This is a genomic window from Massilia sp. (genome assembly GCF_032106685.1).
Taxonomy (GTDB): Bacteria; Pseudomonadota; Gammaproteobacteria; order Burkholderiales; family Burkholderiaceae_D; genus Telluria.
Genome location: NZ_DAMCPG010000005.1, coordinates 1 through 115,343, shown reverse-complemented (window position 1 = coordinate 115,343; position 115,343 = coordinate 1). Strand labels below are relative to the sequence as shown.

At 66.4% G+C, this 115,343-nt stretch carries 95 protein-coding genes (1 of these 95 running past the window's edge); 57 read left to right on the top strand and 38 right to left on the bottom strand.

Features of this window, described 5'->3' with window-relative positions; translation table 11 throughout:
• The 6 genes from RT688_RS05135 to lpxC form a co-directional block, all read left to right on the top strand.
• Window positions 1-330, top strand: the 3' end of a protein-coding gene (locus RT688_RS05135; protein WP_313703774.1) for a cell division protein FtsQ/DivIB. Its footprint begins 492 nt before the window's first position; the window shows 330 of its 822 coding nt (coding positions 493-822); the start codon falls outside the window, past its left edge; it ends in the stop codon at window positions 328-330.
• A 12-nt stretch (window positions 331-342) separates the two neighbouring features.
• Entirely contained in the window at window positions 343-1,575 is a 1,233-nt protein-coding gene (ftsA, locus tag RT688_RS05130) for a cell division protein FtsA (RefSeq protein WP_313703773.1), read from the top strand.
• 146 nt (window positions 1,576-1,721) lie between these two features.
• Window positions 1,722-2,921: a cell division protein FtsZ gene (gene ftsZ, locus RT688_RS05125; protein ID WP_313703772.1), complete on the top strand. Its 1,200-nt coding sequence runs from the start codon at window positions 1,722-1,724 to the stop codon at window positions 2,919-2,921.
• A 176-nt stretch (window positions 2,922-3,097) separates the two neighbouring features.
• Complete coding sequence (locus RT688_RS05120; protein ID WP_313703771.1) at window positions 3,098-3,598, top strand: peroxiredoxin; 501 nt, start codon at window positions 3,098-3,100, stop codon at window positions 3,596-3,598.
• A 57-nt stretch (window positions 3,599-3,655) separates the two neighbouring features.
• A complete protein-coding gene (locus tag RT688_RS05115; protein WP_313703770.1) occupies window positions 3,656-4,537 on the top strand; it encodes a DMT family transporter in 882 nt (293 codons plus the stop codon).
• A gap of 93 nt (window positions 4,538-4,630) precedes the next feature.
• Window positions 4,631-5,566: a UDP-3-O-acyl-N-acetylglucosamine deacetylase gene (gene lpxC, locus RT688_RS05110; RefSeq protein ID WP_313703769.1), complete on the top strand. Its 936-nt coding sequence runs from the start codon at window positions 4,631-4,633 to the stop codon at window positions 5,564-5,566.
• A 174-nt stretch (window positions 5,567-5,740) separates the two neighbouring features.
• On the opposite strand, the gene RT688_RS05105 is transcribed toward lpxC, so the two are convergent.
• A complete protein-coding gene (locus RT688_RS05105) occupies window positions 5,741-6,211 on the bottom strand; it encodes a DciA family protein (protein WP_313703768.1) in 471 nt (156 codons plus the stop codon).
• 288 nt (window positions 6,212-6,499) lie between these two features.
• Here RT688_RS05105 and secA point away from each other — a divergent pair, with 288 nt between their 5' ends.
• Window positions 6,500-9,283: a preprotein translocase subunit SecA gene (gene secA / locus RT688_RS05100; protein WP_313703767.1), complete on the top strand. Its 2,784-nt coding sequence runs from the start codon at window positions 6,500-6,502 to the stop codon at window positions 9,281-9,283.
• Window positions 9,284-9,590: 307 nt separating this feature from the next.
• Here secA and RT688_RS05095 read toward each other — a convergent pair whose 3' ends face one another.
• Window positions 9,591-10,628: a peptidoglycan-binding protein gene (locus RT688_RS05095; protein WP_313703766.1), complete on the bottom strand. Its 1,038-nt coding sequence runs from the start codon at window positions 10,626-10,628 to the stop codon at window positions 9,591-9,593.
• A 35-nt stretch (window positions 10,629-10,663) separates the two neighbouring features.
• Window positions 10,664-11,398: a transglycosylase SLT domain-containing protein gene (locus tag RT688_RS05090; protein ID WP_313703765.1), complete on the bottom strand. Its 735-nt coding sequence runs from the start codon at window positions 11,396-11,398 to the stop codon at window positions 10,664-10,666.
• Between the two features lie 266 nt (window positions 11,399-11,664).
• Here RT688_RS05090 and argJ point away from each other — a divergent pair, with 266 nt between their 5' ends.
• The 4 genes from argJ to RT688_RS05070 all read left to right on the top strand — a co-directional run bounded on the left by argJ (window position 11,665) and on the right by RT688_RS05070 (window position 15,849).
• Window positions 11,665-12,903 carry a bifunctional glutamate N-acetyltransferase/amino-acid acetyltransferase ArgJ gene (gene argJ, locus RT688_RS05085; protein WP_313703764.1) on the top strand — a complete coding sequence of 413 codons (1,239 nt, stop codon included), beginning with the start codon at window positions 11,665-11,667 and terminating at the stop codon, window positions 12,901-12,903.
• Between the two features lie 4 nt (window positions 12,904-12,907).
• Complete coding sequence (locus RT688_RS05080; RefSeq protein ID WP_313703763.1) at window positions 12,908-13,804, top strand: ATP-binding protein; 897 nt, start codon at window positions 12,908-12,910, stop codon at window positions 13,802-13,804.
• Window positions 13,805-14,103: 299 nt separating this feature from the next.
• Entirely contained in the window at window positions 14,104-14,514 is a 411-nt protein-coding gene (locus RT688_RS05075) for an NUDIX domain-containing protein (protein WP_313703762.1), read from the top strand.
• Window positions 14,515-14,547: 33 nt separating this feature from the next.
• Window positions 14,548-15,849: a D-amino acid dehydrogenase gene (locus RT688_RS05070; RefSeq protein WP_313703761.1), complete on the top strand. Its 1,302-nt coding sequence runs from the start codon at window positions 14,548-14,550 to the stop codon at window positions 15,847-15,849.
• A 159-nt stretch (window positions 15,850-16,008) separates the two neighbouring features.
• Here RT688_RS05070 and yidD read toward each other — a convergent pair whose 3' ends face one another.
• The 5 genes from yidD to RT688_RS05045 all read right to left on the bottom strand — a co-directional run bounded on the left by yidD (window position 16,009) and on the right by RT688_RS05045 (window position 19,024).
• Window positions 16,009-16,449: a membrane protein insertion efficiency factor YidD gene (gene yidD, locus RT688_RS05065; RefSeq protein ID WP_313703840.1), complete on the bottom strand. Its 441-nt coding sequence runs from the start codon at window positions 16,447-16,449 to the stop codon at window positions 16,009-16,011.
• A 20-nt stretch (window positions 16,450-16,469) separates the two neighbouring features.
• Window positions 16,470-16,655 (bottom strand): DNA gyrase inhibitor YacG, encoded by a 186-nt coding sequence (gene yacG / locus RT688_RS05060; protein WP_313703760.1) that lies wholly within the window; start codon window positions 16,653-16,655, stop codon window positions 16,470-16,472.
• An 11-nt stretch (window positions 16,656-16,666) separates the two neighbouring features.
• A complete protein-coding gene (zapD, locus tag RT688_RS05055) occupies window positions 16,667-17,422 on the bottom strand; it encodes a cell division protein ZapD (protein ID WP_313703759.1) in 756 nt (251 codons plus the stop codon).
• A 64-nt stretch (window positions 17,423-17,486) separates the two neighbouring features.
• Window positions 17,487-18,143, bottom strand: a complete 657-nt coding sequence (gene coaE, locus RT688_RS05050; RefSeq protein ID WP_313703758.1) for a dephospho-CoA kinase — start codon at window positions 18,141-18,143, stop codon at window positions 17,487-17,489.
• A 14-nt stretch (window positions 18,144-18,157) separates the two neighbouring features.
• Window positions 18,158-19,024 (bottom strand): A24 family peptidase, encoded by an 867-nt coding sequence (locus RT688_RS05045; protein WP_313703757.1) that lies wholly within the window; start codon window positions 19,022-19,024, stop codon window positions 18,158-18,160.
• Window positions 19,025-19,331: 307 nt separating this feature from the next.
• Between RT688_RS05045 and RT688_RS05040 the strand changes: the two genes are divergently transcribed.
• The 7 genes from RT688_RS05040 to RT688_RS05010 all read left to right on the top strand — a co-directional run bounded on the left by RT688_RS05040 (window position 19,332) and on the right by RT688_RS05010 (window position 30,104).
• On the top strand, window positions 19,332-22,280 hold the full coding sequence (locus RT688_RS05040; protein WP_313703756.1) for an SIR2 family protein: 2,949 nt from the start codon (window positions 19,332-19,334) through the stop codon (window positions 22,278-22,280).
• Window positions 22,281-22,329: 49 nt separating this feature from the next.
• Complete coding sequence (locus RT688_RS05035; protein WP_313703755.1) at window positions 22,330-23,325, top strand: hypothetical protein; 996 nt, start codon at window positions 22,330-22,332, stop codon at window positions 23,323-23,325.
• A 59-nt stretch (window positions 23,326-23,384) separates the two neighbouring features.
• Window positions 23,385-24,089 (top strand): TIGR02594 family protein, encoded by a 705-nt coding sequence (locus RT688_RS05030; RefSeq protein ID WP_313703754.1) that lies wholly within the window; start codon window positions 23,385-23,387, stop codon window positions 24,087-24,089.
• 118 nt (window positions 24,090-24,207) lie between these two features.
• Window positions 24,208-25,392, top strand: a complete 1,185-nt coding sequence (locus RT688_RS05025; protein ID WP_313703753.1) for a pyridoxal phosphate-dependent aminotransferase — start codon at window positions 24,208-24,210, stop codon at window positions 25,390-25,392.
• A 97-nt stretch (window positions 25,393-25,489) separates the two neighbouring features.
• Entirely contained in the window at window positions 25,490-26,164 is a 675-nt protein-coding gene (locus RT688_RS05020) for a DUF1345 domain-containing protein (RefSeq protein WP_313703752.1), read from the top strand.
• A 131-nt stretch (window positions 26,165-26,295) separates the two neighbouring features.
• Entirely contained in the window at window positions 26,296-28,683 is a 2,388-nt protein-coding gene (locus RT688_RS05015) for a glucose/quinate/shikimate family membrane-bound PQQ-dependent dehydrogenase (protein WP_313703751.1), read from the top strand.
• A gap of 86 nt (window positions 28,684-28,769) precedes the next feature.
• Window positions 28,770-30,104 carry a carbohydrate porin gene (locus RT688_RS05010; RefSeq protein ID WP_313703750.1) on the top strand — a complete coding sequence of 445 codons (1,335 nt, stop codon included), beginning with the start codon at window positions 28,770-28,772 and terminating at the stop codon, window positions 30,102-30,104.
• A gap of 54 nt (window positions 30,105-30,158) precedes the next feature.
• Here RT688_RS05010 and RT688_RS05005 read toward each other — a convergent pair whose 3' ends face one another.
• From RT688_RS05005 to RT688_RS04970, 8 genes are all read right to left on the bottom strand, one after another.
• Window positions 30,159-31,343: a helix-turn-helix transcriptional regulator gene (locus tag RT688_RS05005; protein WP_313703749.1), complete on the bottom strand. Its 1,185-nt coding sequence runs from the start codon at window positions 31,341-31,343 to the stop codon at window positions 30,159-30,161.
• A gap of 17 nt (window positions 31,344-31,360) precedes the next feature.
• On the bottom strand, window positions 31,361-31,546 hold the full coding sequence (locus RT688_RS05000) for a hypothetical protein (RefSeq protein ID WP_313703748.1): 186 nt from the start codon (window positions 31,544-31,546) through the stop codon (window positions 31,361-31,363).
• 336 nt (window positions 31,547-31,882) lie between these two features.
• Window positions 31,883-33,118, bottom strand: a complete 1,236-nt coding sequence (locus RT688_RS04995) for a type II secretion system F family protein (protein ID WP_313703747.1) — start codon at window positions 33,116-33,118, stop codon at window positions 31,883-31,885.
• A gap of 11 nt (window positions 33,119-33,129) precedes the next feature.
• Window positions 33,130-34,815 carry a type IV-A pilus assembly ATPase PilB gene (pilB, locus tag RT688_RS04990; protein WP_313703746.1) on the bottom strand — a complete coding sequence of 562 codons (1,686 nt, stop codon included), beginning with the start codon at window positions 34,813-34,815 and terminating at the stop codon, window positions 33,130-33,132.
• Between the two features lie 523 nt (window positions 34,816-35,338).
• On the bottom strand, window positions 35,339-36,907 hold the full coding sequence (locus tag RT688_RS04985; protein ID WP_313703745.1) for a methyl-accepting chemotaxis protein: 1,569 nt from the start codon (window positions 36,905-36,907) through the stop codon (window positions 35,339-35,341).
• A gap of 80 nt (window positions 36,908-36,987) precedes the next feature.
• Window positions 36,988-37,395 (bottom strand): hypothetical protein, encoded by a 408-nt coding sequence (locus RT688_RS04980; protein WP_313703744.1) that lies wholly within the window; start codon window positions 37,393-37,395, stop codon window positions 36,988-36,990.
• Between the two features lie 10 nt (window positions 37,396-37,405).
• Window positions 37,406-38,632: a hypothetical protein gene (locus tag RT688_RS04975; RefSeq protein ID WP_313703743.1), complete on the bottom strand. Its 1,227-nt coding sequence runs from the start codon at window positions 38,630-38,632 to the stop codon at window positions 37,406-37,408.
• 263 nt (window positions 38,633-38,895) lie between these two features.
• The gene (locus RT688_RS04970; protein WP_313703742.1) at window positions 38,896-39,453 is read right to left on the bottom strand and encodes an ATP-dependent Clp protease proteolytic subunit; all 558 of its coding nucleotides are present in this window, start codon (window positions 39,451-39,453) and stop codon (window positions 38,896-38,898) included.
• 366 nt (window positions 39,454-39,819) lie between these two features.
• Between RT688_RS04970 and RT688_RS04965 the strand changes: the two genes are divergently transcribed.
• From RT688_RS04965 to RT688_RS04910, 12 genes are all read left to right on the top strand, one after another.
• Window positions 39,820-41,208: an NCS2 family permease gene (locus RT688_RS04965; protein WP_313703741.1), complete on the top strand. Its 1,389-nt coding sequence runs from the start codon at window positions 39,820-39,822 to the stop codon at window positions 41,206-41,208.
• 231 nt (window positions 41,209-41,439) lie between these two features.
• A complete protein-coding gene (xdhA, locus tag RT688_RS04960; protein ID WP_313703740.1) occupies window positions 41,440-42,918 on the top strand; it encodes a xanthine dehydrogenase small subunit in 1,479 nt (492 codons plus the stop codon).
• A gap of 10 nt (window positions 42,919-42,928) precedes the next feature.
• Window positions 42,929-45,274, top strand: coding sequence for a xanthine dehydrogenase molybdopterin binding subunit (gene xdhB / locus RT688_RS04955; RefSeq protein WP_313703739.1), 2,346 nt, complete (start codon window positions 42,929-42,931; stop codon window positions 45,272-45,274).
• Window positions 45,274-46,449, top strand: coding sequence for a xanthine dehydrogenase accessory protein XdhC (gene xdhC / locus RT688_RS04950; protein ID WP_313703738.1), 1,176 nt, complete (start codon window positions 45,274-45,276; stop codon window positions 46,447-46,449). Before xdhB ends, xdhC begins: the two co-directional genes overlap by 1 nt.
• Complete coding sequence (gene guaD / locus RT688_RS04945; protein ID WP_313703737.1) at window positions 46,449-47,756, top strand: guanine deaminase; 1,308 nt, start codon at window positions 46,449-46,451, stop codon at window positions 47,754-47,756. Before xdhC ends, guaD begins: the two co-directional genes overlap by 1 nt.
• Window positions 47,757-48,067: 311 nt before the next feature.
• A complete protein-coding gene (locus tag RT688_RS04940; protein ID WP_313703736.1) occupies window positions 48,068-49,579 on the top strand; it encodes an adenosine deaminase in 1,512 nt (503 codons plus the stop codon).
• A gap of 526 nt (window positions 49,580-50,105) precedes the next feature.
• A complete protein-coding gene (locus RT688_RS04935; protein WP_313703735.1) occupies window positions 50,106-53,507 on the top strand; it encodes a TonB-dependent receptor in 3,402 nt (1,133 codons plus the stop codon).
• 175 nt (window positions 53,508-53,682) lie between these two features.
• The gene (locus RT688_RS04930) at window positions 53,683-55,377 is read left to right on the top strand and encodes a bifunctional metallophosphatase/5'-nucleotidase (RefSeq protein ID WP_313703734.1); all 1,695 of its coding nucleotides are present in this window, start codon (window positions 53,683-53,685) and stop codon (window positions 55,375-55,377) included.
• 18 nt (window positions 55,378-55,395) lie between these two features.
• Window positions 55,396-55,575 (top strand): hypothetical protein, encoded by a 180-nt coding sequence (locus tag RT688_RS04925; RefSeq protein ID WP_313703733.1) that lies wholly within the window; start codon window positions 55,396-55,398, stop codon window positions 55,573-55,575.
• 43 nt (window positions 55,576-55,618) lie between these two features.
• Window positions 55,619-56,671 carry a S1/P1 nuclease gene (locus RT688_RS04920; RefSeq protein ID WP_313703732.1) on the top strand — a complete coding sequence of 351 codons (1,053 nt, stop codon included), beginning with the start codon at window positions 55,619-55,621 and terminating at the stop codon, window positions 56,669-56,671.
• A 270-nt stretch (window positions 56,672-56,941) separates the two neighbouring features.
• Entirely contained in the window at window positions 56,942-57,787 is an 846-nt protein-coding gene (locus RT688_RS04915; RefSeq protein ID WP_313703731.1) for a MipA/OmpV family protein, read from the top strand.
• Between the two features lie 217 nt (window positions 57,788-58,004).
• Window positions 58,005-59,363: a hypothetical protein gene (locus RT688_RS04910; RefSeq protein WP_313703730.1), complete on the top strand. Its 1,359-nt coding sequence runs from the start codon at window positions 58,005-58,007 to the stop codon at window positions 59,361-59,363.
• Window positions 59,364-59,447: 84 nt separating this feature from the next.
• Here RT688_RS04910 and RT688_RS04905 read toward each other — a convergent pair whose 3' ends face one another.
• The 7 genes from RT688_RS04905 to RT688_RS04875 form a co-directional block, all read right to left on the bottom strand.
• The gene (locus RT688_RS04905) at window positions 59,448-60,413 is read right to left on the bottom strand and encodes an ABC transporter permease (protein WP_313703729.1); all 966 of its coding nucleotides are present in this window, start codon (window positions 60,411-60,413) and stop codon (window positions 59,448-59,450) included.
• A gap of 2 nt (window positions 60,414-60,415) precedes the next feature.
• Entirely contained in the window at window positions 60,416-61,501 is a 1,086-nt protein-coding gene (locus RT688_RS04900) for an ABC transporter permease (protein ID WP_313703728.1), read from the bottom strand.
• Window positions 61,498-63,027 carry an ABC transporter ATP-binding protein gene (locus RT688_RS04895; RefSeq protein ID WP_313703727.1) on the bottom strand — a complete coding sequence of 510 codons (1,530 nt, stop codon included), beginning with the start codon at window positions 63,025-63,027 and terminating at the stop codon, window positions 61,498-61,500. The genes RT688_RS04900 and RT688_RS04895 overlap by 4 nt, the downstream gene beginning before the upstream one ends.
• A gap of 120 nt (window positions 63,028-63,147) precedes the next feature.
• Entirely contained in the window at window positions 63,148-64,143 is a 996-nt protein-coding gene (locus tag RT688_RS04890; protein WP_313703726.1) for a BMP family ABC transporter substrate-binding protein, read from the bottom strand.
• Between the two features lie 399 nt (window positions 64,144-64,542).
• On the bottom strand, window positions 64,543-65,412 hold the full coding sequence (locus RT688_RS04885) for a dienelactone hydrolase family protein (RefSeq protein WP_313703725.1): 870 nt from the start codon (window positions 65,410-65,412) through the stop codon (window positions 64,543-64,545).
• Between the two features lie 106 nt (window positions 65,413-65,518).
• A complete protein-coding gene (locus RT688_RS04880) occupies window positions 65,519-66,757 on the bottom strand; it encodes a hypothetical protein (protein WP_313703724.1) in 1,239 nt (412 codons plus the stop codon).
• A gap of 251 nt (window positions 66,758-67,008) precedes the next feature.
• On the bottom strand, window positions 67,009-68,196 hold the full coding sequence (locus RT688_RS04875) for an SMP-30/gluconolactonase/LRE family protein (protein ID WP_313703723.1): 1,188 nt from the start codon (window positions 68,194-68,196) through the stop codon (window positions 67,009-67,011).
• A 168-nt stretch (window positions 68,197-68,364) separates the two neighbouring features.
• Here RT688_RS04875 and RT688_RS04870 point away from each other — a divergent pair, with 168 nt between their 5' ends.
• The 4 genes from RT688_RS04870 (at window position 68,365) to pcp (ending at window position 71,070) form a co-directional block, all read left to right on the top strand.
• Window positions 68,365-68,667, top strand: coding sequence for a YciI-like protein (locus RT688_RS04870; RefSeq protein WP_313703722.1), 303 nt, complete (start codon window positions 68,365-68,367; stop codon window positions 68,665-68,667).
• Window positions 68,668-68,777: 110 nt separating this feature from the next.
• A complete protein-coding gene (locus RT688_RS04865; RefSeq protein ID WP_313703721.1) occupies window positions 68,778-69,470 on the top strand; it encodes a DUF969 domain-containing protein in 693 nt (230 codons plus the stop codon).
• Window positions 69,467-70,423 carry a DUF979 domain-containing protein gene (locus RT688_RS04860; protein ID WP_313703720.1) on the top strand — a complete coding sequence of 319 codons (957 nt, stop codon included), beginning with the start codon at window positions 69,467-69,469 and terminating at the stop codon, window positions 70,421-70,423. The genes RT688_RS04865 and RT688_RS04860 overlap by 4 nt, the downstream gene beginning before the upstream one ends.
• Before the next feature lie 2 nt (window positions 70,424-70,425).
• Window positions 70,426-71,070, top strand: a complete 645-nt coding sequence (gene pcp, locus RT688_RS04855; RefSeq protein ID WP_313703719.1) for a pyroglutamyl-peptidase I — start codon at window positions 70,426-70,428, stop codon at window positions 71,068-71,070.
• A gap of 97 nt (window positions 71,071-71,167) precedes the next feature.
• On the opposite strand, the gene RT688_RS04850 is transcribed toward pcp, so the two are convergent.
• From RT688_RS04850 to RT688_RS04840, 3 genes are read right to left on the bottom strand one after another with little or no spacing between them, the layout of a single operon-like run.
• Window positions 71,168-72,067: a LysR family transcriptional regulator gene (locus RT688_RS04850; protein WP_313703718.1), complete on the bottom strand. Its 900-nt coding sequence runs from the start codon at window positions 72,065-72,067 to the stop codon at window positions 71,168-71,170.
• A gap of 13 nt (window positions 72,068-72,080) precedes the next feature.
• Complete coding sequence (locus RT688_RS04845) at window positions 72,081-72,995, bottom strand: pseudouridine-5'-phosphate glycosidase (RefSeq protein WP_313703717.1); 915 nt, start codon at window positions 72,993-72,995, stop codon at window positions 72,081-72,083.
• Between the two features lie 10 nt (window positions 72,996-73,005).
• A complete protein-coding gene (locus tag RT688_RS04840; RefSeq protein ID WP_313703716.1) occupies window positions 73,006-74,106 on the bottom strand; it encodes a carbohydrate kinase in 1,101 nt (366 codons plus the stop codon).
• Window positions 74,107-74,425: 319 nt separating this feature from the next.
• Between RT688_RS04840 and xapA the strand changes: the two genes are divergently transcribed.
• The 6 genes from xapA (at window position 74,426) to RT688_RS04810 (ending at window position 81,793) form a co-directional block, all read left to right on the top strand.
• A complete protein-coding gene (gene xapA / locus RT688_RS04835) occupies window positions 74,426-75,271 on the top strand; it encodes a xanthosine phosphorylase (protein ID WP_313703715.1) in 846 nt (281 codons plus the stop codon).
• A 21-nt stretch (window positions 75,272-75,292) separates the two neighbouring features.
• A complete protein-coding gene (locus RT688_RS04830; RefSeq protein ID WP_313703714.1) occupies window positions 75,293-76,486 on the top strand; it encodes a phosphopentomutase in 1,194 nt (397 codons plus the stop codon).
• Window positions 76,483-77,439, top strand: a complete 957-nt coding sequence (deoC, locus tag RT688_RS04825) for a deoxyribose-phosphate aldolase (RefSeq protein ID WP_313703713.1) — start codon at window positions 76,483-76,485, stop codon at window positions 77,437-77,439. Before RT688_RS04830 ends, deoC begins: the two co-directional genes overlap by 4 nt.
• 18 nt (window positions 77,440-77,457) lie before the next feature.
• The gene (locus RT688_RS04820) at window positions 77,458-79,836 is read left to right on the top strand and encodes an aldehyde dehydrogenase family protein (RefSeq protein WP_409521882.1); all 2,379 of its coding nucleotides are present in this window, start codon (window positions 77,458-77,460) and stop codon (window positions 79,834-79,836) included.
• Window positions 79,837-80,053: 217 nt separating this feature from the next.
• On the top strand, window positions 80,054-81,379 hold the full coding sequence (gene deoA / locus RT688_RS04815; RefSeq protein ID WP_313703712.1) for a thymidine phosphorylase: 1,326 nt from the start codon (window positions 80,054-80,056) through the stop codon (window positions 81,377-81,379).
• A gap of 9 nt (window positions 81,380-81,388) precedes the next feature.
• Complete coding sequence (locus RT688_RS04810; protein ID WP_313703711.1) at window positions 81,389-81,793, top strand: cytidine deaminase; 405 nt, start codon at window positions 81,389-81,391, stop codon at window positions 81,791-81,793.
• Window positions 81,794-81,909: 116 nt separating this feature from the next.
• Here RT688_RS04810 and RT688_RS04805 read toward each other — a convergent pair whose 3' ends face one another.
• The 4 genes from RT688_RS04805 to RT688_RS04790 all read right to left on the bottom strand — a co-directional run bounded on the left by RT688_RS04805 (window position 81,910) and on the right by RT688_RS04790 (window position 84,534).
• Complete coding sequence (locus RT688_RS04805; RefSeq protein ID WP_313703710.1) at window positions 81,910-82,683, bottom strand: LytTR family DNA-binding domain-containing protein; 774 nt, start codon at window positions 82,681-82,683, stop codon at window positions 81,910-81,912.
• Window positions 82,680-83,570, bottom strand: coding sequence for a histidine kinase (locus RT688_RS04800; RefSeq protein ID WP_313703709.1), 891 nt, complete (start codon window positions 83,568-83,570; stop codon window positions 82,680-82,682). Before RT688_RS04800 ends, RT688_RS04805 begins: the two co-directional genes overlap by 4 nt.
• A gap of 2 nt (window positions 83,571-83,572) precedes the next feature.
• Window positions 83,573-83,824 carry a hypothetical protein gene (locus RT688_RS04795; protein ID WP_312549437.1) on the bottom strand — a complete coding sequence of 84 codons (252 nt, stop codon included), beginning with the start codon at window positions 83,822-83,824 and terminating at the stop codon, window positions 83,573-83,575.
• 89 nt (window positions 83,825-83,913) lie between these two features.
• Window positions 83,914-84,534: a GNAT family N-acetyltransferase gene (locus RT688_RS04790; protein WP_313703708.1), complete on the bottom strand. Its 621-nt coding sequence runs from the start codon at window positions 84,532-84,534 to the stop codon at window positions 83,914-83,916.
• 325 nt (window positions 84,535-84,859) lie between these two features.
• Here RT688_RS04790 and RT688_RS04785 point away from each other — a divergent pair, with 325 nt between their 5' ends.
• The 8 genes from RT688_RS04785 to RT688_RS04750 all read left to right on the top strand — a co-directional run bounded on the left by RT688_RS04785 (window position 84,860) and on the right by RT688_RS04750 (window position 95,429).
• Window positions 84,860-86,176, top strand: a complete 1,317-nt coding sequence (locus tag RT688_RS04785; RefSeq protein WP_313703707.1) for an aspartate aminotransferase family protein — start codon at window positions 84,860-84,862, stop codon at window positions 86,174-86,176.
• Window positions 86,177-86,193: 17 nt separating this feature from the next.
• A complete protein-coding gene (locus tag RT688_RS04780; RefSeq protein WP_313703706.1) occupies window positions 86,194-87,696 on the top strand; it encodes a CoA-acylating methylmalonate-semialdehyde dehydrogenase in 1,503 nt (500 codons plus the stop codon).
• A 304-nt stretch (window positions 87,697-88,000) separates the two neighbouring features.
• Window positions 88,001-89,371: an NAD(P)-dependent oxidoreductase gene (locus RT688_RS04775; protein WP_313703705.1), complete on the top strand. Its 1,371-nt coding sequence runs from the start codon at window positions 88,001-88,003 to the stop codon at window positions 89,369-89,371.
• A complete protein-coding gene (preA, locus tag RT688_RS04770) occupies window positions 89,359-90,720 on the top strand; it encodes an NAD-dependent dihydropyrimidine dehydrogenase subunit PreA (protein WP_313703704.1) in 1,362 nt (453 codons plus the stop codon). Before RT688_RS04775 ends, preA begins: the two co-directional genes overlap by 13 nt.
• 91 nt (window positions 90,721-90,811) lie before the next feature.
• Window positions 90,812-92,317 carry an NCS1 family nucleobase:cation symporter-1 gene (locus tag RT688_RS04765; RefSeq protein WP_313703703.1) on the top strand — a complete coding sequence of 502 codons (1,506 nt, stop codon included), beginning with the start codon at window positions 90,812-90,814 and terminating at the stop codon, window positions 92,315-92,317.
• 12 nt (window positions 92,318-92,329) lie between these two features.
• The gene (gene hydA / locus RT688_RS04760; RefSeq protein ID WP_313703702.1) at window positions 92,330-93,709 is read left to right on the top strand and encodes a dihydropyrimidinase; all 1,380 of its coding nucleotides are present in this window, start codon (window positions 92,330-92,332) and stop codon (window positions 93,707-93,709) included.
• A 94-nt stretch (window positions 93,710-93,803) separates the two neighbouring features.
• The gene (locus RT688_RS04755; protein ID WP_313703701.1) at window positions 93,804-95,045 is read left to right on the top strand and encodes a Zn-dependent hydrolase; all 1,242 of its coding nucleotides are present in this window, start codon (window positions 93,804-93,806) and stop codon (window positions 95,043-95,045) included.
• A 54-nt stretch (window positions 95,046-95,099) separates the two neighbouring features.
• The gene (locus RT688_RS04750) at window positions 95,100-95,429 is read left to right on the top strand and encodes a hypothetical protein (protein WP_313703700.1); all 330 of its coding nucleotides are present in this window, start codon (window positions 95,100-95,102) and stop codon (window positions 95,427-95,429) included.
• Window positions 95,430-95,560: 131 nt separating this feature from the next.
• On the opposite strand, the gene RT688_RS04745 is transcribed toward RT688_RS04750, so the two are convergent.
• Together RT688_RS04745 and RT688_RS04740 are read right to left on the bottom strand one after the other, a co-directional pair.
• Window positions 95,561-96,046 (bottom strand): GNAT family N-acetyltransferase, encoded by a 486-nt coding sequence (locus RT688_RS04745; protein WP_313703699.1) that lies wholly within the window; start codon window positions 96,044-96,046, stop codon window positions 95,561-95,563.
• 43 nt (window positions 96,047-96,089) lie between these two features.
• The gene (locus RT688_RS04740) at window positions 96,090-97,028 is read right to left on the bottom strand and encodes a LysR substrate-binding domain-containing protein (RefSeq protein WP_313703698.1); all 939 of its coding nucleotides are present in this window, start codon (window positions 97,026-97,028) and stop codon (window positions 96,090-96,092) included.
• Window positions 97,029-97,156: 128 nt separating this feature from the next.
• On the opposite strand from RT688_RS04740, the gene RT688_RS04735 reads away from it, so the two are divergent.
• From RT688_RS04735 to RT688_RS04725, 3 genes are all read left to right on the top strand, one after another.
• The gene (locus RT688_RS04735; RefSeq protein WP_313703697.1) at window positions 97,157-98,395 is read left to right on the top strand and encodes a urate hydroxylase PuuD; all 1,239 of its coding nucleotides are present in this window, start codon (window positions 97,157-97,159) and stop codon (window positions 98,393-98,395) included.
• A gap of 81 nt (window positions 98,396-98,476) precedes the next feature.
• Window positions 98,477-98,674 (top strand): hypothetical protein, encoded by a 198-nt coding sequence (locus tag RT688_RS04730; RefSeq protein WP_313703696.1) that lies wholly within the window; start codon window positions 98,477-98,479, stop codon window positions 98,672-98,674.
• 129 nt (window positions 98,675-98,803) lie between these two features.
• Window positions 98,804-99,529 carry a DNA-binding protein gene (locus RT688_RS04725; RefSeq protein WP_313703695.1) on the top strand — a complete coding sequence of 242 codons (726 nt, stop codon included), beginning with the start codon at window positions 98,804-98,806 and terminating at the stop codon, window positions 99,527-99,529.
• Between the two features lie 84 nt (window positions 99,530-99,613).
• Here RT688_RS04725 and RT688_RS04720 read toward each other — a convergent pair whose 3' ends face one another.
• The 6 genes from RT688_RS04720 to RT688_RS04695 form a co-directional block, all read right to left on the bottom strand.
• Window positions 99,614-99,805 carry a YqaE/Pmp3 family membrane protein gene (locus RT688_RS04720; RefSeq protein WP_313703694.1) on the bottom strand — a complete coding sequence of 64 codons (192 nt, stop codon included), beginning with the start codon at window positions 99,803-99,805 and terminating at the stop codon, window positions 99,614-99,616.
• A 98-nt stretch (window positions 99,806-99,903) separates the two neighbouring features.
• Window positions 99,904-101,622 carry a VWA domain-containing protein gene (locus RT688_RS04715; protein WP_313703693.1) on the bottom strand — a complete coding sequence of 573 codons (1,719 nt, stop codon included), beginning with the start codon at window positions 101,620-101,622 and terminating at the stop codon, window positions 99,904-99,906.
• 109 nt (window positions 101,623-101,731) lie between these two features.
• Entirely contained in the window at window positions 101,732-104,035 is a 2,304-nt protein-coding gene (locus RT688_RS04710) for a hypothetical protein (protein WP_313703692.1), read from the bottom strand.
• A 90-nt stretch (window positions 104,036-104,125) separates the two neighbouring features.
• The gene (locus RT688_RS04705) at window positions 104,126-106,486 is read right to left on the bottom strand and encodes a S9 family peptidase (RefSeq protein WP_313703691.1); all 2,361 of its coding nucleotides are present in this window, start codon (window positions 106,484-106,486) and stop codon (window positions 104,126-104,128) included.
• A 674-nt stretch (window positions 106,487-107,160) separates the two neighbouring features.
• Window positions 107,161-107,409, bottom strand: coding sequence for a hypothetical protein (locus tag RT688_RS04700; RefSeq protein WP_313703690.1), 249 nt, complete (start codon window positions 107,407-107,409; stop codon window positions 107,161-107,163).
• A gap of 180 nt (window positions 107,410-107,589) precedes the next feature.
• A complete protein-coding gene (locus tag RT688_RS04695) occupies window positions 107,590-108,147 on the bottom strand; it encodes a GbsR/MarR family transcriptional regulator (protein WP_313703689.1) in 558 nt (185 codons plus the stop codon).
• Between the two features lie 242 nt (window positions 108,148-108,389).
• Between RT688_RS04695 and RT688_RS04690 the strand changes: the two genes are divergently transcribed.
• From RT688_RS04690 to cydX, 6 genes are all read left to right on the top strand, one after another.
• Window positions 108,390-108,770, top strand: a complete 381-nt coding sequence (locus RT688_RS04690; protein ID WP_313703688.1) for a hypothetical protein — start codon at window positions 108,390-108,392, stop codon at window positions 108,768-108,770.
• Window positions 108,771-108,837: 67 nt separating this feature from the next.
• A complete protein-coding gene (cydD, locus tag RT688_RS04685; protein WP_313703687.1) occupies window positions 108,838-110,535 on the top strand; it encodes a thiol reductant ABC exporter subunit CydD in 1,698 nt (565 codons plus the stop codon).
• On the top strand, window positions 110,532-112,220 hold the full coding sequence (locus RT688_RS04680; protein WP_313703686.1) for an amino acid ABC transporter ATP-binding/permease protein: 1,689 nt from the start codon (window positions 110,532-110,534) through the stop codon (window positions 112,218-112,220). The genes cydD and RT688_RS04680 overlap by 4 nt, the downstream gene beginning before the upstream one ends.
• 38 nt (window positions 112,221-112,258) lie before the next feature.
• The gene (locus tag RT688_RS04675; RefSeq protein ID WP_313703685.1) at window positions 112,259-113,851 is read left to right on the top strand and encodes a cytochrome ubiquinol oxidase subunit I; all 1,593 of its coding nucleotides are present in this window, start codon (window positions 112,259-112,261) and stop codon (window positions 113,849-113,851) included.
• Window positions 113,852-113,857: 6 nt separating this feature from the next.
• Entirely contained in the window at window positions 113,858-115,012 is a 1,155-nt protein-coding gene (gene cydB / locus RT688_RS04670; RefSeq protein WP_313703684.1) for a cytochrome d ubiquinol oxidase subunit II, read from the top strand.
• 24 nt (window positions 115,013-115,036) lie between these two features.
• Window positions 115,037-115,141 carry a cytochrome bd-I oxidase subunit CydX gene (gene cydX / locus RT688_RS04665; RefSeq protein ID WP_313703683.1) on the top strand — a complete coding sequence of 35 codons (105 nt, stop codon included), beginning with the start codon at window positions 115,037-115,039 and terminating at the stop codon, window positions 115,139-115,141.
• The last annotated feature ends 202 nt before the right edge of the window (window positions 115,142-115,343 follow it).

The following is a 115,343-nucleotide window of genomic DNA, read 5'->3' as shown; positions in this document are numbered from 1 at the left end:
TGGTTCGCACCGGTCAAGCTGGTGCCGCAGGAACTGTCGCTGTCCTCGCGCTACGCGTGGACCGTGAAGCTGGACAACGGCATGAGCGTGGAGCTCGGCCGCGAGAAGGACAAGAACACCGTCAAGGCGCGCGTGCAGCGCCTGGTCGGGGTCTACCCGCAGCTGGTGGCCAGGCTGCAGGAAGGCCGCATCGACACCATCGACATGCGCTACTCGAATGGCCTGGCATTGTCGTCGGCGGCACTGACCGTGCCGGCGGACGCCACCAAGCCGGTGAAGCCGTCGAAAAAGAATAAAACGACTACTAACAAAACAACCAAGCAAATCTAAAGCAGGCGAGCAATGACAAAAGACGCGAAAAACCTGATCGTCGGCCTCGACATCGGCACCTCGAAGGTGGTGGCCGTCGTGGCCGAGGTGATGTCCGACGGACGCCACGAGGTCATCGGCCTCGGTCAGCACGAGTCGAAGGGATTGAAGAAGGGCGTCGTGGTCAACATCGAGGCCACCGTCGAATCGATCCAGCGCGCGCTCGAGGAAGCCGAGCTGATGGCCGACTGCAAGATCCGCAATGTCTACGCCGGCATCGCGGGCAGCCACATCCGTTCGTTCAACTCGAGCGGCATGGTGGCGATCAAGGACAAGGAAGTGACCGCCACCGACGTCGCGCGCGTGATCGAGACCGCCAAGGCGGTCAACATCCCGACCGACCAGCAGCTGCTGCACACGGTGCCGCAGGAGTTTATCGTCGACAACCAGGAAGACGTGCGCGAGCCGATCGGCATGAGCGGCATCCGCCTGGAGGTGCGCGTGCACATCGTCACCGGCGCGGTGTCGGCGGTGCAGAACATCGTCAAGTGCGTGCGCCGCTGCGGCCTGGAAGTGTCGGACCTGATCCTGCAGCCGATGGCCTCGGCCGACGCGGTGCTGACGGGCGACGAGAAGGAACTCGGCGTGGTCCTGATCGACATCGGCGGCGGCACCACCGACATCGCGGTCTTTTCCGACGGCGCGATCCGCCACACCGCCGTGATCCCGATCGCCGGCGACCAGATCACCAGCGACATCGCGATGGCGCTGCGCACGCCGACCGGCGAAGCCGAGGAAATCAAGCTGCGCTACGGCGTGGCCAAGCAGGTGCTGGCCGATCCGGGCGAAACGCTCGAGGTGCCGGGCCTGGGCGACCGCGGCCCGCGCGCCCTGAGCCGCCAGGCGCTGGCCGCCGTGATCGAGCCGCGCGTCGAAGAACTGTTCGCGATGGTGCACCAGGTGGTGCGCGAGTCCGGCTACGAAGGCGTGCTGTCGTCGGGCATCGTCCTCACCGGCGGCACCTCGCTGATGCCGGGCATGATCGAGATGGCCGAAGACATGTTCCTCAAGCCGACGCGCCTGGGCACGCCGGACTACCGCGGCCAGCTGGCCGACGTGGTGCGCAGCCCGCGCTACGCGACCGTGCTGGGACTTTTATTGGAAGCGAAAAAGCAGTACCTGCGCGGCCACATCGTGACACGCCAGGATGGTTCGGTGAAGGCAGTCTGGCAGCGCATGAAGGAATGGTTCTTAGGGAACTTCTAAACGGTTTCCACGCAGCAAACAAGCGTCTTTGATTCGGTACAAATACATAATTTTTTACAATACAACGCCGTCACCAACGCTGAGTCCTGATACCCTTATGGGGTTTGGCGATTGGTCACTGCAATTTGAAAATTAGGAGTCACATCATGGAGTTCGATATGGTCGATAACGCGGCACTGGGCACGGTGATCAAGGTCGTCGGCGTGGGTGGTGCGGGCGGCAACGCGGTGCAGCACATGATCAACAAGGGCGTCTCGGGCGTCGAGTTCATCGCCGCCAACACCGATGCCCAGGCACTGGCGGCATCGAGCGCGAACAACATCATCCAGATCGGGGAATCGGGCCTGGGCGCCGGCATGCGTCCGGAGATCGGCCGCCAACTGGCCGAGCAGACCCGCTCGCGCATCGAGGACTCGCTGCGCGGCGCGCACATGGTCTTCATCGCCGCCGGCATGGGCGGCGGCACCGGCACCGGCGCCGCCCCGATCGTGGCCGAAGTGGCCAAGACCATGGGCGCGCTGACCGTCGCCGTGGTCTCCAAGCCGTTCTCCTACGAAGGCCAGAAGTGCATGGACATCGCCGAAGCCGGCCTGGAAGAACTGTCCAAGCACGTCGACTCCCTGATCATCATCCTGAACGAAAAGCTGGAAGAGATCTACGAAGACGAATCCATGCTCGACTGGATGAAGCACGCCGACGACGTCCTGAACAATGCCGTCGCCGGTATCGCCGAGATCATCAACGTGCCGGGCCACATCAACGTCGACTTCAACGACGTGAAGACCATCATGAGCGAGCAGGGCAAGGCGATGATGGGCACCGCGACCGCTTCGGGCGTGGACCGTGCGCGCATCGCGGCCGAGCAGGCCGTCGCTTCGCCGCTGCTGGACGGCATTGACCTGTCGGGCGCCAAGGGCGTACTGGTCAATGTCACCGCCTCGCGCGGCCTGAAGGGCAAGGAGATCAAGGAAGTCATGGCCGCCGTGCGCGCCTTTGCCGCGCCGGACGCATCGATCGCACAGGGCATCGCCTACGACGACGCGATGGGCGACGAGATCCGCGTGACCGTGGTCGCGACCGGCCTGGGCAAAAACAAGAGCAAGATGCAGCTGGTCCAGCCGCAGCAGATGCTCAAGACCGGCACCTACAACGCGCCGGTGATGGGCGCGGCCGGCCTGACCGGCGGCATGACCATGGGCACCGCCAGCGTCGGCGGCCCTGGCGACGGCATGAAGCAGCCGGCCGTGTGGCGCCGCGAGCAGGCCTCGGAGCAGGTGCAGGCCATGCAGCGCAACGGTGTCGAGACCTACGACATCCCGGCTTTCCTGCGCAAGCAAGCCGACTAAGCGTTCATACGCTTTAAACGGTTACATACAAACCGGGATCGGAGCACGGCTCCGGTCCCGGTTTTTTCGTGTGCGCTCGATACGCCGGCTGCCCGCGGTTCGGGGCGATGTCCTGCAAGAGCTGCGCGGATCGGGCATACTGGCGGGATTTTCAAAATAACACCTGAGGAGTACGCATGAACATCCAGATTGGCGACCACCTGCCTGAGGGCACCCTGGCCGAATTCGTCGAGACCGAAACCGAAGGCTGCACGCTCGGCCCGAACACCTTCCAGGTGGCCGATCTCGTGAAAGGCAAGAAGATCGCGATCTTCGGCCTGCCGGGCGCCTTCACCCCGACCTGCTCGGCCAAGCACGTACCGGGCTTCGTGGAAAACGCTGAGGCCTTCAAGGCCAAGGGCGTCGACGAAATCTGGTGCATCTCGGTGAACGACGCCTTCGTCATGGGCGCCTGGGGCCGCGAACAGAAGGCCACCGGCATCGTGCGCATGATGGCCGACGGGAACGCCGCCTTCGCCAAGGCGCTGGGCCTGGACGCCGACTTCTCGAAGCACGGCATGGGCACGCGCTCGCAGCGCTACTCGATGCTGGTCGAGGACGGCGTGGTCAAGCAGCTGAACGTGGAGCAGGGCGGCTTCGAGGTGTCGAAGGCCGAGGCGCTGCTGGCCCAGCTGTAATCCACATCCCGCATTACCCGACGGCGCCGCGGCGCCGTTTTTTGTTTGAGTACCGCTATGAGTAAAGTCTCCGGCAACCTGCGCAGCATCTACGCGATGCTGATCGCCGTCTTTATGTTCTCGCTGATGGACACGGCGATGAAGCTGCTCGCCGCCCACTATCCGGCGATGCAGGTGGCGGCCTTGCGCTCGCTGTCCTCGCTGCCGCTGGTGTGCGCCTACGTTGCCTGGCGCGGCGGCTTCGGGACGATGCTGCGCGCGCGCTGGTCGCTGCACGTCCTGCGCGGTGCGCTGGGGATCGGCATGCTGGCGCTGTTCGCCTACGGTCTCAAGCGCCTCAGCCTGGCCGAAGCCTATTCGGTCTTCTTCATCGCGCCGGCGCTGATCACGGCGATGTCGGTGTTCTTCCTGAAGGAGAGCGTCAACCTGGCGCGCTGGATCGCCATCGTCGTTGGACTCGCCGGCGTGCTGGTGGTGCTGCGCCCGGAAGGCGGCGGCTTCCTGACGCTGGGCGGCCTGGCGGTGCTCGGCTCGGCCGTGTGCTACGCGATCTCGGCGATCGCCGCGCGCATCCTGGCGCGCACCGACAGCACCCAGCAGATGATGTTCTGGCTGATGCTGCTGATGGCGCTCGGCGCCACGGCGCTGGCGGCGCCGGATTGGGTCGGCGTCGATCCCGGCCACCTGCTGCTGCTGTGCGGCCTGGCCGTGAGCGGCTTCTTCGGCCAATTGGCGATCACCGAGGCCTTCAGCCACGGCGAGGCGTCGGTGGTCGCGCCCTTCGAGTATTCGGCGCTGGCCTGGGGCGTGGCGATCGACTGGCTGATGTGGAGTACGCTGCCCGACAGTTATACGATGATCGGCGCCGCCATCATCATCGGCAGCGGCTTGTACCTGATTCGCCACGAGAAGAGCCACGCCGAATCCGAGCATCCGTAAGCTTGTCGTGCCGATGCATCGCTTCTTGTCAGGGTTTCTATACTGCAAGAAGCGGCCCCGGCAAGGTTCGGCAAGCGCAGATATAATCGGTCCATGCTCAAACAACGAACCATCAAACAACTGGTGCGCACGACCGGTGTCGGACTGCATTCGGGCCGCAAGGTCGAACTGACGCTGCGCCCAGCGCCGGTGGACACCGGCATCGTGTTCCGCCGCGTGGACCTCGACCCGGTGGTCGAATTCCCGTCGAGCGCGGAAGTCGTCGGCGATACCCGCATGGCGTCGGTCCTGGTCAAGGATTCGGCGCGCGTCTCGACCGTCGAACACCTGATGTCGGCCTGCGCGGGTCTCGGCATCGACAACCTCTACATCGAAGTCACCGCCGAGGAAATCCCGATCATGGACGGCTCGGCCTCGTCCTTCGTCTTCCTGCTGCAGCAGGCCGGCGTCGAGGACCAGCCGGCGCCGAAGAAATTCATCCGCGTGCTGAAGGAAGTCGAAGTGCGCCAGGGGACCGGCAACGGCGAGAAGTGGGCGAAACTCAAACCCCACGACGGCTTCAAGCTCGACTTCTTCATCGAATTCAACCACCCGGCGGTGGACGGCACGATGCAGAACGCCTCGGTCGACTTCGCCCAGGTCTCCTACGTGCACGACGTGGCGCGCGCGCGCACCTTCGGCTTCATGCAGGACGTCGAAAGCCTGCGCGGCATGGGCCTGGCGCGCGGCGGCTCGCTGGAAAACGCGATCGTCATGGACGAATACCGCATCCTGAACGCGGACGGCCTGCGCTACGACGACGAGTTCGTGCGCCACAAGATCCTCGACGCGATCGGCGACCTGTACCTGGTCGGGCATCCGCTGCTGGCGGCGTACGAAGCGCACAAGTCGGGCCACGCGCTCAACAACGACCTGCTGCGCGCCCTGCTGGCGCGGCCGGACGCCTACGAGATCGTCACCTTCGACGCGGTCGACAGCGCGCCGCCGTCGTACGTGCGCCAGATGCGCGAGGAGTGGGCGCTGACGTAAGTGATGTTGCCGTTGTAGGGTGGGCTCTCGAGCCCACGCGGTCTCACCGGTTGTGTACCGGCGACGCTTGCACCCTACCACTGCGCTTGCGTCGTTTAACCGAATGATGGTGCGGTATGCATGGGTACGACCGCGTGGACACAGGTGTCCACCCTACGAAACCCGGCCTGTAGCTTACCCGCGCCGCCGCTTCTCCGCCAGCCGCTTGACCGCCGCCACCAGCGCCGCATTCTGCGGCGTATCCGGCAGGCTGTCTCCCAGTTCCTCGAAGGCGTCCACCGCCGTTTCCGGCAGCTCCAGCGTGCGCATTTCCACCCGTTCCGGCATGGCGCGCGTCACCTGCACCTTCAGGCGCAGCGAAGCGACCTGCCAGCCGCGCCCCTGCAGGCTGGCCTGCAGCTTCGGCAACTGCTGCTTCAGGCGCGCCGCGACGGCCGAGCTGGGCACGGCCAGCACCAGTACGCCTTCCTGGAACGACAGCACATCGCAATTGCCGGCCATGGCCGGCAGCACCATGCCGACGTCGCGCTGCAGGTCGGCCATGCGCATGGCGGTCGGCAGCAGCCGCGCCATGCGCTCGTTCGAACGCAGGAAGTCGGTCGCTTCGAAGGAAGTCGGACGGTTGCGGGTGCCGTAGATATGCATGAGGACGCTAGGTGGGAGGGGTGTCGATCAACGCGCAACATACCATAGACTGCGCCCAGCGTGCACGCAGCATGCATACCCGACGCACGGCTGGCGGCAAACGGGTGCACATCGATGCAATTTGATAACATTCTTTCTGGAACCAACCTTGTTATCCGGCCTATAAGCCCCAAGTGTGGCCGCATCGCATGATAAAATCAGTCGCTTTTTGCCTTGGGCGGTCTTCGGTGTGTATCGTTTTGATATCATCCCTGGCTCTTTTTGCGGCGTCTTTATAAGAAACTTAGCATGTCATTCCTGACCCAGATTTTCGGCAGCCGAAACCAGCGGCTGCTCAAGCAATATCAAAAAACCGTGCGTCAGATCAACGCGCTCGAGCCGCAGATGGAAAAGCTGTCGGACGCCGAGCTTCAGGCAAAGACCCCGGAATTCAAGTCGCGCCTGGCCAATGGCGAGACCCTCGACGACATCCTGCCGGAAGCGTTTGCCGTCTGCCGCGAAGCCGCCAAGCGCGTGCTCAAGATGCGCCACTTCGACGTGCAGCTGATCGGCGGCATGGTCATCCACCAGGGCAAGATTGCCGAGATGGGCACCGGCGAGGGCAAGACCCTGATGGCGACCCTGCCGGTCTACCTGAACGGCCTGTCGGGCAAGGGCGTGCACGTCATTACCGTCAACGATTACCTGGCCCAGCGCGACGCCGAGTCGATGGGCCGCCTGTACGGCTGGCTGGGTCTGACCACGGGCGTGAACCTGTCGCAGATGCCGCACGATACCAAGCAGCAGGCCTACGGCTCGGACATCACCTACGGCACCAACAACGAATTCGGTTTCGACTACCTGCGCGACAACATGGTCTACGATGCGCGCGAACGCGTGCAGCGCGGCCTGAACTTCGCCGTGGTCGACGAGGTCGACTCGATCCTGATCGACGAGGCCCGGACACCGTTAATTATTTCTGGCCAGGCCGAGAACCACACCGACCTGTACTACCGCATGAACGAGGTGCCGCCGCAGCTGACGCTGCAGATCGGCGAGGAGACCCCGGACGGCAAGGGCCAGATCGAAGTCCCGGGTGACTACACCAAGGACGAGAAAGCGCACACCGTGCTGCTGACCGAGGCCGGCCACGAGAAGGCCGAGGCCATCCTCACCAAGATGGGCCTGCTGCCGGAAGGCGCCTCGCTGTACGACGCCGCCAACATCACCCTGATCCACCACCTGTACGCGGCGCTGCGCGCCCACGTCCTGTACCACAAGGACCAGCACTACGTGGTGCAGAACGGCGAAGTCACCATCGTCGACGAATTCACCGGCCGCCTGATGACGGGCCGCCGCTGGTCCGACGGCCTGCACCAGGCCGTGGAAGCCAAGGAAGGCGTGCGCATCCAGAACGAGAACCAGACCCTGGCCTCGATCACCTTCCAGAACTACTTCCGCATGTACACCAAGCTGTCCGGCATGACCGGCACTGCCGACACGGAAGCCTACGAATTCCAGGAAATCTACGGCCTCGAGACCGTGGTGATCCCGCCGAACAAGCCGTCCCAGCGCAAGGACCGCCAGGACCAGGTCTATAAGTCGGCCCAGGAAAAGTACAACGCGATGGTCAACGACATCCGCGATTGCTACGAGCGCGGCCAGCCGGTGCTGGTGGGTACGACCTCGATCGAGAACTCGGAACTGCTGTCCAGCATCCTGAACGGGGCGAAGCTGCCGCACAACGTCCTGAACGCCAAGCAGCACGCCCGGGAAGCGGAAATCATCGCCCAGGCCGGCCGTCCGAAGATGATCACCATCGCGACCAACATGGCCGGCCGCGGTACCGACATCGTCCTCGGCGGCAACGTCGAGAAGCAGATCTCCTTCATCGAAGCCGATTCGAACCTGTCGGAAGCGGAAAAAGCGGCGCAGTCGAAGCAGCTGCGCGACGAATGGCAGTCGCTGCACGACCACGTGGTGAACGCCGGCGGCCTGCACATCATCGGCACCGAGCGCCACGAATCGCGCCGCGTCGACAACCAGCTGCGCGGCCGTTCGGGCCGCCAGGGCGACCCGGGTTCCTCGCGGTTCTACTTATGTTTGGATGATCCGCTGCTGCGCATCTTCGCCGGCGACCGCGTGCGCGCCATCATGGAACGCCTCAAAATGCCGGAAGGCGAGCCGATCGAGGCGGGCATCGTGACCCGTTCCATCGAGACCGCCCAGCGCAAGGTCGAGGCCCGCAACTTCGACGTCCGCAAGCAGCTGCTCGAATACGACGACGTCGCCAACGACCAGCGCAAGGTGATCTACAGCCAGCGTAACGAATTGCTGGAAGCGGCCGACATCTCGGAACTGATCGCCTCGCTGCGCACCGGCGTGTTCACGGATGTCGTGCGCACCTACGTGCCGGCCGAGTCGGTCGAAGAGCAATGGGACATCAAGTCGCTGGAATCGGCGCTGGGTTCCGAATGGGCCCTGAACGTGCCGCTGCAGCAGATGCTGGTGGACGAGCCGAACCTGAACGACGACGACATCCTGGAGAAGGTGCTGGCGAAGGCGGACGAGTCCTACAACAGCAAGGTCGCGATCGTCGGCAAGGAGTCCTTCGGCGGCTTCGAGCGTAACGTCATGCTGCAAAGCGTCGACACCCACTGGCGCGAGCACCTGGCGGCGCTGGACCACCTGCGCCAGGGCATCCACCTGCGCGGCTACGCCCAGAAGAACCCGAAGCAGGAATACAAGCGCGAAGCCTTCGAGCTGTTCGGCAGCATGCTAGACCAGATCAAGAACGAAGTGATCCGCACCGTCATGACCGTGCGCATCCAGACCCGCGAGGAAGTCGAGGCGGCGGAAGCGGCCATGGCGGCCCAGGCGGCGCACCTGGAAAACATCAACTTCCAGCACGCCGACTTCAACCCGTCGGCCGCGCCGGAAGAACTGCTGGCGCCTAGCCCGACCGGCACCGCCGCCGCGCCGGTGGCCGCCGAAGACCACAGCACCTACATGGGCGTGAAGGTCGGCCGCAACGATCCTTGCCCTTGCGGCAGCGGCAAGAAGTTCAAGCAGTGCCACGGCAAGCTGGCGTAAGGCCTGCCGCGTAGAACGGAAAAGGCGTCCCGCGGGACGCCTTTTTTATTGTGCGTGTCGGCGTGGCCGTTGCATCGATCGGATGCGCAGACCCGTAGGGTGGGCGGCTATACCGAGACGCCTGCCTGTTCGCGGCCTCGGCGCCGCCCACGCGTTCAAGCGCAGGGAAATCCGTCGCGACGTTTCATGCGGTGTTGAACGCGTGGGCGGCACTGCGATTCCAGCCCGCCACTGTCGCCGCTATGGCTGCCCACCCTACGGCAGGCCCGGATGACGCAAAAAACCGCCGGGCCTGACCAGCGAACGATTACCACGCCATCTTGTTCCACGTATTGTCCCCGACGACGCCGTCCACCCCCAGCCCCTTGGCGCTCTGGAAGCTGCGCACCGCGCTGTAGGTGGCCGGGCCGAAGCTGCCGTCCACGGTCAACCCGTAGCCGCTCTCGTTGAGCTGGCTCTGCACCGCGCGCACCTTGGCGCCGCTGTCGCCCTGCTGGGTGACGATGGTCAGCGCCGGCCAGGTGGCGTTGCCGACGATGCCGTCCGCGCCCAGGCCGTGCGAGGACTGGAAGTTCTTCACGGCGTTCTGGGTGGCGGTGTCGAAGCTGCCGTTCACCGTCAGCGAATAGCCCCATTGCTGCAGCAGGTACTGGATGGTGCGCACGCGCTCGCCGCTGTTGCCGTACTGGACCACCGGCCAGGACAGCGCGCCGCCGCCGCTGTCGCCGCCGCCGCCCGAGCCGCCCGCGACCAGGCTCTTGTAGCGCGGCCAGTCCCAGCCCGAGCCGGGATCGGTATGGGTCTGGCTCGCGTAGTTGACGTGGCCCTTGACGTTGTAGAGCGAGTCGGACGGCACCGCGTTCCAGCCGCCGCTGCCGTCGTAGACCTTTTGCGCCAGGCCGCGCGAGGCGAGGATGTCGCGGGTGAGGGCGGCGGAGGCGTTGTACATCGCCGTCGTGTACCAGGTGCTCGGGGCGTTGATGTAGCCTTCGTGTTCGATGCCGACCGTGTAGCCGTTGGAATTGCCGACGTGCCAGGCCTTGTCGGCCTCGCGCACCATCTGCGTGACCTGGCCGTCCGAGGAGCGGATCACGTAGTGGGCCGAGACGCCGGCGCTGCAGTTCTGGAACCAGGAGATCGAGCCGGCGTACGAGCCTTGCGTGGTGTGGACGGTCACGTGGGTGACCGAGGCCGTGCGCGAGGAGTAATTGCAGCTGGCAGCCGGGTTCCAGATTGCCGGCGGGTAGTCGGTCGAGGCGGCGGCGGGCAGGGCCTGCAGGCCGAGCGCAGCAAGGGTCAGGCCTGCCAACAGGCCCGGACGTAGAAACTTCGTGCTTTTTTTCATGGATGGGTCTCCGAATCGGATGGGCATGCGGCCGCTTATTGTTGTTTCGCGGGAGGATCGACGAAGTCCGGCGTCGAGATCTTCGGATCGGGCACCCCGGTCTCGACGGTGATTCGGCGCGCCGAGAGCTTCTTCAGCTTTTCCTTGCCGTAGGCTTTCTCCATTTCGACGTGGCGCTGGCCGACCTTGAAGTCGGCGCTTTCGCGGCCCTGGCGGATCGCGGTCAGGATTTCGTAGGTATAGATCTGGGCGATCTCGCGCTGCGGGATGCCGCTGTAGCGGGCCACGGCTTCTTCCCAGTCCTCGATCGGGAAATTGCGCGTCTTTTTCGCGCCGTACTGGGCGAGCAGGGCGGCCGCCGCCCGGATGTTGCTGCGCACGTCGGTGATGACGACCTCGGGCGAGACGCGGATCAGGGCCGCACCCTGCGTCAGCGAGGTGCCGAAATAGGTGTCGTTGCGCAGGCCCATGATGCCGTAGGTCGGCGGCATGCCGTGGTGCGGATCCGGCTCGATCTCGATTTCCGGCTCGCCGTTCTTCTTGAGCATGCCCTTCGGCACGTGCGAGCGCCAGCGCGTCTCGGCATAGGCGATCGATTCGAGCAGTTCGACCGGCACGTTGAACTTTTTCGAGGCTTCCTGGAAGTACTGCTTGTAGCGCTTGGCGGCGGCGCTCAGGTCGCGCGGCTGGCCATCGGCGAAAGCGGCGGGCGCGGCCGCGAGTCCGGCGCAGAGGGCGGCCAGAAGGCGTGCCTTGGTGGTGAATCGCATTTTCCTGTCTCCTGTTATGCGTTATGAAACCGTGGCGTTACGGTGCAAGCATCCGGCGACGGCCGACCTCATCCTTACCGGACGAATCGAGTATATGTATGTTTCTCGTATGCACTTTTGGCTGATGCGCTTTTGGGACTGTCATGCTCGATAGTTGACAAACCAGCCGCGCGGGAGCAGGAAATACCGGTAACGACGGTCATCGCGCCGGTGTGCGCGCGTGCGCAGTACAATATTGGATTCGTAATCTTTCCATAGAGACCACCATGGCCGTGAATTCCCCCCTGCCCGTCGCCGCCGACCTGAAGCCGGTCGCCGGTATCGAGATCGGTTTTGCCGAAGCCGGCATCAAGAAGCCCAACCGCAAGGACCTGCTGGTCATGAAGCTGGCCGAGGGCGCCACCGTCGCCGGCGTGTTCACCAAGAACCGCTTCTGCGCCGCTCCGGTGCAGGTGAGCAAGGCCAACCTGGCGGCCGTGACGAACGGCGGTGCGCCGATCCGCGCGCTGGTCGTCAACACCGGCAACGCCAACGCAGGCACCGGCGAGCCGGGCCTGGCCAATGCCCAGGCCACCTGCGCCGAAGTGGCGAAACTGCTCGGCTGCGATGCCCAGCAGGTGCTGCCGTTCTCGACCGGCGTGATCCTCGAACCGCTGCCGATCCAGAAGATCGTCGCCGGCCTGCCGGCCGCGGTCGCGAACCTGAAGGCGGACAACTGGTTCAACGCCGCCGAGGCGATCATGACCACCGACACCCAGCCGAAGGCGGCATCAACGACCGTCACCATCGGCGGCCACACGGTCACCATGACCGGCATCAGCAAGGGCGCCGGCATGATCAAGCCGAACATGGCGACCATGCTGGGCTACCTGGCATTCGACGCGAAAGTGGCGCAGCCGGTGCTCGACGAACTGGTGAAATACGCGGCCGACCGTTCGTTCAACTCGATCACCATCGACGGCGACACCTCGACCAACGATTCCTTCATGCTGGTCGCCACCGGCGCCGGCAGCCTGGAAGTCAATGCAGCCAGCGGCGCGGAATACGAAGCGCTGAAGGAAGCGGTCACCGACATCTCGCGCAACCTGGCGCAGCAGATCATCCGCGACGGCGAAGGCGCGACCAAGTTCATCACCATCACGGTGGAAGAGGGCCGCGACCTGGAAGAGTGCCGCAAGATCGCCTACGCGATCGCCCACTCGCCGCTGGTGAAGACCGCCTTCTTCGCCTCCGACCCGAACCTGGGCCGCATCCTGGCCGCGGTCGGTTACGCCGGCGTGGACGACCTCGACGTCACCAAGCTCGACCTCTACCTGGACGACGTCTGGGTCGCCAAGGCCGGTGGCCGCAACCCGGACTACCAGGAGGCGGACGGCCAGCGCGTGATGAAGCAGGCCGAGATCACCGTGCGTGTGAAGCTGGCGCGCGGCGACGCCACGGCCACCGTCTGGACCTGCGACCTGTCGCACGACTACGTCAGCATCAACGCCGACTACCGCTCGTAAGCCGATGACGCCGCTGGAACAGTTCCTGCAGCGGGCGGAAAGCCTGATGACGCGGCTGGAGGCGGTGCTGCCGCCCCCGCCGCGCGAGCCGGACTTCAGGCGCAGCTTCGCTTTCCGCTGGCGCAAGCGGGCCGGCGGCGTGGGCGGCGGCAATGCGTGGCTGCAGCCGGTCGCGCATGCCTCGGGCATCCGTTTCGAGGACCTGCAGCACGTCGACGCGCAAAAGCGCCAGATCGAGCAGAACACGCTCCAGTTCGTGGCGCGCCGCCCGGCCAACAACGTGCTGCTCACCGGCGCCCGCGGCACCGGCAAGTCGTCCCTGATCAAGGCTTGCCTGAACGGTTTCGCAACCGAAGGCCTGCGCCTGATCGAGGTCGACAAGGCCGACCTGGTCGACCTGCCCGACATCGTCGACCTGGTGGCGGGCCGGCCCGAACGTTTCGTGATCTTCTGCGACGACCTGTCGTTCGAGGAAGGCGAGGCGGGCTACAAGGCGCTGAAGGTGGCGCTCGACGGCAGCGTCGCGGCGCAGTCGGACAACGTGCTGATCTACGCGACCTCGAACCGGCGTCACCTGATGCCTGAGAAGATGTCGGACAACGCCGGCTACAGCCATGGCGAGGACGGCGACCTGCATCCGGGCGAGACCGTGGAAGAGAAGATCTCGCTGTCCGAGCGCTTCGGGCTGTGGTTGTCGTTCTACCCCTTCCGCCAGGACGATTACCTCGGCATCGTCGCGCACTGGCTGGCCAGCTTCGGCTGCACCCAGGAGCAGATCGAGGCCGCGCGGCCGCAGGCGCTGCAATGGGCGCTCGGGCGCGGCTCGCGTTCGGGACGGGTGGCGTGGCAGTTCGCGAAGGATTACGCGGGCAAGCTGCCTGGCGCGGCTGAGCGACCGTAAACTATCGACGCGTGGACGGGAGACCCGTCCACCCTACATCCTGGTTGCAGGATTTGCCACGAAATGTACTGAAGGGACGTAGGGTGGACGGCTCCGCCGTCCACGCGTTCGACCGGCCCGTGCATCCCGCGTTGTAAGCGGCATCCGCAGCACACCGTGGTTCGTTCAATAACGCCTTTGCCATCCCATGAGCAAAGCTTATCCTCGCGCACGTTTTTCTATCGGCTCTACGCAACAGCCATGACTCCCTACGCCCCAGCCTGGCGTACAATATCGGGTTTTCCGGACGGGACAATCGAATGCAGGAAGCGAAGGCCAAGCCGATCGATGTGGCGGTCGGGATCGTGATGCGCCCGAACGGCGACGTGCTGCTGGGCCAGCGTCCGGCGGGTAAGCCGTATGCCGGGTATTGGGAATTTCCAGGCGGGAAGGTCGAGCCGGGCGAAGCCATCTTTGCCGCCCTGCAACGCGAATTCGTCGAGGAACTGGGCATCGAGATCCTCGCTGCCGATCCATGGTGCTGCATCGAACACGTCTACGAGCACGCCCATGTGCGGCTCCATTTTTTCATCAGCCGCGACTGGCGCGGCGAACCGCAAAGCCTGGAAGGCCAGGCCTTTGCGTGGCAAGGGGCAGTCGGCCTTACCCCGCTGCTGCCCGCAACCATCCCCTTGCTGGCCTGGCTCGATCAGCTGCGCTACGCAAGGTAAAAAAGCAGTCAACCCATCTGTTGAAGGACTCCTGTGAAAATCATCGTCTTGGGTAGTGGTGTCATCGGCACCACCACGGCGTATTACCTGGCCCAGGCAGGGCACGACGTCACCGTCATCGACCGCCAGCCGGGCGCCGGCATGGAAACGAGCTACGGCAACGCGGGCGAGATCTCGCCCGGCTACGCTTCCCCGTGGGCAGGCCCCGGCGTGCCCGCGAAGGCCGTGAAATGGCTGATGATGCAGCACAGCCCGCTCGTGGTGCGTCCGCAGCTCGACATGGCGCAGTGGCGCTGGATGCTCTCGATGCTGGCCAACTGCAATCACAAGAGCTACCAGATCAACAAGGGCCGCATGGTGCGCCTGGCCGAGTACAGCCGCGACGTGCTGGTCCAGCTGCGCCGCGACACCGGCATCGCCTACGACGAGCGCAGCCAGGGCACCCTGCAGCTGTTCCGCACCCAGCAGCAGCTCGACGGCGCCGCCACCGACATCGCCGTGCTCGAGCAGTACGGCGTGCCGTACGAGGTGCTGGACCCGGCCGGCTGCGAGCGCTACGAACCGGCGCTGGCCAAGGTACGCGGCAAGTTCGTCGGCGGCCTGCTGCTGCCGAACGACGAGACCGGCGACTGCTTCAAGTTCACCCAGAAGCTGGCCGAGATGGCCAAGGCGCTGGGCGTGAAGTTCCGCCACGGCGTCGAGATCAAGCGCCTCTCCAGCGAAGGCGACCGCATCACCGGCGTGGTGACCTCGCAGGGCGAGCTGAAGGCCGACAGCTTCGTGATGGCGCTGGGCAGCTACTCGCCCTTCATCCTGAAGCAGATCGGCATCAAGATCCCGGTGTATCCGGTCAAGGGCTATTCGATCACCGTGCCGATCACCGACGCCGCCGGCGCGCCGGAATCGACCGTGATGGACGAGACCTTCAAGGTCGCCATCACCCGCCTGGGCGAGCGCATCCGCGTCGGCGGCACCGCCGAGCTGGCCGGCTTCGACCTGCGCCTGCACCAGGCGCGCCGCGACACCCTGGAGCACTCGGTGACCGACCTGTTCCCGCAGGGCGGCGACGTCTCGAAGGCGGAATTCTGGTGCGGCCTGCGCCCGATGACCCCGGACGGCACCCCGGTGGTCGGCCCGACCCCGTTCCGCAACCTGTTCCTGAACACCGGCCACGGCACCCTGGGCTGGACCATGGCCTGCGGCTCGGGCCGCGTGCTGGCCGACATCGTCTCGGGCCGCCAGCCGGAGATCGGCCTGGAAGGCCTGTTCATGGACCGCTACGGCAGCGTCAACAAGCCGGTGCAGGTGCCGGGCGGGATCGTCGTCACGGCTTGATTGGCCAGGTCGGCGCTCGTAGGGTGGGCACGCCGTGCCCACGCGTTACGGGCGCATCCCTGCACCGTTGACCGCGGCAATTCTCCCGCCAGCTTAACGCGTGGGCAGTGGGGCTGGCTAAATGCCAGCACCACAAAGCGCCCACCCTACGTGTCATGGCTAGCTGAAAATCCGCCGCTCCCTGCGCAGGCGGCGCCGTTCTTTCCAGTCGCGCCACGCGCGTTTCGGATCGCTGCAATCCGCGCATTGGCAGGCATCGCACAGGCAATCCGCATCCCGCCATGACACGTCGGGGACATTGCAAGGCAAGTCCGGCACGCAGCCGGCGTCGCAGTCGCAGGGCACGCAATCGCCGCGCTGGTGATGGAGGACCGGATTGCGCACCCGAATCCGGCTGCGGTAAGTGTCGCCGCACACCCGCAAGCGCCGCCGCAGCAGCGCGAGCCCGGTCCACAAGCCGAAGCGTTCGATCACGCGGTAGCCATGGACCGAGCAGCTGCCGCGCCCGGTCGCACAGCGATAGGCGCAAGAAAATCCTTTATGCGGGGAGAGATGGCGCTGGTAGCCGCGGATCGCAGACAGGGCTAGCCCGACGAGCAATCCGGAGCGGCGCGCCAAGGTCAGTGCTGGTCGTCGAGCGGGTTATCCTGCGCCTCGGTGGGCGCGGAACCCGGGATGGAATACTTCTCTTCGGCCCAGGCGCCCAGGTCGATCTGCTTGCAGCGTTCCGAGCAGAACGGGCGATACTTGTTCGCTGGCGTCCATTCGACTTTCTTGCCGCAGGTGGGGCAGGCTACAACGGTCATGGTCTTACGATTCAAAAATTACAGAGGGTCAGCTCGAACGGCACGTCTTCTTCCAGCGATTTCGGCTTGAGGTCACCGTCCTGGGTGGTGAAGCGTACCCACAGCATGTATTTGTTGGCCGAAATTTCCGGGATCGCGCCCAGCGATTCGTCCAGGCCCAGGCGCAGCATGTGGTAGATCTTACCTTGCAACATCTGCTGGTAGTTGCCGCCGACGGCGATCAGCTTGGTCGGCCGGCCCGAGTCGCGCAGCAGGCGCAGCACCAGGGCGAGGGCGTCGAACAGCGGCGCGAGCGGCCCGAACCACCCCATGATGTCGGCATGGCGTTGCTCCGCCGGGCGTTTCTGCCAGGCGTAGTATGAGGGTAAATCGAATTCGCAGGCGCCGCCGGGGATGATCGTGCGGCCGCGGATGCTCATCAGCCATTCGTTGTCGCGCACGTTCTGGCCGGTGCGGCCCTGGGCGCTGCCGAGGGCACTGCTGACCTGGTCGAGTTCGGCGAGAATGGCGTCCAGTGCTTCCGGGGCCACGTTGGGGTTGCTGCGGTAGGTCAGCAGGCTTTGTTTCTGGCGCTCGAGTTCCTGCAGCAGGTCGGACTTCAGGTCGGCGCGGCCGGCCACTTCCAGCATGTCGAAGATCGTCGCGAGGGCGACGTGGTGCTGCATCGGGTGTTCCTGGTGCACAAAGAACTTGAACTTCTCGTACAGGTCTTCCAGCCGCAACAACGTGCGAATCCGCTCGTTGAAAGGATATTCGTAGACGATCAAAGTGACATTCCTCTGAATGTGGGCTGGCGGGCAACTTCGTGATTCTGAACCATGCGAAGCAAAATTACAAACCCGGAATTGTAGAAGCCGCCATGCGGCGCGCTTCGTCGAGATAAAAAGCGTGCAGGCGCTCGACCTGGGGCCGCAGGGCGTCCAGGCCGTCGTCGTTGACGACCACGTCGTCGGCCGCCGCCAGGCGCTGCGCGCGCGTGACCTGGGCCGCCATGATGGCGCGCACCTGCTCTTCGCTCAGGCCGTTCCTGGCCATGACCCGCGCCACCTGCATCTCTTCCGGACAGTCGATGGCCAGCACCCGCGCGACGCGGCGGGCCCAGGTGCCGGACTCGATCAGCAGCGGCACCACGAAGATCACGTAAGGGCCGCTGGCGATTGCCGCGGCCGCCGTCGTCGCCTCGCGGATGCGCGGATGCAGGATGGCTTCCAGGCGGGCGCGCGCTCCGGGGTCGGTGAAAACCAGCTGGCGCATCCTGGCGCGGTCGAGCGCGCCCTCGGGCGTGGCGAAGTCCGCGCCGAACTCGGCCAGCAGGGCGGGCATGGCGGCGCCCTGGGGCGCGGTGAGCGCGTGGGCGATCTGGTCGGTGTCGACGATCGTCGCGCCGAGCGCGCCGAACATGTCGGCCACGGTCGTCTTGCCGCAGCCGATGCCGCCGGTCAGGCCGACCGAGAAGGAGGGGTGCGCGGTGTCCATCGCGGTTTCCATCGCAGTTTCCATGACTAGCCGGCGATATAAGCCTGGAACGCGGCCGTGATCCGCTCGCCCCAGAGCAGGGCGATCAGGCCGGCCGCCGCCAGGTAAGGACCGAAGGGAATCGGGTTGTCGCGCCCGCGCTTGGCGACCACGATCAGGCCGATGCCCACGAACGCGCCGACCACCGAGGACAGCAGGATGATGGTCGGCAGCATCGCCCAGCCGAGCCAGGCGCCCAGGGCGGCGAGCAGCTTGAAGTCGCCGTAGCCCATGCCTTCCTTGCCGGTGACGAGCTTGAACAGCCAGTACACGGCCCACAGCACGAGGTAGCCGGCCGCCGCGCCGATCACGGCATCCTGCAGCGGCACGAAGGTGCCGTTGATGTTGATCAGCAGGCCGGCCCACAGCAGCGGGTAGGTCAGGTCGTCCGGCAGCAGCTTGGTGTCGTAGTCGATGCAGGTCATCGCGATCAGCAGGTAGGCGAACAGCAGCGTGCCCAGGCCGGCCAGGCCGGAACCGAAGGTCCAGACCAGCAGGCCGGAGATCAGGCCGGTGACCAGCTCGACGACCGGGTAGCGCGGCGAAATCGGCGCCTTGCACTTGCGGCACTTGCCTCCCAGGACCAGCCAGCTGACGACGGGGATGTTTTCCATGGCCGTGATCTGGTGGCCGCAATGCGGGCAGGCGGAACGGGGCACCATCAGGTTGTAGCGGTCGGTGTGCGGCAGTTCCTTGCCGCTCTCGTGCGCCACGTAGTTGTCCGACTCGCGCTGCATCATCTTCGGGATGCGGTGGATGACGACGTTCAGGAAGCTGCCGATCAGGAGCCCGAACAAGGCGGCGACGAGGGTAGGGCCGAGCGAGGCGGGGGCGGCGAAGAGAAGAGTTTCCAAAAGCGGGCTTCCGATAATAAGAGAATGGTTCTCCAGAACAACCTATTCTAGGGGTTTTCGGGGTTTCTTGAAATGCGTCGTTTTGCCTTGAAGATCATAGGAAAATCTGCGCGAGATCATTTGTTGATTTGACGTGGCGATTTGACAACTGGATGAGTATTGGTTGCAGAAATTTTTAACCAATGTGCATAGGGGCGCGTAGTATTGACAGACCAGCCATGCGGCCAACGACGACTTGATCGCGCATTGTCGTGTTGACGGCGTCTGTTCGATTGCGGTACGTGTTTTCAAGCTCCCTGGAGGCGGCATGGCGACTCAAGACGAAATCGACCCTGTCCTGGTAGAGCGTTTCGCGCATGGCAACGGCACCGTTTTCGTCGGCGCCGGCATTTCGCTCGGCGCCCGCCTGCCGTCCTGGAGCAAGCTGATGTCGCCCTTGCGGGCCGACCTTGGATCCGCCGTCGGTCCCAACACCAGCTATCTCGATGTCGCCGAGCTCTACGAGGTCAAGCACAGCCGGTCGGTACTGGTGCAATACCTGAAGGAACGCCTTGGCGACGTCCGCTTCCAGTTGACCAGGACCCATGAACTCATCGTCGGCTTGCCGGTCCAGCGCATCTACACGACCAATTTCGACACCCTGCTCGAACAGGCCTCGCAGAAGCGGCAGATCAACCGCAACGTCATTTTCAACGCTTCCCAGGTCGGTTTTTCCGACACCTCGACGCTCTCGATCGTGAAGTTGCACGGCGACCTCAGCGATCCTGAATCGATCGTCATCAGCGCGCGTGACTTCTACAGCTATTTCGGCAGGAACCCGGCGGTGGCCGACCTGTTGAAAGTGGAGCTGCAGACCCATACCGTCCTGTTCCTGGGCTACAGTTTCAGCGATCCGAACCTGGGTATGATTCTCGGCAACGCGGCGAACCAGTCCGGGGCGGTGCGTCCGCTGCTCTACAGCCTGCAGCTCAAACCCAGCGAACTGAGCGTGCGCGCCATGAATGCGCGCGGCGTGAAAGTGATCGCGCTCGATGTCGACTCGGGCACGTCGGATGCCGATTCCGCCGTCGAGGACTGGCTCCGGCGCTTCCGCCAGAGCCTGATCTCGTTCGAGCGCAGGAAGCACAGTTTCCCGGCCGGCGCGGTAAGCGAGCGCGAGCGTTCGCTGCCGGCCTATCGCAAGCATGCGGTGCGCCGCAATGCCATGCTCGAGCGGATCAAGGCCGGGCTGTCGTCGGATTTCCGGGTCGTCATGGTGAAGGGCGCGGCGGGCATCGGCAAGACCCAGCTGGTGGCGGAGGCCGTGGCCGACTGCGTCCATCCGCCGGGCACCTACATGCTCGACGATGCCTTCGAACAGATCATCTGGATCCGCAGCACGGTCGACGCGGGGCCGGTCGGACACAGCCTGGAGCGGATTTTCGAAACCATCGCGGCGGGCGCGGACACCTCCCTCTACAACCTGCCCGACCGCGAACAGCGCAACAAGAAGAACCAGTCGCGCATCAATGCGCTGTTGCAGGAGCGCCGGCTCCTGATCGTGATCGAGGACTTCGAGGATCCGGCCGGCGTTCCCGGTTGTCCCTCCCAGGTCGCCGGCAAGGCCGCCGGAGCGGGCACGCAGCGCCGGCCGGCCGAGCATTTCAGGGAAATCCGGGCCTGGCTGGAAAACGCCGGCCCGTATGCCAACCCGAAGAGCCGCATTGTCGTCATCTCGCGCAGCGCCATCGTTGCCGGCTTCGTCGTCGAGGTATGCCGGCTGGACGAGGACGAGGCCCAGGAACTGCTGCGCGAACAGGCGCGCAGCCTGCTCCTGAGGCGCCATTGTCCGGAGTTTGGCGAGCAGTCGGCCAGGGAGCTGCTCAGGATCGCCGGCGGCAATCCGCAGGCGGTGAAGTGGGCGCTCTGCCTGTGCAACCGCGAGGGCGGACACAAGCAGCTCGAGCGCCTCGCCTGCCTGGCGGGCGAGGAAAGCGACGTCGTCTTCGACGCGCTCGTGGGCGAGATCATGCGCGCGCTCGACGCGGCGGGCCGGGAGGTGGTCATCGCCATGATGGTGTTCCCGAGCGAGGAATGGATCGCGGCCGAGCTGCTCCAGGCGGCCCTGAGCCGGCAGGCGCAGGATACCGGTGGGCGCAACGCGACGAGAAAGGTCATGCTGGGATGCGTCAGGTTCGGCATGCTGGAGTACGACGCCGGCAAGGATGCCTACCTGATGCACCGTACCACCAGGGAAGTGCTGCAGCGCGGTGGCGTGACCGTCTTCGAACTGGACCAGGTGAAAACGCGCCTCGCGGCCTACCTGCTGCGCTTCCTGAAGAACGTGATCCGCAACCCCGACGTTCCCGAGGTGTACTGGAACGCGCTGGTCAGGGATGACATGAGCAAGGTCGACCCCTGGTGGCCGACGATCGACGCCCTGGTGCGCTGGAGCGGCGAGTGCCGGCGTGCGGCGCGCTTCGCGCTGCTCCTCGTGCATTACATGGACAGCCGCTTCCTGAACAGCCAGCGCCTGGCCTGCATCGAGAGCGCGCTGCAGGCGAAAGCGCCGCTGAAAAGGCGCACGCGTGCGCTGTTGCACATCGACGCGCTGGCATGGACCTTCATCGAGGAAAACCGTCAGGCGGAAGCCAGGGCCCAGCTCGAGGCAGGCGAGAAGCTGCTCGAGGACGGGGGCGACGAGGACCTGCACGCGCTGGCGGAGGCCTGGCGCGCGCGCCTCGACATCGTCGACAGGCGAATCGGCGAGGCGCACCGCCACATCGCCGAAGCCATGGCGTATGCCAACACGCCCTTCTGCAAGCAACGGCCCTGGATCCTGGCGCGCGTGGAGATGATGGCCGGGGATGTCGCACTCATGGGCGGCAACGCGGAATCGGCGCGCGACCATTACCTCGCATCGGCCGCGCATGCCGACTTGTACGGCGGCGAAGGGGACGGTTACCAGACCAATCCGCGCATCGGACTTGCCCTGATGGAGATCCTCGACAAGGAGAAGCAGCCCGACAAGGAATCCATGAAAAGCGCCAGGCGTATCTTCGAGAGACTGGTCGAGAACGGTGATGTCGCCACCGGCCGCCTGTATGGCCAGTACGGCCTGGCCCTGATCGCGGCGCGCGAGAACGCCTCGCGCGAGGCCATCCGCCAGCTCGAGCAGATCATGCGCGAGATCCGCCGCCGCAGCACCGGCAACGTGCTGCTCGGCCTGGCGGAGAAAAGCTACCAGCAGATTCTCGACGCCAGCCATGGCGGCTAGCGCGCCTGGCATCGGGTCCTCGTAGCGGTCCACGCAAACGGAGGCAATCATGTTCGATTCCGCAATCCTCGACACCGCCATCGGCGTCATCTTCGTGCTGATTCTGTTCAGCACCGTCTGCGCCGCCGTGCGCGAATCGATCGAAAGCATCCTCAAGACGCGCGCCTCCTACCTCGAGTACGGCATTCGCGAGCTGCTGGCCGACAAGGGCGCCGGCGGCCTGGTCGAGAAGCTCTACAACCATCCCCTGGTTGCCGGATTGTTCGCCGGCGACTACCGGCCGCCCACATCCGGCACCCGTTCGGTGTCCGACTGGAAGCGCCGCAACCTGCCTTCGTACATCCCGGCCAGGAACTTCGCGACGGCGCTGATCGACATGGCCGCACGGGGGCAGGTCGGCACGCCCCCGCCGGCCGGGCCGCCCGGCAAGATCGACCTGGACGCGATCAGGAAGACGGTATCGACACTCCAGAACGACAGGGTGGAGCGCGTGTTGCTCAATGCGATCGACCTGGCCGAGGGCGACATCAACCAGGCCGTGGCGAACCTCGCCGCCTGGTTCGACAGCGGCATGGGCCGCGTGTCCGGCTGGTACAAGCGGCTGAGCTCGCGGATCATCTTCGTCCTGGCCCTGGTGCTGGCCCTGATCCTGAACATCGACCTGCTCAGGATCAGCCGCGAGCTGTACGGTAACGACGAGCAGCGCGCGATGCTGGTCGCGTACGCGCAGAGCAGCGTGGCCGACCCGGCGTTTGTCGAGAAGCGCCAGCAGGCCTTCCAGCACTTGCAGGACAAGGAATTTCCGGTCGGTTGGGACCAGGCCCAGCTCGACCGGCTGGCGCGGGTGACCGGACAGACCGGCGACTACGCGCCAGGCACTTTCGTGGACATGCTGGTATGGCTCGTGGGCTTCCTGTTCACGGCCTTTGCCGCCACCCTGGGCGCGCCCTTCTGGTTCGACGTCCTGAACAAGGTGATGGTCATCCGCGCCACGGTCAAGCCGCACGAAAAGAGCAGGGAAGAGCGTTCCCAGGACAACCACTGACACGACAGGGGCGGCCTGGGAATGAAGACGGGGGAGTGGATCGATCGAGGGAGACGGAAATGGGACATGCCGATGTAGCGAAAATCCAGCAGGCGCTGGTCAATGCCGGGTTCTTCCCGGGTGTCGTGGACGGCGTCTGGGGCAGGCGCACCATCGACGCGGTGCGCGAGTTCCAGGAGAGCGAAGGGCTGCTGGTGGACGGCATCGTCGGGCCACGGACGATGTCGCGGCTGTTCCGCGGCGACCTGCCGCGCCTGAGCGCGCCGCTGCTGCCGTGGATGGCGCAGGCCCAGGGCCTGCTCGGCACCAGGGAGGGCAGGGGCGGGCTCAACAATCCGCTGATCCTGGACTGGGCCGATGACCTCGACCTGCACTACCCGGGCGATAACATCGCCTGGTGCGGCCTGTTCGTGGCGCACTGCATCGGCGCCGCCATGCCGGAGGAGATCCTGCCGAACAATCCGCTCGGCGCCCGCGAATGGATGAAGTTCGGCGATCCGACGTCGCCGCGCTACGGCGCCGTCATGGTGTTCTGGCGCGAGAAGCGGGAAGGCTGGAAGGGCCACGTGGGCTTCTACAGCGGCGAGTCGAGCGACGCCTACCGTATCCTCGGCGGCAACCAGAGCGACAGCGTCTCCCAGGCCTGGATCGCCAAGGAGCGCCTGCTGAAAGCCCGCTGGCCGCGCACCGCGGTCTCGCTCGGCGGCGGGGCGGCGATCGTCGAGCTCGAACGGACCGGGGAGCTGTCGACCGCGGAGGCTTGACTATTGCGCTGCAGGCCGCCCTGTCGGCGGTGAAGCGTGCGGCAAGCGCCGTCGCCGCACGCGCATGCGCGTCGCCCTATAGAATGGGCGGGGCACAGTACATCACCGGACAACCGACATGAAAATATCCCAACGCGCCCAGGCCATCGATCCCTTCTTCGCCATGGAGTTCGGCAAGCATGCCGCCGCCCTGGAAGCGCAAGGCCACCACGTGATCAAGCTCAGCCTGGGCGAGCCCGACTTCGGCCCGCCGCCCGCCGTGCTGGAGGCGGCGCGCACGGCGGTGGACGGGGCATTGCCGTACACCGGCGCGCTCGGCACCGCGGCCCTGCGCGCGGCGATCGCCGGCTTCTACCAGCGCGAGCATGGGATCGCGATCGCGCCGAACCGGATCGTCGTCACCGCCGGTGCATCGGCGGCGCTGCTGCTGGTCACCGCCGCGCTGGTCGACGCCGGCGACGAAGTGATCGTGGGCGATCCTTCCTACCCCTGCAACCGCCAGTTCCTCAGCAGCTTCGGCGCCCAGGTGAAACTGGTCGCGACCGACGCCGACTCCCGCTTCCAGCTCAGCAGCGACAGCGTGCGCGCCAACTGGACGCCGCAAACGAAGGGGCTGATGATCGCCACGCCCTCGAACCCGACCGGCACCTCGGTGCCGCCCGGCGAGCTGCGCGCGATCTGCGACTGGGCGCGCGAGCACGGCGCCTGGCGCATCGTCGACGAGATCTACCTGAACCTGGGCGACCGCGACGGCGCCGGCCGGCCGCCGCAGACGGTGCTGGCGGCCGACGACGGCGCCATCGTCATCAACAGCTTCTCGAAGTATTTCGGCATGACCGGCTGGCGCCTCGGCTGGGCCGTCGTGCCCGAGGTGCTGGTGCCGACCATGGAACGCCTGGCCCAGAACTACTATATTTGCGCCTCGACCCTGTCGCAGCAGGCGGCGCTGGCCTGCTTCACGCCGGAATCGCTGGCCGTGTGCGAAGAGCGGCGCGTCGAGTTCGCCCGGCGCCGGGCGCTGGTGCTCGATGGCCTCGCCGGCATCGGCCTGCCGGTGCCGGTGCCGCCGGACGGCGCCTTCTACGTGTATTTCGACGTCAGCGGCACCGGCCTGAGTTCTTGGCAGTTCTGCGAGCGCGTGCTGGAGGAAACCCACGTGGCGCTGACGCCCGGCAAGGACTTCGGCCATTGCGGCGCGGACCGCTACGTGCGCCTGTCGTACGCCGCCAGCGCCGACAGCCTGCGGGAGGCGATCCGGCGCCTGGGCGGCTTCATGGCGCGCCTGGGGGGCGAGGCAGGCTAGGAGACCTTCGCCCTCGACAGCCCGGAGCGCCAGAGCCCCGATCAAGGCAGGCGGCGATGGCGCCGGCGGATCGTCGTCAATGTATCGGGATGTCGTCATGGTCTTCTCGTCTTTCCGGAATCGCCGCCGCCTGTTTCATTCGCATCCGCGCCTGATGATCGCGCTGGTCGCCGGCCTGCTCTGCGGGGCCGCGTTGCCCGGGCAATGGGGGATTACCGCGCAGGCCCTGACAGGCTGGAACACGGCAGTCTGGATCTATCTTGCCCTGATGGGCTGGCAAATACTGCGCGGGGACGTGCACACGATCAGGCGCTTTGCCGAACAGGAAGATGCGAATGCCATCTTCACGCTCGCCGTGATGTCGTTCGGCGCCGTGATCAGCCTCGCGGCGATTGTGGTGGAGCTCGCTTCGGCCAGGAGCGTGAGCGGGCAGTATCGCGCGTTGCACTATCTGCTGACGGCGACGACGGTGATCGGCTCCTGGTTGCTGGTGTCGGTCATGTACAGCTTCCATTACGCGAATCTTTATTACCGTTCCCAGGCCGGCGACAAGCCCTTGCGCTTCCCCGACGAGTTGCCGGAACCCGGATATTGGGATTTCCTGTACTTCTCTTTCACGATCGGCGTCGCTGCCCAGACGGCCGACGTCAGCGTCATGACGACGCCGGCGCGCAAGATCGTGCTGGCGCAGTCCGTGCTGTCGTTCATCTTCAATGCGGCGATCATCGGCATGTCGATCAATATCGCCGCTGGGGTCATCGGCGCAAGTTGATCGTGGAAGCGCTGGAAGGAGCGCCCGGGCAATCGAGTGGTGCGCCACGTTTTTACATGAGGTGTATCGTGACCCGATCGGCGTCGATTCGCGCCTGATGCACGTGTTCAGGGAGCAAGGTGGAGGTCATCGTGGCCACGCAATCGAGCTCGAGGGGATTTCTCGACATTCTCAGCCTGCTGTTCACCGCGCTCACGGGGCTGTATCTGCTGATCGGCGGCGCATGGCTGCTCTCGCTTGGCGGATCGGCGTACTACGTCGTGGCCGGCGTGGCGCTGCTTGGCGTGACCTGGCTGCTGTACCGCCGCCGCCCCGGGGCGCTTGCGCTCTATGCACTCGTGCTGGTCGGTACGGCCATCTGGTCGTTGTTCGAATCGGGGCCTGATTTCTGGGCGCTCGCGCCGCGCTCTGGGGTGCTGGTCATTTTCGGCGTATGGCTGCTGCTGGTGAGCCTGCGCCATGCGCCGAGAAACAAGCTTGACATCGGCTGGCTGCTGGGCGCGCTCCTGATCTGGGCCGGCGTCCTGGTCCATGCGTCCTTCAACGATCCGCAGACCGTCGACGGCTCGCTCGCCGCCGCCACCGCCACGCCCGCCGGGAACGAGAACGCCAACGCCAACGCCGATGCCATCGCGCCTTCCGAGTGGCCGGCCTATGGCCGCACCCAGGAGGGGACGCGCTACTCGCCGCTGCGGCAGATCACACCGGAGAATGTGAAGAACCTGCGGGTGGCCTGGATCTTCCGCACGGGCGACATGAAAGGGCCGAACGATCCCGGCGAAATCACCGACGAGGTCACGCCGATCAAGATCGGCGATCTGCTCTACCTGTGCTCGCCGCACCAGATCCTCTTTGCCCTCGACGCGAAGACGGGCACGCTCAAGTGGAAATTCGATCCGCAACTGAAGACCGATCCGACCTTCCAGCACGTGACCTGCCGCGGCGTGTCGTATCTCGATCTCGCGCCCACCGCCGCGCCGGCGCCCGCCGATGCGGCCTGCACGCGCCGCATCTACCTGCCTGTCAACAACGGTCATCTCTACGCGCTCGACGCGCTCACGGGCGAGCGCTGCGCGGACTTCGCCAACCGCGGCGATCTCGACCTGCAGCCCGGCATGCCGGTGACGAACCAGAGCAGGAACATGTACATGCCGACGTCGCCGCCGGTCGTCACCGACAGGGTGATCGTCGTGGCCGGTTCGGTGGAAGACAACTACTCGACGCGCGAGCCCTCGGGGGTGATCCGCGGCTACGACGTCCGCACCGGCGCCTTCCTGTGGGCCTTCGATCCGGGTGCGAAAGACCCCAACCGGGTCCCGGGCCCGGGCGAGCACTATTCGTGGAATTCGCCGAACTCATGGGCGCCCTCCGCCTACGACAAGACACTCGACATCGTCTACGTGCCGATGGGCGTGGGGACGCCGGACATCTGGGGCGGCAACCGCACGCCCGAGCAGGAACGCTATGCCAGCGGCCTGCTCGCGCTGCATGCGTCGACCGGCAAGCTGGCCTGGTTTTACCAGACGGTACACCATGACCTGTGGGACATGGACCTGCCTTCGCAACCGACCCTCGTCGACATCCCCGACAAGAACGGCAACATCGTGCCCGTCGTCTACGTGCCGACGAAGACCGGCAACCTGTTCGTGCTCGACCGCCGCACCGGCGCGCTGGTCGTGCCCGCGCCCGAGAAACCGGTGCCGCAGGGCGCGGCGCCGGGCGACCGCGTCTCGCCGACCCAGCCGTTTTCGGAACTCACCTACCGCCCCACGAAGCTGCTGACGGACGCCGACATGTGGGGCGCGACCATGTACGACCAGCTGATGTGCCGCATCATCTTCCACCAGTTGCGCTACGAAGGCACCTTCACGCCGCCCTCGATCCAGGGCACGCTGGTCTTCCCCGGCAACCTGGGCATGTTCGAGTGGGGCGGCCTTGCCGTCGACACCGACCGCAAGATCGCCATCGCCAACCCGATCTCGCTGCCCTTCGTCTCGCGCCTGGTGCCGCGCGGCCCGGACAACCCGGCGGAGCCGAAGCCGGGCACGAAGAGCGGCGGTTCCGAGCTGGGCCTGCAGACGCAATACGGTACGCCGTTCGGCGTGACGCTCAATCCCTTCCTCTCGCCGCTCGGCCTGCCGTGCAGGCAGCCGGCATGGGGCTACATCTCGGCGATCGACCTGCGGACCCACCAGATCGTGTGGAAGAAGCGGATCGGCACGACCCGCGACAGCGCGCCGGTCCCGCTGCCGTTCAAGGTGGGCATGCCGATGCTGGGCGGGCCGATCGTCACGGGAGGCGGTGTGGCATTCATCGGCGCGACGGCCGATAACTACCTGCGCGCGTTCGACGTGAAGGACGGCGCCCAGCTGTGGGAGGCGCGCCTGCCGGCCGGCGGCCAGGCCACACCGATGAGCTATTCGGCCGGCGGCAAACAATATGTCGTGATCGCCGCGGGCGGACACGGCTCGTTCGGCACCAAGCTCGGCGACTACGTGATCGCCTATGCGCTTCCCTAGTAGGGAGGGCGCGGCGCGGATGAACTCCGGCGCCGCGACGCCACTCCAATGGTGCATGTGCCACCAGAGCGAATCGGCCTTCGAACATGGCAAAGCACAACCGGCTCATGTGTTTGCGGCGCTGCCTGGCGGGGCTCGGCGCCGTTGTCGCGGCAATGTTTGCCGTGGGCGCGGCCGAGGCCCAGGCCGATGACATCGCAACCAGCCCTTACCTGTCGGGGGATTGGGGCGGCCAGCGCCAGCAGCTGGCCGCACGGGGCGTGGTCTTCAATCTCGGCTACGGCAGCCAGCTGGCCCACAACGTCAGCGGCGGCACCGACCGGCTGACGCGCTACACGGACCAGTGGGAGTTCGGCGCCACGCTGGACCTGGACAAGCGCTGGGGCTGGCAAGGAACGACCTTCCAGTTCACCATGACCGACCGCAACGGACGCAATCTCGGCGCGGACGCCAGGATCGGCAACAACATGCTGATACAGGAAGTCTACGGGCGTGGACAGACCTGGCACCTGACGCAGATGTGGCTGAACCGGAAACTCCTCGACGAGCGCCTGGAACTCAAATTCGGCCGCATGACCGTCGGCGAGGACTTCTTCAGTTTTTCCTGCGACTTCCAGAACCTCACGTTCTGCAGCGCCCAGCCGGGCAACCTGGTCGGCAGCTACTGGGTCAACTGGCCAACCAGCCAGTGGGCCGCGCGCGTCAAGTACCACACCGCAGGCAACAGCTACCTGCAACTCGGGGTGTACCAGGTCAACCCGAAGTACGTGGATGACGACTATGCGCGCCACAACGGCTGGAAGCCGAACAACCCGAGCGGCACGACCGGGGCCTTGATCCCGCTGGAAGCTGGCTGGCAACCGCGCTGGCGCGGCCTGCCCGGCATCTACAAGATCGGCGCCTGGTACAACACCTCGAACGGCGACGACCTGTATCTCGACGTGAACAGCAACCCGCGTGGCCTGACCGGCCTGGGCCCGCTCGAACGAAGCGGCCAGTACGGCGCCTACCTGAGCTTGCAGCAGCAGGTCACGGGCACCGCGAATGGCCGCGGCGCGACGGTCTTCCTGAACTTCACCCAGGCCGATCGCAACACGGCGCAACTGGACCGCCAGCTCGCGATCGGGGTGCAGTACAAGGGCCCCTTCGAAGATCGACCACAGGATTCCCTCGGCCTTGCCGTGGGCGCGACCCATAACAACGGGCGCTACGCTGATTTTGTAAATCAGAACAATAGCCGTACCGGCGGGAATACCGTCGCCGCCGGCAGCGACGAGTATGTAGGCGAGCTGTACTACGCGTGGACGCCGGTGCCCTCGGTATCCGTGCGCCCGAATGTGCAGTACATCCGGCATCCGGGCGGGACGACGCGTAACGATGACGCCTTTGTGATTGGCTTGAAAACGATCGTTACGTTTTAGGCGGTATGCCGCGAACGCGGACCAAATCGGGCGGCGCCGGCGCGGCAGGAATGATCAGGCGGCGGCCCCGTCGGATATCTCCCACCGTTCGGGCTCCGGGCAGTACAGGGCCATCACGGCCTTGGCCACGCGCGCCGGGACGTGCGGGTCGGGCGCCAGCGGCGGCTCATCATCATCGTCCGCACTGCCCGTCGGGTATGACAGCGGTAGGCCAGGGGAATGGACAGCGGCCCAGTTGCGTTCGGCGAGCGCGGCGACGATGCGTTCGCGGTGCTCCCGGCGCCAGGGTGCGGGTGCCAGGCGGCCGTCCGGCATCCACCACGCCAGGTCCACTTCGATACACAGTTCGTCGTCCTGCCAATGCGGGGCGTACACCGCCGGCCGCACGGCGGCAATCTGGATCTGAATGCCCAAGCCGTGCGTCGACAAGTGCACCCGGCGCGGATCTAGTCCCTCTAGATACTGAATCAGTGCCCACCGGAAGTCACGATGCAACTGGCCGAACACGCGGATGCCTTCCAGCCTGCGCCGTACGACCATGCCACGGAAGAAGCGTGCGACCGGCACGTAGTCGCGCGGATGCGCGGGGGCGACGTGTCCTTCGACGTCGACGATGTCGGCCCTCTCCATCGCCAGGCGCCGCAGGTCGCTCCAGACCCAGTCGGCATTGAACTCATTTAATACCGCTTTCCTGAACTCGTCGCCGGTGCGCGCCAGCGCGAAAAACCGGCAGGCGCTCAAGCCGAAGTAATTGAGTTCCTGCGCACGGTCCGGCGTATATTCGAAATAGTGCAGCTCTACCAGGTAAGCATGTGCCGCGCGGCGCAGGACGATCTTCCTGCCGCCTTGCGGGTGCCACTTCAGCAGCGCGTCGAGTGGGTCATGCCAGCCCGACGGCGGTCGGTCGACGATGTAGCCGTCGATGTCGCCGCCGATTGCGAGCTGCGCCGGGAAATGCTGTCGCGGTTCCCCAGACGGCATGACGCCCTCGTACAGCCAGTTGTGCGGCAACTGCCGTTCCACCTCGTCGCGTCCGGGTGGAAGCTGCAGGTCTTCGACGGTCGTGCCCAGGATCGCGGCCAGCCGGTGCGCCGTGGCCAGGCTCGTGCGTGCCCCCTTCTTGATGCGGTGGATGGTCTTTTCGCTCAGGCCGACGGCGTGAGCCTTGATCGGCCCGCCGGCCTCGGCGATGCGCAGGCGGACCTTGTCGGGATTCAGCTGGATAGTGTCTTTCGGCATCGGCTCGTTCCCGGCCCTCATCGTCCGTCGCCGGCCTTGCCGTTGCGGGCCGCCGCGCGCGCTGCGCGGGCTGCGAAATCGTCTTTTGACACCGTACCCTTGTCTTTCATCGTGCGGCTCTGAATGGCCGGGGCGCGGTCCTGCGTCATCGGGGTCTTGCCGGCTGCGGCCCTGCCCACGCCCGCCTTTGTCTGCTTCGTCATGCTTTCCTCCATACGTTGATCGGTACTGGAGGAACGATAAGGCAGCACCACTGTCCAGTCACGTCCTCGATTGGGACATATTCGGACATGCCCCCGACGCCAGGTAGGCAGAGTAGCGACGGAGGCCTTATGGGTTGTGATCGGACGCTGACATCGACCTGTACTTTAAGATTAATGTCGAACGGTAAGCAATACCTGTATCCCAACAGTCATAAGCTACATTAGCCACCGAAGACAGAGGTAGAGCTACTGCGAGCTACGTGAGAACTTCTGTGAATTCGCCGCGAAGTTTTCTAAGACACTGCGAAGTATTCTGAGAGCCTACACCTTGCACGTTTACACCACCGACCCCAGCTTGAAGATTGGCAGATACATCGCCACCACCAGTCCCCCGATCAGCACCCCCAGGATCACCATGATCAAGGGCTCCATCAGCGACGACAGGGCGCTGACGGCCTCGTCGACTTCTTCCTCGAAAAAGTCCGCCACCTTGCCCAGCATCGAATCGAGCGCGCCGGATTCCTCGCCGATGGCGACCATCTGGGTCACCAGGCTGGGGAAGACGTTCACGTTCTGCATCGCCACCGTCAGGCTGGTGCCGGTGCTGACTTCGAGCTGGATGCGCTTGGTGGCGTCCAGGTAGACGTTGTTGCCGGAAGCGCCGCCGACCGAGTCGAGGGCTTCGACCAGCGGCACGCCGGCCGCGAACATGGTCGACAGGGTGCGCGTCCAGCGTGCGATGGTGGCCTTGCGGATCACGTCGCCGAAGATCGGCAGGCGCAGCAGGATGCGGTCCATCGCCTGCTGCATCTTCAGCGAGCGGCGCCAGGACTGGAAGAAGAAGTAGATGGCGCCGATGATCGAGCCGAAGATCACGTACCACCATTGCACGAAGAATTCCGAGATCGCCATCACGACCAGGGTCGGCGTCGGCAGGTCGGCGCCGAAGCTGGAGAACACGGACTTGAAGGCCGGGACCACCCAGATCATGATGATGGCGGTGACGATGAAGGCGATCGCCAGGATCGCGATCGGGTAGGTCAGGGCCGACTTGATCTTCGATTTCAGCGCCAGCGTCTTCTCTTTGTAGACGGCCAGGCGGTGCAGCAGTTCTTCCAGGATGCCGGCCTGTTCGCCGGCGCCGACCAGGTTGCAGAACAGCGGATCGAAGTAGCGCGGGTACTTGCGGAAGGCGTTGTTCAGGCTGGTGCCGGTCTCGATGTCCGAGCGCAGGTCCAGGATCAGCTTCGACATCGACGGGTTCGCGTGGCCCTTGCCGACGATGTCGAAGGACTGCAGCAGCGGCACGCCGGCCTTCATCATGGTCGCCAGCTGGCGCGTGAACATGGTCAGGTCCTTGTCGGTGATCTTGCGCCCGGAGCGGTAGATCTTCTTCTTGACCTTGGTGACCATGATGCCCTGGCGGCGCAGCGTCACGTTGACGATCGCCTCGCCGCCGGCGCGCAGTTCGCCGCGCACCGTCTTGCCGGTCTTGTCCTTGCCTTCCCAGGCGTAGACCGATTCCTTGACCTGCGCGCCGCGGCCGCGGGTGGTGGGGAGGGAGGTAGCCATATGAATCCTGTTTATTCGTTGGTGCAGCCGAACACTTCTTCGAGGCTGGTCAGCCCCTGTTTCACTTTCAGCAGGCCCGAGCGGCGCAGCGAGTTCACGCCTTCCTTCTCGGCCTGGGCGGCGATCTGCATCGAATTGCCGTGCGCGAGGATCAGGGCCTCGATCGCCGGGGTGATCGGCATGATCTGGTAGATGCCGACTCGCCCCTTGTAGCCGGAGCCGAGGCAGCGTTCGCAGCCGACCGGGCCGTAGGGTTTCCAGTCGCCTTCCAGGTCGCTCTCGCGGTAGCCGGCCTCGATCAGGGCGTCGCGGCTCATCTCGAGCGGCTGCTTGCAGCTGCACAGGCGGCGCGCCAGGCGCTGGGCGGTGATCAGGATGACCGAGGAGGCGATGTTGAATGGCGCGACGCCCATGTTCATCAGGCGCGTGAGCGTGGAGGGCGCGTCGTTGGTGTGCAGGGTCGAGAACACCATGTGGCCGGTCTGCGCGGCCTTGATCGCGATGTCGGCCGTTTCCAGGTCGCGGATCTCGCCGACCATGATGATGTCCGGGTCCTGGCGCAGGAAGGATTTCAGGGCCACCGGGAAGGTCAGGCCGGCCTTTTCGTTGACGTTCACCTGGTTCACGCCGGGCAGGTTGATCTCGGCCGGGTCTTCCGCGGTCGAGATGTTGATGCCGGGTTTGTTCAGGACGTTCAGGCAGCTGTACAGCGACACCGTCTTGCCCGACCCGGTCGGGCCGGTCACCAGCACCATGCCGTAGGGGCGCGAGATCGCGTCCAGCAGCAGCGTCCTCTGGTCCGGGTCGTAGCCGAGCGAATCGATGCCCATCTGCGCCTGGGTCGCGTCCAGGATACGCATGACGGTCTTTTCGCCGAACAGCGTGGGCAGCGTGCTGACGCGGAAGTCGATGGTGCGCGTCGGCGACAGGATCAGGCGCATGCGCCCGTCCTGGGGCACGCGCTTTTCCGAGATGTCGAGCTTGGCCAGGACCTTGATGCGCGAGACCAACTTGTCGCGGATCGACAGCGGCGGCATCGCATGGTCGCGCAGCACGCCGTCCACGCGCATGCGGATGCGGTAGTGCTTCTCGTAGGGCTCGAAGTGGATGTCCGAGGCGCCCAGGTTCACCGCGTCCAGCAGGATCTTGTTCAGGAAGCGCACGATGGGCGCGTCCTCGACCTCGTTGGCCGCTTCCGGCGTGGGCGCCGCCGCTTCCTCTTCGGCGAACTCGATCTCGCCTTCTTCGCCGGCCAGTTCGGCCAGGCTCTGCTCGGCGCCCTTGGCCAGGTTCGCCAGCAGGTTCAGCAAGGCGTCGTGGGCCACGATCACCGGCTCCACCGCCGCCTCGCTCTGGAACTTGATCTGGTCCAGCGCCTGGGAATTGGTCGGATCGGAGATCGCCACCGACAGCCGGTTGCCGCGCTTGGCCAGGGCCACCACGCGCTGGGCCGCCATCAGTTTGGCATCGATGGCGCCGGGCGGCAGCGCGTCGAGGCTGAAGCTGGACAGGTCGAGCAGGGGATAACCGAAGGTCTCGGCGCAGAACACGGCCAGCGCGGCGGCGTCGATGGTGCCTCCGACCACCAGCGCGTCGATGAAATGGGTGCGCTCGGCCGCCGCCTTCTTTTGCAGCGCGTCGGCCTGGGCGCCGCTCAAGCGTCCGGCCTGGACCAGCGCGCGCGCCAAACCCGACATCGGTGTGCCTGAAGTCGCGTTCGGAAGGACTGCTGCCATATGCGCCGTGCTGTCGAAGGAAGGGTAACAAGGCCGCGCGGGGGCCTGGACCACGCGGGGGGAACTCCTCGGATCATGCCTACAGGCATCAAATTTGTAAAGCGTTTCCACAGGGCACGATGCGCCTGCGCGACGTCGGCGAAACGGTACGCGGGTGTTTGTTAACCCAGTGCCAATGATGTGGACGATTTGACCAGACTTGGCCGTAGTTATATCCGGAATCGGCGTTGATGCGGCGCATGGATGGCCCGCGGCCAGGAGGGTAGGGTGGGCAGCTCGATCCGCAACACGTGAGCAGATACTACGTCTGCGCTGCCCACGCGGTGATCGTTAGCAGCAAGATCATCCGGCACGATGACGGAGCCGGTAACGATCACCGCGTGGGCAGCGCACGCGGCGCGTCGATGCACCTGTTCGGGTGGAGCTGCCCACCCTACGCGCTACAACCGGCACCTGTCATCTATATATATAGAAGGCGCTCCGCTCAGCGCAGCGCCAGCGGCGCCGGACGTGCAGCCAGCGCCGGACCGGCGCCGGCATCGGCCAGCTTGAACACCGACAGCGCGCCGGTCAGCTGGCCGGTCTGCTCGGTCAGCGATTCGGCCGCAGCCGAGGCTTCCTCGACCAGGGCCGAGTTCTGCTGGGTCATCTCGTCCATGCTGCCGATCGCGCGGCCGATGTCCTCGATGCCTTCGCTCTGGCGCTGGCCGGCCATGGCGATTTCTACCATGATGTCCTGCACCTTCCGGACCGAGTCCACGATCTGGCCCATGGTCACGCCGGCCTGGTCGACCAGCGCGCTGCCGGCGTTGACCTTCGCGACCGAGTCGCCGATCAGTTCCTTGATCTCCCTGGCCGCCGCTGCGCTGCGCTGTGCCAGGTTGCGCACTTCGCCGGCCACGACCGCGAAGCCGCGGCCCTGTTCGCCGGCGCGCGCCGCCTCCACCGCCGCATTCAGCGCGAGGATATTGGTCTGGAAGGCGATGCCGTCGATGACGGAGATGATCTCGACGATCTTGTTGGCCGAGGCGTTGATGTCGCCCATGGTGGCGACCACGCCGCCGACCACCTGGCCGCCGCGGGTCGCGATGCCGGTCGCGTTCACCACCAGCGCGTTGGCTTCGTTGGCGTTGGCGGCGTTCTGGCGCACCGCGCCGGTCAGTTCATCCATGGCGCGCGCGGTGCGCTCCAGGCTCGCGGCCTGCGATTCGGTACGGCCGGCCAGGTCCGCGTTGCCGCTGGCGATCTCGGCGCTGGCGACCGCGATCGTCTCGGCCGAGGCCTTGATCTCGGCCACCATCGTCGCCAGGCGCGCGCGCATGTCCTTCAGCGCGACCAGCAGGCTGGCGTTGTCGTTGGCGTCGGTGCGGATGTCCATCGCCAGGTCGCCGGCCGCGACGGCGCGGGCGATCTCGCGCGCATATTCCGGCTCGCCGCCGAGCTGCTGCCAGATGGCGCGCACCACGAACCAGGACACGATGGCCAGGGCGGCCACCACCGCCAGGGCGGTGACGATCATGGTCCACAGCACGCGGCGCACGTTGGCCTCGCTGCTGTTGACGCCGGCGGAGAACTGTTCCTTGGCCTGGACCTGGACCTTTTCCAGGTCGGCGTTCAGGGTGGCCAGGGTGCTTTGCATCTTGCCGACCACGGCCTGCGGGTCGCCTTGCTCCATTTCGAGCATGATGCGCGCGGCCGACAGCGCCGGCGCGTAGTAATCGTCGAATTCCTTCAGCAGGCGCGCGCCGGTCTCGCCCTGGCCCTCGATACGGCCCAGCTGCGCCAGGTGCGCGCGCACCTTGTTGGCCTGCTCGCCGACCTGGGCGATGCGGTCCTTGTCGCCTTCGCTGACGGCGTCGCGCAGGCCGGCGGTCACCTCGGCGATCTCGAGCGTCAATGCCTTGGACGCGTCCAGCACCGGGTAATCCACGCTCTCGGTGGCGTTGATCGACTTCAGCGCGTCGGTCGCGATCATCGCGCTCACGCCCACACCCATGCCGAAAATCAGGGTCGAAATGACCGGAAGTGCCCAAATCCTGCGCTTGATGCTCATGTCGTTGTCTCTCACTCTCAACAAAACGCCCCGCTGGCACGGAGCCGGCGGGGCGGATACAGAAAACAGCCTTCGGTCGTTTACTGCGCGGTGTAGATCACCTTGACGCTGCCGTCGACGGCGCTCTTTTCGATGTAGCCGATCGCCTTCGGGTTGGCGGCGACAGCCGCCTTCACGGCGGCGCTGTTGGCGACTTCCTTCGGCATCGTGGCCTTGCCGGTGAAGACCAGCTTCGACCACAGGGCCTTGGCCTGCGAGGCGTCCTTGTCGGTCACCTTCTTGTGGAACTCGGCGCGCACCGGCGCGTCTTCCGGCTGGTCGATCGGGGTCATCGCGGTCGACTTGCCGAGGAAGAACTGGGCGACCTGCTCCTTCGTCAGCGCCGATTCGGCGGCCTTCGGGTTCACCACCACGGCCACTTCGGCCAGGGCAGGGACGGCGGCGGCAACGAGCGCGGCGCCGATGGCGGCCTTGATCAGTTGTTTCATGGTGCGCTCCTTAGAACACGAAGTCGACGGCGACGGCGCCGACGGTCACGTCGCGGTGGAAGCCCGGCTGCGCGTTGAGCAGCAGGCCGCTGCCGACCTTCGGCTGGATGCGGTCGACCTGTGCCTTCAGGGCGATCGAGCGGTACAGGTCCCAGCGCACGCCGATCGAGGTCGTGCTCTGCTCGCCCTGGCCGACGCCGGTGTAGGGCAGGCGGGCGGCGCCGGCGCGCAGCAGCGCCAGTGCGGGAACGTTCGCCGGCACGGCGTTCGCCGGGTAGCCATCGATCGCCAGCTTGGCGTGCATTACGTACGGCAGCACCTTGCCGAAGCGGTAGCCGCCCATGGCGTACCACGAGGTGGTGTCGTTGACGTAGCTGTCGGTCTTGCGCTTCGCGTATTCGCCCTGCAGGACGATGTTGTTCCAGTCCATGCCGAGGCCCACCGAGGTGAACGAGGCGTCCTTGTCGCGCGGGTTCAGTGCGTCGGCGTAGGCGCCCAGCTGCGGCAGGTTGTAGGCGGCGCCGGTGCTGCGCAGGGTGTTCAACAGGCCGGCCAGGGTGGTCGAGCCGGTCACGGTGATCTTGGCGTCGGTGCGGCCAAAGCGCAGCGTGAACGGACCGTGTTCGGCCACCACGTTCAGGCCCAGCAGCTGCTTGCCTTCGGCGCGCAGGCCATAGGCCAGCTTGCCCTTGGCGCGGCCGTAGGTCACCTGGGTGGTGACGGTGGTGTCGCCGAAGCCGTGCTGCCAGGTCAGGTCGACGCCGTCGACGCTTTCGAACGGCACCTGCGAGTACATCTCGTTCGGGGCGCGCAGGAAGGTGCTGGCGTAGCCGACGTTGCGGTAGTCGGAAATCATGAACACCGGCAGGCCGGTGCGGCCGATGCGCAGGCTCACTTCATCGTTCAGGCGGGCCTTGGCGAAGGCCCAGGTCAGGTCGGCGCCGAAGTCGTCCTCGGCGTCCTTGCGCACCACGCCCTGGCCGGTCAGCGAGAGCCAGCCGTTGACGGCGACGTCGGCCTGCAGGCCGAGGTTCGAGTCGACGCCGGTGCGCGGTTCTTTCCTGGCGCCGGCGGCCTGGTTCGGACGGCCGAACTCGGCCTGGTCGGTGTTGGTCCAGGTCAGGGCGCCGGTACCGAAGCCGCGGACCTTGACGGTGGGGCCATCGGCTTCCTGCGCGAAGGCCGACGAGATCGCCAGTGGCATGGCCAGCACGGCGGCGAGAATTTGCTTATTCATAAGGCAATCTGTAACAAGTACTGCGTTTATAAGATTTACTTCTAATTATTTCTTTTCCGCATGCAGGTAGCATGAATAGAACGAAATAATTCTATCCATGGGGCAAAAATAAAGACAAGGAAAAGGAGTGCCGGTAGGAAAAACTGGACGATAAGCGAACACAGCCGTTGTTTTGCTGAAACAGCGTGGTGAAAAAACGAATAAGCTAATTCGTTTTCCGCATTACAACGCTGAATATGTTGCTAACTTCGCACAAAATGCGCTCAGTTCCACCAATGCGTGGTGGCGCCCATGGTAGGCAGGCGGGCCTGGACGGCCTCGTCGATGAGTCCCGCGCGCACGGCCTGCTCGGCCGTATAGATGCGTGCGTTGCCGAACAGGTGAGGGCGGATGTCGGCCGCTTCCGGCGCGCCGCGGGTGGCGTCGTCGAAGATGGCGGCATAGCGCTCGGCATCGAAGTCGAGGCAGTCGCGCCATTCCGAGACGCGGGCATGGTCGGCCGCTACCAGGTTGCCGAAGCCCCAGTGCAGCGGGTGGATCAGGAAGCGCGCGCCGGGGCAGGCATAGCGTTTTTGCCCGGCGAGGAAGATCACGACGCCGACCGATTCCACGCTGCCGATATTGAAGGTGGTGAGCGGTATCGGCAGGGACTTCAGGAAAAAGTAGAGCGCGAAGCCGGCCGTCATGTTGCCGCCTTCGGTGGACATGTGCAGTTCGATTTCGCTCGCGCCGCTTTGCAGCGCCTGCAGGCAGAGGTTGCGCACCGCGCAGGCGGAGCTGTGGTTGATCGGCCCGATGAAGTGAACGATGTGCAAGGTCATTGGCGCTCCCGTCGTGAGTGCTCAGGATAGCAATTTTGCGTTACGCGTAGCGCCCGGCTCGGATACGCGGCGCTTCCCGCTTGCCCTCGGCATGTACGAATACGGACGACCTGGAACAAGACGCTTCCGGCGTGAGCGGGCCGGGGCGATGCGCACCTTTCCTGTGCGTGGCGAGCAGGCGCCGTCGCGGCCTGCAAAAGTATTTTTTAGACAAAAGCAATACGTTTTCATTAATAGTGGATATCCAGAAAGCACAAATACAAGCGTCCACTGCTGATACTAAGCTGACGTCGGACTTCATTAAGACGAGACATCCCGACGCGCCTGAAAGGCGGAGTCGTCGGTCAATAACATAGGAGAAGTGCCATGTCCCAGCTTCAGTTCGAGCAAGCAGAGCGCGCCAGCACGCTGCTTCCCCCAGCGCAGGTAGACGGCAGAATCGATCGCTACTTTCAGATAGCAAAACACGGCAGCACGCCGTCACGCGAAGTGGTGGCAGGCGTCACGACCTTCATGGCCATGGTGTATTCGGTCTTCGTGGTGCCCGCCATGCTGGGAAAGGCGGGCTTCGACGTCAGGGCCGTGTTCATTGCTGTCTGTCTGACGGCAGCGTTCGGATCCCTGCTGATGGGATTCTGGGCACGCCTGCCGATTGCCGTCGGTTGCGCCATCTCGCTGACGGCTTTCGTGGCGTTCGATCTCGTGCTGGGAAAAGGCTTGTCGCCCGAGGTCGCCCTGGGCGCGGTATTCCTGATGGGGGTGGTGTTCACGGCGATTTCCCTGACCGGGGTGCGAACCTGGATCCTGCAGAACCTGCCGACCGGCGTGGCGCATGGTACCGGCGTCGGCATCGGCTTGTTCCTGCTCCTGATCGCGTCCAACGACGTCGGCCTGGTGGTCAAGAACGCCGGCGCCGGCCTGCCGGTGGCCCTGGGCCAGATCACCTCCTTTCCAGTCGTGATGAGCGTCCTGGGCCTGGCCGCCATCTTCGGCATCGAACAGCGCAGGATTCCGGGTGGGATCCTGTTGGTGATCGTCGCGATTTCCGCCATTGGCCTGGCCTTCGATCCGAACGTGCATTTCAAGGGCGTATTCGCCTGGCCTCAGTTGAGCGCACCAGGACAAACCTCCCTGATCGGCGCCGTGAACATCATGGACGCACTTCACATGGCCGTCTTGCCCAGCGTGCTGGCCCTGGTCATGACCGCCGTGTTCGACGCCACCGGCACCATTCGGGCAGTCGCCGGACAGGCTGGCCGGGTTGACGCCAAGGGCTGCATTCACAACGGCGGCAAGGCGCTGACCGCCGATTCGGTGAGTTCGATCTTTTCGAGCCTGGTGGGGGGCGCGCCCGCGGCGGCCTACATCGAATCCGGCGTCGGTACCGCTGCCGGCGGCAGGACCGGCCTGACCGCGGTCGTCGTCGGGCTGCTGTTCCTGGGGCTGATCTTCTTTTCGCCGCTGGCCAGCCTGGTGCCATCGTATGCCACCGCCCCGGCCCTGATGTACGTCGGATTGCTCATGCTGGGCAACGTGGCGCGCATGAACATGGACGACAAGATCGACGCCCTGGCTGGCCTGGTATGTGCCGTGTTCATCCTCCTGTGCTGTAACATCGCAACCGGCATCATGCTTGGCTTCTGCACCCTGGTGATCGGCCGCCTGGTCTCTGGCGAGTGGCGCAAGCTGAATGTCGGCACCGTCAGTATTGCCGTCGCCCTGGCGGTCTTCTATGCCGGCGGTTGGGCAATCTGATGCCGCTGCACACGTCGAGGCCGGCCGCTGCACGCGGGTCGCCAGCCATGCTTCCCGATCGGCAATCCCGGGCAATCGCATGCGCGCCGATGCCGGTAACCGGCGCTCGGCCAGCGCGGCACGGCGCCTCAGTAGTATGCTGAATTGCAGATATTGAATATAAGCGCTTAGCTATATCTCAACGCTGGCTGACTGCGCTAAGCTTCCAACTGGGTTTTAATAGAGGCACACATGTCCGAACCGATCCGCTTTTACTTTCAGAATGCCCTTCGTGAAGTGCACGGGGTCGCCACCACGCAGACGATACTCCAGCACCTGCGGGAGGACCTGCGCTGCACCGGCACCAAGGAAGGCTGCGCCGAAGGCGACTGCGGCGCCTGCACCGTGGTGGTCGGTTCGCTCGAGAACGGCGAGCTCGAACTGAAGGCGGTCAATTCCTGCATCCAGTTCACGCCCACGCTCGACGGCAAGGCCTTGTTCACGGTCGAGGACCTGCAGCTGGCCGACGGCCACCTGCACCCGGTGCAGCAGGCCCTGGTCGAATGCCACGGCTCGCAGTGCGGCTTCTGCACGCCGGGCTTCGCGATGTCGCTGTGGGGCATGTACCTGAAGCAGGAAGGACAAGCCCGAGGTCAGCCACCATCGCGCTGCCAGATCGACGACGCGCTCTCGGGCAACCTGTGCCGCTGCACCGGCTACCGTCCGATCATCGACGCCGCCGTACGCATGACCGAACTGCCGCCCGCCGAGTTCGATCGCGCAGCCGTCGCCGAGGCCTTGCGCGGCCTGCAGCGCGCGGCCGGCGCCACCTACGAACATGCAGGGCGCAGCTTCCACGCGCCGCGCACGCTCGACGAGCTGGTTGCCCTGCGCGCAAGCCATCCGCAGGCCCTGATCCTGGCCGGCTCGACCGACGTCGGCCTGTGGGTGACCAAGCAGATGCGCGAACTGAGCGACATCATCTACCTCGGCCACGTCGCCGAACTGAAGACGGTGGCGCAAGGCGACGGCATGCTCGAGATCGGCGCCGGCGTCACCCTGCAGGACGCCTATGCCGCGCTGTGCGCGTACTACCCGGACGAACTGAAGGAACTGTGGCAGCGCTTCGCCTCGCTGCCGATCCGGAACGCCGGCACCCTGGGCGGCAACGTCGCCAACGGCTCGCCGATCGGCGACTCGATGCCCTGGCTGATCGCGCTCGGCGCGCGCCTGGTGCTGCGCGGCGCCGGCGGCGAACGCGAACTGGCGCTCGAGGATTTCTATCTCGGCTACCAGCAGAAGGACCTGCGCGCCGACGAATTCGTGCGCGCCCTGCGCGTGCCGCTGCCGCGCCCGGACCTGCGCTTCCGTACGTATAAACTCGCCAAGCGTTTTGACCAGGACATCTCGGCGGTCTGCGCCGCGTTCGCGCTCACCCTGGAGGGCGGCCTGGTGAAAGAAGCGCGCATCGCCTTCGGCGGCATGGCCGCCACCCCGAAGCGCGCCGCCGCCGCGGAAAGCATGTTGACCGGCCGCGCCTGGGACGAAGCCGCGCTGGTCGAGGCGATGGCCGCGCTGGCCCAGGATTACCAGCCGCTGTCGGACATGCGCGCCTCCAGCGCCTATCGCCTCAAGACGGCGCAGAACCTGCTGCGCCGCTTCTGGCTCGAAACCCGTCCCGAAAACCCCCTGCCGCAGGATGCGGTCAACGCATTCGCAGCCCAGGCGTAAGGAGAACAGCATGAACGACGCAGGCGCACCAGCATTGAAGGCGGCGGCGTGGAGCGCGGTCGGGCGCGCGCGGCCGCACGAGTCGGCCACGCTGCACGTGCTCGGCCAGGCCACCTATACCGACGACATCGCGGAACTCGCGGGCACCCTGCACGCGGCGCTCGGCCTGTCCAGCAAGCCGCACGCCAACATCGTCTCGATCGATCTCGGTCCCGTGCGCGCCGCGCGCGGCGTGGTCGCCGTGCTGACCGCAAAGGACATCCCCGGCACCAACGACTGTGGCCCGATCATCCACGACGACCCTATTCTCGCCGATGGCAAGGTCGAATACGTCGGCCAGCCGATCTTCATCGTCGTAGCAAGCACCCACGACAACGCGCGCCGCGCCGCGCGCCTGGCGCAGGTCGAGTACGAGGAGATGCCGGCCATCCTCACGCCGCAGGAAGCCCACGCCGCCCAGTCCTACGTAGTGCCGCCGATGCGCCTGGCGCGCGGCGACGCCGAGGCCGCGTTCGCGAACGCGCCGCATAAGGTGAAAGGCCAGCTGTTCGTCGGCGGCCAGGAACAGTTCTACCTCGAGGGCCAGATCGCCTACGCGATTCCCGGCGAAGACCGCGGCATGCTGGTGCAATGCTCGACCCAGCACCCGAGCGAAATGCAGCACGTGGTCGCGCACGCGCTCGGCCTGCATTCGCACCACGTGACCGTCGAGTGCCGGCGCATGGGCGGCGGCTTCGGCGGCAAGGAATCGCAGTCGGCGCTGTGGGCGGCCGCCGCTTCCATCGCCGCGGCGAAGCTGAAGCGCCCGGTGAAGCTGCGCGCCGACCGCGACGACGACATGATGGTCACCGGCAAGCGCCACTGCTTCTGGTACGACTACGAAGTCGGCTACGACGATACGGGACGCATCCTGGCGGCGAAGGTCGACATGGTCTCGCGCGCCGGCTACTCGGCCGACCTGTCCGGACCGGTCGCCACGCGCGCCGTCTGCCACTACGACAACGCCTATTACCTGTCGGACGTCGACATCCGCGCCGCCTGCGGCAAGACCAATACCCAGTCGAACACGGCCTTCCGCGGCTTCGGCGGGCCGCAGGGCGCGATCGCGATGGAATACGCGATCGACGAGATCGCGCGCACCCTCGGCGTCGACGCCCTCGACGTGCGCCGGCGCAACTTCTACGGCAAGGAAGAGCGCAACGTCACGCCCTATGGCCAGGCGGTGGTCGACAACGTCATCCACGAACTGGTGGCCGAACTCGAGACCTCGAGCGAATACCGTGCGCGGCGCGCCCAAGTCGCCGAATTCAACCGCACGAGTCCCGTGCTGAAGAAGGGCCTGGCGCTCACCCCGGTGAAGTTCGGCATCGCCTTCAACGTGACCCACCTGAACCAGGCCGGCGCACTGGTGCACGTCTACGTCGACGGTTCCATCATGGTCAACCATGGCGGCACCGAGATGGGGCAGGGCATCAACACCAAGGTGATGCAGGTCGTGGCGCACGAGCTGGGCGTGGACGTGGAGCGCGTGCGCGCCACCGCCACCAACACCAGCAAGGTCGCCAACACCTCGGCCACCGCCGCCTCCACCGGCGCCGACCTGAACGGCAAGGCGGCCCAGGACGCGGCGCGCCAGATCAAGGAGCGCCTGGCTGCCTTTGCGGCCACGACCTACGGCGGCGAGGCCGATGAGGTGCGCTTCGCGGCCGACACCGTGTTCGTCAACGGCATGGAAGTACCCTTCGAGCACCTGGTGCAGAAGGCCTATCTCGCGCGCGTCCAGCTCTGGTCCGACGGCTTCTACGCCACCCCGGGCCTGTCCTGGGACGCGAAGACCATGAGCGGGCGTCCCTTCTCCTACTTCGCCTATGGCGCGGCAGTCTCGGAAGTGGTGGTCGACACCCTCACCGGCGAGTGGAAGCTGCTGCGCGCCGACGCCCTCTACGACGCCGGCAATTCGCTCAACCCCGCGATCGACATCGGCCAGGTCGAAGGCGCCTTCATCCAGGGCATGGGCTGGCTCACCACCGAGGAACTGTGGTGGAACGCCGGCGGCAAGCTGATGACGCACGCGCCCTCGACCTACAAGATCCCGGCGGTGTCTGACTGTCCGCGCGATTTCCGCGTGCGCCTGTTCCAGAACCGGAACGTCGAGGACAGCATCCATCGTTCCAAGGCGGTGGGCGAACCGCCGCTGCTGCTGCCGTTCTCGGTGTTCTTCGCGATCCGCGACGCGGTATCGAGCGTGGGCGAGCACAAGGTCAATCCGCCCCTGAACGCGCCGGCGACGAGCGAGGCGATCCTGGACGCCATCGCCATCGCCTGCGTCGAGTCGGCGGCCCAGGCGAACCGGTAATGGAAGACTGGCTCAGCGCCGCGCAGCGCGCACCAAGCGTGCTGGTCACGGTCGCCATCGTCGAAGGCTCGGTGCCGCGCGAACCGGGCGCGAAGATGCTCGTCACCCGCGACGGTTTCGCCGGGACCATCGGCGGCGGACACCTCGAACACCGCGCCATCGAACTGGCGCGCGCGATGCTGGAGGGGGGCGGGGCGGCCAGGTTGGAACGCTTCGCGCTCGGGCCGAGCCTGGGGCAGTGCTGCGGCGGGATTGCGCATTTGGCGTTCGAGTTCGTCGACCCTGAGCAGGCCGTCTTGCTGGACAACCGGCGGAATGAAGACAGCTGGCGTGTTGTGCCGCTTGACGATATACCCGTAGGGTGGACGGGTTGCCCGTCCACGCGTTCACCGGACGCTGGCGCTGCTGCACAATCCGATGCATCCGATGTCCGTGGAGCAGGCATGGGCGAGAACGACGCCGTGAATGTGTCGATGCCGGTTGAACGCGTGGACGGCGGAGCCGTCCACCCTACGTGGGCATTGCTTGACGGCGCCGGCGGTCAAATCGCCGGCGCCGCCGTTCCCGCCTGCGACCGCACCCGCGGCACCCACGTCTTCCTTGACCCGTCCGGCCGCCGCTGGCTGGTCGACGCCGTCCTCGCCCCGCGCGCCCACCTGATGCTGTTCGGCGCCGGCCACGTCGGCGCCGCCATCATGCGCGCGCTGGCCGAGCTGCCCTGCCGCGTCACCTGGGTCGACGAGCGCGAGGACATGTTCCCGCCCGCCTCCGCATTGCCGGCGAACGTGACGGTCGAAGCCACCGACACGCCCGAGGCGCTGGTGGCGCAGGCCGCGCCCGGCACCACCTTCCTGGTGCTGACGCACAGCCATGCACTTGACCTGCGCCTGTCGTTCGCGATACTGTCCCGCCCCGGCCGCGACGCGAACCGGGCCGACTGGTTCGGCCTGATCGGCTCGAACACCAAGCGCCGCCAGTTCGAGCACCGCCTGCGCGAACGCGGCATCGATGCCGCCCGCCTCGACGCCATGGTGTGCCCGATCGGCCTGCCCGGCATTACCGGCAAGGCGCCGGCCGTGATCGCGATCGCCGTCGCGGCCCAACTGCTGACCGTCTGGGAATCCGCTTGCGCGGACCAGCCCGGCCCTCTTGACGCTTCTTCGGAATCCAACTGATGTCCATCGCACCAACGACCGTGCAAGCCTACCGTGCGAGCTTGCTGCACTTTCACGCCGACCCGGCCTTCGCCGAACAGTCCTATGCCTGGCACCGGGACGGCCTGCTCGTCGTCAAGGACGGCCGCATCGCAGCGGCCGGCGACTACGCCCAGCTGGCCGGTACGCTGCCGCCCGGCGTCGAGCCGGTCGACTACCGCGGCAAGATCATCACGCCCGGCTTCATCGACACCCACCTGCATTATCCGCAGACGGACATGATCGCCTCCCCCAGCCCGGGCCTGCTGCCCTGGCTGGAGACCTACACCTTCCCGACCGAGCGCCGCTTCGAGGATCCGGCGCACGCGCGCTCGGTGGCCGAGTTCTTCCTGGACGAGCTGACCCGCTGCGGCACCACCACGGCCGTGGTCTACTGCACCGTGCACCCGGGTTCGGTCGACGCCTTCTTCGAGGCGAGCGAAGCGCGCAAGCTGCGCATGGTGGCGGGCAAGGTGCTGATGGACCGCAACTGCCCGGACTTCCTGCGCGACGCCGAAGGCCAGATCGGCGACAGCGAAGCGCTGATCAACAAGTGGCACAAGCGCGGCCGCGCGCTGTACGCGATCACCCCGCGCTTCGCGCCCACGTCGAGCGAAGCCCAGCTGCGCCTGGCCGGCGAGCTGGCCCAGGCGTATCCGGACACCTTCATCCAGACCCACGTCTCGGAGAACAAGGACGAGTGCGACTGGGTGCGCGAACTGTATCCCGCCTCGCGCAGCTACCTGGGCGTGTACGAGGACTTCGGCCTGATGCGCCCGCGCGCCCTGTTCGGCCACTGCATCTGGCTGGACGACGAGGACTTCGCGCGCATGGCGGCGACGGGTTCGGCGGCGGCGATCTGCCCGACCTCCAACCTGTTCCTGGGCAGCGGCCTGTTCGACTTCGAAAAGGCCGACGGCGCAAAGGCGCTGCTCTCGCTCGGGACCGATGTCGGGGCAGGGACCTCGTTCTCGATGCTGCAGACCATGAACGAAGCCTATAAGGTGGCGCGCCTGAAGGGCAGCTACCTGCCGGCGCTGCGCATGTTTTACCTGGCCACCCTGGGCGCGGCGCGCGCAATGGACCTGGAGGGCACGATCGGCAGTTTTGCCGCCGGCGCGGAAGCCGACTTCGTCGTGCTCGATCCGCAGGCGACGCCGCTGCTGGCGCGCCGCAGCGCCCACTGCGATTCGCTGGAGGAGCAGCTCTTTGCGCTGGCGCTCTTGGGGGATGACCGCGCGATCCGGGCGACGTATGCGATGGGGGCGAAGGTGCACGAGCGCGGGTGATGCGTTTGTGGGGCTGTTGCCTGTGCCGCAGCCGGCCCCTTGAATCCGCGTGGGCACAAGTGCCCACCCTACGGGAGGCGTTCCCGGCTCGACGCTTCGCGCCTCGTAGGCAAAGGACTGATTGATCGAGGCGTCTTGCGCCGAGCCCGCGGCTTGATCCGTAGGGTGGGCTCTCGAGCCCACGCGGATTCAAGATACCAGTAGCGCCACAGGCAACAGCCCCCCGAACGCCGCCCATCCATTGCCAAGCCAGATTGAAGCGGTTAGAGTTTCGCGGTCCGTTTTCAATCCACCAATACGAAAGAACCCCGATGCAGAAGAAACTGAGCTGCCTGCTCGTGGCGCTGGCCTTCGCCGCGCCCGTCGCCGCCAAGGAGCCGGGCACGGCGACCCGCCACGCCAACGAGGCCGCCACCGCCCGTCATTACGCCGCGCTGGTCGCGGGCGCCGAGCCGAAGCTGGCCGAGCTGACCATGTTCTTCACGCAGATGCCCAAGGGCGGCGACCTGCACCACCACTATTCGGGCGCGATCTACGCCGAGCAGTACGTCGACTTCCTCGACAAGCAGGGCGTGTGCGTCAACAAGCAGACCTACCGCATCGAGACCAACAAGGAAGTCGTCGCCGCCGAGCGCGCGAAGCCGGCCAAGGAGCGCAACTGCCTGTCGAGCGCCGAGGTCTATGCCGACGACCACACCTGGCGCGAGCTGGTGCAGCGCTGGTCGAACAAGGACTTCGACAACCACGGCGCGATCCAGCCGCCGCCCGACCGCCTGTTCTTCCAGACCTTCGGCTACTTCGGTCCGGTCTCGAACGCCAACTTCGCCGAAGGCCTGCAGGAGCTGAAGAAGCGCGCGATCGCCGAGAACGTCAGCTACATCGAGACCATGTTCAAGATGGCGCCGACGGTCAGCAACCCCGAATTCGACGCGCGCGCCTGGCAGCTGGTGAACGACGACGCGGGCCTGAAGGTCGCGCTGAACAACTGGATGGAAACGCTGGCGCGCGACCCGGCCTTCAACAAGAACCTGGGCGACTTCGTCGCGAAAATCGACGAAGCCGCCGCCGGCATCGACGACGAGCGCTTCACCATGCGCTACCAGACCTATGTCCTGCGCCTCTTGAACCCGTCGCAGGTGTTTTCCTCGATGGTGGGCGCGTTCAAGGCGGCAGCAAGCGGCGGCAAGATCGTGGGCGTCAACATCGTCGGCCAGGAAAGCACCGCCGTCTCGATGCGCGACTACACGCTGCACATGAAGATGTTCGGCTTCCTGAAATCGATCTACCCGGACGTCAAGGTCGCGATGCACGCCGGCGAACTGGCGCTGGGCGACGTGCCGCCGGAAGGCCTGAAGTTCCACATCGACCAGGCGCTGGTGGTGGCGAATGCCGACCGCATCGGCCACGGCATCGACCTGGCCCACGAGACCAACGCGATTCCCATCATGCGCAAGATGCGCCAGGACGACGTGCCGGTCGAGATCAACCTGACCTCGAACGCCTTCATCAACGGCCTGCAGGGCGAGAGCCACCCGATCACCCTGTACCGCAAGTACGGCGTGCCCTACGTGATCTCGACCGACGACGCCGGCGTCACCCGCCATACGCTCAGCAACGAATACGTGCTGTTCGCCAGCCGCTACAAGCCGGACTATGCGGAGATGAAAAAGACTTCGTATAACAGTATCCGCTACGCCTTCCTGCCGCCGGCGGAGAAGACGCGGCTGACGCGCCAGCTCGACGAACGCTTCGCGAAGTTCGAGGCCGAGGTGGCCGGACTGGCGAAGGATGTAGTGAAGAAACAACGAGCGAAAAACAAATAAGCTTGGTGGATAACGGCAGCGCAACGCTGCCGTTTTGACAAGTGCACCGCCCGGTGCACTGTTTTGGGGCAAACAAAAGTTAGTCAAAACCCAATATTTGTGGCCTGGTTGCCACAGATTCCCGACGCCGCCCCCGCGTTTTCTGAAAAAGTTTATCTAAATATTTCAGCAAAGAATGCCTTCCGTATAATCGCGCCTTGTGATTTTGCTCGGGGAAACCCCCGTGCGGCGCGCCGAATGCACGTTTTTTGGGCGATTTAGTGTTTCCGCCTATAAATGGCGAACAAAAAACGTATTTGTCTGTTGGAAGTCACTCATGCATATTTGCTGGCGTTGCTAAATATGCTTGAAGTTTTTTCAAGGGCGAGTGGTAACAGGGATGAAACATTTCCTGTCTACAATCGCCCGGTCCAAGGCAAGGCCGGCTGTGCCGCTGCGGTTTGCAGCAACCAGGGTTGCAGTACTTGTAAAGAGGGACGTCTTCGGGCGTCCAAATAACTATTAAGTCTATTTTGGGGTTTTAACAATGATCACTCACAAACAGATCCGGCTGACCAAGCTGGCGCTGGCTTTGTCGATTGCGTTGTCGGCTGCGCCGACCTTCGCACAGAACACCACCTCCGCCATTGGCGGCCGCGTCGCTGGCGCGGACGGCAAGCCGGTGGCTGGTGCACAAGTGTCGATCCTTCATACCGAGTCGAACTCTGTCAGCAACGTCGCGACCGACGCTGAAGGCCGATACATCGCACGCGGTCTGCGTGTGGGTGGTCCGTACACCATTATCATCACCAAGGACGGCGTTTCGGAAAAACGCGACAACGTCTTCATCCAGCTGGCCGAAACCGCGTCCATCGATGCGACCCTGGGCACCGGCATGCAGACCGTGACCGTTTCCGGCACCGCCAACCGCTCGGAGCGCTTCAACCGCACGACGATGGGCGCCGTCACCAGCATCGGCGCGACCGAACTGGCAACCCAGGCATCGATCCAGCGTAACCTGCAGGATTACGCCCGTGCCGACCCGCGCGTTTCGCAGAACGACAAGGAACGCGGCGAAATGTCCGTCGCCGGCCAGAACTCGCGCTACAACTCGATCACCGTCGATGGCGTCGCCATCAACGATACCTTCGGCCTGGAGTCGAACGGCAGCCCCACCGCGCGCCAGGCAATCTCGATCGAAGCGATCCAGTCGGTCCAGGTCAACGTCGCCAACTACGACGTGACCCAGAAAGGCTACACCGGCGCCAACATCAACGCCGTCACCAAGTCGGGCACCAACACCTGGAAGGGCGGCGCCTACTACGTGTGGCGTAACGACCGCTTCGTCGGCGAACGCTACAACAACGTCACCGATACCTACAGCGACGCGCCGAAGTTCAAGGAAACCACCAAGGGCCTGTGGGCCAGTGGCGCCCTGATCGAAGACAAGCTCTTCATCTACGCCCTGACCGAGAAATCGGAAAGCAGCCGCGCCAGCCCGGACTTCGGCATCATCGGCAGCAGCGCCGGCACCACCGTGCCGATCACCGCGTCGGCCGTCGAGCAGGCGCAGCAGATCGCCAAGGACAAATGGGGCATGGACATCGGCGGCCTGAACGTGCCAGCCGGCTCGAAGATGACCTCGGAAGAGAAGCTGCTGAAAGTCGACTGGAACATCAGCGATAACCACCGCGCCAACTTCCGCTACGGCAAGACCACCCAGTCGGAACCGGTCTTCCCGTCGTACGCCCGTGACAGCGTGAGCCTGGACTCGATGTTCTACAGCAACGAGAAGAGCATCGAAACCGGCGTCGCCCAGATCTTCTCGGACTGGACCCCGACCCTGTCGACCGAATTCCGCGTCTCGTCGCGCGACTATGATTCGGTGCCGAAGAACAGCACCCGCCTGCCGTCGATCCGCCTGCAGTTCAGCGGCGCGCTGCCTGCCGGCACCCCGGCCGGTACCCAGAACGGTTCGCGTGACCTGAACTTCGGTACCGAATACGCACGCCAGCTGAACGTCCTCGGCACCAAGACCATGGACTACTACGGCGCGGCCAACTGGGTCGTGGGCGACCACGAGATCAAGGGTGGCTTCGACTACAGCACCAACGAGATCTACAACGCCTACCTGCAGAACGTCTTCGGCAGCTACACCTTCGCCTGCGACGACACCCTGAACGCCGGCATCTGCAAGAACGGCAGCGCAGCGGCGATCGAAGCGGCGGTGCTGAACAACTTCCGTAACGGTAACCCGACTTCGTACTCCGTGCAGATTCCTGCACCGGGCAAGTCGCTGAGCGACGGCATCTCGTCGTTCACGATGAAGAACACCGGCCTGTTCCTGCAAGACACCTGGACCGCCACCAAGAACCTGACCCTGACCTACGGCGTTCGCGTGGACGAAACCGGCGTCGGCAGCAAGCCGCTGGCCAACGCCGATGTGGCAAAACCTGTCATCGCCGGCAACTTCGCTACCGGCCGCGGCCAGACCGGCGGTTTCGGCTACGACAATACCGTCACCCCTGACGGCAAGAAGCTGTGGCAGCCGCGCGTCGGCTTCAACTACAAGTTCGACAGCGCCCGTTCGATGCAGATCCGCGGTGGCGCCGGCCTGTTCCAGGGCGCCGCGGCATCGGTGTGGATGTCGAACCCGTTCTCGAATCCGGGTGTCGCCACCCAGACGGTCACCTGCGCCTCGAACGCCATCCGTTGCCCAGCCACCGGCTTCTTCAACCCGGATCCGGACAACCAGCCGAGCAACATCGCCGGCAGCACGCCGCTGGCCAACGTCGACATCCTCGACCCTGGCCTGCGCCAGCCGTCGATCTGGAAAGCCAACCTGGCGTTCGACACCGAACTGCCATGGTACGGCATGGTCTTTGGTGCTGAGTTCTTGTACACCAACAACAAGGACAGCATCTACTACGAGCACCTGAACCTGGGCGCATCGACCCGCACCGCCGGCACCGACGGCCGCGAGATGTACTGGAACCCGGCAGCCCTGACGACCAGCTGCTACAGCGTCAATGCCGCCGGCACCTCGCTGACCACCACCAGCGGCTGCACGCAAGCCAAGTACCTGCGTAACCGTTCCTTCAACAACGTCCTGGTGGCGAAGAACACCAGCGAAGGCGACGGCAAGCTGATCACGATGTCGCTGTCGCGTCCGCTGACCAAGGGCTTCGGCTGGTCGGTGGCCTACACCCACACGAAAGCGACGGAAGTCTCGCCGCTGTCGTCGTCGGTCGCCAATTCGAACTTCAATGCACGTGCGGTGTTCAACCCGAACGAAGAAGTCGCATCGAACGCGAACACCATGGCGAAGCACCGCCTGAACGCCCTGGCCAACTTCCAGAAGAAGTTCTTCGGTTCGTACAACACCCGTCTCGGCGTGTTCTACGAAGCACGTTCGGGCAAGCCGTACAGCTGGACCTACAAGAACGACCTGAACGGCGACGGTATCTCGGGCAACGACCTGATGTACATCCCGAAAGCCTTCGGTTCGGGTGAAGTGGTCTTCCTGGGCGATACCGAAACCAGCCACACCAACGAGCAGCGCTTCTGGGACATCGTCAACGGCAACAAGGCCCTGCGTGACGCAGCCGGCGGTGTCGTAGGCCGTAACAAGAGCTTCTCGGACTGGACCAACGTGGTCGACATGCGCATCAGCCAGGAAATCCCGGGCATCTTCAAGCGCAACAAGGCCGTGTTCACCCTGGACTTCTTCAACGTCGGCAACCTGCTGAACAAGAAGTGGGGCCACATCCAGGAACCAGCGTTCGCGTCGGGCGGCGGCACCACCCGCGGCTTCGTGGACTACGCCGGTCTGGACTCGCAAGGCCGTTACGTCTACTTCGTCCGCAACAAGGCCGACGACCTGACCGTCAAGCAGTCGAAGAACGAATCGCAGTGGGCGATCCAGGCAACCGTCAAGTACGAATTCTAAGTTCCTGAATTTGTCCTGATGCCTGAAACGGCCGGTGGCAACACCGGCCGTTTTTTCGTTTACATGAATGGGTAAGCAGTAGGCAAGGGGGGCTTGTAAGGATGGCCTCGTGCTGGCCTACGTGCAATAATTCGGCTCGCCCGCGAGGGCCCGTCTTCATCAACAAAGGTATGCCATGATCGTTTCCCCGCGCGCCCGCGCCGTTCTTTCCACCCTGGTCCTGGCGCTCGCCGCGGCCGGCTGCGCAACCGCGCCGCGTGCGCCGGTCACCCTCAACCTGGTCGCGATCAACGACTTCCACGGCAACCTCGAGCCGAGCAAATACACCTACGTCAACGCCGCCACCGGCAAGAGCGAAACCCTGCGCGCCGGCGGCATCGAAGCCCTGAGCGGCGCGCTGGCCGCCTGGCGCCAGGAAGACAAGGACCTGCTGTTCATCGGCGCCGGCGACCTGATCGGCGCCAGCCCGGCGCTGTCCTCGATGTGGGCCGACGAGCCGAGCATCGAGGCGATGAACCTGATGGGCCTGCAAATGAGCTCGGTGGGCAACCACGAATTCGACCAGGGCCGCAAGGAACTGCTGCGCCAGCAGAACGGCGGCTGCGATTCGCCGCGTCCTAAAAAGGCCTGCAAGCTGGCGCCGGACTTCAAGGGCGCGCGCTTCACCTATCTCGCCGCCAACGTGCTCGACAAGGCCACGGGCAAGCCCTTCATGCCGGCCTACCGCATCGAGACCGTCAAGGGCGTCAAGGTCGGCGTGGTCGGCGTGGTGCTGCAGGATACCGCCTCGGTCGCGGTCAGCTCGGCCATCGCCGGCCTCGATTTCATCGGTGAGGCAGAGGCCATCAACCGCACCCTGCCGCAGATGCGCGCCGACGGCGCCCAGGTGATCGTCGCCCTGGTGCACGAGGGCGGCCGCACCGACGAGTCGCCCCAGCAGCCCGCCTGCAAGGGCTTGACCGGCGCCGTGGTCGACATCGTGAAGCAGCTCGATCCGGCGATCCGCCTGGTCATCACCGGCCACTCGCACCAGGGCTACCTGTGCCAGGTCGACGGCCGCGTCGTCACCCAGGCCGACGCCGCCGGCCACCTGTTGTCGCGCATCGCCCTGACGGTCGATCCGGCCAGCGGCGCGCTGGCCGACATCGACGTCAAGAACGTCGTCATGGACCCGGCCAAATTCCCGGCCGACCCGAAAGTGGCGGCCTACCTCGCCAGCGTCAAGGAGCGCAGCCGCGCGGCGCTGGCGCGCCCGCTGGGCAAGCTCGGCGTCGCCACCGTGGCGAGGAAGAGCAGCGAGGCCGGCGAGTCGCCGCTGGGCGACCTGATCGCCGACGCGATCGTCGCCGCGACCCGCGAGCACGGCGTGCAGATCGGCTTCATGAACACCGGCGGCATCCGCAAGGACCTGGACACGGGGGAGGGCATGGTCGCCACCTTCGGCCATGCCCAGGCGGTGCTCCCCTTCGGTAACACGCTGGTCGTGATGGACCTCACCGGCGCCCAGCTGCGTCGCCTGCTGGAGCAGCAGTGGGACCGCCCTGCCGCATCCGGTTCGACCATCCTGCAAATCTCGCAGGGCCTGTCCTACCAGTGGGACGAAAAGCGTCCGGTCGGCAGCCGCCTGGTGCCGGGCAGCCTGAAGTTCAACGGCGTGCCGGTCGACGACGGCAAGAGCTACCGCGTGGTCGCGAACAACTTCCTGGCCGAAGGCGGCGACAATCTGCCGGAGTTCGCCAAGGGCACCAACCGTGTCGATACCCAGCTGGTCGACCTGGACGCGCTGAGCGACTTCATTGCGAAGCATCCGGGCGCCGGCGCGCCGCAGGCCGGCATGGTCTCCACGACCCGCATCGAGAAGGTGCGTTAAGCACGACAGGAGCCGCACATGGACAAGAATTCGATCGTCATCCTTGCCGCCTGCGCACTGGCGGTGATCGGCATCACCGTGGTCAAGCGCCTGATGCTCAAGTCTTCCCAGACCCCGGCGCGGCGCGCCCTGATGCTGGCGGCGCTGGCCGTGGGCATCATGGCCGTCATGTCCATCCTGCTGTCGCTGCTCCAGTAGCGGCGCGGCACCGCAACCGACAGCACCAACCCAAGGAACCACCATGAAAAAACTAGCTTGTGTACTCGCGCTGACGAGCGCCTTCGTTTCGGTCGACGCGGCCGCCTGGGGCGGCGACGGCCACCGCGCCGTGGGCGCCATCGCCGACCGCCTGCTGAAGGGCTCCAACGCCGAGAAGCAGATCGCCGCGCTGCTGCTGCCGGGCGAATCGCTGCAGTCGATCGCCAGCTGGCCGGACTGCGTGAAGGGCACCTGGTGCGGCCCGCAGACGCCGGAAATGGTCGACTACACGGCCGCCAACCCGAAGCACGACGAGTACCACTACACCAACGTGCCGTTCCAGCTGGAGCACTACCATGAGCACGGCGTCGGCACCAGCGAGCACGACATCGTGCAGACCCTGAAGCAGGCCATCGCCGTCCTGCAAGGTAAAACCGATCCGGCCCTGAACCCGCACAAGTTCACCAAGCGCCAGGCCCTGATCCTGCTGACCCACATGGTCGGCGACATTCACCAGCCGCTGCACGTCGGCGCGGCCTACGTCAGCAAGGACGGCAAGTTCGTGGTGCCGAAGACCAAGGTCGAGGTCGACGAGGCCGCGATCTTCGCTTCGCGCGGCGGCAACAACCTGCTGCTCGACGACGAGAAGCTGGCCCAGCTGAGCGCAGGCCTGATTCCGCCGGGCGACCCGAAACCGATCAAGGAAGGCGTGCCGAAGGCGTTGACGAAACCCTTCCACTCCTACTGGGACAGCACCACGGTCGACTACGCCTTCCGCCGCATCCGTACCAGGACCCCGGACCAGTTCGCCGAGGCCGTGATCGCCTCGAACCCGACGGTCAAGCCGAACACCGGCGAGCTGGCCACCTGGCCCTACCAGTGGGCCGACGACAGCCTGGTCGGCGCCAAGGTCGCGCACGAGGGCGTCACGCCGGGCAAGCTGGCGCCGCAGGTGAGCAAGAAGGGCGAGACCTACTACACCTTCACGCTGGAAGTACCGCAGAACTACCCGGTGCCGAGCTCGCAGCTGGCCAAGGAACAGCTGATCAAGGGCGGCTACAAGCTGGCCGAGGTGCTCAAGGCGATCTACGGCTGAGTGCAGTACCCGTAGGGTGGGCGGCTCCACCCGACGGCCGACGAGCTCGAGGCCGCTGCGCCGCCCACGCGTTCAACGGGCGCATGAACCTCCGCGCTTCTGCACGACGTTCTGCGCTCCCGCGGATCACCGCGGCGTATCGGATGCCGCTTGAACGCGTGGGCGGCGCCCGCGCCGTCGTCGCGCACGCGTCCGGGTGCAGCCGCCCACCCTACGGGTGTCAATGCTAAAATGGCAAGATCGCGCGCCGCGCTCTCTTCCATTTTTTCCATGAAAACAATCCTGCCCGTCATTGCCGGACTCGCCTGCCTGCTGAGCGCTCCGGCGCACGCCGAGTCGCCGGTCGAGCCGGACGCACCGCGCGGGCGCCCCTTGTGGGAACTGGGCATCGGCGCCGGCCTCGTCAGCACGCCGGCCTATCCCGGCGCCGACGACCGCGAGACGCGGCTGCTGGCGATCCCCACGATTTTCTACCGCGGCAAGATCCTGCGCGCCGACCAGTCCGGTATCGGCGCGCGCCTGTTCCGCAGCGACGCGGCCGAGTTCGACGTCGGCCTGGCCGCCTCGCTGCCGGCCCGTTCCGACGACGTGGCGGTGCGCGCCGGCATGCCGGACCTCGGCGCGCTGGTCGAATTCGGCCCGCGCCTGAAACTGCGCCTGGCCCGGCTCGACGCCTGGCGCGTGGTGCGCGCCGAGCTGCCCCTGCGCGCCGTGTACGAGGTGCGCGGCGGCGTGCGCCACCAGGGCTATACCTTCGAGCCGCGCCTGGTCTACGAACAGCGCACGCCGGACGGCAAATGGCTGTTCGACGCCCAGCTGGCGGCGGTCGTCGGCGACGGCAAGATCAACCGCTATTTCTACGAAGTGGCGCCGCAGTACGCCACGGGCGAGCGCCCGGCCTATGCCGCCCATTCCGGGCTGATCCTGGTGCGCGCCGGCCTGTTCGCGGCGCGCCAGGTGAATCCCGACCTGCGCGTATTCGGCTTCGTGCGCGCCGAGAACTACGGCGTCGGCGCCAACGACAACAGCCCGCTGTTGCGGCGTAACAGCGGCGTGTCGGCCGGTGTCGGGGTGTCGTGGATGCTGTGGCGCTCGCAGACCCTGGCGCGCGACTGAGAGCGCCTGAAAAAACCTCCATGGCTGCGTTGCATTGTCTCGCCGTCCGTTCGTACTGTCTTCGATAATACGCCTTGCCCTGAAGGTTTCGTCAGGCGCTCTGGCAGCGCCACGCCTCCGCGGCTTGCGCGCTTAAGCAGAACAATTGTCCCGCCACAAGTCGTGACCGCGCGTGCGCGGAAGAATGAGCTGTTCGCACTTCCACAAAGAAAACGATATGCTCATTCGACATGCATGCCTGTGCCTTGCCGGCACCTTGCTCACGCTGTCCGCGCTGGCCGGCGCGGTCAACCCTTACGCCGACCACAACGGCAAGCTGCCGGCGCCGGGCGAATACAACGGCCCGCTGTTCCGGCTCAGCTACAACTACCCGTCGGGACTGCCGGCACCCTACATGGGCTGGCGCACGGCGATCGGCAACGGCCCGATCACGACCGCGAATGCCGCCGCCTATGTCCAGGCGCTGAAGGACGCCGTCGCGCGCGACATGCATACCCTGCTGGCCGACTACGGGGACTGGAACGCGGCGCGCCGCGGCTGGTACAACGATCCCTGGCTGGGCGCCCAGCGCGAGCCCATCCACGGGATGCTGGTCGGGATCGAGAAGGTCGACAATAGCCTGTTCCCGAAAAGCGGCCTGACGAAACCGTTTACGACCTACGTCATCACCTATTACAACCGGACGGCGGCCCAGACCATCGGCAAGATCTGGGGCCGCGATCCGAAGGCCCCGGTGCTGGCGGGCGGCGCCACCCAGTACGCCGAGGGCGCGATCACCGTCAAGCTGGCCTTCACCACGGCCGATGGCGCGACCTGGCCGGCGATGGAGGGCGCGCACAGCTGGCCGATGATGATGACGGCGAACGCCACCACCGGCCACTTCGACCGTCCGACACTGGAGAAGGGCTACCTGATGCAGGTCGATATCGTGGTCAAGGACAGCCAGTCGGCGCCGCAGACCGGCTGGGTGTTCGCGACCCTGGTCTACGACCGGGACACGCGCCCCGGCAGCCAGGGCATCTGGGACCAGATGGTGCCGCTCGGCGCGCAATGGGGCAACGATCCGCAGGTGAACAGCGCGGCCGCGCCCGGCGCACCCTTGCAGGAGACCTGGGTCAACCCGCAGGCGCCGCTGTATGCGACTGAAACCCTTGGCTGGGGCGGGCGCCTGTCGGGGCCGAACGACCACGCCCTGAACGACATCTCGGTGGCAGGCGAGGGCGGGCGGGTCCTGGTGCGCAATGCCGCCAATTCGTCATGCCTGAGCTGCCACGGCGCCTCGCAGTGGAACGCGGCCAATCCGGGGCAGGGGATGGCTTCCTTCATGATGCCGCTGGTCCCGCCCGCGCCCGGGGCGGCGCCGAATGCCGGCGCGCCCTACATGAATGCGCCGGCGCCGGGGTCGAGCGAATGGCTGCGCTGGTTCCAGAACCGGGCCGGGGACGTGCCGATGGACGCCGGCAGCATCGCCGGCGACTACGACCTGGCCTTGACCTTCCGCGTGCTGCCGGCCTGGCACGAGGCGATGACGGGGAAGGCGCATGCGCTGCGCAAGCTGGATGCGGCGGGGCGGTAGGGTGGGCGGGTTTCCCGCCCACCCTACGGGTCACCAATAAAAAAGGCGGCCCGCGGGCCGCCTTCTCGTTGACGCAACCGCCGCTCAGCGCGACTTCACGAACGGCTTGCCGACCGCCTTCGGCGCCACCGACTTGGCCATCAGGCCGGCCAGCACGACCACGGTGACGACGTACGGGATCATCTGGATCAGCGAACCCGGGATGCGGCCGACGACCGGCAGGTCGACGCCCTCGATCTGGATCTGCACCGCCGAGAAGAAGCCGAACATCAGGCAGCCCAGCACGGTCTGCAGCGGACGCCAGTTGCCGAACACCAGGGCGGTGAGCGCCAGGTAGCCGGCGCCGGCCGACATGTCGCGCAGGAAGAAGCCGCTCTGGACGATCGACAGGTAGGCGCCCGAGAACGAGCACAGCACGCCGGCCGTCAGCATCGCCAGGTAGCGGGTGCGCTCGACCGAGACGCCGGCGGCGTCGGCCGCGTGCGGGTTCTCGCCGCAGGCGCGCAGGCGCAGGCCGAAGCGGCTGTGGTAGACCACCCAGTGCACCACCGGCAGCAGCAGGAAGGCGAGGTAGACCAGCGGCGAATGGCCGCCGAGCAGGCTGTTCCAGATCCAGCCCAGCACCGGGATGCCGGCCACGGCTTCGGCGCCCGGCAGCACCACGCTGGACAGGCGCGCCGCGCCCAGGTCCGGCGTGCGGCCGCCTTGCTGGAAGATGTACTGGGCGACCACGAAAGTCAGGCCGCTCATGGCGATGTTGATCGCGATGCCGGCCACCAGCTGGTTGCCCTTCTGGGTGATCGACACGAAGGCCTGCACCATCGCCAGCGCCACCGAGACGGCGATGCCGGCGGCGATGCCCAGCCACGGGTTCTGGGTCGTGTAGCCGACCGCGGCGGACACGAAGGCCGAGGCGAGGATCTTGCCCTCGAGGCCGATGTCGACGACGCCGCTGCGTTCGGCGAACAGGCCGGCCAGCGCGGCGAACATCAGCACCGGCGCGTTGCGGATCGTCGAGACGATGATGTTGAGGATATCGAAGCCTTCCATGATTAACCCTTGCGTGTTGCGTTGATCAGTTTCAGGAGCGCGGGACCATACAGGTTTTCCATCGCGCCGCAGAACAGGATGATCAGGCCCTGGATGAAGATGAAGGTCTCGACCGGGATGTTCGGTTTTTCCAGCGACAAGTCGAAGCCGCCCTGGATCAGCGCGCCGAACAGCACCGAGGACAGGAAGATGCCGACCGGGTGCTGGCGGCCCATCAGGGCGATCGCGATGCCCACGAAGCCCGCGCCGGCCGGGAAGTTCAGGCTCAGGTAGTGGGTCGAGCCCATGATCGAGTTGACCGAGGCCAGGCCGGCCAGGGCGCCCGAGATCAGCATCGCATAGATGATCATGCGGCTGATGCGCACGCCGGCGTAGTGGGCCGCGTGCTGGTTCAGGCCGGTGGCGCGCAGCTGGAAGCCCCAGGTCGAGCGCGAGACCACGACGCCGTAGATGACCAGGGCGGCGATGGCGATCGGGAAGCCGATGTTCAGCGGCGAGTCGCCGAAGAAGGGCAGCCAGGCGTTCAGGGTCGGCAGCGCGGCGCTGTCGGCGAAGACGCGGCTGGCCGGATTCTGTTCGCCCTCGGGAAGCAGGTACTTCACGATGAGGAAGTTCATCAGGTTGGCGGCGATGAAGTTGAACATGATGGTCGTGACCACCACGTGGCTGCCGCGCTTGGCCTGCAGGTAGCCGGGCAGGAAGGCCCACAGGGCGCCGAACACGGCGCTGCCGAGCATCGCCAGCGGGATCAGGAGCCAGGGCGAGAGGGTCGCGTCGAAGGACAGCACGGCCAGGGTCAGGCCCAGGCCGCCGAGGTACATCTGGCCTTCGGCGCCGATGTTGAACAGGCCGGCCTTCATCGCGATCGACACGGCCAGGCCGGTGAAGATGAAGGTGCTGGCGTAGAACAGCGTGTAGCCCAGGCCTTCCGGGTTGACGACGGCCGAGTCGATCAGGATCTTCATCGATTCGACCGGGTCTTCGCCCAGCAGGTGGATCACCAGCGCCGCGACCAGCAGGGCCGACAGCAGGTTCAGGACCGGCAGGACGACGCCCGTGGCCCAACGTGGAAGTTCGGTTGTTTTCATGATTTGTGCATCCCGCCCATCAGCAGGCCGATGCGGGTGGTATCGAATTCATCAATGTTCAGTTCGCCCGTGATGCGTCCGCCCGAGACCACCACGATGCGGTCGGCCAGGGCGCGCACTTCCTCGAGTTCGGTCGAGACCAGCAGGATCGCCACGCCTTCGTCGCGCAGGCGCAGCAGCTGGGTGTGGATCGATTCGATGGTGCCGATGTCGACGCCGCGGGTCGGCTGGCCGACCAGCATCAGTTTCGGCGCCGCCGAGACTTCGCGCGCGATCACGACCTTTTGCTGGTTGCCGCCCGAGAGCAGGCCGATGCGCAGGTCCGGATTGTTCGGACGCACGTCGAAGGCCTGCAGCAGGTGGGCGCAGCGCTTGGTGATGGCGTCGAAGTCGAACAGGCCCCAGCGGTTCCGGACCCGATCCTCATAGCCGAAGACGGTGTTCTGCACCACCGAGAAATCCTTGATCACGCCGTCGCGCAGGCGGTCTTCCGGCACGTGGCCGATGCCGAGCTTGCGGAAGGTGGCGGGCAGGCCGTCGGCGTTGCCGCGGCCGCCGTAGGGCAGGGCCTTGCCTTCCAGTTCGACCGTGCCGGAGGTCGGCAGGCGCATGCCGGCCAGGATTTCCATCAGCTCGCTCTGGCCATTGCCCGACACGCCGGCGATGGCGACGATCTCGCCCGCGCGCACGCTCAGGTTGATGTCGGCCAGCAGCTGCACCTTGTTGGCGTCCTGCAGCTGCAGGTTCGATACCTTCAGCACCGGCGCGCCCGGATTGAAGGGCTTGCGCGGCAAATTGCCCTCGATCGGACGGCCGACCATCATGTTGGCCAGCTGCTCCTTCGAGGTGTCGCGGGTGGCCACGGCGCCCGACACGCGGCCGGCGCGCATCACCGTCACCTGGTCGGTGATGTCCATGATCTCCTGCAGCTTGTGGGTGATCAGGATGATGGTCTTGCCCTGTTCCTTGAACAGACGCAGGATGTCGAACAGGGAAGCGATTTCCTGGGCGGTCAGCACCGCGGTCGGCTCGTCCAGGATCAGGATGTTGGCGCTGCGGTAGATCTGTTTCAGGATCTCGACGCGCTGCTGGGCGCCGACCGAGAGGTCGTGGATGGTCGCCAGCGGATCGACCTCGAGACGGTAGGTGGCGCAGATTTCGCGCAGCTTCGCTTCGACCTGGGCGCGGTTCTTGTTCAGCTTGAAGCCGCCTTCGTTACCCAGCATTACGTTGTCGAGCACGGTCATGTTCTCGACCAGCATGAAGTGCTGGTGGACCATGCCGATGCCGAGGTCGATGGCTTCCTGGCTAGTGCGGATGTTGCGCTCCTGGCCGTCGATCAGGAGCTGGCCGCTGTCGGCGTGGTAGTAGCCGTACAGGATGCTCATCAGGGTGGATTTGCCGGCGCCGTTCTCCCCGATGACGCCATGGATCGAGCCCTTGGCGATCGTGAAGCTGACGTCAGCGTTCGCTTGCACCGGCCCGAAGGCCTTGCTTATGTTGCGAAATTCTACGGCTGGCTGCATAGCGATCAGTAGTAAAAATGTGAATGCTTGAGAAGGGCAATGTATCGATCACACCAATACATTTAAAAGCGCGCCGGGCCGGAAATCCGGCGCGGCGCGCTCTTGAAGAAGATAAAAAAATCAGACCGGGCAGCTGCTGCCGGCGCGGTAGTCGATGACCTTGATCTTGCCGTTGATGATGTCGGCCTTCACGCCATTGACGCGCTTTTCGATTTCCGGGGTGACGACCTTGCGGTTGTCCTTGTCCAGCACCCAGTCGACGCCGCCTTCCTTCAGGCCCTTGTAGGTGACGCCACCCTTCCAGGTGCCGTTCTTGACCTGCATGAAGGCGTCGTAGATCGCGACGTCGACGCGCTTGACCATCGAGGTCAGCATGTTGCCCGGGTGGAGGTAGTTCTGGTTCGAGTCGACGCCGATGGCCAGCTTGCCTTTTTCCTTGGCCATCTGCAGTGCGCCCATGCCCGAGCCGCCGGCAACGGCGAACACGACGTCGGCGCCGCGGTCGAATTGCTGGCGCGCCAGCTCGCCGCCCTTGGCCGGATCGTTCCAGGCCGCGGCGGTGGTGCCGACCATGTTCGACATGATCTCGATCTTCGGATACTGGGCCTTGGCGCCCTGGTTGTAGCCGCAGGAGAAGGCGCGGATCAGGGGAATGTCCATGCCGCCGACGAAGCCGATCTTCTTCGACTTCGAGGCCATGGCGGCGGCGACGCCGACCAGGTAGGAGCCTTCCTGTTCCTTGAACATGATCGAGTTGACGTTCGCACCCGGCGCGATCGAGTCGATCAGGACGAATTTGACTTTCGGGAATTCCTTGGCGACCTTGGCCACGGCCTGGGTCTGGGAGAAACCGACCGCGGCGATCATGTCGAGCTTCTTGCGCGCGAGGCCGCGCATCACCTGCTCGGCCTGGGTATCGCTGTTGGCCTGGACTTCGATGTAGGGAATGTTCGTCTCTTTCTTGAAGCGCTCGGCGCCTTCGAAAGCGGATTGGTTGAACGACTTGTCGAACTTGCCGCCGGCATCGTAGACGATGCCCAGTTTCGGATTGGCTGCGCTTGCCGTGCCGACGATGCACAGTGCTGCAATCGTCATGCTGAGTTGCTTGAATTTCATGAAAATGGCTCCTGGAATATCGATATTGTACCCGGCGCAACGGCTGCGTTGGGAGGGGCGGCCCACAGGCTCGGCATTGGCGTCATTGCACTGGGTCAGGCAAAGGCCATCTAGCACCGCTTTAATGCCGTGCGGATTGTGTCAGCCCACGACCTTTCATGGGGTTACGATTTGTATCGAGGCCTTTCCTACCGTCTTTTGCACGCGCGGATGTCGCAGCATCGCAACAGTCAGGGAGGGACAGGCCGGCCAAGCGCTGCGTGGCGCCGGGTAGCGGAGACCGTCGCAGCTCAACCTGTCAAATATGCATCAGCCTATGGATGCATGACAAATACGATTTTACTTGGCAATTTATTCGAGGGAAATATAAATGCCGACAACATTCGGCATTTTTTTCCTTCAAGCCACAGTTTCGAGGATCTGTGGGGCCGGCAGGGGCTGGCTGAAGCGCTCGGTCAGGAAGCCGGCGATGCGCGCCTGGGTCGCTTCGAGATAGGGAATGTTCAGGTGGTCGGAACCCGGCACGACGTCGTCGGCGATCAGGTTGGCCAGCTTCTGGCACAGCTGGTCGGTGTGCGAGTGGGGCACGATGTCGTCGCTCTCGGCGCGCAGGACATAGGTCGGCACCTTCAGCGACGGCGCATGCTTGATCGACTCGAAGCGGTGGCGCAGCATGTACTCGATCGGCATGGCGCGGAACTTGCGCTTGGCGATCGCCAGGATCGAATCGTAGGGCGTGATCAGGACCACCGAGTGCGCGGCGCGTTCCTTGGCCACCTGCACCGCGACGCCCGAGCCCAGGCTGCGGCCGACCACGGCGATGCGGCGTGCGTCGACCTGGCCCAGCGCGGCGAGCCAGTCGAACAGGGTGCAGCCGTCGTCGATCATGTGGATTTCGGCCGGGTCGCCATGCGAATTGCCGTAGCCCCGGTAGTTCATCGCCAGCACGGTCATGTTCGGAAACAGGTTGCCGGCATCGCGCACCACCCAGGACACTTCTTCGGAGCGGCCGCCGAAGTACAGCACGGCCGGGCGCGGCCCCGGGACGCGCGGCGTCATCAGCCAGCCGCACAGGCGGGTGCCGTCTTTCGCGCGCAGGACGATCGGGCGGGTGCGGTGGCCGCTACTCCGTGGGCTGTTGACCTCGGGGATGATGGTCGGGTTGAACACCAGCCGGCGCTGGTTCGCTGCCACCGCGGCGGTCAGCCCCAGCCACAAGACGCTGGCGAAACCCGCCATCCCTGCCGCCATTTTTTTGGAAGTGTTCATGGAGGCAGTTTATCTCGGCGGTGAGCAAACTTCTGTGCGCCATATCGCAATGCGTTGCAGCATATGGTTGAGTTGGCGACGCAGTATGTTCTGCGCAACAGAAAACTCAAGGTGCGGACTGGGAGCAATCCGGCGCCAGTTTGGCCAATTCCGTATCGATGTTCTTGATGCGCAATGCCTTCGCATCCAGGTTCAATTCGAGCGAAAGAATCGCGCCCGATGGAATGAGTACGGATTTGACGGGACGAACATTGCTGACAGTAAGCGGTCCCGGAAATTTCAGGAAAGCTTCCGAGCCGATGCGGGACATGATGTGCACATTGCACATTTCGATCGGCGCAGTCAGGCGCTGGCAGTCCAGGCCGAGCGAAGCGGTCATCATCGGGCAGGTCTCTTTCGACAGGACGATCTTGTTCGCTCTCAGATTACCGATCTTGGCAATGTGAGCAATGCTCATCGGTATCAGGCCGGTTGCCTGCGTAAAGAATCCCAAGGTATTCGGCAGTACGAGAAATACCATGACGACGCACATCCATCCGAAGCGGGTCCGTTTTGCAAATGCCACGTAGAGGACGACTGCGGCGCTGACCGCGGTCAACATCGCGACCCACAGCATGGCGTTGAGCAGGCCCGAGAAGTCATGCTCGGTCAGTTCGGATGCGCGCGACAGGTAGAGCAACACCATCGACAGCGGGAAAAGGTGGAACAGGCCCACCAATACGGCACCGCCCACCTGCTTGAAACACAGGTTGCGAACGCGGCGACGCGCCCACTTGCGCTGTTTGCCGTTGACGCTGCCGGAGCCGTAAAGAGCGGCATATCCTTTCCGATGTCGTGACTGCTGGCCTTTGTAGCAGATGAGTATCAGCAGGGCCAGCACGGAGAGGTATGCCAGGAGCGACCAATGATGTTGCCAGCCCATGATGCTGTAGAAAACGACGGTCACGCTCGATGCATAGAAGCTGAATCCGGTAAAGAAGACCCAGGAGCCGAGCTCGCGCTTGAAATGGTTCCCCTTGCCGTGACGAGGACGGGTTCTGATGAACAGGCCCGCAAACAGATAAGGCGAGAGGAAACTGAACGACAAGCCCGCAGTGAACGGAACCGTCACGAAGGCAAGCGCAATCAGGACGCTGGTTGCGGTATTCAGGTCAAAGGTCGGGAAGTATTCGATGTAGAAGAAATAACTCAACAAGGTCCACAAGCCGAGCAGAAGGACAAGGTAGCGGACCAGGCCTTTACCGAGCGTGACCGGTGTAGCAGCAATTGCCGTGTTCTTCGGGGCTGGCGATTCGGAATGAGGACGTGGCTTACGTTTTTGAAAGGTGGCGAATACTGCGGGCATGAAAAATCCTGTGTAGTGACGACTAGCCGACATGGATGCGTCAGGCCGCGCATGCTACATAGGGTTATTTCCATTGGGAAACTATTAGGGCTGACTGCTTGACGTCTAGCGCATGACCGGACCGGCGGCCGGGATGTCGGCGAGCGTGGACTTGGGCATGACGGATCTCCTGGGTTGTCGGGAACGGAGGAACAGTCTGGCTTGAGCGCCGCCGGCGTCACGCACGCCACGCGACCAAGAGCGTTAGGCGCTCAACGCGGCACCAGGCGCAGCACCATGTTCTGCGAGGTCGCGGCCAGGCTGCCGGCGGCCAGTACCGTGATGCCGCGCGGCATATTCAGGCTGCCCGGCAGGGGGCCGAGCACGACGTTCTGCGTGCCGGCCACGCCGATGACGGTGTGGACCTCGCCCGAGCTGGCGACGCGGCGGATGGTGCCGTTGCCGGTATCGGCCACGAACAGGGTGCCGGCGCCGTCGATCGCCAGCGCGGCCTGGCGGCAGAAGCGGGCGTTCGTTCCGCGGCCGTCGGCGCTGCCGCATTGCCCGGCGGCGCCGGCGATGGTGCGCACGTCGCCGGCGGGCGAGATGGCGCGGATGGTCGAGTTGGCGGTGTCGGCCACGTACAGGGTGCCGTCGTGGTCGACCCGGATGTCCTGCGGCTCGCAGAAGCGCGCCTGTGCGCCGCGCCCGTCCGCGCTGCCGCAGGCGCCGGCCATGCCGGCGATGGTGGTGACGTTGTTGGCGCGGTCGATGCGGCGGATCGTGTGGTTCATGGTGTCGGCGACGTAGAGGTTGCCGTCGCGGTCGAGCGTGATGCCCTGCGGCTTGCAGAAGCGCGCGTTGCCGGCGTTGCCGTCCGCGCTGCCGCATTCGCCGGCGCGGCCGGCGAGGGTGGTGACGGCGCCGCTGGCGCTCACTTCCCGGATCGTCGAGTTGCCGGTGTCGGTCACGTACAGGTTGTTGTCGACGTCGACTTCGAGCCGGGTCGGCTCGTTAAAGCGGGCGGCGCCCCCGGCGCCGTCGGCGCTGCCGGGCGTTCCTGCGTTGCCGGCCAGGGTGACGGCGACGCCCTGCTGCGACACCTTGCGGATGGTGGCGCCGCCCCGCTCCGCCACGTACAGGTTGCCGTCGGGCCCGAGCACGATGCCTTCGGGCGCGTCGAAACGGGCGGCCGAGCCGGCGCCGTCGAGCGAGCCGCCGCAGGTCGGACACAGGCCGCCGGCGATCAGGAAGATGCCGGGGTCGGCAGGCGGCGCGCCATTGCCCGGATGATGCGGCTTGTCGGGGTGGTCGTGGTAGTCGTCGTCGTAGTCGACGTAGCCGAAGCCGAAGCCGAAGGCGACCCCGCCGCTGCATCCGGCCAGCACCGCGGACACGACGAGCGCGCCAAGGCGCAGCGCCGGATGGCACAGCAGGCGCGAAAGAAAAGTAAGGGCCATGGCAACTCCCGAGTCGTTCTTGACCGGATCGAGGTTAATTGCTGGGGTCACGGCGGGCATGAGCACGATCAAGCGTGCGCGGTGGCACGCGCGCGCAGGCCACGGCGCGCATCCGCCGCGCGCCTGGGGTACTATCCCTGTTCACCCGTCGTCCCCACAGGAGTCCACGTGCATTACCTGCTCATCTACGATCTCGCTCCCGATTACCTCGAACGCCGCGCCGAGTTCCGCAACGAACACCTGCGCCTGGCCTGGGAAGCGCAGGAGCGCGGCGAGATGGTGCTGGCCGGCGCCCTCGACGGACCCACCGACCGCGCGATGCTCCTGTTCCAGTGCGACAGCCCGCAGGTGCCCCAGCTGTTCGCGGCAAGAGACCCCTACGTCACCCACGGCCTGGTGCGCGCCTTCCACGTGCGCCGCTGGAATACCGTGGTCGGCGAGCTGGCGGCCAGCCCGGTGCGGCCGACGTAATTTTCCCGCTCAGCGGTTTCACTGACGCAATCTGCCTTCGGTTACACTTTCCGGCTAATAAATAACAAGCGCGTCCAGGTGTTGCCAGGCGCGCCAAGCCGGAGACCGTATTGCAAACCGCCGTCAACCTGTGGCCGCTGCTGGGCGTGGCCGTCATCGCCGCCGGCTTCCTGCTGCGCGCCAATCCCGTCCTGATCGTGGTCGCCGCCTGCGGCGTCACCGGCCTGGCCGCCGTCATGCCCTTCATGCAGGTGCTCGAGTCGCTCGGCACCGCCTTCGTCAAGACGCGCAACCTGCCGCTGGTCCTGCTGCTGCCCTTGGCCGCCGTCGGCCTGCTCGAACGCTTCGGCCTGAGGGAGCACGCGATGGCCAGCATCGCGAAGATCCGGTCGGCCACCGCCGGGCGCCTCCTGATCGTCTACCTGTTCCTGCGCGAGACCTCGGCCGCCGCCGGCCTCACCAGCCTGGGCGGCCAGCCCTCGATGGTGCGCCCGCTGGTCGCTCCCCTGGCCGAGGGCGCGGCCGAAGCGCGCAACGGCACGCTCTCCGACAAGCTGCGCTACCGCATCCGCGCGATGGCGGCGGCCACCGACAACGTCGGCCTGTTCTTCGGCGAAGACATCTTCGTGGCCTTCGGCGCCATCGTGCTGATGCAGACCATCCTGCGCGCCGAGGGCATCGAGGTCGATCCGCTGCGCATGGCGCTGTGGGGCATCCCGACCGCGGTCTGCGCCTTCGTCATCCATAGCTGGAACCTGCGCCGCCTGGACGCCGCGATCTTGCGCGAAGGGGAGGGCAAGTGATCTTCTCGCTCGACTTCCTGTACGTGCTGGTCGGCCTGCTGCTGGGCGTGGTCGCGCTGCTGACCCTGCTTGACCGCGATCATCCGCGCCGCTACACGAGCGCGCTGTTCTGGGGCCTGTACGCCTTCGTGTACCTGGCAGGAGAAGCCGTTCCCGCCGCCGCGGCCGGCGCGGTCATGCTCGCGATGGCGCTGCTGGCCGGCTGCGGCCTGGTGCGCCAGGGGCGCCACGGCACGCTGCCCGAAGCCGACCGCCGCGCCAGCGCCGCGCGCCTGGGCAACAAATTGTTCCTGCCGGCGCTGGTGATCCCGGTCGTCACGGTGCTGGGCGCCACGCTGTTGAAGGATGCGCGCATCGGCGACTATTTGCTGTTCGACCAGGCCCACCTGACCCTGGCCAGCCTCGGCTGCGGCGCGCTGCTGGCCGTGGGCGCGGCCTGCTGGCTGACGCGCGCCAGCCCGGTGCAGGGCGTGCGCGAGGCGCGCCGCCTGGTGGACGCCATGAGCTGGGCCGTGACGCTGCCGCACATGCTGGCGGTGCTGGGCCTGCTGTTCGCGGAAGCGGGTGTCGGCAAGGCGGTGGCCCACGTCACCACCAGCTGGTTCGACGTCGACTCGCGCCTGGCCGCCGTGGCCCTGTACTGCATCGCCATGGCGCTGTTCACCGTCATCATGGGCAACGGCTTCGCGGCCTTCCCAGTGATCGCCGGCGGCATCGGCGTGCCGGTGCTGGTGAAGGTCTACGGAGCCGATCCGGCCATCATGGCTGCCATCGGCATGTTCAGCGCGTATTGCGGCACATTAATGACGCCGATGGCTGCGAACTTTAATATCGTGCCGGCGGCCCTGCTCGAGCTGCCCGACAAGAACGCGGTGATCAAGGCGCAGATTCCGACCGCGCTGCCGCTGCTGGCGGCGAACATCGTCCTCCTCTACTTCCTGATGAATCGATAGCGATGAAAAAGACTGTCCTGCTGACCGGCTTCGAGCCATTCAACGGTGCGCACATCAACCCGGCCTGGGAGGCGGTGCGCGCTCTCAAGGGCTGGCGCGGCGACGACTTCCTGGTCGAGGTGCTGCAGCTGCCCTGCGTGTTCGGCTTCGCCAACCGGGTGCTGGCCGGCGCCATCGACGAGATCAAGCCGGACGTGGTGATCGCGGTGGGCCAGGCCGGCGGGCGCGCCGACCTCACCGTCGAGCGGGTGGCGATCAACGTCGACGACGCCCCCATCGTCGACAACGACCGCCAGCAGCCGGTCGACGCGGCCATCGTCGCCGGCGGCCCGGCGGCCTATTTTTCGACCCTGCCGGTCAAGGCCATCGTCGGCGCGATGCGCGAACGCGGCCTGCGCGCCTCGGTGTCGCAGACCGCCGGCACGTTCGTTTGCAACCACGTGTTCTACGGCCTGATGCACCGCATCGACGGCACGGCCGTGCGCGGCGGCTTCATCCACGTGCCCTACCTGCCGGAGCAGGCCGCGGCCTTTCCCGGTGCGCCGTCCATGGCGCTCGAGGAGATCATCGAGGGGCTGCGCGTGGCGGTCGAGGTGGCGGTGCAGGGCGGGGGCGACGCGCACCTGGCCGGCGGGGCGACACATTGAGCGCCGGGAGCGCGTGAGCACGGCAGCGTTCGGATAGGCGCGCGCACGAAAGAACGCGTGGGCACAAGTGCCTGCGCCGGCCGCGCCCACCCTGCGATCATCCGTCGGAATTCAGGATGTTCAGGAAGGCGCGCACCACCGGCGCGTCGTCCTGGCTGGTGGTGGTGATGTACAGGTTGGCCGAGGGCGGGTTGGTGCGAATCGGCAGGAAGGCCACGCCCGGCCAGCCGATGCGGCTGGTGGTCTGCGGCATCAGGGCCACGCCGAGCCGCGCGCCGACCATCGCCAGCAGGGTCTGGGGTTCGGCCGCTTCCTGGAAGATCGCCGGCTGGAAGCCCGCGTTCACGCAGCACTGGATCAGGTAGCGCGGTTCGGCCGACTGGTTCAGGTGCAGGGTCAGCATCGGCTCGTTCGCAATGTCGAGCAGCTCGATCGCTTCCTGGCGCGCCAGCGGGTGCTCCTTGTGCACGGCGACGCAGAAATTCTCGCGGAAGCACAGGTCCTGGCGCAGGTTCGATTGCTTCAGCTCCTCCTCGTCCAGGCGCGGCTCGCGCCAGAAGCCGACGTCGATCTGCTTCGAGCGCAGGGCTTCCAGCTGCTGGTCCGGCCCCAGCTCGTGCAGGGTCCAGGTCACGCGTGGGAACTCGGTCTGGAAGCGCTCCAGCAGGCTCGGGATCGGGCCCCACATCGCCGAGCCGACGATGCCCACGCGCAGGCGGCCGACTTCGCCGCGGTCGATCTGGCGGATGGTGTCGATCGTCATGCGCATCCGGCCCAGCAGCTCGGTCGCTTCCTGCATCAGCGCCTTGCCGGCCACGGTCAGCTCGAAGCTGCGCGTGGTGCGCGCGAACAGGCGCACCCCGAGCTCGGACTCCAGCTTCATGATCTGCTGGGACAGCGGCGGCTGCGAGATGTGCAGGCGCTCGGCGGCGCGGCTGAAGCTTTTTTCCTCGGCCACGGCGAGGAAGTACTTCAGTTGTTTCAGGTCGATCGACATGGCCGCTTCCGGATCAGGCGTTGCCGTTCAGGGCGACGGCCAGGCGCGCGCCGACCAGGGCATTGTGCTTGACCAGCGCGATATTGGTGACCAGGCTGCGCCCTTCGGTCAGCTCCTTGATGCGCGCCAGCAGGAAAGGCGTGACCGCCTTGCCCGTGACGCCCTGGGCAGCGGCTTCCTTCAATGCCTGTTCGGTGATGCGGTCGATCTCTTCCTTCGGCATCGCCGATTCGCTCGGAACCGGATTGCTGACCACCACGCCGCTGTCCAGGCCGAGCTGCCACTTGGTGCGGATGAAGGCTGCTTGCTCTTCCGGCGAATCGAGCTGGAAGTCGGCCTTGAAGCCGGATTCGCGCGTGAAGAAGGCCGGGAAGCCGGGCTGGCCGACGCTCACCACCGGCACGCCATGGGTTTCCAGGTACTCCAGGGTCAGGCCGATGTCGAGGATGGATTTCACGCCGGCGCAGACCACGGCGACGTTGGTGCCGGCCAGTTCCTGCAGGTCGGCCGAGATGTCGAAGCTGGTCTCGGCGCCGCGGTGCACGCCGCCGATGCCGCCGGTGACGAAGACCTCGATGCCGGCCAGTTCGGCGCAGATCATGGTCGCGGCGACGGTGGTCGCGCCCAGCAGCTTCTGCGACAGCACGTAGGCCAGGTCGCGGCGGCTGACCTTGATCGCGTCCTGGGCGGTGCCGAGGCGTTCCAGCTGCTCGTCGTTCAGGCCGACGCAGATCTTGCCGTCGATGATGGCGATGGTGGCCGGCACGGCGCCGGCGTCGCGGATGATTTGCTCCACTTCGCGCGCGGTCTGCACGTTCTGCGGGTAGGGCATGCCGTGCGAGATGATGGTCGACTCGAGGGCGACGATGGGCCGGCCGGCATTGCGCGCGGCGGCGACTTCGGGGGAGAACAGCAGGAAGGATTGCATGGGTATTACCTTATACGTGGGTCAGGGCGCCGAAGGTGTCGGGCGCCAGTTGCGGGCAGACGGTCTGGCGGCACGCGATCGTCATGGCCGACAGTTGCAGGCCGCGGCGGCAGGCCAGGGCCAGGTCGCTGCCGCCGCTGTGCAGCGACAGCACGACGGCGGCGGCAAAGGCGTCGCCGGCGCCGGTGACGTCGACCACCTCGGCCGGCGGCGCGTCGAGGCGTTGGGCGCCGCCGCCCGGCACGGTGAACAGCACGCCGCGCGCGCCCAGCGTGACCACCACGTCCTCGGCGCCTTGCGCTTGCAGTTCTCGGCAGGCGGCGGCCAGTTCGGCGTCGCCGTTCAAGGGGCGGCCAAGACGCGCCGCCAGTTCGCCTTCGTTCAGGATCAGCAGGCGGATGCCGGCCAGCGATGCCGGCAGGCGGTTCATCTTCGGTTCCGACACCGCCACCACGATCAGCGCCACGCTGTCGCGGGCGGCATCGCGCTGCAGGGCGGCGATGGATTCGAGGGGCAGGTTCAGGTCGGCCACGATCAGCGAGGCGCCGGCGCGTTGCTGCTGGCGGGTGTCGAGGAAGGCCGGAGTAAGGCGGTCGTACAGGGCCATGTCGGCCAGGGCGACCACCATCTGGCCTTCGCCGTCGAGCACGGCGGTATAGGTGCCGCTGCCGGCGTCGTCCAGCCGCAGGCAGCCGCGGGTGTCGATGCCGAGGCTCTCGGCGTGGGCGAGCAGGGCGCGCCCGGACGAATCGCTGCCGACCGCCGTGACCAGGGACACGGCCGCGCCCATGCGCGCCAGGTTCTCGGCGATGTTGCGGGCCACGCCGCCGAAGGATTCGGCGCCGCTGGCCGGGTTCGAGGTGCCCATCGCCAGCGCGCCCTGGGCGCGCAGCTTGCGGTCGAGGTTGGCCGCGCCCACGCACAGGATCGGGCGGTTGTCCGGCAGCACGTAGGCGCGCCCGAGCAGGCGGCGTTCGCGCACCAGGGTGGCGATGTAGCCGGCCACGGCCGAGCGCGACAGGCCGAGTTCGGCGGCGAGATCCTGCTGCGCAATGAAGGGATTGGCGCGGATCAGTTCGTACAACTGTTCTTTTTTCGAGAGTTCAGTCACGGTCGGCAGTTATAAACAAATGTTTGACTATACTAGACAAATGTTTGATGCTAGTCAATGCCGTGGTCGACACATATTGTCGTGTTGATCAAATTGTATCTCCAAGCCAACACTCATCAGCGAGCCCTGCCGGGATTTATTTTCGGCTCATATAAATGCTGAAGAAAAATGGTATTTGCCATACATATCCGGGATAATGCATAGTTAGAACAATTTTGGCTTGATCGCGCCCTCGCCGCAGCGGCGCCGGGCCGCTTCCCCGCATCCCAGGTCCGTACGACAGCCTCTCCCCGATATCAGTTTCATACGAAGGAATACCATGTCCAGCAATACCCCATTCGAAGCCGCCGACGTCATCCGCGCCCGCAAGCCGGGCTTCGGACCGCGCGTCGCGATGATCCTCGGCTCCGGCCTCGGCGTGCTGGCCGAGCAAATGACGGACGCTGTGTCCATCAGCTACGCCGACCTGCCGGGCTTCCCGATCAGCACCGTGCATGGCCACGCGGGCGAACTGGTGCTGGGCACCCTGGCCGGCGTGCCGGTGGTGTGCATGAAGGGCCGCGGCCACTTCTACGAAGGCTATGGCGCGCAGGTGATGACCTCGGCCGTGCGCACCTTCAAGCTGCTCGGCTGCGAGATGCTGCTGGTGACGAACGCCGCCGGTTCCCTGCGTCCGGAAGTCGACGCCGGCAGCGTCGTGGTCCTGACCGACCACATCAACCTGCTGCCGGGCAGCCCGATGGCCGGTCCGAACGACGACCGCTTCGGTCCGCGCTTCTTCAGCATGGCCAACGCCTACGACGCCGACCTGCGCAACCTGGTCAAGGAAGTGGCAAGCGCCAAGGGCATCACCCTGGCCGAGGGCGTTTACCTTGCAGCGCCGGGCCCGAACTTCGAGACCGCCGCCGAAATCCGCGCCTTCAAGACCCTGGGCGCCGACGTGGTCGGCATGTCGGTGGTGCCGGAAGTGATCTCGGCCCGCCACTGCGGCCTGAAGGTGGTCGGCGTCTCCGCCATCACCAACCTGGCCGAAGGCCTGACCCCGTTCCCGCTGTCGCACGAACAGACCCTGAAGTACGCGGCCGTCGCCGCCAAGGACCTGGTGGCCCTGATCCACTCCTTCGTCGAGCGCCTGGCCTCGGTGCCGCGTTCGGCCGCCAACTAATTCACGAACACGAGCGATCCTATGTCACGCGCATTCATCCTCCTGCTTGACTCCTTCGGCCTGGGCGCGCTGCCCGACGCCGACAAATACGGCGACACCGGCGCCAACACCTTCGGCCACATCGCCGCCTGGGCCGCGAAAGAAGGCAAGCCGATGGCGCTGCCGAACCTCGAGCGCCTGGGCCTGGCCGCCGCTGCGCACAAGGCCAGCGGCGAATGGGCCGCCGGCTTCGCCCAGCGCGACGGTTTCACCGGCGCCTGGGGCGCCGCGCGCGAGCAGTCGACCGGCAAGGACACGCAGAGCGGCCACTGGGAAATCGCCGGCGTGCCGGTGCTGTTCGACTGGGGCTACTTCCCGAAGACCGTGCCGTCCTTCCCGCAAGAACTCACGGATAAACTGCAAGCGCTGACCGGCGTGCCAGGCTGGCTCGGCAACTGCCACGCGTCCGGCACCACCATCATCAACGAGCTGGGCGACGAGCACGTCGCCAGCGGCAAGCCGATCCTCTACACCTCGGCCGACTCGGTGCTGCAGATCGCGGCGCACGAAGAGCACTTCGGCCTGGAGCGCCTGTATGAGGTCTGCGAAGCGGCCTACGAGCTGGTCAAGCCCTACAACATCGGCCGCGTGATCGCGCGTCCGTTCACGGGTTCGAACGGCGACTACAAGCGCACCGCGAACCGCCACGACTACGCCGTGCCGCCCATCGCGCCGACGCTGCTCGACCACGTCAAGGACGCGGGCGGCGACGTCATCGCCCTGGGTAAAATCAGCGACATCTTCGCCGGCCAGGGCGTGACCCGCCTGATCAAGGGCCCGGACAACATGGCCCTGTTCGACCGCCTGCTCGAAGTGGCCGACGACGCACCGGAAAAGTCGCTCACTTTTGTCAACTTCGTCGACTTCGACATGCACTTCGGCCACCGCCGCGACGTCGCCGGCTACTCGAACGCGCTGCACGAGCTGGACGCGCGCCTGCCCGAGTTCATGGCGAAACTGAAGGACGGCGACCTGGCCGTGATCACCGCCGACCACGGCTGCGACCCGACCGCGCCGGGCTCGGACCACACCCGCGAACACATCCCGATGATCTTCTTTGGCCCGAACGTGACGGCGCAGGAATTGCCGACGGCATCGACCTTCTCCGACATCGGCGCCACCCTGGCGAAACACCTCGGCGTCAAACCCCTCTCGAACGGAACCGCACTGCTATGACCCAGAACCTGGACTTCAAACGTAACACCGCCGTCGGGCTGGACCTCGGCTGGGTCAACAGCCTGAAAGTGAACCGCAACGCGGCCGATCGCCGCGCCGCCAGCCTGGCGAACCGCCGCACGGTGAAGAAGGAATACCAGGCTGCCTGGCTGGTCCGCGCCATCGAGTGCATGGACCTGACCACGCTGTCCGGCGACGACACCCCGGGCCGCGTCGAGCGCCTGTGCCGCAAGGCGATGCGCCCGCTGCGCGCCGACCTGATGCAGGCCCTGGGCCTGGAAACGCTACAGACCGGCGCGGTCTGCGTGTACCACGAAATGATCCAGCCGGCCGCGAAGATCATCCAGGGCCGCCTGCCGATCGCCGCCGTGTCGACCGCCTTCCCGGCCGGCCTGTCGAGCATGGAAACCAAGCTGCGCGAGATCGAACTGTCGGTCGCCGCCGGCGCCACCGAGATCGACATCGTCATCACCCGCCAGCACGTCCTGACGGGTAACTGGCAAGCCCTGTACGACGAGATGCTGGCCTACCGCCAGGCCTGCGGCGACGCCCACGTGAAGGCGATCCTCGCCACCGGCGACCTGGTCACCCTGGACAACGTGGCGAAAGCCTCGTGGGTCTGCATGATGGCCGGCGCCGACTTCATCAAGACCTCGACCGGCAAGGAGGGCGTGAACGCGACCATCCCGGTGTCGCTGGTGATGGTGCGCGCGATCCGCGAATACTACGAGCAGACCGGCTTCATGGTCGGCTACAAGCCGGCCGGCGGCGTCTCCACCGCCAAGTCGGCCCTGCAATACCTGACCGTGATGAAGGAAGAGCTGGGCAACGAGTGGCTGCAGCCGCACCTGTTCCGCATTGGCGCGTCGAGCCTGCTGACCGACATCGAGCGCCAGCTCGAGCACTACGTCACCGGCGCCTACTCGGCAGCCCACCGCCACGCGCAACCTTAAATACCGAACGGATTCGTCATGCCAACAATTAAAGAGATTCTGCAAACTATGGATTACGGCCCGGCTCTAGAGACCACCAAAGAAGCGCACGCGTGGCTGGACGGGCATGGACGCCGTTTCGGCCTCTTCATCGACAACGCCTGGACCGAGGCTGTTGATACCTTCGCCTCGAACAACCCGGCCGACGGCGCGGAACTGGCGCAAATCACGCAGGCGTCGAACGAAGACGTCGAGCGCGCAGTCGCGGCCGCACGCCGCGCCCAGCCGGGCTGGGTCGCCATGGGCGGCCATGGCCGCGCCAAGGTCATGTACGCGCTGGCGCGCCTGCTGCAAAAGCACGCCCGCCTGTTCGCGGTGCTGGAGACCCTGGACAACGGCAAGACCATCCGCGAAACCCGCGATGCCGATTTGCCGCTGGCCGCCCGTCACTTCTATCACCATGCCGGCTGGGCCGCGCTGCAATCGGAAGAATTCGCCGACTACCGCGCCGTCGGCGTGGTCGGCCAGATCGTGCCGTGGAACTTCCCGCTCCTGATGCTGGCGTGGAAAATCGCCCCGGCCCTGGCCGCCGGTAACACCGTCGTCTTCAAGCCGGCCGAGTACACCTCGCTCACGGCCCTGTTATTTGCTGAAATCTGCCAGCAGGCCGGCGTGCCCGCAGGCGTGGTCAACATCGTCACCGGCGACGGCCGCGTGGGCGAAGCCATCGTCAATCACCCTGGCATCGACAAGCTGGCCTTCACCGGCTCGACCGAAGTCGGCCGCGTCATCCGCAAGGCCACCGCCGGCAGCGGCAAGAAGCTGTCGCTGGAACTGGGCGGCAAGTCGCCGTTCATCGTGTTCGACGACGCGGATCTCGACGCCGCCGTCGAAGGCCTGGTCGACTCGATCTGGTTCAACCAGGGGCAAGTGTGCTGCGCGGGCTCGCGCCTGCTGGTGCAGGAGTCCGTGTACGACCGCTTCATCGCCAAGGTCAAGGCGCGCATGCAGAACCTGCGCGTCGGCTCGCCGCTCGACAAGTCGAACGACATCGGCGCCCTGGTCGATCCGGTGCAGCAGCAGCGCATCCACGGCCTGGTGGAAGCGGCCCGTGCCGAAGGTTGCGAGATCTGGCAGCCGGCCTGCGAAGCACCGCAAGCCGGCTCCTGGTACCTGCCGACCCTGATTACCGGCGCCTCGACCTCGGCCTCGGTCGCCCAGACCGAGATCTTCGGCCCGGTGCTGGTCGCGATGAGCTTCCGCACCCCGGGCGAGGCGGTCCAGCTGGCCAACAACACCGTCTACGGCCTGGCCGCCTGCGTGTGGTCGGAATCGATCTCGCTGGCCCTGGACGTGGCGCCGCAGATCAAGGCCGGCGTGGTCTGGATCAACACCGCCAACCAGTTCGACGCGGCCTGCGGCTTCGGCGGCTACCGCGAATCGGGCTTCGGCCGCGAAGGTGGTAAAGAGGGCATGTACGAGTACCTGACCCACCTGTCGGAAGACGCACGCCCGGCGGCGCCGCTCATCGCCGAAAAAGGCAAAGTGAAAGCAGCCGAGGGTGACAGCCCGTTCGCCGTCGACCGCACCGCCAAGCTCTACATCGGCGGCAAGCAGGCCCGCCCGGACGGCGCCTACAGCCGCGCCATCGTCGGCGCAAACGGCGCCTTCCTGGCCGACGTGGGCGAAGGCAGCCGCAAGGACATCCGCAACGCCGTGGAAGCGGCGCACAAGGCGGCCGGCTGGACCAAGGCCACGGCGCACAACCGCGCCCAGGTGCTGTACTACATCGCCGAGAACCTGGCGATCCGCGCCGACGAATTCGCCCAGCGCATCGCCGCGCAGACCGGTGCGAAGGACGCCGCCCGCGAAGTAGCCGCCTCGATCGAGCGCCTGTTCTACTGGGCGGCCTGGGCCGACAAGTACGACGGCCTGGCGCACCAGCCGCCGATGCACGGCATCACCGTCGCGCTGAACGAACCGGTCGGCGTGATCGGCGTGATCTGCCCGAACGAGAACCCGCTGCTGGGCTTCATCTCGCTGGTCGCGCCTGCGCTGGCGCTGGGCAACCGCGTGGTCGCCGTGCCGTCGGAAGCCTACCCGCTGTCGGCCACCGATTTGTACCAGGTGCTGGACACCTCCGATCTGCCGGGCGGCGCGCTGAACATCGTCACGGGTTCCGCCGACGAGCTGGCGCGCACCCTGGCGACCCACGGCGACGTGGACGCGGTGTGGCGCCACGACGGCTCGGCGGAAGGCTGCGCCGAGGTCGAGCGTCTTTCGGCCGAAACGCTGAAGCGCACCTGGGTCGGTGGCGGCAAGGGCCGCGACTGGTTCGACGCCAGGCAGGCCTGCGGCCGCGCCGTGCTGCAGCACGCGAGCCAGGTCAAGAACGTCTGGATTCCGTACGGCGTCTGAGATGGTATGAATGACCGTTGCGCATGAAGCGTGACGGGTAGGGTGGACGGGTTTCCCGTCCACGCGGTGGTAGCTGACGGCGCCGATACCGTGCTCGGTCCGGCATACGCAAACTATCGACGCGTGGACGGCAGAGCCGTCCACCCTACGTGTTTTTTCGACGTGATCGACGATGATCATGTCTCATGGGTTCAAATATTTAGAGAGCGAGATTGTCATGTTCCTCCCCCAAGAAATCGTCCGCAAGAAGCGCGACGGCGGCATCCTGACCGCGGAAGAAATCCAGTTTTTTGTCCGCGGCATCCCTGACGGCAGCGTCACCGAGGGCCAGATCGCGGCGCTCGCGATGGCCGTCTACTTCAACGACATGACCATGGACGAACGCGTCGCCTTCACCCTGGCGATGCGCGATTCCGGCCAGGTCATGGAGTGGAAGTCGCTGGACCTGCCCGGCCCGGTGGTCGACAAGCACTCGACCGGCGGCGTCGGCGACGTGGTCTCGCTCATGCTCGGCCCGATGGTCGCGGCCTGCGGCGGCTTCGTGCCGATGATCTCGGGCCGCGGCCTGGGCCATACGGGCGGCACGCTCGACAAGTTCGACTCGATCCCGGGCTACAGCACGGTGCCGGACCCGGAAAAATTCCGCCAGGTCGTGAAGGACGTGGGCGTGGCCATCATCGGCCAGACCGCCCAGCTGGCCCCGGCCGACAAGCGCTTCTACAGCATCCGCGACACCACGGCGACCGTGGAATCGGTGGCGATGATCACCGGCTCGATCCTGTCGAAGAAGCTGTCGGCGGGCCTGGACGCCCTCGTCATGGACGTGAAAGTGGGGAGCGGCGCCTTCATGCCGACCCCGGAAAAGTCGCTGGAACTGGCCGAGAGCATCGTCAGCGTCGGCAACGGCGCCGGCACCCGCACCTCGGCCATCCTGACCGGGATGAACGAGTCGCTGTGCCACGCAGCCGGCAACGCGGTCGAGGTGCGCGTCGCGATCGACTACCTGACCGGCAAGTCGCGCCCCGCGCGCCTGCACGAAGTGACGATGGCGCTGTGCGCCGAGATGCTGGTGATCTCGGGCCTGGCCCAGGACACCGAAGAAGCGCGCGCCAAGCTGCAGGCCGCGCTCGACTCGGGCGAAGCGGCCGAGCGCTTCGCGCGCATGGTCACCGCCCTGGGCGGCCCGGCCGACCTGATGGACAAGCCCGACGCCCACCTGGAAACCGCGCCGGTCATCGTGCCGGTGCCGGCCCTGGAAGCGGGCTACGCGAGCTCGGTCGACACCCGCGGCCTCGGCCTGGCCGTGGTCGCCCTGGGCGGCGGCCGCGTGCGTCCGCAGGACACGATCGACTTCGCCGTCGGCCTCACCAACCTGGTGGAACTGGGCGACAAGATCGACGTCGGCCAGCCGCTGGCCACCGTCCATGCGCGCACCCAGGCAGCGGCCGAGCAGGCCGTGCGCCAGGTGCAGGCGGCCTACCGCATCGGTCTTGAGCAGCCGGCGGCCGAGCCGATGATCCACCGCGTCATCCGTCCGGCATAAGGACTACCCATGAAGTACGCAAAGCTGATCGACGAAGCCCGCGCCGCACGCGACCTGGCCTACACGCCTTACTCGAAGTTCCAGGTCGGCGCCGCCCTGGAGTGCAAGGACGGCCGCATCTTCCGCGGCTGTAACATCGAGAACGCGTCCTACGGCCTGTGCAACTGCGCCGAGCGCACCGCCTTCTTCTCGGCGATCGCCCACGGCTACAAGCCGGGCGACTTCGCCGCGCTGGCGGTGATCGGCCAGACCGACGGCCCGATTGCTCCTTGCGGCGCCTGCCGCCAGGTGATCCTCGAGCTGGGCGGCAACGCATTGCCGGTCGTGCTGACCAACCTGAAGGGCGACATCCACGAGACCACGGCGGCCGAGCAGCTGCCGAACGCCTTCGGTGGCTGGGACCTGAACAAGTGATCTGAACAAAAGAGCCTTCGACCGGCCCGCTGCACAGGCCATCGATGCGAAAGCGCTGCCCGCGCAAGCGGAGCAGCGCTTTTTTATTTTGCGCTCAACAGATATCGACTGTTGAATCACATCTGCTGAAACAAATGCGCGTGATTCCTGCTCACCTCCAGCTCATGCGGATAATTGCGCACCCTGAGCATCTGCCGCCCGCGCATATCGCGCGATACCTCGGCAATCGCGTCCACCCGCACCAGGGTCGAGCGGTGGATGCGCCAGAACTCGTCCGGATCGAGCTCGTCGGCCAGCTCCTTGAGCGTCTTGCGGATCAGCAGCTCGGCGGTGGCGGTCTGCACCCGCGTGTATTTTTCGTCGGACTGGAAAAACAGGATCTCGCGCGTGCTGATCATGCGCAGGCTGCCGCCGACCTGGGCCTGGATCCAGCGCAGGTAGCTGCGTTTCGGGCCTGCGCCTTGCTGTTGCAGCAGGCTGCTCAGCTGCGCCAGTTGCGAGCCGATGTCTTGCGGCGCCTGCGGCAGGCGGCGGCGCAGGCGTTCGCAGGTGGTCGCCAGCCGTTCGGCGGTCACGGGTTTCAGCAGGTAGTCGATGGCGCCGTGTTCGAAGGCGTCGACCGCGTACTGGTCGTAGGCGGTGGCGAACACGATGTGGCAGCGGTTGTAGAGCTGGCGCGCCGCTTCGATGCCGCCCATGCCTGGCATGCGGATGTCGAGAAAGGCGATCTGCGGCTTGAAGCGCGCGGCCAGCTCCACGGCTTCGACGCCGTTGGCCGCCTCGGCCACGATCTGCAGCCCCGGCCAGGCTTCCTGCAGCCGTGCGCGCAACTGTTCGCGCATCGGCGCCTCGTCGTCGGCGATCAGGGCGGTGGGAGCAGAAGCGGTCATGCATCCTCCATCATCTTGTACGGTATGCGCACCGAGGCGCAAGCGCCGCCGCCGGGCGGCGCTTCGATCACGAGTTCGGCCTGGCCGCCGTACAGCAGTTGCAGGCGCTCGCGGATGTTCGCCAGGCCCACGCCTTCGTCGGCGTGCAGGTCGATGCCGACGCCGTCGTCGCAGACGTCGACCACCAGGGTGGCGCCGTCGACCCGGGCGCGGACCAGGATGGTGCCGCCTTCGATCTTCGGTTCGAGGCCGTGCTTGATCGCGTTCTCGATCAGGGTTTGCAGCATCATCGGCGGGAAGGGCGCGCTGCCGAGGAAGTCGGGCACCTCGAAGCGCACGGCGAGTCGTTCCTTCATGCGCGCCTGCATGATGGCGAGGTAGGCTTTCGAGAGGTCGAGCTGCTTGCCGAGGGTGGCGCCGCCCGAGGAACGCATCTGCGGCAACGCCGAGCGCAAATACGCGATCAGGTGGGCATGCACCTTGGCCGCCTCGGGCGGATCGGTTTCGATCAGGCGGCCGATCAGGGCCAGGGTGTTGAACAGGAAGTGCGGCTCGACCTGGGCCTGCAGCGCGGCCATCTGCGCTTCGGTCAGGCGCCGCTCGAGGGTGGCGACGTCGGCCTTCAGGGTGGCGTCGCGCGCCACCAGTTCGGCGCGGCGCTTGCCGCCGGCCAGGACCTTGACGCCGAAGGAGATGAAGACGTACCAGAACGCGGGCTCGGGCGTGTTCACGATGATGAAGAACACGATCGCGAGGAACCAGGTGAGGTACAGCTGGCGCCACTCGACGACGGCAAGCCAGTCGAAGAACGCCCACCAGAGCTTGCTCGCTTCGGCGAAGGCTTCGCGCATGAGGTCGACGACCCGGTTGATCTGGCTTGCCTGCACTCTTATTCCTCGATCGGCGTCTTCTTGTCGCTGTTGATGGCCAGTACCGCGTACTTCACCGCCAGGAAAATCGCGAACAGCGTCAGGGCCAGCGGAATGACGGTGATCGCGCAGGCCACCAGCACGGCGGCCAGCAGCAGGGCCGGCCAGGGCAGGGCCGAGAAAGTGCGCAGGCCGCCGCGGACGGTGCGCAGGCAGGCCTCGGCGGCGTCTTCGAGTTCGGCGGCAAAGCTGCGGAAGGTGGTGGTTTTCATGCGACTGCTCCTATCGAAAGAAGTTCGGATAGGGCTACTCTAGGCCCACGGCCGCGTCCGCGCGAGCCCGTCGCGACGAACTGTGGAATTCATGGCTCAAGCGGTAGCGTGGGCGGACGAACGGAGGGCCGCTCGCTCGTCCCACGCTCGTCCCAATACCGCCGCAGCAGGCCGTAGAAGGCGGTATCGGCCTTCTCGCCGTGCACGATCCAGCGCTCGGGCATGGTGCCTTCGCGGCGAAAGCCCAGCTTTTCGAGCAGGCGCGCCGATGCTTCGTTGCGCGGATCGATGTCGGCCTCGATCCGGTTGAGGTCGAGCACGTGAAAGGCATGGCCGAGCAGCGCTTCGAGCGCCTCGCCCGCGTAGCCCTGGCCCCAGTGGTCGCGCGCCAGCGCGTAGCCGAGTTCGCAGCGCCGGTTCTGGTCGAAGAAGCCGCGCAGGTTGCACACGCCGATCAGCCGGTCGGTCTCGCGCAGGGCGATCGCGTAGCGATACAGGCCGCCGTCGCGGTAGGCCTGGCGGGCCTCGGCAATCATCGCCTCGGCCTGGGCGATCCCAGTCCAGGCGCCGGTCGACCAGTAGCGCACCACTTCGGGGTCGCCAAAGATGCCCAGCAGGTCGACGGCATCGGCGTCGGAGAAGGGGCGCAGCGCCAGGCGGGCGGTGCGCAGTACAGGAGGCAATGAGACAGGAGGCAAGGACGCGGACATGACGGTCTCCGGACGATGGTTGGGTTTGCGTTGGATCAAACGTCTTGGCATTTTGGCACTGGTGATCAGTCAAGTGCTTTAGCATGTAGCGTTTCTGCTGTTGACTCTGGTTATACGGAATTTCGTATGACGAGTTCACGGCGCGCGTTTATATTAGCGGATCGTCAGCCTCTTTTTGCAAATTTACAACGCACTATCCTGTGCAAGCTGACGGGTCTGGCGCCGCCCGGCTTTACTTTCGCGGCGCGGACGCGCACATTGCTATGATTGCCTCGTCGTTTTGCCATCCGGCCCTTTATGGGCTGCAAACAAAGGGAGAGCCTGCATGAACGAGTCCAGACCCAAGTCGATGTCCGCATTCTGGATGCCCTTCACGAACAACCGCGACTTCAAGGTCGATCCGCGCCTGCTGGTCTCGGCCGAAGGCATGTACTACAAGGATGTCGACGGCAACCGCATCCTCGACGGCACCGCTGGCCTGTGGTGCGTCCCCTGCGGCCATGCCCAGCCGCGCATCGTGGGGGCGGTGCGCGAGATGATCGGCCAGCTCGACTTCGCGCCCACCTTCCAGATGGGGCACCCGGCCGCTTTCGACCTGGCCGAGCAGCTGATGGACTACACCGGCCACAAGTTCGGCCACGTCTTCTACACCAACTCCGGTTCCGAGGCGGTCGACACCGCGCTGAAGATCGCGCTGGCCTACCACAAGGCGCGCGGCGAGGGCGGGCGCACCCGGCTGATCGGTCGCGAGCGCGGCTACCACGGCGTCGGTTTCGGCGGCCTGTCGGTGGGCGGCATCGGCCCGAACCGCAAGAGCTTCGGCCCGCTGCTGCCGGGCGTGGACCACCTGCCGCACACGCACAACCTGCTGAAGAACGCCTTCTCGCGCGGCGAGCCGGACTTCGGCGTTGAGCTGGCGGACGAACTCGAACGCCTGGTCACGCTGCACGACGCATCGACCATCGCCGCCGTCATCGTCGAGCCGGTCTCCGGTTCCACCGGCGTGCTGGTGCCGCCGAAGGGCTACCTGAAGAAGCTGCGCCAGATCTGCGACAAGCACGGCATCCTGCTGATCTTCGACGAAGTCATCACCGGCTTCGGCCGCCTGACCACGCCCTTCGCGGCCGATTATTTCGACGTCGAACCGGACATGATCACCGCCGCCAAAGGCCTGACCAACGGCGTGATCCCGATGGGCGCGGTCTTCACCAAACGCCACATCCACGACGCCTTCATGGAGGCGCCGGCCGGCATCGAGCTGTTCCACGGCTACACCTATTCCGGTCACCCGGTGGCCTGCGCCGCCGCGCTGGCGACGCTCGAGGTGTTCAAGGAGCAGCGCATCCTCGATCGCGCGAAGGAGATCCAGCCCTACTGGGAAGACGCGGTGCACGCCCTGAAGGGGCTGCCGCACGTGATCGACCTGCGCACTATCGGCCTGGTCGCCGGCATCGAGCTCGAACCGATTCCCGGTAAACCCGGCGCGCGCGCCTACCAGGCCCTGAAGCGCGCCTTTGCCGACGGCATCCTGATCCGCACCACGGGCGACATCATCGCGCTGTCGCCGCCCCTTATCCTCGAGAAGCAGCATATCGACGAATTGTTCGGCAAGCTGGCCAACGTATTGAAAAACCTGGACTAGAAAAGAAGAGAAGAAACATGAATCAACACGAGATCATCGGCCACTTCATCGGCGGCCACGTGGTCGACACGGCGGGCGACCGCTACGCCGACGTCTTCAACCCGGCCCTGGGCGAACCCTGCGCCCGCGTCACGCTGGCCAGCGTCGACGAAGTCAATGCCGCCGTGTTCGCGGCCAGCGCCGCGTTTCCGGCCTGGGCGGCGACGCCGCCGCTGGCCCGCGCCCGCATCCTGTTCAAGTACCTGCAGCTGTGCCAGCAGCACACCGACGAATTCGCGCGCCTCATCACGCGCGAGCACGGCAAGACCTTCAGCGACGCGCAAGGGGAAGTTGCGCGCGGCATCGAGGTGGTCGAGTTCGCGTGCGGCATCCCGCAGATGCTCAAGGGCGAATTCACCGACCAGATCGCGCGCGGCATCGACGCCTGGTCGATGCGCCAGCCGCTGGGCGTGGTGGCCGGCATTACGCCGTTTAACTTCCCGGTGATGGTGCCGATGTGGATGTTCCCGGTGGCGCTCGCCTGCGGCAACACCTTCGTGCTGAAACCGTCCGAGCGCGACCCGTCGCCCTCGCTGCTGCACGCGCGCCTGCTGAAGGAAGCCGGGCTGCCGGACGGCGTGTTCAACGTGGTGCAGGGCGACAAGGTCGCGGTCGACGCGCTGCTCGACCACCGCGACGTGCAGGCCATCTCCTTCGTGGGCTCGACCCCGATCGCCGAATATATCTACGCGCGCGGCAGCGCGGCCGGCAAGCGCGTGCAGGCCCTGGGCGGCGCCAAGAACCACATGGTCGTCATGCCCGACGCCGACATGGACATGGCGGTCGACGCCCTCATCGGCGCCGCCTACGGCTCGGCGGGCGAGCGCTGCATGGCGATCTCGGTCGCGGTGGCGATCGGTGACGCCGGCGACAAGCTGGTGGCCGCGCTGGCCGAGCGCACCGCGAAACTGAAGATCGGCGACGGCATGGGCGAGGGCATGGAGATGGGCCCGGTCGTCACGCAAGCTGCGCGCCAGCGCATCGAACGCCTGATCGGCGAAGGCGTGGAGCAGGGCGCCACGCTGGTGGTCGACGGCCGCGGCTACAAGGTCGACGGGCGCGAGAACGGCTTCTTTGTCGGCGGCACCCTGTTCGACCACGTGAAACCCGAGATGAGCATTTACCGGGAAGAGATCTTCGGCCCGGTGCTGTGCGTGGTGCGCCTGCCGGACGTGGGCAGCGCGGTCGAGCTGATCAACGCCAACGAGTACGGCAACGGCGTGGCCGTGTTCACGCGCGACGGCGGCGTGGCGCGCGAGTTCGTGCGCCAGATCCAGGTCGGCATGGTCGGCGTGAACGTGCCGCTGCCGGTGCCGATGGCCTTCAACAGCTTCGGCGGCTGGAAGCGCAGCATGTTCGGCGACCATCACGCCTACGGGCCGGAGGGCGTGCGTTTCTACACGCGGCACAAGGCGGTGATGCAGCGCTGGCCGAATACGGCGAGCGCAGGCGTGGAGTTCGCGTTTCCGCAGATGAAGTAAGCCAGGTTTCGTAGGGTGGGTACTTGTACCCACGCGGTACGGCGCGTGATCGGTCGATCAATGTGGTCTTGCCTGTGCTCGATGTGCTGGTTATCGGGCCGGAAATCACGATGCGGTATTCGTGAGCACGACCGCGTGGGTTCGAGAACCCACCCTACGCCCTGATCCTCGGGCCGGAAACCGCGTTGCGGTATGCATGAGCACGACCGCGTGGACACAGGTGTCCACCCTACGATGAGCAACACAGCCACCAACCGCAGCAGAAGTTCGAGCACCAGCATTTCAACCAGAAGAAGGGATGCACATGATCGAGACTCTCCAGCACCTGCCGCCGGCAGCCGATTCCCACGGCGCGCTCGCGGCCCAGTTCACCGACCTGGCGCCCGCGCTCACCGCGCGCCAGGCCGCCATCGAGGCGGCCCGCTGCCTGTACTGCTACGACGCGCCCTGCACGCGGGCCTGCCCGACCGGCATCGACGTTGCCAGCTTCATCCGCAACATCCACGACCAGAACGTCACCGGCGCCGCGCTCAAGATCCTGCAGCAGAACATTTTTGGGGGCAGCTGCGCGCGCGTCTGCCCGACCGAGATCCTGTGCGAGGACGCCTGCGTGCGCAACAACGCCGCCGAACGCGACCCGGTGAAGATCGGCCTACTGCAGCGCCATGCGATCGACAACGCCGGCTTCACGGCGCACCCGTTCATGCGCGCGCCGTCCACCGGCAAGACCGTCGCCGTGGTCGGCGCCGGGCCGGCGGGTCTCTCCTGCGCCCACCGCCTCGCGATGCTGGGCCACGACGTGGTCGTGTTCGAGGCGCGTCCGAAGGCGGGCGGCCTGAACGAATACGGCATCGCCAGGTACAAGCTGCCCGGCGACTTCGCCCAGCAGGAAGTCGACTTCCTGCTCTCGGTCGGCGGCATCGACATCCAGTACGGCCAGGCGCTCGGCGACGAGCTGCAACTGCGCGACCTGCACACCCGCTTCGACGCCGTCTTCCTCGGCCTGGGCCTGGGCGCCCGCCGCCGCCTGGGCCTGGTCGGCGAGGATGCGCCCGGCCTGGTGGCGGCCACCGACTACATCGCCGCGCTGCGCCAGGCGGGCGACCTGTCGCGCCTGCCCGTGCCGCGCCGGGCGATTGTCGTCGGCGCCGGCAACACGGCGATCGACATGGCGGTGCAGCTCAAGCGCCTGGGCGCCGACGAGGTGACCCTGGTCTACCGCCGCGGCTACGAGGCGATGAGCGCGACCGGCCACGAGATCGAGATCGCGAAGGTCAACGGCGTGCGCATCCGCACCTGGGCCTCGCCGCTGGAGGTGCTGCTGGACGACGCGGGCCGCGTGGCCGGCATGCGCTTCGAGGAGACGCGCATGGACGGCGGCCGCCTGGCGCGCACCGGCGCCTTCATCGACATCGCAGCCGACGCCGTGTTCAAGGCCATCGGCCAGGCCATCGCGCCGCCACCCCCGCTCGACGAGCTCGCGCAGGGCCTGTGGCGCGACGGCGAACGCATCCGCGTCGACGCGAACCTGCGCACCGCGGTGCCCGGCATCTACGCCGGCGGCGACTGCGTGGCCCTGGGCCAGGACCTGACGGTACAGGCGGTCCAGCACGGCAAACTGGCCGCGCTGGCGATCCACAACGACATCCAAGCGGGGGCAGCATGGCCGACCTGAGCATCGAATTCTGCGGGATCAAGGCGCCGAATCCCTTCTGGCTGGCCTCCGCGCCGCCGACCGACAAGGCCTACAACGTGGTGCGCGCCTTCGAGGCGGGTTGGGGCGGGGTGGTCTGGAAGACGCTGGGCGAAGATCCGCCGGCGGTGAACGTCTCCTCGCGCTACTCGGCCCACTACGGCAAGAACCGCGAGGTCATCGGTTTCAACAACATCGAGCTGATCACCGACCGCAGCCTGGAGATCAATCTGCGCGAGATCACCGCCGTGAAGCAGGCCTGGCCCGACCGCGCGATGATCGTCTCGCTGATGCTGCCCTGCGAGGAGGCGCCCTGGGCCGCGATCCTGCCGCTGGTGGAAGCCACCGGCGCCGACGGCATCGAGCTGAACTTTGGCTGCCCGCACGGCATGCCCGAGCGCGGCATGGGCGCGGCGGTGGGGCAGGTGCCCGAGTACGTCGAGATGGTGACGCGCTGGTGCAAGCAGCACACGCGCCTGCCGGTCATCGTCAAGCTGACCCCGAACATCACCGACGTGCGCGCGCCGGCACGCGCCGCACTGGCCGGCGGGGCGGACGCGGTCTCGCTGATCAACACGGTCAACTCGATCACCCACCTGGACCTGGACCGCATGGTCGCGTATCCAATCGTCGGCGGCGCCAGCACCCACGGCGGCTACTGCGGCTCGGCGGTCAAGCCGATCGCGCTGAACATGGTGGCCGAGATCGCGCGCGATCCCGTCACCGCCGGACTGCCGATTTCCGGCATTGGCGGTATCGGGAGCTGGCGTGATGCGGCCGAGTTTATCGCGCTCGGCGCCGGCTGCGTCCAGGTGTGCACGGCCGCGATGCTGCACGGTTTCCGCATCGTCGAGGAGATGAAGGACGGCCTGTCGCGCTGGATGGACAGCAAGGGCTATGCCGACGTCGCCGCCTTCTCGCGCAAGGCGGTGCCGAACACCACCGACTGGAAGTATCTGGACATGAACTACCAGGTGATTGCCCACATCGACCAGGACAAGTGCATCGGCTGCGGCAAGTGCTTCGTCGCCTGCGAGGACACCTCGCACCAAGCCATCGCGCGCCAGGTGCTGGAAACGGGAGCGCGCCGCTACGAGGTGATCGAGACCGAGTGCGTGGGCTGCAACCTGTGCGAGATCACCTGTCCGGTCGAGGGCTGCATCGCGATGGTGCCGCAGCAGACCGGCAAGCCCTACATGAACTGGACGCAGGACCCGCGCAATCCGCGCGCCGAGCCGCGGCCAGCGGTGGAGGCAGCGGTGGTCATGGAGGCGGGGGCGCCGGCGGAAGCGCCGATCCTGGCGCCGCTGGCGGCCGCGCTGCCGGCGTGAACGCCTTGCGGGCGCGGGTTTTGCCCCTCGCGCCCGTACGTACGTTTGCGCTACACTGGGTTGCAACAGCAACCTATTGGAGAAACCCACTGTGACCGCACCACAAGACGCCAGCCAAGACCTCTGGAACCACGACCTCGCCCCGACGGGCGTCGCGCAGCGCACCTGGCGCTGGTATCACTTCGCCGCGCTCTGGGTCGGGATGGTGATCAGCATCCCCGCCTACATGCTCGCGGCCAGCCTGATCGAAAGCGGGATGTCGGCCTGGCAGGCGGTGGTGACGGTGTTCCTGGCGAACGTGATCGTGCTGGTGCCGATGCTGCTGATCGGCCACGCCGGCACCAAGTACGGCATTCCCTATGCGGTGCTGGCGCGTGCCTCCTTCGGCACCCGCGGCGCGCGCCTGCCGGCGCTGATGCGCGCGGTCGTGGCCTGCGGCTGGTACGGCATCCAGACCTGGTTCGGCGGCAGCATGATCTACACGCTGCTGGGCGTGCTGCTGGGCGCCCCGATCGGCGGCGACGCGCTGCCGGGCCTGGGCATCAACGGCGGCCAGCTGGCCTGCTTCCTGGCCTTCTGGGCGATCCAGATGTACTTCATCGTGCACGGCATGGAGTCGATCAGGAAGCTCGAGACCTATACCGCGCCCTTGAAGATCGCGATCTGCTTCCTGCTGCTGTGGTGGGTGTACGACAAGGTCGGCGGCTTCGGCCCGCTGCTGGCCCAGCCTTCCGCTTTCGTCGAGGGCGGCCCGAAATCCGGCCTGTTCTGGTCCGTGTTCTGGCCGTCGCTGACCGCCATGATCGGCTACTGGGCCACGCTGGCGCTGAACATTCCCGACTTCACGCGCTTCGCCAAGACCCAGCGCGACCAGGTGGTCGGCCAGACGCTCGGCCTGCCGCTGCCGATGGGCCTCTTGGCGGCGCTGGCCGTGACGGTCACCTCGGCCACCATCGTCCTCTACGGCAAAGCCCTGTGGGACCCGGTCGACGTCGCCAGCCGCATGACCGGCGTGGCGGTGCTGGTGGCCCTGCTGATCCTCCTGATCGACACCGCCAGCGTCAACCTGGCCGCCAACCTGGTCGGCCCGGCCTATGATTTCTCGGCGCTGTCGCCGAAGCGCATCTCCTACCGCGTCGGCGGCTACATCACCGCCGGCATCGCGCTGGCGATGATGCCGTGGAAGATCCTCGAGTCGACCCAGAACTACATCTTCATCTGGCTGACCGGCTACTCGGCGCTGCTCGGGCCGATCGCCGGCATCATGATCATCGACTACTACTTCATTCGCAAGACCACGCTCGACGTCGACCAGCTCTACCGCGAGGGCGGCAGCTATTCGTACAAGGGCGGCTGGAACGTCGCCGCCATCGTGGCCTTCGCGGCCGGCGTGCTGCCGAACATCCCCGGCTTCCTGAACGCGGCGCTGCCCGCTTCGTTCCCGGACGTGGGCGAGACCTTCAAGACCATCTATACCTATGCCTGGTTCGTCGGCGTGGTGATCGCGGCGATCGTGTATGGCCTGATGATGAAGGGGCGCACCGCGCCGGTGACCGTGAACGGCAGGGCCAACAGGGCGAACAATTATCCAACCTGACAAGGAGTGTCCATGACGACGATTATCCGTGGCGGCACCATCGTGAACGCCGACCGTGCCTTCCGCGGCGACGTGCTCTGTTACGGCGACAAGATCGTGGCCGTCGGCGAGAGCATCGACGCCCCGGCCAACGCCACGGTGATCGACGCGGGCGGGCAGTACGTGATGCCGGGCGGGATCGACACCCACACTCACATGCAGCTGCCCTTCATGGGCACGGTGACGGCCGACGACTTCTTCACCGGCACCGCGGCCGGCCTGGCGGGCGGCACCACGACCATCATGGACTTCGTCATCCCCGACCCGAAGCAGTCGCTGCTCGAGGCCTATCGCACCTGGCGCGGCTGGGCGCGCAAGGCCGCCGCCGACTACACCTTCCACGTGGCCGTGACCTGGTGGGACGACTCGGTGCACGCCGAGATGGGCGCCCTGGTGCGCGAGCACGGCGTGAACAGCTTCAAGCACTTCATGGCCTATAAAAACGCGATCATGGCCGACGACGAAACGCTGGTGAAGAGCTTTCGCCGCGCGCTCGAATTGGGCGCGATCCCGACCGTGCACGCCGAGAACGGCGAACTGGTGTTCCAGCTGCAGCAGGAGCTGCTGGCCAAGGGCATCCGCGGCGCGAAAGCCCATCCGCTCTCGCGTCCGCCCGAGGTCGAGGCCGAAGCGGCCAACCGCGCGATCGCGATCGCCAACGTGCTCGGCACGCCCATCTACATCGTCCACGTGTCCTGCGCCGAATCGCTGGAGGCCATAGTGCGCGCCCGCGCCAAGGGCCAGCGCGTCTACGGCGAGGCGCTGGCCGGCCACCTGGTGATCGACGACAGCGTCTACCAGAGCGAAGACGAGGACTTCGCGCGCGGCCACGTCATGAGCCCGCCGTTTCGCGGCCGCCATCACCAGGATGCGCTCTGGCAGGGCCTGCGCGGCGGGAACCTGCACACCACCGCGACCGACCACTGCACCTTCTGCGCCGAGCAGAAGGCGGCCGGCAAGGACGACTTCACGCGCATCCCGAACGGCTGCGGCGGCGTCGAGGAGCGCATGGCGGTCGTCTGGGATGCGGGCGTGAACAGCGGCCGCTTGAGCCCATCCGAGTTCGTGCGCGTGACCTCGACCAACGCCGCCCAGATCTTCAACATGTACCCGCGCAAGGGCGTGATCGCGGTCGGCGCCGACGCCGACCTCGTGGTCTGGGACCCGAACGGCACCCGTACGATTTCCAGCAAGACCCAGTTCGCCAAGGGCGGCTTCAACGTGTTCGAGGGGCGCACCGTGCGCGGCATCCCGACCCACACGGTCGCCGCCGGCAAGCTGGTCTTCGAGCGCGGCGACCTGCGCGCCGAGGAAGGCGCCGGCCGCCACGTCGACCGCCCCGCGTTCGTATAAGCCGTAGGGTGGGCGCCCCGTGCCCACGCGTTCAACGAACAGCGGCAAACCGCCCAGCGACCGAAAGCCGCTTCATCCACACCCGGAGACAAACATGCCCGACACCCTGCGCATCAACGGCCAACGCCTGTGGCACTCCCTGATGGAACTGGCGCGGATCGGCGCCACCGACAAGGGCGGCGTCAAGCGCCTCGCCCTGACCGACCTCGACCGCCAGGGCCGCGACCTCGTGGTCCGATGGGGCGTTGACGCCGGCATGAGCATCACGGTCGACAAGATCGGCAACGTCTTCATGCGCCGCGCCGGCCGCAACGCCAGCCTGCCGCCGATCGTCACCGGCAGCCACGTCGACACCCAGCCCACCGGCGGCAAGTTCGACGGCAACTACGGCGTACTGGCCGGCCTGGAGGTGGTGCGCACCCTGAACGACAACGACATCGTGACCGAAGCCCCGATCGAGGTCGCCTTCTGGACCAACGAGGAAGGCTCGCGCTTCGTGCCGGTGATGATGGGTTCCGGCGTGTTCTGCGGCGCCTTCAGCCTGGAAACCGCCTACGCCGCCAGGGACGTCGACGGCAAGACCGTGCGCGAGGAGCTGGAACGGATCGGCTACCTGGGCGAGGAGGAGCCGGGCCGGCACCCGATCGGCGCCTACTTCGAGACCCATATCGAGCAGGGCCCGGTGCTGGAGGACGCCGACAAGGTGATCGGCGTGGTGCCGGCCGTGATGGGCCTGTCGTGGTACGACTGCACGGTCAGTGGCATGGAAGCGCACGCCGGCCCGACCCCGATGGGCCTGCGCCGCGACGCGCTGCAAGTGGCCACCACCATCATGCAGGAGACCGTCGCGATCGCGCACCGCTATCCGCCCTACGGCCGCGGGACGGTGGGCATGGTGCAGGTGTTCCCGAACAGCCGCAACGTGATTCCCGGACAGGTCAAGTTCAGCATCGACCTGCGCAACGTGAACGACGAACTGCTGAACACCATGCACGAGGAGATGCTCGCCTTTGTCGCCAGGACGCGCGCGGAGAGCGGCCTGGCTATCGAGATCGAGCGGGTTTCCGACTATCCGCCTTGCCCCTTCCATCCGGACTGCGTGAACGCCGTGCGCGCCGCCACCGACAAGCTGGGTTACTCGACCATGGACGTGGTCTCGGGCGCCGGCCACGACGCCATCTACGCGGCGCGGGTGGCGCCGTCCGGCATGATCTTCGTGCCCTGCAAGGACGGCATCAGCCACAACGAGATCGAGGATGCGAAGCCTGAGCACCTGGAGGCGGGCTGCAACGTGCTGCTGCACGCGATGCTGGAGCGGGCGCGGGTAGCCGAATAAGACCGGGGAGGGAAAGCCGCCCAGCCTGCCGGCAAACCCCGCTAGAATGCCGGGATGCCGAGCAAACTTCCCACCTTTCCCGGTCCCCTGACCGCGCGCGGCGCCGTGCTGGCGGTGCTGCTGTCGAACGAGGACCAGACCGGAGCCGAACCGCTGCAGGGCCGCGTGACCCTGGCCGCCATCGTGCGGACCCTGAAGCGCAAATATGGTTGGCCGATCGAGACCCACAGCTTTCCGGCGAACGCCGCCGACGGCCGCGCCACCTGGGCCACGGTCTACAGCCTGCCGCAGCCTGTGATCGACGCGGCGCTGGAGCGCGGCGGGCGCGACTGGCTGCGGTCGCGGAAAGCGGCGCGGCGCGGCCTGGCCCGGCTCGACGAATGAGCGACGGCAGGAACCTGCTTCCAATGGCCGCCGGACCTTTGATGTAGCTCCTAACAAAAACCCCATGGCTGCGTTGCATCGTCTCGCCGTACAGGCGTACTGTCGTCGACGCTGCGGGCGCTCTAAGGCGCTTAGCCGATCCGCTTCTCCATGTAGACCGACGCGATGGCGACGCCCGAGCGATGCGGAACCATCTCCTCGCGTATCGCCTGGAAGCCGCCATGCCGGTAAAAGGGGACGGCGTTGAGCGAGGCCGAGAGGAACAGGCACTCGCGGCCGGCGGCCAGCGCCATCCGTTCCAGCGCCGCGAGCAGCAGCGCGCCGATCCCGCGTCCGTGCTCGGCCGGCTCGACGAAGACCGCATCCACTTCGCCGCTGGCGGCGTCCAGCACCGCATAGCCGAGTATCCGTCCGGCCTCCATCGCCACCATGCCGCCGCCGGCGGCGAGCAGGCGTGGCAGCGATTCAGGCGCGGGCGCGGCCAGCCAGGCGGTCAGCACGGACGCGGCGTAGTGCGCCGCGCAGCCCTGCGCGACCGCGCGCGTGCGCAGTTCCCAGAGGATGGGAAGGTCGCCGGCGACTGCTGTCCGCAGTGCGATCGTGTGCCTTGCTGTCATCGTCAACTCTCCATGGTCGTGCGCCCGATGAGGCGTCCGGCAGCTAGGCTTGCACCAGCGCGCGCGCCGCCTGGCTGACCTGGTCGCGCAGCCACTTGTGTTCCGGCGACTGGTGCACGCGCTGGTGCCACAGCTGGTAGAAGCGCATCGGCGGAAACTTGATCGGCATGGTGAAGGTCTTCAGCGGCAGCGTCTTTTCGTAGAAGCGCATGAACTGGCGGCCGGTGGTCAGCACCAGGTCGGTCTGGGTCAGCATGTAGGGAATCAGCCCGAAATAGGGCGACTCGACCGCGATTCTCCGGTTCAGGCCCTGGCGCGCGAGGAAGGAATCGATCACGCCGTGGTAGCCGGGCAGCGTCTGCGTCGGCGCCACGTGCGGCAGGGACAGGTAGTCCTCGATGGTCATGGCGTCGCTTGCCGTGCGTTTGGCGTAGGGACTGTCGGCGCGCATGGTACAGACGATCGGGTCCTCGAACAGCTTGGAGATGTGCAGGTGGACCGGCGGCTCGTCCCAATTGGCGATCACCAGGTCCATCTCGCCGTCGGAGAGCATGCGCAGGTAGTCGGTGCCCGGCCCCAGGCTGTGGATCGCCACGCGGCTGTTGGGCGCGTCGCGCCGGATCGCGGTCACCACGTTGGGCAGGAACTGGGTGTCGAGGTAGTCGGGTGCGGCGATGTGGAAGGTGCGCGCCGCCGCTTCCGGCACGAAGGGCGACTTCTTGACGAACAGGCTCTCGGTCTCGTCGAGGATGCGCTTGGCGGGTTTCAGCAGGCTTTCGCCGTGCTGGGTCGGCACCATGCCGCGCGCGCCGCGCACCAGCAGCGGGTCGCCGGTGAGTTCGCGGAGTTTGCGCAGCGAGGCCGAGATCGAGGGCTGGGGCTGGTTCAGTTTCAGCGCCACGCGCGAGACGTTCTTCTCCACCAGCAGCAGGTAGAGGATGCGGATCAGGTGCAGGTCGAGGTGCTGGGGCAGGCTGGCCATGGCAAAGTGCGGCTGCGGTTTTCTATATGGGTTCCGTCATTTTGAATATACGCTATATTTCATATTGCAGAAATGAAATCGTCTGAATTTCGATTCACTATCGCCACCAGGAAGATGAGGGATTTTGCATGGACGTGTTCGGATACCTGGCTCCCTACGGCCTCGAATGGCTGAATTTGCTCGTACGCTGGCTGCACATCATCACCGGCATCGCCTGGATCGGCGCCTCCTTCTATTTCGTTTGGCTCGACAACTCCATCAAGCCGCCGCCACCGGGTTCCGAGCTGGCAAAGAAGGGCGTCGCCGGCGAACTCTGGGCCGTGCATGGCGGCGGCTTCTACAACCCGCAAAAATACCTGGTCGCTCCCGCCGAGCTGCCGAAGGAACTGCACTGGTTCAAATGGGAAGCCTATTCGACCTGGCTGTCCGGCTTCGCGCTGCTGTTCATCGTGTATTACCTGAACGCGCAGGCGATGATGGTCGACCGCAGCGTGGCCGATTTGTCGAGCTGGCAGGCGGTCGGCATTGGCCTGGGCAGCCTGGTGGTCGGCTGGCTGGTCTACGACCTGCTGTGCAAGTCGCCGCTGGGCAAGCGCGACCTGGCCTTCGGCCTGGTCATCTTCGCCTTCCTGGTCGGCAGCGGCTGGGTACTCACCCACCTGCTCAGCGGCCGCGCGGCCTACCTGCACGTCGGTGCGATGATCGGGACCATCATGGTCGCCAACGTCGCCCACGTGATCATTCCCGGCCAGCGCAGGATGGTCAATGCCATGCTGGCCGGTCGACAGCCCGACCCGCGCGACGGCGTCAAGGCCAAGCAGCGCTCGGTGCACAACAATTATTTCACGCTGCCGGTGCTCTTCCTCATGATCAGCAACCATTATGCGATGACCTACCGCCACCCGCATGCCTGGGCGGTGCTGGGCGTGATCATGGCCGCGGGCGTGTTGATCCGCCACTTCTTCAACCTGCGCCACAAGGGCCGCATCGAATGGAAGTACCCGGCCGCCGGCGCGGCGCTGCTGGCCGTGCTGGCGGTGCTGATCGCGCCGCCAGCGCCGCGGGCGCCGGCCGGGCCGCAGCCCGGCGTCGACGCCATGGCCCAGTTCACCCAGGTGCGGCAGATCGTCGACCAGCGCTGCGTCAGCTGCCACGCGGCCAGGCCGACCCAGCCCGGCTTCGCCACCGCGCCGGCCGGCGTCAGCCTCGATTCGCCCGAACTGATCCGGCAGAACGCCGCCCGCATCTACCAGCAGACCGTGCAGCTCAAGGCGATGCCGCTGGCGAACCTCACCAACATGACCGACGCCGAGCGGGCGCAGGTCAAGGCCTGGTTCGAGGCGGGCGCACCGTCAGGAAAATACTGAGGACGACTTCCGGAAAACCGAAGCGTCCCGGCCGGCTGATGCATGCTAGGCTTGCGGGCACGAACCACGGCGGAGAACGAGATGGCATTCGACTTATCGACCTACAACCTTGCTGAATTGAAGGGGCTCCAGTTCGACGTCGCGCAGGAGCTCAAACAGCGCGAGCGGCAGGAGCTCGGGAAAGCGCGCGAGCAAATCCTGGCGATCGCCCGCGAAACCGGCGTGGCGGTCGACGCCTTGATCGAGGAAGAAGGGAAGGGCAGGAAGCGCAAGAGATGATCCGGCCCGCGGTCGCGCCAGGCGTCGCAGGCATGTGATTGGCGCACCCCTTGCCCGCCATATCGTATGATAGGGTTCATCAACCATGCATACCCTGTTTCTATGAATGCGGATACCACACGCCCAGGCGTGACATTCGACGAGGTTGCGGCGGCCGCCGACAGCCTGGCCAACGACGGCAAGCCCGTCACCCTCGATGCCGTGCGCGAAGCGCTCGGCGACGCTTCCCCTAATTCGATCGGGCGCCACCTGGGCGCCTGGCGCGCCGCGCGCGCCGATGCGGCGCAGCCCCCGAAGGCGGCGATGCCGGAGTCGCTGGTCGCCGAATTGGCCCGCTGGGCCCAGCAGTTCGCCGAGGAAGCCGGCGCCGGCACCCGCGACGCGCTGGCGCAGGCGCGGCGCGACATGGACGACGTGCTGGCCGCGGGCGAGCAGCTTGAAGCCGAACGCGACACGCTGGTCGACGAAGTCGCCAGCGCGACCGCCGCGCGCGAGCAGGCCGCGGCCGCCGCCGCCGAGCGCAGCGAGGAAATCGAGCGCCTGAACGCCGAGCTGCGCAACGCGCGCCAGGTCGCGATGGACGCCCTGGTCGGAAAAGCCAAGGACCAGCTGGCAATCGAAGGCAAGGACGCCCAGCTGGCCGACCTGCGCGCCCAGATCGAGCGCAACGTCGCCGCCTCGGCGGCCGAGTCCGATGCCCGCCTGCGCGCCGAAATGGAGCTGGTCGGTGCGACCACCGTGCGCGACAGCCTGGCGGCCGAAGTGAAGGACCTGCAGGCGCAACTGGCCGCGGTCCAGGCCGAACGCAGCGCCCTGCGCGCCGAAGTCGAGACGCTGCGCGCGCGCGCGAAGTAAGCCAGGCGACCCGCGGACCCGGCCAGCCGGTGCCGTGTGCCGTTTCCTGCATCGCCGCCGGCGCCGTCCCGGCGTGACGATGCGTCAGCGTTCCCTATAGGCGCGCTCGATCTTCTTGTCGGTGTTGTACTGGCTGAGCGCGTAGACCGCCCAGATGGCGGCCGGCAGCCAGCCGATCAGCGTCACCTGCAGGATCAGGCAGATGATGCCGGCCATCGGGCGGCCGATGGTGAAGAAGGTGAGCCAGGGGAGGATGAGGGCGATGAGCAGGCGCATGCGGTTTCCTGGATAGTGGGGCATCGGCCGGGCGGCCCGACGTGTCTGTTCCATCATATAACAGCCACTTCGGGCTCATCGCACCGTTGCCGGCCTTGCTAAGGCTGCCCCACCGGATTCGTCTTGCCCAGCGCTTCGGCCATCCGCACCAGGCGCACGAACTCGGCGCGGTAACCCTCCGCATCCTTGCCGCGCGCCTCGTTGGCCAGCGCCGCGATGTCGGCATAGCTGTAGTCCGCCAGCGGCGTCTCGCCACGCAGGCGCTGGCCGAAGGCCGCCACCGCCACCGCGAAGCGCGCATCTTCCGGCGCCGCGGCGAACTCCTTGCGGGCGCTGTCGGCACGCACCGCATGGCTGCGCTCGCGGCTGGTGGCCTGGCCCGGCAGCTTGTAGCGCACTTTCACGAAACAGAGTTCGTCGCCGTTGGCGGCGGGCGCGGCCTGTTTGCTGTCGCCATAGCGCAGCGGATCGACCAGCTTGCCGGCCTCGGCGGCCGGCGTGATCTCGTAGATGGCGGTGACGGTGTGGCCGGCGCCCATGTCGCCCGCGTCCACCTTGTCGTCCTTGAAGTCCTGGCGCGCCAGCATGCGCGTTTCGTAGCCGATCAAGCGGTAGGCGGCCACCTGGCGCGGGTTGAATTCGACCTGCATCTTGACGTCGTTCGCGATCGGGAACATGGTCGACCCCAGTTCTTCCTGCATGGCCTTGCGCGCTTCCAGCAGCGAGTCGATGTAGGCGGCGTTGCCGTTGCCGGACTGGGTCAGGCGCTGGATCAGGGCGTCGTTCAGGTTGCCCGTGCCGACGCCGAACACCGAGAGGTAAACGCCGCTTTTGCGCTTGTCGGCGATGAAGCGCTCCAGCTGCTTCGGGTCGGTGATGCCGATGTTGAAGTCGCCGTCGGTGGCCAGGATCACGCGGTTGACCGCCTTCGGATCGCGGTGGCGCTCGGCCAGCGCATAGGCGCGCTGCAGGCCGTCGCCGCCGGCGGTGCCGCCCGCCGCACGCAGGCCGTCGAGCGCATCGAGGATCTTGCGCTTGTCGCGGCCCAGCGTCGGCTCGAGCGCGACTTCGGTGCCGTTCGCATAGGTGACGATGGCCACGCGGTCGGTGTCGCGCAGGTTCTCGGCGAACAGGCGCAGGCCCTGCTGCAGCAGCGGCAGGCGGTCCGGCCCTCCCATCGATCCGGACACGTCGATCAGCAGCACCAGGTTCAGCGGCGGGCGCTCGGCCTGCGCCAGGTCGAAGCCGCGCACGGCGACGTGCAGCAGCTGGTTGCCGGCCTTCCAGGGGCTGGGCATGACTTCGGTGGCGATGGCGAAGGGCTCGCTGCGCGTCCTGGGTGCGGCGTAGCGGTAGGGGAAGTAGTTCACCATCTCCTCGACGCGCACGGCGCCCGGCGGCGGCAGGCGCCCGCCCGTCAGCAGGCGCCGGACGAAGGCGTAGGAAGCGGTGTCGACGTCGGCGCTGAAGGTGGACACCGGATGCTCGGCCACCAGCTGGGTGGCATTCGCTTCCTTGTCCGGGAATTTGTCGGCCTGCGGCGGGGCGATCACGACGAAGCCCGGCCCGGGCGCGCGCTTTTGCATGGCCGGCGCCGCGATGGTGGACCCGGTGACGGTCACGCGCTGCGGCGCGTAGGCGGAAGACGGCGCGGGCGGCGGCGCGGGCGGCGGCGCGGGTGCAAGCGCGGGTGCGGGTGCGGCAAGGGCTTCGGAAGCGCTGTGTGCCGCCTGCTGGCCCGGCGCCTGCACGCCGCAGCCGGCCAGGACTGCCGCGCCCAGCGCCAGCAGCGTGGACGTACCCAGGGAACATCTCATGATTGGACCTCCTTCGGATTATTGTTCCGAGAAGATGCAACGGCGATGCCCGATTTGCAACGGTACTTACAAGCTGTAATCCTTTATGCGGGGTGCATCGGCCTGGCCTTCAGCGGGCATCGTCGCCATCGAGCGAACGCGGCACGATGGCGAACTGCGGCGCCGGGCCGTAGTCCGGCTTGACGCTGCGCGACATGAAGCGCTCCCAGGCTTTTTTGCCGGCCGCGCCGCCGACGTCGGCCGCATAGGCCAGCGCCGGCTGCAGGTTCGAGGGAAAGCCCATCGCGGTGCTCGCGTAGCCGCCCATGTCGCCCGGCTTGCGCTTGGTGGCGGCGGCGTGCTCGGCGCCGCCGCAGGGCAGGGCGGCCAGTTCCGGCCCGACGGTGCGCTTCCAGGCCTGGGCCATGCTGTCGTAGGTGGGCGCGACGGGCGAGTCGCGCACCGTGATCGTGTAGCTGGCGGCGTCGACCCAGCAGGCCCCGTCGCCGACCATGCGCGCAATCGGAAACTTCGCCTTCCACTTCAGCAGCGGCCGCGCGTCCTGGAAGCCGAGTTCCGCAAGGTGGCCGACGGCCTGGGTGAAGAAGTCGTCCTGCCAGGGCGCAACCGCGGTCTTGCCCTTGTAGATCACGGCCTGGCGGTTGTCGATCACGCCCAGGCCGTTGGCGGACGGGTTGTTGCTGTAGGTCGCGTTGTACCAGGCCAGGTTGCTCTTCAGGATGGCGTTGAAATCCTGCTTCAGCGGGTGTTTGTCGGGCGTGATGTAGGCCGCCTCGCCCAGGGTGCGCAGGCTCCAGGCCTGGCCGCGCACCTGGTGGGTCGCCAGCAGGCCCTCGATGTTCTTGCGGTAGCCCGGGTTGGTGGAGAACACGTTCCACATCGCCCAGAACTGCAGCTCCTCGAGGTAGTAGTAGTCGCCGGTGACGAGGTAGGGCAGGTAGGCGAAGGCCGGCTGGTGCGCGCTGTCGGCCTTGTACGGGGTCTTGCAGACGTCGCGCGGGCAGCGCGGGAAGGCTTCCTGCTTGCCGGTCTTCGGATTGCGTGTGTCGCCCGGGTTGCCGAGCAGGGTCATGTAGGGATAGTCGATCAGGCTGACCGGCAGGCCGGTGCGCTTGTCGCGGTAGTGCGCGGACCAGCTGCCGGCGCGGTCGGCGGTGCCGAGCGTGACTTCCTTGGCGCGCGCGTCCATGCTCAGCAAATACATCGCGGCCCATCCCGGCAGCAGGCCGATGTCGTTGCGTCCGCCGGTGTTCGGCATGGCCGGCGAGGCCACGCCCACGCCCATCGGCTCGCTGCGCGGGCCTTCCCATTTAGCGGCCAGTTTGGCCAGCGCGCCGTCCGGCACCAGCAGCGTGCGGTCGTAGTTCGGCAGCGCGCGCGAGTCGATCAGGTAGTCGCTGTCGTGGCGCAGGTGGACGGCGGGCGCCGTGCCGGTCCAGGCCAGGGTGCGCCAGCGCGCGTGGTGCAGGTGGGTCAGTTCCTTCTTGCGGTAGACGCTCTCGCCGCCGACCTCGATCTCGACGTCGTAGGTGAAGTTGCGCGGCGACGGCTCGTAGGCCCAGTTGTTCTCGACCACGATGTCGACCCGCGCCCGCTTCGCGCCGGGGTAGGCGCGGATGGCGAAGCGCGCCGCCAGGTGCGGGTGTTCCTCGCCCCTGGCGTTGCGCAGCGGCGCGGCGACCTGCACTTCGGTCGCCACCGGGCCGTCCAGCCACACCTGGGGTTTCTGTTCCTTCAGCAGGCGGTCGCTGGACGCGCTATAGCGTTCGCCGTCGAGCGTGACCGTGACCGTGGCGCCGGTGGCGAAATCCGGCTTGCCCGCCTCGTCGGCGCCCTTGGCGCTGGCCTTGACCAGGGCGATGCCGGCCTGCCTGCCCTTCGCCAGCTTCGGCAGCAGGGCCGAGATCACGGCGTGGCGCACCGAGCCGTCGGCGTGGGTCGCCTTCACGTCCACCTGCAGCGGCAGGATGCCGCCGTCGGCCAGCTTGCCGGCCAGGGACGCGCCGCGCGGCAGGTCGCCCGGCGCGAACACCTGGCCGAAGGTGAGAGGGACCCTGGCCTGGTCGCCGCCCGTGTTCTCGACCACCACGCCGGTGATGCCGCCGGCGGGGATGTCGGCCTTGCGCCCCGTGGCCGGCGCGCGGGCAGGCGCGGCGTTCGGCTTCCTGCCTGCGGCATTGGCAGATGCATTGCCCGCTGCGGCGCCTGATGCATTGCCTGATGCATTGGCTGATGCAGCGTCGGCCGCCGCGGCGCCATGGCGCGCCTTCACGACCTGGCTGTCGTCCACCTTGCCGGTGCTCGGCAGGCCGACGAAGTCGGAGGGATTGTTCTTGTCCTGGGCGTGCAGGACACCGGAGGCGAGGGCGAGGCAGAGGGCAAGGGGCGCAAGCGAGGATGACAGGACAGGCATGATGGTCTTGAAAGTGGATTCCTGGAGCGGCGGCTGCATGACCGAACAGTAAAACAAAAAGCGCCCCGAAGGGCGCTCGCTTACCGATACTTACTGTTTCAGGGTACGCTCGAACAGCTTGTAGATGCGGCGGTACTGGTCGAACCAGCTTTCCGGCTGGGTGTAGGCGTGGCGTTCCAGCGGGTAGCTGGCCAGTTCCCAGTTATCCTTGCGCAGCTCGATCAGGCGCTGGGCCATGCGCACCGAGTCCTGGTAGAACACGTTGTCGTCGACCATGCCGTGCCCGATCAGCAGGTTGCCGCGCAGGTTTTCGGCGTACTCGATCGGCGAGGAGATCTTGTAGGCTTGCGGGTCGAGGTCCGGCGTGTTCAGGATGTTGGCGGTGTACTCGTGGTTGTAGCTGGTCCAGTCGGTCACCGGGCGCAGCGCGGCGCCGGACTTGAACGTCTCGGGCGCGCGCATCAGGGCCATGAAGGTCATGAAGCCGCCGTAGCTGCCGCCGTAGATGCCGACGTTCTGCGGGTCGCCCTGCAGGTTCTGCACCAGCCAGTTCACGCCGTCCTTGTAGTCGGTCAGTTCCGGATGGCCCATCTGGCGGTAGATCGCCGTGCGCCAGTCGCGGCCATAGCCTTTCGAGGCGCGGTAGTCCATGTCGAGCACGATGTAGCCGCGTTCGACCAGCAGGTTGTGGAACATCTGCTCGCGGAAGTAGGTCGGGAAGCGCTTGGTGGTGTTCTGCAGGTAGCCGGCGCCGTGCACGAACATCACGATCGGGTATTTCTTACCCGCTTCCATCTTCGCCGGGCGGTAGAGCTTGGACCAGACCGGATCGCCGCCGTCGCTCGACGGCACGGCCACGTACTCGGGCTGGATCCATTCGCGCTGCCTGTAGTCGGCGGTGCGGGTGTCGGTCAGCTTCGCAACGGCGCCGCCGTTCACCGATACCGTGGCCAGCTGGGTCGGCACATAGCTCGTGGAGTAGTGCACCAGCAGCTTGCGGTTGTCCGGCGACAGGACGAAGCGCTCCACGCCTTCCAGGCCCGTCACCTCAACGGTGGCGCCATCCTTCGCGTTCACCGCGCAGACCTCGTAGGTGCCCGGGTTCTTGCGGTTGCAGAGCATGTAGGCGGTGGTGCCCTCGTAGTTCCACTGCACGTCGCCCGCTTCCCACTTGCCGCGGGTGAGGGCGCGCGCCTGGCCGTTCGCATCCATCGTGTACAGGTGCGAGTAGCCGCTTTCCTCGGACAGGTACCACAGCGTGCGGTTGTCCGGCAGCCAGCCGAAATCGGTGTTGTCGTAGTTGACCCAGGCTTCGTCCGTCAGGCGGTGCATGGGTTTCAGCCTGGCGGTGGACAGGTCGATCGCGGCGATCCAGCGGTCCTTGTTGTCGACCGCGCGCAGCATCACGGCGGCCTGCTTGCCGTCCGCGGTCCAGCGCACGGCGTCGGCGCGGTCGGCGATGCGCAGCGGGCGGTTGCCTTTCAGCGGATCGAGCTTGGCGGCGGCGCGCAGCTGGGCCAGCGGGTCGGTGCCGACGCCGGGCAGGTTGTCGAAGGGGATGTCCTGGACCTTGCCGCTGGCGAGGTCGACCAGCTTGAGCGCATGCGGCGCCGGGTTGTTGCGGCCGACGCGGGTGCGCTCGTCGTCGGTTTCCTCGTAGCCCGATTCGGTCACGTAGCGCGGCATCTTGCCGACGCGGCCCTTGTCGCCGCCTTTCGCCGCCGTGACGACCACCAGCCAGCGTCCATCCGGAGACAAGGCGCTGCCTTCGATGGTCACCTTGTCGCCCAGGTAGACCGGGCTTGGGGCGCGGGTCGGATCGGCGCGGCGCTCTTCCTCGGCGCGGGCGCGGCCGGCGTCGCGGTCGTCCTTGGCGCGCTTCAGGGTGGCGATCAGGCGCAGCTGCATCTCGCGCAGCGCGTCGGGCTCAAGCGCCGCCGGGTCTTTCGCGGCGCGCGGCAGCGCCACCGGGCCCTGCACGCGGCTGGCGCGGTCCCAGCTGAACCAGTCGTGGCCGACACGGAACTGCACCGCGCGCTCGTCGCTGGAAAACTGCGGGTCTTCTGCCTTCACGCCTTTCGTGATCTGGACCAGGGCGCCATTCTTGAGGTCGCGCTCGAACAAATCGCCGTTGCGCACCAGGACGGCGCGGGTGTGGGCGCGGTTGTAGACCACGTTCGGGCTGTCGAGCTTCGCCAGCTCGGTGTCCGCCACGCGGCGCGGCTGGCCGCCCTGGACCGCTTCGAAGGTGTCGCGCAGCTGCGAGCCGGTGCGCTTCTGCTTGAAGTAGACCTGCTTGCCGTCCCAGCTCCACCATGCCTGTTCGGCGGGGTTGCCGATCCAGTCGGGGTGGGCCATGGCCTGGTCGAGGGTGACGGGCGTCGGCGCGGCGGCAGCGGCAGCTGACAGGGCGGCGAACGCGGCAAAGATCGTAAGAGCAGGAAGTCGCATCGTGAATGAGTGGTGGGTGAACGAAATAGCTTTCTGGCTAGAAAAATGCGCATGCATTCTAGCTCAGCCACCATGCGACGGGGAGGTTTGCGGAAGATTAATCCACAAGAAAAAATCTAATCGGCGTAAGTACTTACGTCGGTATTGACGCAAGTACTTACGCCATATCCGCACTCGAGCGGGGAAGGAATGCGGCTGTTGCGCCGCAACGTTCAGCCGGCGCGGCGGGCGCTTTTCGGCTGGCGCGGCAGGAACAGGGTGATGCGTGCGACGACGGCGACGAGGGCGATGCCGACGGGCAGGTATTCGAATGCTTCCATGATCAATTCCTCTTCAATGTTAGTGATGTTGCGTTGCAGTATAGGCCGGCAAGGATCATAAACAAACTTTTGATTTGTGATGCCGGCGATAGGTTTTATGAATGGTTTTATTGCTCCGGCCACAATAGATATTTAACTCGGGAATAACCCGACTGTGGCTCTGCCGTATGTACGGGGCGTGGCGGGATGCGGGTGGCGGGAACTGCGAATGAATTTCGCGGTGTGCAAAAGTACGACCGCGTGGACACAGGTGTCCACCCTACGATAACTTGCTCTTGTAGGGTGGGCACTTGTGCCCACGCGGTCTGGTACCGATGCGTCGCCGCGGCGCGCTGCCGCGGCAAAGAATCTTGCTTAGCCGCGGTTGGCCAGGTGGCGCAGTTCGGCCGCCAGGCTCGGCGAGAACGATTCCGACTGCGCTGCCAGCGACAGCAGTTCGTTGCGGGCGACCATGGCTTGCTGGGCGGCGTCCTTGCGTGCGCCGAAGAGCCAGCCGCCATGGGCGACGTAGAGCTGTTCGCAGAAATGGCGAATGGTGGCGAACAGGCCGGATTGGTGGCGCAGTCCCTTGTCCTGCGCCTGGGTGATCGTTGCTGCAGTCATGTTGGCTCCGTAAATACTGTCTGATGTTGCAGTGCAGTATAAATACCTTAGAGCCATAAATAAACTTTCGGTTCGTGATACCGGCGATTCATCTTGCGAATGATTCAGGCATGTCATCACGTCCGGATAACGCCGTGTTATCACGGCCGGAAAGACACGATCCGGCCGCGTAGAACGAACTTACTCCGCTTCCTTTGGATTGGCCCCGCCGAACAAACGATCCTTCGCCGCCAGCAAACGCTGGACCTTGGCGCCCATCTTCATCAGTTGCGCCAGCGACTCCGGCGACAGGCGCTGCAGGTCGTCGAACCAGTTGTTGGCCAGGTCGACCAGCTCGTGCATTTCGCGCATGCGTTGTTGCGCGAACACATCTCCCGGAGTCTGCGCATTCGCCAGCAGGGATTCGCGCAGCACCGACAGGGTCGGAGCGACTTCGCGCCGGCGCCGCTCGGCCGCCACCACCCGGAAGATTTCCCACACGTCGCCCAGCGAGGTGAAGTATTCGCGGCGGTCGCCCGGAACGCGGTGCAGGCGCACCAGGCCCCAGGACTGCAGTTCCTTGAGCCCGATGCTGACGTTCGAGCGCGAGATGCCCAGCTTCTCGCCGATGTCGTCGGCGTGCAACTGCTGCTCGGTAACGAAGAGCAGGGCGTAGATCTGGCCTACCGTGCGGTTGATGCCCCAGCGGCTGCCCATTTCGCCGAAATGGCTGACAAAGGTTTGAACGAGCGGAGTCACGGTAGCGAACTTTTCGAAAGTTTGGAAAGTCCGATTATCTCACGGGCCAAACGTGGCCAATCGAAGCCCCTACTTTCCGTCCGGGTAATACCTGAGCAGCTTACTGGCCTTCTCGTGACAGACCGGCAGTTGTACTGCATAATTTCACTGTTTTCTGAAAATTCAGAAGTTTTTGCAGGTTGCGAAGGCATCCTGCGCGGGCAGGGATGACTCCGCCCGGTTTCATTGCAGAGCTGAGAAGAATGGATTCGCACCGCGCCCGTCATGTCGTTTTCTGGATTGCCACCTTCGCGATCCTGTGGGGCCTGCTGCTGCCATCGCTGGCCCCGGCCGCGCATTCCGCGCCCGGCCGTACCTGGATCGATGCCTGCCCGTCGGCCGGCGTCACCCAGCTCCGGCTCGACATGCCGCAGGCCGATGAAGTCCGCAAGCGCGAAGCTGCCGGCCGCCGCCCGGATTGCGTTCCGCAAGCCGATGTCCTCGCCATCGCGGCCGTAGCCGCGTACCGGCTGTGGATCGACACCGATCCACGCCCAGGCCGGCGTCCACCCATCCTGACCCCGCCTCCGGCCAAGGCTGTCTGGCCGTCCCACGCCAGCCGCGCCCCGCCACGCCCGGCATAAGTCCCGCAGCGACGCGGGCCGGTGTTCGCACCCAGGCCCGCACCCCCGAACTGATTGGAGAAGGACCATGCTCTCGAGTAGACGCCATGGCGCGGACGCGCACGTCCGTACGCCGCACCGCGCCGGCACCGGCACCCGCATCGGCGCGCTGGTGCAAAGCGCCGCCGCCCTGTTGTGGATCGCCCAGGCCGCACTGCTGGCGCTGGCGGTGCAGCGCCTCGCCGACGGCGCCGGCCTGGATGCCGTCACCGTTCCCGCCCTCGGCTTCCTGCTGCTGGGCCTGCTGCGCGCCGGCGCCGAGGCCTGGGGCGCACGCCGGGTGTTCGCCGCGGCGCGCGCCTGGTTGAGTGGACTGCGCGCGGACGCCGCCCAGGCACTGGCGCGCCGTTCGCCGCTGGACCGCGCGCGCCCGGCATCCGGCCAGGCCGCCAGCATCCTGGCCGAGCAGGCCGAAGCCGTGCTGCCCTGGCTGGTGCGCTACCAGGGCGCGCGCTGGCGCGTCATGCTGGTGCCGCCGGCGATCGCGCTCGTGGTCGGCACGTTTTCCTGGGCCGCGGCGCTGATCCTGGTGCTGGCCGCGCCCCTGATCCCAGTGTTCATGGCCGTCATCGGCTGGCGCGCCAAGGCGGCCAGCGAGGCCCAGCTGCAGCTGGTGGGCGGCATGAACGGCTTCCTGCTCGACCGCCTGCGCGGCCTGTCGACTCTGCGCGCGCTGGGGGCCGTCGACGCCACCGCGCGCCGCCTGCACGACACCGCCCAGGCCCTGCGCGCCGGCACCATGCGCGTGCTGCGCATCGCCTTCCTGTCCTCGACCGCGCTGGAACTGTTTTCGGCGCTGGCGGTCGCGCTGGTCGCGGTCTACGTCGGCTTCCACCTGCTCGGCCAGATCGATGGCGGCAGCTGGGGTAGTCGCCTGAGCCTGGGCGAGGGCATGTTCATCCTGCTGCTGGCGCCGGCCTTCTTCGAGCCGCTGCGCGACCTGGCCGGGGCCTGGCACGACAAGGCCGCCGGCGAGGCCGCGCTGGAAGCGCTCGAACGCCTGCAGGGCGAAGCGACGGTCCTGCCGGGCGCGCTCGATGCGAGCGTGGCGCCGCTGGGCGCCGGCACGCCCGGCGTCGAGATCGACGGCCTGTCGTTTGCCCATCCCGGCGAGGCGCCGCTGTTCGAGGACTTCGCGCTGCGCGTGGCGCCGGGCGAGCACCTGGCCCTGGTCGGCGCCAGCGGCAGCGGCAAGACCACCCTGCTGGCGCTGGTCGCGGGCCTGGCGCAGGCCCAGGGCGGCAGCATCCGCATCGGCGGCATCGAGCTCGACGACACCGGCGCCGCCGCGCTGCGCAGCCGCATGGCCTGGATCGGCCAGAAGCCGCACGTGTTCGCGGGCACCGTGCGCCGCAACGTCGCCCTGGGACGGCCGGGCGTGACCCCGCTCGCCGTCACGGCGGCGATCCGGCGCGCCGGCTTGGCCGACGTCGAGCACGCCGCGCCCGGCGAAAGCCTGGGCGAGGGCGGCCTCGGGCTCTCCGGCGGCGAGCTGGTGCGCCTGGCGCTGGCGCGCGCCGCGGTCGCCCCGCACGCGAACCTGCTGCTGGCCGACGAACCGACCGCCCACCTCGACCGCGAAACCGCGGCCGGCGTGATCGACGCCCTGCTCGAGCTGGCGCGCGGCCGCACGCTGATCGTCGCCACCCACGACCCGCTGCTGGCCGCGCGCATCGGCCGCATCGTGCATGTCAACCAGGGCGCGCTGCACAAGGAGGCCGCATGAAACACCGTAACGACATCGCCACCGTGCTGCGCCTGTTCCTGCGCAGCGACGGACGGCGCCTGCTGCTGGGCGCGGCGCTGGCCACGCTCACCGTCCTGGCCGGCATCGCGCTGCTCGGCACCTCGGGCTGGTTCATCACGGCCACGGGTCTTGCCGGCCTGTCGGCGGCGGCGCTGGCCTTCAACGTCTTCGTGCCCAGCGCCGGCATCCGCCTGCTGGCCCTGGGCCGCACCTTCGGCCGCTACGCCGAGCGCCTGGTCACCCACGACGCCACGCTGGGCGTGCTGGCCAGCCTGCGCACCCGGCTGTTTCGCGGCTGGGCCGAACCGCAGGCCGCGCGTGCGCTGCTGCGCCGCCCGAGCCGCCTGCTGTTCCGCCTGACGAGCGACATCGACGCACTGGAGTCGGTCTACCTGCGCCTGCTGGTGCCGCTGGCCGCCACCTTCGGCGCGGCGCTGCTGGCCGGCCTGTTGCTGGGCGCCCTCGACTGGCGCCTGGGCGCCGCCGTGTTCGCATGGCTGCTGGCCTGCGGCTGGGGCGTCGCGGCCTGGACCGCGCGCCGCGCCCGTCCGCTCGCGCTGCGCCGGGTGCAGACCCTGGAGCGCCTGCGCGCCCAGGCGATCGACCTGGTCGGCGGCCAGACCGACCTGGCTCTGGCCGGCCGCCTGCCGTCCCAGTGCGCCACCCTCGAACAACTCGATGCGCGCCTGGCGCGCGGCGACGACGCCCTGCACCGCCTGGAGACCAGGGCGGCCGCGACCCATGCCGTGGCCGGCCACCTGACGGTGGCGCTGGTGCTGCTGGCCGCCGGCCTGCTGGCCCAGCAGGGCAAGCTGAATGCGCCGGCCGCGGCGCTGGCCCTCCTGACCGCGCTGGCGGCGCTGGAGCCGTTCGCGGCGCTGCGCCGCGGCGCCATCGAGGCGGCGCGCAGCTGGCTGGCGGCGCGCCGGCTGGCGCCGCGCCTGCGCGAGGATGGCGCGGCCGTGGCGCCGCCGCGGCCTGCCCTGGGCGGCGAAGCGCTGCGCGTCGAGGATGCCGGCGTCGTCCACGCCGGACGCCGCCAGGCCGCGCTGCACGAGATCGACCTGCGCATCGCGGCCGGCGAGCGCGTCGCCGTGATCGGCGCCAGCGGCGCCGGCAAATCGACCCTGCTGGCGCTGGCCGCCGGCGAACTGGCGCCGGCGACGGGCCAGGTCGGCGCGCTTCCCGCCACCTGGCTGACCCAGCGCACCGAACTGTTCCAGGACAGCCTGCGCGACAACCTGCGCCTGGCCGATCCGCGGGCAAGCGACGAGCGTTTGTGGGAAGCGCTGCGGGCCGCCGGCCTGGCCGACGACGTGCGCGCCCTGGCCCAGGGCCTGGACGCCGCGCTGGGCGAGGGCGGCCTGGGCCTGTCGGGCGGGCAGTCGCGGCGCCTGGCGCTGGCCCGGCTGCTGCTGCGCGATGCCGATTTCTGGCTGCTCGACGAGCCCACCGAAGGCCTGGACGGCGCCACCGCCGCCGACGTGCTGGCGCGCCTGGCGCGCCACGCGCAGGGGCGCACGGTCCTGGTCGCGACCCACCTGCGCCGCGAAGCCGAGCTGGCCGAGCGCCTGCTGGTGATGGCGCAGGGACGCATCGTGGCCGACCTGCGGCGCGGCACACCCGATTACTACCAGGCGCTGTCGACACTGCGCCAACACTGAACCACTGCAATCTCAACAAGAAAAGAAAGGCTCTCACCATGGATCTCGATGTCGTCGGGCTCTCCCGGCTACAGTTTGCCCTCACGGCGCTGTACCACTTTTTATTCGTTCCCCTGACCCTGGGGCTGTCGATGCTGGTCGCCATCATGGAGACGGTCTACGTGATGACCGACCGTCCGATCTGGCGCCAGATGACCAAGTTCTGGGGCGTCCTGTTCGGCATTAACTTCGCCATCGGCGTCTCGACCGGCCTGGTGATGGAATTCCAGTTCGGGATGAACTGGAGCTACTACAGCCACTACGTCGGCGACGTCTTCGGCGCTCCGCTGGCGCTGGAAGGGCTGATGGCCTTCTTCCTGGAAGCGACTTTTGTGGGCCTGTTCTTCTTCGGCTGGGACAAGCTGTCGAAGCGCGCCCACCTGGTGGTGACCTGGCTGACCGCCATCGGCACCAATTTCTCGGCGCTGTGGATCCTGATCGCCAACGGCTGGATGCAGAACCCGGTCGGCGCCGCCCTCAACCCGCAGACCATGCGCATGGAGGTGACCGACTTCTTCGCCGTGCTGACCAATCCGGTGGCCCAGGCCAAGTTCGTGCACACGGTGTCGGCCGGCTACGTGATCGCCGCCTTCTTCGTGCTCGGCATCTCGGCCTGGTTCCTGCTCAAAGGGCGCCACGCCGACCTGGCCAAGCGTTCGATGACGGTGGCGGCTTCCTTCGGCCTGGCCGCCTCGCTGTCGGTGGTGGTGCTCGGCGACGAGAGCGGCTATCTGTCGACCGAACACCAGAAGATGAAGCTGGCCGCGATCGAGGCCATGTGGCATACCGAGCCGGCGCCGGCCGCCTTCACCGCCTTCGGCTTCCCCGACCAGGAAGCGCGCGAGACCCACTACGCGATCCACATCCCCTGGGTCATGGGCCTGATCGGCACCCGCTCGCTGGACACCGAGATCCCCGGCATCCACGAACTGGTCAACCTGGCCGAGCTGCGTGTGCGCCAGGGCATCGTGGCGTATGACGCACTCGAACAGATCCGTGCCCTGGGCGGCAAGGGCGCGGTCCCGGCCGAACTGCAGGCAACCTTCGAGGCGAACGGCCCGCAGCTGGGTTACGCCCTGCTCCTGAAGCGTTACGTCGACGATCCGCGCCAGGCGACCGACGCCCAGATCGCGCAGGCCGCGAACGACACCGTGCCGCAGGTCGCGCCGCTGTTCTGGTCCTTCCGCGTGATGGTCGGCCTTGGCATCTACTTCATCGTCTTTACCGCCGTGTTCTTCGTGCTGTCGGCGCGCCGCCAGCTGGACGCCTACCCGTGGCTGCTGAAGCTCGCCGTGTGGTCGCTGCCGCTGCCCTGGATCGCCGCCGAAGCCGGCTGGATCGTGGCCGAACTGGGCCGCCAGCCCTGGGCCATCGAAGGCGTGCTGCCGACCGCCGTCGCGGTGTCGAACCTCGGCATCACGACCGTGCTCGGCACGCTGCTCGGCTTCGTCGTGCTGTACACCATCCTGATCGTGGTCGAGATGAAGCTGATGCTCAAGGCCATCCGCAAGGGGCCGGAAGACGATGCCGACCACGGCGCAGCCAAGCCGCTCGCCACCCCGCACAACGCCAACCTTATCACCGCGGAGTAAACAACCATGATTCTTCATACGCTGCTCGACTACGACGTATTGCGCGTCATCTGGTGGGTGCTGCTGGGCGTGCTGCTGGTCGCCTTTGCGGTCACCGACGGCTTCGACCTCGGCACCGGCACCTTGCTGCCCTTCGTCGCCAAGAACGACCTCGAACGCCGGGTCGTCATCAATTCCGTCGGCCCGGTCTGGGAAGGCAACCAGGTCTGGCTGGTGCTGGGCGGCGGCGCCATCTTCGCCGCCTGGCCGCAGCTGTACGCGGTCTCGTTCTCGGGCTTTTATCTCGCGATGTTCGCCGTGCTGCTGGCGCTGATCCTGCGCCCGGTCGGCTTCAAGTACCGCAGCAAGCGCGACGACCCGCGCTGGCGCGCGACCTGGGACTGGGCGCTGTTCGTGGGCGGCTTCGTGCCTTCGCTGATCTTCGGCGTCGCCATGGGCAACGTGCTGCAGGGCGTGCCGTTCCGCCTCGAACCCGACATGCAGATCTTCTATGACGGCAGCTTCTTTGGCCTGCTCAACCCGTTCGCGCTGCTGTGCGGCCTGGTGTCGGTGGCGATGCTGGTGATGCATGGCGCCAGCTGGCTGGTCCTGAAGACCGATGGTGCGGTGGCCTGGCGCGCCCGCCACTGGGGCATGCGCGCGGCCGTGGCCGTGATCGTGCTGTACGCGCTGGCCGGCTGGGCCCTGTGGAGCTTTGTCGACGGCTATCGCATCACCAGCGAGATCGTCACCAGCGGCGCCTCGAACCCGTTGTTCAAGACCGTGCAAGGGGAGGGCGGCGCCTGGTTCGCCAACTATGTGGCCCATCCATGGACCCTGGCCGCCCCGGTCCTGGGCTTTCTTGGTGCCTTGCTTGCCCTGCTCGGCCTGGCGCGCCGCTGGGAAGGCGTGACCATGCTGTTCAGCAGCCTGTCGATCGCCGGCATCGTCCTCAGCGTGGGCGCCTCGATGTTCCCCTTCATCCTGCCGTCCTCGATCCAGGCCGCAGCCAGCCTGACGGTGTGGGACTCGTCGTCGAGCCACCTGACGCTGTTCATCATGCTGGTCGGCAGCTGCATCTTCCTGCCGCTCATCATCGGCTACACCAGCTGGGTCTACAAGGTCCTGTGGGGCAAGGTCGACGCGGACGGCATCCGCGACGGCAAGGGCCACGCTTACTAATTACTGAAATATAAGGAGTCTGATATGTGGTATTTCGCCTGGATCCTCGGCCTGCCGCTGGCGGCCGCCTTCGCGGTGCTGAACGCGATGTGGTTCGAGCTGAGGGATGACGACAAGCGCAAGGCTTGATCGTAGGGGAGCACCGCCGCGTCGATCGCGGCGGTGCTCCCCGGTTGTTCGCCACCGCGGCCGCTTTCCCGGCCTGCCCCCGCGCCGTCCCGCGTACTTGACACTCTGCATTGACAGACAACTCATCCGTATGTACGGGTTGATAATGCGCGGAAATTTTTCCTCAAATAAGTTGAACTAAGGAAGTTTCCACCCCTCAAAG

Coding starts and splice junctions, on each gene's coding strand:
- ftsA (WP_313703773.1), top strand. CDS start 343: ATGACAAAAGACGCGAAAAACCTGATCGTCGGCCTCGACATCGGCACC.
- ftsZ (WP_313703772.1), top strand. CDS start 1,722: ATGGAGTTCGATATGGTCGATAACGCGGCACTGGGCACGGTGATCAAG.
- RT688_RS05120 (WP_313703771.1), top strand. CDS start 3,098: ATGAACATCCAGATTGGCGACCACCTGCCTGAGGGCACCCTGGCCGAA.
- RT688_RS05115 (WP_313703770.1), top strand. CDS start 3,656: ATGAGTAAAGTCTCCGGCAACCTGCGCAGCATCTACGCGATGCTGATC.
- lpxC (WP_313703769.1), top strand. CDS start 4,631: ATGCTCAAACAACGAACCATCAAACAACTGGTGCGCACGACCGGTGTC.
- RT688_RS05105 (WP_313703768.1), bottom strand. CDS start 6,211: ATGCATATCTACGGCACCCGCAACCGTCCGACTTCCTTCGAAGCGACC.
- secA (WP_313703767.1), top strand. CDS start 6,500: ATGTCATTCCTGACCCAGATTTTCGGCAGCCGAAACCAGCGGCTGCTC.
- RT688_RS05095 (WP_313703766.1), bottom strand. CDS start 10,628: ATGAAAAAAAGCACGAAGTTTCTACGTCCGGGCCTGTTGGCAGGCCTG.
- RT688_RS05090 (WP_313703765.1), bottom strand. CDS start 11,398: ATGCGATTCACCACCAAGGCACGCCTTCTGGCCGCCCTCTGCGCCGGA.
- argJ (WP_313703764.1), top strand. CDS start 11,665: ATGGCCGTGAATTCCCCCCTGCCCGTCGCCGCCGACCTGAAGCCGGTC.
- RT688_RS05080 (WP_313703763.1), top strand. CDS start 12,908: ATGACGCCGCTGGAACAGTTCCTGCAGCGGGCGGAAAGCCTGATGACG.
- RT688_RS05075 (WP_313703762.1), top strand. CDS start 14,104: ATGCAGGAAGCGAAGGCCAAGCCGATCGATGTGGCGGTCGGGATCGTG.
- yacG (WP_313703760.1), bottom strand. CDS start 16,655: ATGACCGTTGTAGCCTGCCCCACCTGCGGCAAGAAAGTCGAATGGACG.
- coaE (WP_313703758.1), bottom strand. CDS start 18,143: ATGGAAACCGCGATGGACACCGCGCACCCCTCCTTCTCGGTCGGCCTG.
- RT688_RS05040 (WP_313703756.1), top strand. CDS start 19,332: ATGGCGACTCAAGACGAAATCGACCCTGTCCTGGTAGAGCGTTTCGCG.
- RT688_RS05035 (WP_313703755.1), top strand. CDS start 22,330: ATGTTCGATTCCGCAATCCTCGACACCGCCATCGGCGTCATCTTCGTG.
- RT688_RS05030 (WP_313703754.1), top strand. CDS start 23,385: ATGGGACATGCCGATGTAGCGAAAATCCAGCAGGCGCTGGTCAATGCC.
- RT688_RS05025 (WP_313703753.1), top strand. CDS start 24,208: ATGAAAATATCCCAACGCGCCCAGGCCATCGATCCCTTCTTCGCCATG.
- RT688_RS05020 (WP_313703752.1), top strand. CDS start 25,490: ATGGTCTTCTCGTCTTTCCGGAATCGCCGCCGCCTGTTTCATTCGCAT.
- RT688_RS05010 (WP_313703750.1), top strand. CDS start 28,770: ATGGCAAAGCACAACCGGCTCATGTGTTTGCGGCGCTGCCTGGCGGGG.
- RT688_RS05005 (WP_313703749.1), bottom strand. CDS start 31,343: ATGCCGAAAGACACTATCCAGCTGAATCCCGACAAGGTCCGCCTGCGC.
- RT688_RS05000 (WP_313703748.1), bottom strand. CDS start 31,546: ATGACGAAGCAGACAAAGGCGGGCGTGGGCAGGGCCGCAGCCGGCAAG.
- RT688_RS04995 (WP_313703747.1), bottom strand. CDS start 33,118: ATGGCTACCTCCCTCCCCACCACCCGCGGCCGCGGCGCGCAGGTCAAG.
- pilB (WP_313703746.1), bottom strand. CDS start 34,815: ATGTCGGGTTTGGCGCGCGCGCTGGTCCAGGCCGGACGCTTGAGCGGC.
- RT688_RS04985 (WP_313703745.1), bottom strand. CDS start 36,907: ATGAGCATCAAGCGCAGGATTTGGGCACTTCCGGTCATTTCGACCCTG.
- RT688_RS04980 (WP_313703744.1), bottom strand. CDS start 37,395: ATGAAACAACTGATCAAGGCCGCCATCGGCGCCGCGCTCGTTGCCGCC.
- RT688_RS04975 (WP_313703743.1), bottom strand. CDS start 38,632: ATGAATAAGCAAATTCTCGCCGCCGTGCTGGCCATGCCACTGGCGATC.
- RT688_RS04970 (WP_313703742.1), bottom strand. CDS start 39,453: ATGACCTTGCACATCGTTCACTTCATCGGGCCGATCAACCACAGCTCC.
- RT688_RS04965 (WP_313703741.1), top strand. CDS start 39,820: ATGTCCCAGCTTCAGTTCGAGCAAGCAGAGCGCGCCAGCACGCTGCTT.
- xdhA (WP_313703740.1), top strand. CDS start 41,440: ATGTCCGAACCGATCCGCTTTTACTTTCAGAATGCCCTTCGTGAAGTG.
- xdhB (WP_313703739.1), top strand. CDS start 42,929: ATGAACGACGCAGGCGCACCAGCATTGAAGGCGGCGGCGTGGAGCGCG.
- xdhC (WP_313703738.1), top strand. CDS start 45,274: ATGGAAGACTGGCTCAGCGCCGCGCAGCGCGCACCAAGCGTGCTGGTC.
- guaD (WP_313703737.1), top strand. CDS start 46,449: ATGTCCATCGCACCAACGACCGTGCAAGCCTACCGTGCGAGCTTGCTG.
- RT688_RS04940 (WP_313703736.1), top strand. CDS start 48,068: ATGCAGAAGAAACTGAGCTGCCTGCTCGTGGCGCTGGCCTTCGCCGCG.
- RT688_RS04935 (WP_313703735.1), top strand. CDS start 50,106: ATGATCACTCACAAACAGATCCGGCTGACCAAGCTGGCGCTGGCTTTG.
- RT688_RS04930 (WP_313703734.1), top strand. CDS start 53,683: ATGATCGTTTCCCCGCGCGCCCGCGCCGTTCTTTCCACCCTGGTCCTG.
- RT688_RS04925 (WP_313703733.1), top strand. CDS start 55,396: ATGGACAAGAATTCGATCGTCATCCTTGCCGCCTGCGCACTGGCGGTG.
- RT688_RS04920 (WP_313703732.1), top strand. CDS start 55,619: ATGAAAAAACTAGCTTGTGTACTCGCGCTGACGAGCGCCTTCGTTTCG.
- RT688_RS04915 (WP_313703731.1), top strand. CDS start 56,942: ATGAAAACAATCCTGCCCGTCATTGCCGGACTCGCCTGCCTGCTGAGC.
- RT688_RS04910 (WP_313703730.1), top strand. CDS start 58,005: ATGCTCATTCGACATGCATGCCTGTGCCTTGCCGGCACCTTGCTCACG.
- RT688_RS04905 (WP_313703729.1), bottom strand. CDS start 60,413: ATGGAAGGCTTCGATATCCTCAACATCATCGTCTCGACGATCCGCAAC.
- RT688_RS04900 (WP_313703728.1), bottom strand. CDS start 61,501: ATGAAAACAACCGAACTTCCACGTTGGGCCACGGGCGTCGTCCTGCCG.
- RT688_RS04895 (WP_313703727.1), bottom strand. CDS start 63,027: ATGCAGCCAGCCGTAGAATTTCGCAACATAAGCAAGGCCTTCGGGCCG.
- RT688_RS04890 (WP_313703726.1), bottom strand. CDS start 64,143: ATGAAATTCAAGCAACTCAGCATGACGATTGCAGCACTGTGCATCGTC.
- RT688_RS04885 (WP_313703725.1), bottom strand. CDS start 65,412: ATGAACACTTCCAAAAAAATGGCGGCAGGGATGGCGGGTTTCGCCAGC.
- RT688_RS04880 (WP_313703724.1), bottom strand. CDS start 66,757: ATGCCCGCAGTATTCGCCACCTTTCAAAAACGTAAGCCACGTCCTCAT.
- RT688_RS04875 (WP_313703723.1), bottom strand. CDS start 68,196: ATGGCCCTTACTTTTCTTTCGCGCCTGCTGTGCCATCCGGCGCTGCGC.
- pcp (WP_313703719.1), top strand. CDS start 70,426: ATGAAAAAGACTGTCCTGCTGACCGGCTTCGAGCCATTCAACGGTGCG.
- RT688_RS04850 (WP_313703718.1), bottom strand. CDS start 72,067: ATGTCGATCGACCTGAAACAACTGAAGTACTTCCTCGCCGTGGCCGAG.
- RT688_RS04845 (WP_313703717.1), bottom strand. CDS start 72,995: ATGCAATCCTTCCTGCTGTTCTCCCCCGAAGTCGCCGCCGCGCGCAAT.
- xapA (WP_313703715.1), top strand. CDS start 74,426: ATGTCCAGCAATACCCCATTCGAAGCCGCCGACGTCATCCGCGCCCGC.
- RT688_RS04830 (WP_313703714.1), top strand. CDS start 75,293: ATGTCACGCGCATTCATCCTCCTGCTTGACTCCTTCGGCCTGGGCGCG.
- deoC (WP_313703713.1), top strand. CDS start 76,483: ATGACCCAGAACCTGGACTTCAAACGTAACACCGCCGTCGGGCTGGAC.
- RT688_RS04820 (WP_409521882.1), top strand. CDS start 77,458: ATGCCAACAATTAAAGAGATTCTGCAAACTATGGATTACGGCCCGGCT.
- deoA (WP_313703712.1), top strand. CDS start 80,054: ATGTTCCTCCCCCAAGAAATCGTCCGCAAGAAGCGCGACGGCGGCATC.
- RT688_RS04810 (WP_313703711.1), top strand. CDS start 81,389: ATGAAGTACGCAAAGCTGATCGACGAAGCCCGCGCCGCACGCGACCTG.
- RT688_RS04805 (WP_313703710.1), bottom strand. CDS start 82,683: ATGACCGCTTCTGCTCCCACCGCCCTGATCGCCGACGACGAGGCGCCG.
- RT688_RS04795 (WP_312549437.1), bottom strand. CDS start 83,824: ATGAAAACCACCACCTTCCGCAGCTTTGCCGCCGAACTCGAAGACGCC.
- RT688_RS04790 (WP_313703708.1), bottom strand. CDS start 84,534: ATGTCCGCGTCCTTGCCTCCTGTCTCATTGCCTCCTGTACTGCGCACC.
- RT688_RS04785 (WP_313703707.1), top strand. CDS start 84,860: ATGAACGAGTCCAGACCCAAGTCGATGTCCGCATTCTGGATGCCCTTC.
- RT688_RS04780 (WP_313703706.1), top strand. CDS start 86,194: ATGAATCAACACGAGATCATCGGCCACTTCATCGGCGGCCACGTGGTC.
- RT688_RS04775 (WP_313703705.1), top strand. CDS start 88,001: ATGATCGAGACTCTCCAGCACCTGCCGCCGGCAGCCGATTCCCACGGC.
- preA (WP_313703704.1), top strand. CDS start 89,359: ATGGCCGACCTGAGCATCGAATTCTGCGGGATCAAGGCGCCGAATCCC.
- hydA (WP_313703702.1), top strand. CDS start 92,330: ATGACGACGATTATCCGTGGCGGCACCATCGTGAACGCCGACCGTGCC.
- RT688_RS04755 (WP_313703701.1), top strand. CDS start 93,804: ATGCCCGACACCCTGCGCATCAACGGCCAACGCCTGTGGCACTCCCTG.
- RT688_RS04750 (WP_313703700.1), top strand. CDS start 95,100: ATGCCGAGCAAACTTCCCACCTTTCCCGGTCCCCTGACCGCGCGCGGC.
- RT688_RS04745 (WP_313703699.1), bottom strand. CDS start 96,046: ATGACAGCAAGGCACACGATCGCACTGCGGACAGCAGTCGCCGGCGAC.
- RT688_RS04740 (WP_313703698.1), bottom strand. CDS start 97,028: ATGGCCAGCCTGCCCCAGCACCTCGACCTGCACCTGATCCGCATCCTC.
- RT688_RS04735 (WP_313703697.1), top strand. CDS start 97,157: ATGGACGTGTTCGGATACCTGGCTCCCTACGGCCTCGAATGGCTGAAT.
- RT688_RS04730 (WP_313703696.1), top strand. CDS start 98,477: ATGGCATTCGACTTATCGACCTACAACCTTGCTGAATTGAAGGGGCTC.
- RT688_RS04720 (WP_313703694.1), bottom strand. CDS start 99,805: ATGCGCCTGCTCATCGCCCTCATCCTCCCCTGGCTCACCTTCTTCACC.
- RT688_RS04715 (WP_313703693.1), bottom strand. CDS start 101,622: ATGAGATGTTCCCTGGGTACGTCCACGCTGCTGGCGCTGGGCGCGGCA.
- RT688_RS04710 (WP_313703692.1), bottom strand. CDS start 104,035: ATGCCTGTCCTGTCATCCTCGCTTGCGCCCCTTGCCCTCTGCCTCGCC.
- RT688_RS04705 (WP_313703691.1), bottom strand. CDS start 106,486: ATGCGACTTCCTGCTCTTACGATCTTTGCCGCGTTCGCCGCCCTGTCA.
- RT688_RS04700 (WP_313703690.1), bottom strand. CDS start 107,409: ATGACTGCAGCAACGATCACCCAGGCGCAGGACAAGGGACTGCGCCAC.
- RT688_RS04690 (WP_313703688.1), top strand. CDS start 108,390: ATGGATTCGCACCGCGCCCGTCATGTCGTTTTCTGGATTGCCACCTTC.
- cydD (WP_313703687.1), top strand. CDS start 108,838: ATGCTCTCGAGTAGACGCCATGGCGCGGACGCGCACGTCCGTACGCCG.
- RT688_RS04680 (WP_313703686.1), top strand. CDS start 110,532: ATGAAACACCGTAACGACATCGCCACCGTGCTGCGCCTGTTCCTGCGC.
- RT688_RS04675 (WP_313703685.1), top strand. CDS start 112,259: ATGGATCTCGATGTCGTCGGGCTCTCCCGGCTACAGTTTGCCCTCACG.
- cydB (WP_313703684.1), top strand. CDS start 113,858: ATGATTCTTCATACGCTGCTCGACTACGACGTATTGCGCGTCATCTGG.
- cydX (WP_313703683.1), top strand. CDS start 115,037: ATGTGGTATTTCGCCTGGATCCTCGGCCTGCCGCTGGCGGCCGCCTTC.